This window comes from Flavobacterium sp. Root935 (assembly GCF_001429295.1).
Lineage (GTDB): Bacteria > Bacteroidota > Bacteroidia > Flavobacteriales > Flavobacteriaceae > Flavobacterium.
On the sequence record NZ_LMJL01000010.1, the window covers coordinates 419,276 to 534,618 of the forward strand.

Sequence of the window (115,343 nt, forward strand, 5' to 3'; positions counted from 1 at the left end):
AGTGCAAATTTAAGGCTTTATTTAGTTTGTGCAAACTTTTCGAGCAAAAAAAATGATTTTTTTTGCTTTTTTTAATTTAAAAATCCCCTATGACTACAGAAACACTTAATATACAATACATTACTTTTTGGAGATAGTTTTGTAGAATTTTTTGTTAATGCTCGTTTCTTTACACAAAAAAACATTTTCTTTGTAGGATAGAAAACATTCAAATTTTTAACACCTAAATATGGCACAATTCAATTTCAATAAATGGAATACAATTATTGGTTGGTTTGCATTTGCAATCGCTTTAATTACTTACACTTTAACAGTTGAACCTACAATGAGCTTTTGGGATTGCGGAGAATATATCGCTACCGCTGCCAAACTTGAAGTAGGCCACCCACCGGGAGCTCCTCTTTTTCAAATGATGGGTGCATTTTTTGCAATGTTTGCGATTGATGCCCAGCATGTAGCTCTAATGGTTAACATGATGTCTGTTTTTTCTAGCGCTTTCACTATATTATTTATGTTTTGGTCTTCATCTATGATCTTAAAAAAGATTGTAGCTCGTTTTGCCGAGATTGATCAAAATAATTCGATTGTTATTTTAGGAAGCTCTTTTGTTGGAGCTTTAGCTTATACTTTTTCTGACAGTTTTTGGTTTAATGCAGTAGAAGCCGAGGTTTATGCTATGGCATCTTTATTAATTGCATTGCTTTTTTGGCTTGGCTTACGCTGGGAACAAGACATGGACAAACCAAAAGGAAATAAATGGCTTTTAATTATTTCTTTAGTTGTCGGACTTTCGTTTGGAGTTCACTTTATGGCTCTTCTAACTATTCCTTCTATCGGATTTTTATACTATTTCAAACACTATGAAAAAGTTACTATTAAGAACTTTCTAATTGCTAATGTTGTTGTTATTGGAATCTTATTATTTATTTTCAAATTACTTCTTCCATTAACCATGGCTTTTTTCGGAAAAACCGAAATCTTTATGGTAAACAGCATGGGACTTCCTTTTAATTCAGGAACCATATTTGTAGCGTTGTTATTTATCGCTTTCTTTTATTTTGGATTAAAATTTACCAAACAAAAAGGCTTAATATTTTACAACACTATAATATTATGTATTTTATTCATCCTGATTGGTTTCTCTACTTGGATGATGCTTCCTGTTCGTGCGAATGCTAATACGGTTATCAATGAAAACAAACCTTCAGATGCTATTGAGGTTTTAGCGTATTATAATCGTGAACAATATGGTGTAAATCCTTTGTTTTATGGGCCTCAGTATACTGAAGTTTTTTCTGGACTTGATGCTAAAACACCTTATTTAGATAAAAAACCTAACTACGAAAGAGATTATAAAACTGGTAAATATATTATTACCAACAATTATAAAAACGCAGAGCAAAATTCTGATGACAATCAGAAAACAATTCTGCCTAGAATGTGGAGTACAGATACCCCTCACATTCAAAATTATATCAACTTTACAAATCCTCCGAAATTCAAAATCAACCCTAATTATGATTATGAAGAGGATTTAGCTAAATACGGAATTGACCCAAGCCAGTTGAGCGAAGATGAATACAATAAGGCTACTGCTCAATTACGCAATGAAGTTGAAAAAACTGTTTCTGAATTTAGACATGCTTACGCTCAAAAACAAATTGATAACGAAGGTTATGTTAAATTCCTGCAAAGCTACAAGGACTATTTAATTATTGAAAAACCAACTACAGCAGACAATTTTGGTTTTATGTTCGAATACCAATTTGGATATATGTACTGGAGATATTTGATGTGGAATTTTGTTGGACGTCAAAATGATGTTCAAGGTAAGTATGATAATTTAGACGGAAACTGGATCAGTGGTATTAAACCTTTAGATTCTATTCATTTAGGATCACAGGACAATTTACCTTCAGACGTATTAAACAATAAAGGACGTAATGTATATTATTTCCTTCCATTTATCTTAGGTTTAATTGGTTTAATGTACCACGCAAATAAAGATCTAAAAAGCTTTTATGTTCTTTTGGCTTTATTCTTATTTACAGGAATTGCATTAAAAATATATTTGAACGAAAGACCTTTTGAACCTCGCGAAAGAGATTATGCTCTTGTTGGCTCCTTCTATGTCTTTGCGATCTGGATTGGTTTTGGTGTTTATTCGCTCTATGAAAGTATTCAAAAATATCTGGCTCCCAAAATTGCAGGACCAGTTATTATTGCAGGAAGCTTACTGGCTGCTCCTATTTTAATGGCTGCTCAAAACTGGGACGATCATGACAGATCTAACAGATATACAGCTTTAGCAATGGCAAAGGCTTATTTAAGTTCTTGCGATAAAGATGCTATTTTATTTACTATTGGAGACAACGACACATTCCCGCTTTGGTACGCGCAGGAGATTGAGCATTTCAGGACAGACGTCAAAATCGTAAATACAAGTTTATTTATGACTGATTGGTACATCGATCAAATGAAAGCCAAATCGTATGAATCTAATGCGCTTCCTATTTCTTTCACACATGACCAATATGTAGGAGATAAACTGGATTATGTTGCTTATATTCAAAAAATTGACACTCGCTGGAATATTAATGATTTTATAGATTTTATCAAAAATCCTAAATCAACTGTTGGTTTACAAAATGGACAGACAATTCATTTCTACCCAACTAACAAAATTAGAGTGAACGTTGATAAAAATACCATCATCAAAAACAAAGTGGTTAATCCTAAATACAATGATTCTATTGTTCCTTATTTAGACATTAATATTAAAGGAGGTGCATTGTACAAAAACCGATTAATGATGCTTGATATCTTAGCTAATAACAATTGGAAAAGACCGATTTATTTTAGCGGAGGTGCTTTTGATGATGAAGATTATTTATGGTTAAAAGATTATCTGCAGTTAGACGGAATGGTTTACAAATTGGTTCCTGTAAAAAATACTCCTTCTAAAGACGGAGGTCCATTAGATATGGGACAAATAGATGCAGATAAAATGTATGATATTGTAATGAAATGGGATTGGGGTAACAGCGAAAGCGAAAAAATTTACCACGACCCTGAAACAAGAAGAAACAGCATTACTTATCGCACGAATCTTTCAAGATTGATGAACCAGCTTATTGAAGAAGGTAAAATTGACAAAGCTAAAAAAGTGATTAATTTAGCTATAACCAAAATGCCTTTAGACAAATTTGGCTATTATTCTTTAGTTGAACCTTTTGCCGATGGTTATTATAAAGTTGGTGAAACTGCAAAAGCACAAGACCTTTTAAACAAATTGGTTCAAAAATACAAAGAGGATTTAAACTATTACAGTACTTTAACTCCTTCTGACCAAACTGATTTAGCAGTAGATATTATTACAGATATTGAACGTTACAGAAGTTTACTGCATGTTATGCAGGACAATAAAGACACTGCTTTTTACAACAAACATAAAACGACATTTAATACTTATGTAAATGTTTTTGAACGTTTTGGACGCGAAAAAGAATAGATAATATACGAAAATCTTAACAATTAAAAAAATGCAGCGCTGTTTGATAAATAGCGCTGCATTTTTTAATTTTACGTACAATGTAAATTCAATTCAAGATGAGCTTTTATTGGGTAAAAACAAATTCATTTATAAAAAGGGTATTTTCTAAATATTGCTGGGACATTCCTAACAATGAAAAGAAAATATACCTAACTTTTGATGACGGCCCTACTCCAGAAATTACTGACTGGGTTTTATCTGAATTAAAAAAATTTGATGCAAAAGCAACTTTTTTCTGCATTGGAAAAAACATTAAAGCCAATCTAGCTTTATTTGAAAAGCTAATTACAGATGGTCATTCTATTGGAAACCACACCATGAATCATGTAAATGGATGGAAAATTCATACCAATGAATATATTGAAAATGTAAAAAACTGCGCAGAGGTTTTAGACGAACAAGAAAAAACTCCTAATCGTTTGCTGTTTCGTCCTCCTTACGGAAAAATCAAAAAAGCGCAATCGAAAGTGCTAAGAAAATTAGGCTATAAAATAGTAATGTGGGATGTTTTGAGCGCTGACTTTGATCAAAGCATCACTCCTGAAAAATGCCTTGAAAACGTAACAAAAAACGTAAAATCAGGCAGTGTAATTGTTTTCCATGACAGTATTAAAGCTTCTCCAAATTTAAGATTTGCTTTACCGCGAACACTTCATTTTTTAAAGGAAAACGGGTATAAATTTGACATTATTCACTAAGACAACATCAAAAAGAGAGTTTTAGACGTTAAATTGTTCTTGAACAATTCCTATTATAGTATTCGCATCAAGCTCTCCAGACTGCCTCCAAATCATTTGCCCCTCCTTATAAATCATTAAGGTTGGAAGTCCTTTAATACGAAGTGCTTCTGCTAATTCCTGATTTTTATCTACATCAATTTTAATCACTTTAGCTTTATCACCAAGCGCTGCAGCAACATCCTTAATCACAGGATGCATAGAAACAGAAGATTCATTCCAATCGGTGTAAAAATCAATTAACACTGGAACTTGAGCATTTATTAGTTCTCCAAATTTTGACATAAAACCAAAAATTTTAAGTTTTTTAAATCTATAAAAAGAAATAAATATAATACAAATTTAGCATTTTTAACGAATTAAGCGACATTACGGCCTTTTTTTAGTTCAATAACCGTTATTTCGGGCATAATACCAACTCGTCCTGGATAGGCATGAAAACCAAATCCACGGTTAACATAAACGTATCTTCCAACATTTTCGTACAAGCCTGCCCATTGTTTATAAATATATTGTGCCAGACTCCATTTAAAATATCCTGGAATTTCAATTCCGAACTGCATACCGTGCGTATGTCCAGCAAGAGTCAGGTGAAAGTTCTTTGGATGATTTTTAATTTCAGCTTCCCAATGACTTGGATCATGGCTCATTAAAACTTTAAAATCATCTTGATTCACACCATCCGAAGCTTTATTAAGATCTCCTGCTTTTTTAAAATTTACGCCCCAGTTTTCTACACCAATAAGAGCAATTTTATCCTCTCCTTTTTGAATATAAGTATGTTCGTTTAGTAAAAGTTTAAAGCCGATTTGATCGTATAACTTTTTAATCTGCTGAAAATTTTCGTCTTTTTCTTTTTCAGAAGGCCATGTCACATATTCACCGTAATCATGATTTCCTAAGACCGAAAACTTTCCATATTTATAATCTTTAATACGGTTAAAAGTCTCCAGCCAAGGATGCATTTCTTTTGCATGTGTATTTACAATATCTCCCGTAAATAAAATCATATCTGATTCCTGCGCATTGATCAAATCAATAGCATAATTTATTTTTTCTGGATTATCGAAGCTTCCGCTGTGAACATCTGAAATCTGAGTGATTTTAAAACCATCAAAAGCATCTGGAAGATCTGGAAAAAATATTGTTTGTTTAAAAACTTTGAAATTATATTTACCTTCAAAAATTCCATAAATCAAAGACAAAAAAGGAACTGCCGCAAGACCTAAAGCAATTTGACTCACAAATTTTCTACGATCCGGCATCATCTCTTTTCTTGGCGTATTGTACATGAAGTAATTCAATATACTTGCTCCTATTCTAAAAATATCCTCTCCAAACATTACCAATGTCAGCACAATCTTTGGCACATAAACCAAGAGCATTAAACCCATAGTAAACATGGTCTGCTTAGTTTGCCCAACAGATCGATCAAACTGTGTGAAAGAATAAATGATAAAAATTAAAAGCAGTAAGCTTATAACTTGGTAACTTACTAAAGCCCATCTAACTTTAATTAAAGTTCGAAAAGCCTGATACGAATAAAACTCAATAAATAAGAAAAGAGCGCATAGAATTACAAAACGAAAAATCATTTGTTATAGTTTTAAGCAAAGTAACAAAGAATGGAAATTTTATAGCTTTTTATTATAAAAAATTTAACGCTATTAAAAAATAAAAAAGCTGAAAGATGGCTCTTTCAGCTTTAATCTACCAACCTTTTAAAACTATTTTAGTCTACGACAATTAGTGCCGTTTTATTTTGCTTTTGGTGCTTCTGCTTTTGTAGTTTCAGCTTTTTTCTCACCTTTTGCTTTTTTGTGTGCTTTTTTATCTTGTTTAGGAGCTTTTGCTTCTTTTGTTTGAGTTGCTGGCGCTGGAGTTGTTTGAGCGTTTACCATTGAAAATGTTCCTAATACTGCTACTGCTAAAATTGCTAATTTTTTCATGATCTGATTTTTTTTGATTATTATTTCATTATTTATAAGTCAAAGATATAATCGTAAAATGAAGACAAAATGAAGATAAAGTCTTACAACAAATTTTAACTTTTAATTAGCTTTTTCAAATAATAACGTAAAAACAGTTCCTTGGTTTAAAACAGATTCAACCTTGATTTGAACACGGTGAAAAGAAGCAATACTTTGAGCAATTGGAAGTCCTAACCCTTGTCCTTCTTGATCTGAGCTGATTCGTGCAAATCTGCTGAATATTTTTTCCAGCTGTGATTCTTCCATTCCAATTCCAGAATCTTTGACCGAAATAAAATAATATTCGTCAACAAATCCGTCTTCTATAAAAATACTGCCTTTGGGCTTATTGTATTTTATGGCATTTATAACCAAATTATAAATAAGAATATGTATTAAGGTTTTGTTGCCTGTAAAAACAAAATCGTTTTGCATTCGATTTACAAACTGAATTTCTTTGTCATCAATACGGTCTTCTAAATCTTCTTGCAAATCCAGAACTACCTCACGCAGATTAATTTCTTCATTTGCTTCATATTGATTGTTATCTATTCTAGAAATAAGCAATAAATTATTGATGATTTTTTTTAGCATATCTAATGTCTTTAATGAGCCTGCAATTTTATCGACTGCGTTGTCATTTAAAGATTCATTCTGCAATAAGTTTTCAAGTTTGTTTTTAAGCAGTGCAATTGGCGTTAGAAGTTCGTGCGAAACATTAGAAATGAATTGTTTTTCTTTTTTAAAAACTTCTGAAATACGATCCATCATTTGATTTAAAACAAAATCAAGTTCGCGGAAATCTCTTGAACCAGCTTTTATAGGAGTATGATCAAATGCATCTGGTTCGTTTACCCGTCTGATTTTTGTATCAATGATTTTATAAAAAGGTTTGAGAAGATATTCAATATAAAACGTATCAGCCAAAAAAGTAATAAAGAGTATTACAACAAAAACCACAATAATAAAGAATCGAATAACAAAAGTTAAATCATTTACTTCACTAAGGCTGCTCCCAATTTCCAGTTGATAATCTTGGCCCTCATAAGTAAAATGATGCTGCAAAATTCGGTATTCATTTTCTTCACCTTCAATTTCACGATAATCATTGCTAAAAGTTGTTTTTTTCTGATGTGGTTTTATGGGCACGCGGGACAGTACTAAAAACTCACTGTGAAGAGTCGAAAACTCTGAAAAAGTCTCCGTGGAATCATTTGGATTTTCTATAAAATCATTGATTTCTTTTTGGTTCAAATGTTCAATAAATTTCTTCTTTTTCTCCAGCAGACTATTATTAATATGATGATAAACTACATTTTCTACCAAAATAGGCAGCATCAGCCATAAAATCAAAATCACCAACAATCTTGTCAGTGCATTAAAAATAGCTAATTGATGTTTTATCTTCACAAAAATTGATTTATTCGTTTATACGATATCCAACGTTTCGAACGGTTTCGAACCAATCTATAGGTGCGTGTTTGTCAAGTTTTTTTCTGAGATTTCGAACATGGACATCAATAAAATTAGAATCTGAATTTACTTCTAAAATATCTCCCCAAATATGTTCGGTAAGCTGCAAACGAGTAATTACCCGATTTTTATTTAAAACCAAATATTGAAAAATATCAAATTCCTTTTTCGTAAGATTGATCGGATTATCATTGAAACTTACTTTGTAATCTTGCAGCTGTAATACAAAGCCATTAATAGAAAGTGTATTTAAAGTAAAGCCGTGTATTCTTCGAATAACGGCAAACAATCTTGCGCCAAGCTCTGTTAACGCAAAAGGTTTTGTTAAGTAATCATCGGCACCTAAATGCAGACCATTAATTCTATCATCAAGCTCCCCTCTTGCCGTTAACACAATAACCGCCATTTTTGATTTTGTTTTTCTAACAGTCTGCAATACCTCAAAACCATCTCCGTCAGGAAGTCCTAAATCTAACAGCATCGCATCATAATCATTACTGCTAAACTCTTCTAAAGCATCGCTGCAGGTATGCGTGATTTTACATATATATCCTGCATTACACAAAAAATCATAAACCTCTACCGCAAGTTCACGATTATCTTCAACAATCAAAATATTCATAAAAAATGTGCTTAAGCGAAATTAAAATTAATCATTTAAAAGAAGAAAAATCTGCATTATTAAAACATTAACGAAAAAAGCTGACAAATTTCTTCATCAGCTTTTACCACCTTCATTCTTCATAATTATCCTTCCTGTTTTGCTTCCTTACAATCTTCGAAAACAAAACAAAAAGCAACATTATTTTTTCACTTTTGCAGTTTCTGTTTTTGGGGCTTCAGTTTTTGGAGCTTCTGTTTTTTCTGATTTTGCTTTTTTATCAGATTTGTGTTTAGGATGTTTTGTTGCTTTCACCTCTTTAGCTGGAGCTTCTTTTCCATTTTTTGCTGGAAAAGCTTGAACCATTGCACTTGTTCCTAAAACTGCTACTAATAACATTAATAAATTTCTCATGATTTCTAAGTATTTAAATTAATAACTTTTTATTTTACAGATCAAAATTACCTTCGAAAAATGAAGAGATCATGAAGAAATCACCGAATAAAAAAATTTAACTTGATATTAACTCTTTGCATTTTTTCCTACCATATAATATAGAACTTCATTTTAGCGTGGTGTATTTAAAGTTTATGAATATCTACAAAGTTAAATGTCCTTATATAACTTATGTGATGAAAAAAAATCTTATTAGTCTAATTTTTAAAAACCCAATTGTTTATTTTTACAGACTAATATTTTTTATATGTCAACTCAAAAACGTCTTTTTCTTCTAGATGCTTACGCATTAATTTTTCGTGGTTATTATGCCTTTATAAAAAACCCGAGAATCAACTCAAAAGGAATGGATACATCTGCAATTATGGGATTTATGAATTCCCTTTTAGATGTTATTAAAAGAGAAAAACCAGATCATTTAGCTGTTGCTTTTGACAAAGAAGGAAGTCAGGTAAGAACCGAAATGTTTGCTGAATATAAAGCCAATCGTGATGCAACGCCAGAGGCTATTAAAATTGCCATTCCTTATATTCAAGAATTATTAAAAGCCATGCACATTCCGATTATTGAAATCGCAGGATGTGAAGCCGATGACTTAATTGGAACAATTGCCAAACAAGCCGAAAAACAAAATTATAAGGTTTACATGGTAACACCTGATAAGGATTTTGCACAATTGGTTTCTGAAAATATATTTATGTACAAACCTGCCCGAATGGGTAACGGAATCGAAATTTGGGGAATTCCTGAGGTTTTAGCCAAATTTGAAGTGGAAAGACCTGAACAAGTAATTGATTTTCTTGGAATGATGGGCGACGCTGTGGATAACATTCCTGGATTGCCTGGTGTTGGCGAAGTAACCGCTAAAAAGTTCTTGAAAGAATTTGGCACAATGGAAAACCTTTTAGAAAACACACATTTACTAAAAGGAAAAATGAAAGAAAATATCGAAGCTAATAAAGACAAAGGTATTCTCTCTAAAAAACTCGCAACTATTATATGTGACTGTGATGTTGTTTTTAATGAAGACGACTATGAACTTTCACGTCCTGATATCGAAAAAACAGATGCTATTTTTCAGGAATTGGAATTTAGAAGAATGGCTGAGCAGTTTGATAATTTATTTAAAGTTGGAGGCGGAAATGAATTAGCAAGTTCTACTCCAGCATCTGATGCCAAATTATACAAAAAGCCACAGCCTAAAAACGAAGATCAATTTGACCTTTTTGGCGGAGGCGGAACTACTTTAGACGAAAGCGCTGAAGCTGCTAGAAATTCATTTTACAATACTTTAGAAAATACTGAACATTCTTATCAAACTATTCAAGGTGATTTAGGTATTAAATTGCTTCTACAGAATTTACAAAAACAGACTTCTGTTTGTTTTGATACAGAAACCACAGGAATCGATGCTTTGCATGCAGAACTTGTTGGAATGTCTTTCTCATACGAAAAAGGAAAAGCCTTTTATGTACCGTTTCCGGAAAGCCAAGAAGAGGCACAGGCTTTAGTTGACAAATTCGTTCCGTTTTTTGAAAATGAAAATATTGAGAAAATCGGGCAAAACTTAAAATACGATTTAAAAATTCTGGCTAATTACGGCGTTACCGTAAAAGGTAAACTTTTTGACACCATGATTGCGCATTATCTGATTAATCCAGATATGCGTCATAATATGGATATTTTAGCAGAAACGTATTTAAAATATTCTCCTAAATCTATTGAAACTTTAATTGGAAAAAAAGGAAAAAATCAGCTTAACATGCGTGATGTTCCTTTAGAAGATATTAAAGAATATGCTGCTGAAGATGCTGATATTACTTTACAATTAAAAGAAATTTTTACCGCTGAACTAGACAAAACAGAAACTAAAAAGTTATTTGATGAAATCGAAATTCCATTAGTAAGCGTTTTAGCTGCGATGGAAACAGAAGGAATTCGTCTTGATGTTGATTTCTTAAAACAAATGTCTACAGAGATGGATGTTGAAATCAAATCTTTAGAAGAAAAAATATACGAAACTGCCGGCGAGAAATTCAATTTGGCTTCTCCAAAACAATTAGGAGACATTTTATTTGATAAACTTAAAATTGGCGGCGCAAAGCAAAAGAAAACCAAAACGGGTCAATATGCAACTGGAGAAGAAGTTTTGACTTATTTAGCTAATGACAATCCAATTGTAAAACAAATTTTGGACTGGCGTCAAATGGTGAAACTGCAAAGTACTTACATCATGGCTTTGCCGGAACAAGTTGACAAAAAGACTTTACGCGTTCATACGGATTATATGCAGACTGTTGCTGCAACAGGACGTTTAAGTTCTAATAATCCGAATCTGCAAAACATTCCGATTCGTACCGAAAGAGGCCGTCAGATTCGTAAAGCATTTATTGCTCGCGATGAAAATCACACTTTAATTTCTGCCGATTACTCGCAAATCGAATTAAGAATTATTGCCGCTTTAAGCGGAGAAGAAAATATGATTGCTGCTTTTCAAAATGGAGAAGATATTCACAGAGCTACAGCCGCTAAAGTTTTTGATGTGGCCTTAGAAGAAGTTTCGCGCGAACAAAGAAGCAACGCTAAAACCGTAAACTTCGGAATTATATATGGTGTTTCTGCTTTCGGTTTAAGCAATCAAACTTCATTATCCCGCGGTGAAAGTGCCTCTTTGATCGATGCATATTACAAAACATATCCGAGATTAAAATCATACATTCAGGATCAGGTTGAATTTGCTCGTGAAAATGGTTACGTACAGACAATTTTAGGACGTCGTCGTTATCTTAAAGATATCAACTCTGCAAATGCTGTTGTTAGAAGTGCCGCCGAGCGAAATGCTGTAAATGCACCAATTCAAGGAAGTGCGGCAGATGTTATCAAAATTGCAATGATCAATATTCATAAAAAATTACAAGACGAAAACTGGAAATCGAGAATGCTGCTTCAAGTGCATGATGAGCTTGTGTTCGATGTTCACAATGATGAACTCGAAAAAATCCAGCCAATGATTAAACACGAAATGGAAAATGCATTTAAAATGATAGTTCCGTTGGAGGTTGAAATTGGAATCGGTAAAGACTGGTTAGAAGCGCATTAATCTAATTTTAGATTTATAAATCTACGCAATCTTGTCCTTGCAAGGAACGAACACAAAAAAAAGGACTATTCTTTCGAGTGGTCCTTTTTTATCTATAATATTTTATTGACTAAACTTTTCTCGTAGACTCTCGTTCTTTCAATTTCGTCTTAATTACGATGGTTTCATATTCTGAAATTGTTCCTTCTGGTTCTTCTAATCTTTCGATTAATCTTTTTGCAGCAGTTTCTCCAATTTCAACACCATGCTGACTTATAGTAGTCAAACTTGGTGACAAACGTCTCGAAGCTAAAATTCCGTCTGCGAAACCTATTATTGATATATCTTCAGGAACTCTGTATCCTTTTTTCAAACTCACTCTTAAAGCAGCAACTGAATCATTTTCATCCAAAGCAAAAATTCCGTCGATTTTATGATCAAAAAGCGAATCTATTTTAGCTTTCATATCATCTTCAGAATCGGTTCGAAGAATAATTTTTTCGTTTACTGGAATATTATTGTCTTTTAACGCTTTCAAATATCCGTCTGCTCTCAGTTTCCCAACACTCAAATTATCTACAGAAGAAATAAGTGCAATATTTTTACATCCTAAATTAATTAAATGTTGCGTAGAGTTTAAAGCTGAATCAAAATCATCTACAACCACTTTATCACAATCTACTTCGTCAGCAATACGGTCGAACATTACTATTGGAGTTCCATCATTAATTATTTCAGAGAAATGATTGTAGTCCTGCAATTTTTGAGCTTCTTGAGAAACAGACAAAATAAACCCGTCGATAGTCCCGTTGCTCAACATCTCTAAAGTATGAACTTCTTTTTCAAGAGATTCATTAGAAATACAAGTAATTACATTATATCCTTTTTTATCGGCAACTTTCTCAATACCGCTAAAAACTTTCGCAAAGAAAGAATTTAGAATATTCGGAATAATAACTCCAATGGTTTTAGTTTTACGATTCTTTAAATTCAGACCAATAACATTCGGCTTATAATTTTTGAGTTTGGCATACTCCTTAATCTTCACCTTCGTCTGCTCACTTATTTCCGGACTGTCGTTAAGCGCTTTTGACACTGTAGACACAGAAACTCCTAGTTCCTTCGCAATTTGTTTTAGAGTTGCTTTAGCTTTCATCTAATAAAAGTTTATGTAATTAATACAAATATAGTAGAATTACCGAAAATAAAACAAAAAACAACTACCAGTATTTGAAATTATATGCTCAATTCGAAATAAAATAAAAAAAGAGGATTTTTCTGAAACCGTACCTACAAAAATTTCGTTAATAAGCTTAATACAATGTTATTAACCTTAATAAAAACCTAGATTATGAAAAACGAAGTTAAAATTCATGAAGTTGATCCTTCACTGAATAGCAGAAGGAGCTTTCTTAAGCTCAGTGGATTAACATTAGTGACCACAGGTTTAGTTTTAGCTGGCTGCAGCGACAATGATAACGATAACCCAATAGAAGACACTTCTTTACCTGGAGTAAGAAATGGTGTTTTTGATTTAGGCTCTGGTGATTTTGGAGTCCTAACCTACGCTTACGCTTTAGAGCAGTTAGAAGCAGATTTTTATACTAAAGTTGTAAACGCGAGCAGTTTCAATACTGTATTTAATGATATAGAACGTCAAGTTCTAACAGATTTATATCATCATGAAGTAGTTCATAGAGATTTTTTCAAAGCTGCTTTGACTGGAGCACTTCCTGATCCAAATTCTCAATTACTTCCTTCTTTGGCTTTTACTTATGGCTCTCTAAATTTCAATAACCGTACTGAAGTTTTAGCAACTGCAAAGGCACTTGAAGATACTGGAGTTGCTGCTTATAATGGAGCAGGAAAATTGATCAAAACGGCTGACTACTTATTATTAGCTGGAAAAATTGTTTCTGTTGAGGCCAGACATGCTTCAGCAATTAGAAGTTTAATTAATCCGAATTCAAAAGATTTTGCCGGAGATGATATTGTAAATATGTCAACAGGTTTAGATGATGCTAAAGATCCATCTAAAATCCTGCCGATTGCAGCCAATTTTATTACTACAAAATTTACAGCTAAATACCTTCCTTAATCTTAACCAGTAAAACTTAGAAATTATGAACATTTTAAAATTTATAGAAACCTTTACTGACGACAATTTAATGAAAAGCACAGGCTCAAGAAGAGACAGTTTTTCGCAGTTTGGGAATATCGGAAAAAATTTAGCCTTAGCATCAATCCCATTCGGATTATCGGCTCTTACTAATAAAGCATTTGCAAAAGATATTACAGCAACACCTGCCACTCCTATTGGGGCTTTGCAATTTGCATTAACATTAGAATATCTTGAAAATGAATTTTATGCTATGGCATTAGATTCTGGAGTAATTCCGGCATCTGAAAATGGCGGACGTGATTTAAAAGTATTTCAGCAGATCGCAGCTCACGAATCTGATCATGTGAAATTTTTGATCGCAGGACTTGGCGGTACAGCAAGTGCTAATTTTGTACCAAAACCTACATTTGACTTTACAGTTGGCGGCGCTTTTGATCCTTTTAATGATTATCCAACCTTTTTAGCTTTGGCACAAGCTTTTGAAGATACAGGCGTACGAGCCTATAAAGGACAAGCCGCAAATCTTATTACTACACCAGATTTATTAACAGCAGCACTTCAGATTCATTCTGTTGAAGCTCGTCATGCTTCTGAAGTCAGAAGATTGCGAGGTTTAAAAGGATGGATATCCAATTCTGACCGAGGCGCTGGCATGCCGGCAGCCACACAAGCTGTTTATGATGGTGAGGGTGTAACGATGCAGGCTGGCTTCAATACTGCAACAGCATTTGGTGCGGCAGCTGGATCAGAAGCTTATGACGAACCATTAACTACACAACAAGTAGTCGATATTGCCAATATTTTTATTGTCTAATATTTTTTTTCTAAAAATGCTGAACCGTCTTACTTTAATGTGAGACGGTTTTTTTTATGACTTGATTTATTAAAAAACTGAAGCCCTGATTTTCAGTACATAAAATATTCTTTTCAGGTATTTGGTTTTAAAATAATTAATTGTACTTTTGCATCCCCTTTATTGGGGATGGAATGTTTAATTAAAATAATATTATGGACGCATTAAGCTACAAAACAGTTTCAGCTAGCAAAGCCACTGTAACTAAAGAGTGGATTGTTGTTGACGCTGAAGGTCATAACTTAGGACGTCTTGCTTCTAAAGTTGCAATGATCTTAAGAGGTAAGTACAAGCCAAGTTACACACCGCACGTTGACTGTGGAGATAACGTAATTGTTATCAACTCAGAAAAAATTAACCTTACAGGTACAAAATTGAATGACAAAATTTACATGCGTCATACAGGTTACCCAGGAGGACAAAGAACTTTAACTGCTAAAGTATTGCAAGCTAAAAACCCTGCATTATTAGTAGAAAAAGCTGTAAAAGGTATGTTACCTAAAAACAAATTAGGAGCAGAACTTTTTAGAAATCTAAATGTTGTTGTAGGATCTGAGCACAAACACGGAGCTCAAAAACCTAGAACTGTTAACCTAAATGATCTTAAGTAATGGGAGTTATTCACAAAATCGGTAGAAGAAAAACCGCTGTTGCACGTGTATACGTTTCTGAAGGAACAGGAAATATCACTGTAAACAAAAAAGAATTCGCAACTTACTTTCCAACTGCAACTTTACAATACAAAGTTTTACAACCATTGTCTATGACAGAAAATGTAAACAACTTTGATGTTAAAGTAAACGTTTACGGAGGTGGTACAACTGGTCAGGCAGAAGCTGTAAGAATGGCATTAGCACGCGTAATGTGTGAAGTTAACGCTGAAAACAGAGGAATCCTTAAACCAGAAGGTTTATTAACAAGAGACCCAAGAATGGTTGAACGTAAGAAATTCGGTCAGAAGAAAGCTCGTAAGAGATTCCAATTCTCTAAACGTTAATATTACCTGTCTTGTTCAAATGGGACAAGACATTATCAATTATTTATTGAAATTAAAAAACACAGTTATTGTTGCTCTCCTATCGAGGTAGGATATAGTTTAGCATCTAAATGGGTTGAGTCTTAAAGTCGAAAGTCTTAAAGTCAATGCTCGAAGCCTAAAGCTTACAGCTTAGCGCCTAAAGCCAAAACACATTGCTAATCAACAGAACGTAAACTAGTACAAAAATGGCAAACAAAATAGAAGTAAAAGAATTACTAGAAGCAGGTGTTCACTTCGGACACATGACTAGAAAATGGGATCCAAACATGGCTCCTTACATTTATATGGAGCGTAATGGTATTCACATTATCAATCTATATAAAACTGCAGCTAAAATTGAAGAAGCTAATGAAGCTTTGAAAAAAATCGCTGCATCAGGTAGAAAAATTTTATTCGTAGCTACCAAAAAACAAGCAAAAGACATCGTTGCTGATAAAGCAAAAGCTGCAAACATGCCTTACATCACTGAAAGATGGCCAGGTGGAATGCTAACTAACTTCGTAACTATCAGAAAGGCAGTTAAAAAAATGTCTTCTATTGATAAAATGAAGAAAGATGGTACTTTCAACACTCTATCTAAAAAAGAGCGTTTGCAAGTTGATCGTCTACGTGCTAAATTAGAGAAAAACTTAGGTTCAATTGCTGATATGTCTAGACTACCTGCAGCATTGTTCGTAGTAGATATCAAAGCTGAACACATCGCAATAAAAGAAGCTCAAAAATTAAACATTCCAGTTTTCGCAATGGTTGATACGAATTCTGACCCAAGAGAGGTTGATTACGTGATTCCAGCAAATGATGACGCTTCTAAATCAATTGACAAAATTTTATCTTTAGTAACTACTGCAGTAATCGAAGGTCTTTCTGACAGAGGTTCTGAAAAAGAAGTTGAAACTGCTGAAGAAGCTGCTCCTGCTGTTGAAGCTGAAGCTGCTGCTCCTGCAACTGAAGAATAAATCAAATTTTAAATTCCAAATTTTAAATTCCAAAATCCAAGAAAAAAAATTAAAAACGTTATGTTGATAATTTATTAAAATTGGAGTTTGGGATTTAAAAGCTGGAATTTTTACTTTTAACATTAAAATTCAAAATATTATGGCAACAATTACTGCTGCAGACGTAAATAAATTAAGACAATCTACAGGTGCCGGAATGATGGACTGTAAAAAAGCTTTAGTTGAAGCTGATGGAGATTTCGATAAAGCTATACAAGTCCTTAGAGAAAAAGGACAAAAAGTTGCTGCTAACCGTTCTGACCGTGAGTCTTCTGAAGGAGCTGCTGTTTCTTTTGTTAATGCTGACCACACTAAAGGAGCTATTTTAACTTTGAACTGTGAAACAGATTTCGTAGGTAAAAATGAGGCTTTCGTAACTTTAGCTAAAGATTTAGTTGAAAGAGCTATTAACTTCTCTTCTAAAGAAGAATTCTTAGCTTCAGATTTCAATGGAATTACTGTTGCTGAAAAATTAATCGAGCAAACTGGTGTTATCGGTGAAAAAATCGAAATCGGTGGCTTTGAAATTTTAGAAGGTGCTTACGTTGGATCTTATGTTCACGTAAACAAAATTGCTGCTTTAACAGCTATTTCTTCTCCAATCGCTAATGCTGAGACTTTAACAAAAGATGTTTCTATGCAAGTTGCTTCTATGGGAGCTGATACATTATCTTACAAAGATTTTGATCCTGCTTTCGTTGCTTCTGAACTTGCTGCTCGTATTGCTGTAATCGAAAAAGAAAATGAAGAAGCTGCACGTTTAGGAAAAACTTTAAAAAATGTTCCTAAATACATTTCTTACTCTCAATTAACTGAAGAAGTTTTAAAACAAGCTGAGGAAGATGCTAAAGCTGAATTAAAAGCTGAAGGTAAACCAGAACAAATTTGGGATAAAATTGTTCCAGGAAAAGTACAACGTTTCATCTCTGACAACACTACTTTAGATCAAGAAAAAGCTTTATTAGATCAAAACTTCATCAAAGATGATAGTAAAAAAGTTGGTGATTATGTTAAAGGATTCAATGTTGAAATTACAGGTTTCAAAAGAGTTACTTTAGGTTAATATATTATTTTTTCAATAAAGAAAAGCCCGAATACTAGTTATTCGGGCTTTTTTTATTTCAGCTTTTAATTCTCGATTGGAAAATTTCTCGCTCGCATTAAAGCATCTGACTTTGGAGCATGTCCCCTAAAATTTTCATACATTTTTTCATTGTCTATCGTATTTCCAACACTTAAAACAGTATCATAAAGACGTTTAGAAACCTTTTTATCAAAAGGTCCGTTTCCTTCTAAAAATGCCTCATACGCATCTGCATTTATCACATCGGCCCATAAATAACTATAATATCCTGCAGCATATCCATCACTTGAGAAAATATGGGCAAACTGCGGAATTCTGTGACGCATAACAATTTCAAACGGCATATTGATTTCGTCTAAAACTTGTTTCTCAAATTTATGCGGATCAATAGTTTCTGTTGTTAAATGCAGTTTCATATCCACAAAAGAACTCGAGATCGTTTCAACAGTTGCAAAACCTTCATTAAAATTGGCCGCTTGTTCAATTCTTTCTACTAAAGACTGCGATAGAGGTTCATTCGTTTTATAATGGAGAGCAAACTTATTTAATACCTCTGGAGTTGAAAGCCAATGTTCTAATAGCTGCGATGGAAATTCCACATAATCTCTAGCGACAGAAGTTCCAGACAAACTTGGATAGGTAACATTGGAACACAAACCATGCAAAGCATGACCAAATTCATGAAATAAAGTTGTTGCATCATCCCAGGAAATTAAAACTGGTTCATCTGCATTTCCTTTTATAAAATTGCAATTGTTAGATACGATTGGAAGTACTTTTCCATTTATTTTCTGCTGATCGCGATGTGAATTCATCCAAGCCCCAGAACGCTTTCCTACGCGCGCGTATGGATCGAAATACCACAACCCGATTGGTTCTCCTGTATTTTTATTATTTACTTCCCAAACGCGAACATCTGGGTGATAAACTGGAACATCAAATAATTGTTTAAAACCTAAATCAAATAATTCACCTGCTGTCCAAAACATTCCTTCACGGAGATTTTCCAATTGAAGATATTGTTTTATTTCATTTTGATCTAAATCATATTTTGCTTTTCGAACTTTCTCCGCATAATAGCGGTAATCCCAAGGCTGAATTTTAAAGTTTCCTCCTTCTTGGTTCACCATTTCCTGCATGGCAGCAACATCATTTTTTACTTTTTCAACCGCTGGTTTCCAAACAGAATCCATTAAATCTAAAGTCTTTTGCGGATCTTTTGCCATTTTATTAGACAAACTCCACTCTGCAAAATTCTTAAAACCTAATATTTTTGCCTTTTCTGCTCTTAACTTTAAAATAGAAACCAAAGTACTATTAGTATCATTTTCATTACCGTTATCACCTCGTTTAACGAAAATATCAAATGCCTTTTCTCTTAAATTTCTTTGGCTTGAAAAGGTTAAAAACGGTTCAATAGAAGATCTTGTATTCCCAATACATCCTAAAACATTCAGATTTCTTTCTCTAGCTTCTGCTATCGCTGCATTTTTAAATTCTTTAGGAAGTCCATCAAAATCAGATTCTGTTTTTAATTCGATATACTGATCGTTTTCTTCTGCTAATAATTTCTGACTGAATAAAGTAAAAAGACTTGCCAGTTCTTGATTAATCTTGGCCACTTTATCTTTATCTTCTTTATGCAACTCTGCTCCTTCTCGAACAAAATCAGTATAATAAAGCCAAAGCAGTCGCTGCTGCTCATCTGTCAATTTCTTACTATCTTCAGATTTGTATAAAGATTCAATTCTTAAAAAAAGTTTTTCATTTTGATAGAGTTTATCATTTATTGCCGCCAATTTTGGAGACATTTCGGTATCAACAATATTGAATTCGGGAGTACTTAAATTCGATCTGTAAATTCCATAAACAGCATGAATTCGTTCTAATTTTTCACCCGAAAGCTCTAAAGCTGTAATTGTATTTTGAAATGTTGGCTTTTCGGTATTATTGGCAATTGCATCTATTTCATTCAACTTTTCCTGAATAGCAAATTCTATTGCGGGCTTAAAATCTGAGACTTTATATTTGGTAAAATCTGGAACTCCTCCGTAAGGACCAGACCAATCTTGTAATAAAGGATTATCTAACTCAATTTGTGCTTTCATAATAAATAACATTAATTAATTTCTGTATAAATTTTCTAACGAATAGAAAACAACAGATTCTCAAAATTAACCAATCGAAAGCAAACTTTAGTGTTATAATGAATTATAAAAATTGATGGATTCTAAGATTTAAAAGAAATAGTTTAATTTTGAAACATCAACACCTAAAACAACATGTTTAAAACCAGAAAAGAAATCGTTTTTGTAATTCTAGCAGGAATATTTATCACGAATGCAGTTGTTGCAGAACTTATTGGAGGTAAATTAATTCAAGTTGGTCCGTTTGTAATGAGTATAGGAATTCTACCTTGGCCAATTGTATTTTTAACCACAGATTTAATTAATGAATATTTTGGTGAAAAAGGAGTAAAAAAACTTTCCTTTATAACCGCATGCCTAATCGCTTATGCTTTTCTGATTTTGTTTATGGCGATTGTAATTCCTGCCGCAAAAGGAATCAGCCCAGTTAATGACGATCAATTTCAAGCAGTATTTGGGCAGAGTATGTGGATTATTGTGGGAAGCCTTATTGCTTTTATGGCATCGCAGCTCATAGATGTTTGGATATTTTGGTTTTTCAAGAATAGAACTGGAGAAAAGAAAATATGGCTGAGAGCAACGGGATCTACCGTAATTTCGCAATTATTTGATTCTTTTATCGTACTAGGAATTGCTTTTTGGCTTCCTGGTAAAATTAATTTCGACACTTTTATATCTTCTGCATTAATAGGATATACTTTTAAATTAGCAATTGCCATAATTTTGACTCCTGCCATTTATCTCGGACATCACTTAATTAAAAACTACTTAAAAGAAGAAAAGACACTTTAATTTTAACAAGTTTAAATTTACAATAAAATCGGTTTGAAATTGATATTTCTTACATTATTTTTGGAAGAAAAATAGCGCATAAATAATATAATTGATTTTCAATATTTTACAAAAAAATGTTAAAAACAAACGAAAAAACTTATAAAAAAGACTTTATTTGTTAAAAAAGATTCTATTTTTGCCAAAACATTTAACAAATAAAATCTACCAAAAATGAAAAAATTAAGTATTCTTTTCGTGTCAGTTATGACATTAGGATTAGCATTAACATCTTGCAGCAGTGACAATGATGATAGTTCAGCATCAATTGAAGGAAAATGGCAAATCACTCACATGGGTGCAGTTCTTGGAACTGAAGAAGTTTTACCACCTTACACAAACGATGGTGGTTGTGCTAACGATATCGTAGAATTTAAAGCAGATAGCAAATTCGTAGATACTTACGCAGAATATACTGATAGCAAATGTAATACTTATACTCAAGAAGGAACATTTACAAAAGAAGGAAACACTTTGACTAAAAAATACATCGGAGAGTCTGAAAAATATGAAATCGCTGAATTATCTGGAAGTAAATTAAAATTAAAAATGACATATTCTGAAGGAGGAATATCTGTTTCAGCAGTAGTAGTTTATAAAAAAATCTAGTCTTACAAACTAAATAAATTCTGAAGAGCCTCAAATCTTAATTGATTTGAGGTTTTTTTATACTTTTGAAACAAAAAAAATATTTATATGAGACACTTCTGTCAAAAATTAAGAGTAATTTAATGTCATGAAAAAAACTGGTCTCATTATATTACTTTCATTAACTTATTTCTTTATAAGCTGTGGCAACGATGCCAAAAAACAGCCAAAAAAGGAAGTGATTACTTCTGTAAATAAATTAACACCAGTTTCAGAAAAAAAATTCAAAAAAAGCTCCTTAGAAAAATCGGCGATAAAAGATTTGACAAAGAGACAGAGCAGGAATGTTCAAAATGATTTTACATTTAAGAAAGACACACTGGACAAACCAGAAATACAAAATCTGCAAAGCGTACCAGGGAACGCAAACAGTGATAATTTAATGACTTTTGCTAATTTAAAAAAAATACTTTCTAATAGCGAAATAGGAGAAACCTTTACTCAAAAAGAGCTGACACAAAATTTCCAAATCCCAAAAGAAGCTGTCAAAATAGTTAAAAGCATTACAAAAATTGCGGAAAACGAAATAGCCGTAAAATGGAAATCTACATGGCTCTTAGAAAAAGTTTCTGATGCAAAATTCAAAGATGGCAGTATGAAAATTGCTTTCAAATCCAATAAATTGTATACTTCAGGTACGGCAATTGGAATAAAGTATGAAAAAAAAATCTATAACAACTTAGTCATAATAGGCAGATCAGCTTATATTCCGACAGTAAAAGGATACAGCTGGCAAATTGGGAAGTAATGGAAAATGAAAATTTAATAAGATGCGGCTGGTGTACATCTAGTAATTTATATAAAAAATATCATGATGACGAATGGGGCGTTCCTGTTTATGATGACCCTACTCTATTTGAATTTTTAATTTTAGAAACCTTCCAGGCTGGATTAAGCTGGATTACAATTTTAAATAAAAGAGAAAATTTCAGAAATGCATTTGATCATTTTGATTATCAAAAAATTGCCAATTACTCTCAAGATAAAATCGAAGAATTATTACAGAATACTGGAATCATCCGCAATAAACTTAAAATAAAATCAGCAGTTTCAAATGCTAAGGCATTTATGAAAGTTCAGGAAGAATTTGGAAGCTTTTCGGATTATATTTGGAAATTCACAAATGGAAAACCTATAATAAACCATCCCAAAACTTCAAAAGATGTTCCGGCTACTACACCGCTTTCTGATGAAATTAGTAAAGACTTAAAAAAAAGAGGTTTTAAATTTGTGGGTTCAACCGTAATTTACGCACACATGCAAGCAACCGGAATGGTCAATGATCACGCCGAAGATTGCTGGAAAAGAACTCAGTAATCAGTCGCAGTTTTCAGTTTTTTTTTAAACCTGAAACTTGAAACCTGAAACTTTTAAACAAAAATCATTATATTTGCTTCACACTTTAGGGGTGTCTACAACTTGTAGGCTGAGATTTTACCCTCTGAACCTGATCTAGTTCATACTAGCGTAGGGAAAAGTAAGATGACTTCTGCACGCATTTTTTATGCGTTCTTGTAGCCATTCCTAAAGTATAACTATATACTAAATTCAAAGGGAATGGAACTAAAAATCAACCAACAAATTAAACATTTCAATGCTGAATCGCTAAGCATTCAATCATTGCTCGATCTCGAAATTCCGCACAAACAAAACGGAATCGCCGTTGCGATTAACAATACCGTTGTTCCAAAAATTAAATGGAACGAATTCCTCGTACAAGAAACTGACGAAATCTTAATTATTTCTGCCACGCAGGGAGGTTAGAAATAAATTCCAAATTTTAAAAACCCAAATTCCAATTAATACTGGACATAGACGCACTGCGACTCTACAATAACTCATAACTTATAACTCATAACTTCTTTTCCTATGACTACAGAAGAACAAATATCCAGAACCCCGTTTCCAAATTCTACAAAAGTTTATATAAACGGAGAAATTCATCCTATAAAAGTAGCGATGCGCGAAATTGCTTTGAGTGACACCAAACTTTCAAATGGCGGAATTGAAAAAAATCCTCCCGTGACAGTTTATGATACTTCTGGTCCTTACACCGATCCTAATATTGAAATTGATATCAGAAAAGGATTGCCACGCTTACGCGAAAACTGGATTCTAGATCGTAATGATGTTGAAATTTTAAGCGAAATAACATCTGATTACGGTCAGAGCCGATTAAAAGATGAAAGCCTGAATCATCTTCGATTTGAATATTTACATCAGCCAAAAAGAGCTAAAAAAGGTGCAAATGTCACGCAATTGTATTACGCTAAACAAGGAATTATTACTCCAGAAATGGAATACATCGCGATTCGTGAAAATCAACGCATTGAACTTTTAAATGAACAAACTAAAGCCATGCAATGCCAGCACAGCGGTCACAGTTTTGGAGCCAATACTCCTAAAAGTAAAATTACTCCTGAATTTGTGCGATCTGAAGTTGCCTGTGGAAGAGCCATAATTCCAAACAACATCAACCATCCCGAAAGCGAACCAATGATCGTGGGACGAAATTTTTTGGTCAAAATAAATGCCAATATCGGTAACAGCGCCGTGACTTCAAGCATTGAAGAAGAAGTTGAAAAAGCCGTTTGGGCATGTCGATGGGGCGCTGACACGATTATGGATTTATCGACTGGAAAAAATATTCATGAAACGAGAGAATGGATTATTCGAAATTCTCCAGTTCCAATTGGTACTGTTCCTATTTATCAGGCATTGGAAAAAGTAAAAGGAGTTGCCGAAGATTTAACTTGGGAAATTTTCCGCGATACTTTAATTGAACAGGCAGAACAAGGCGTTTCCTATTTTACCATTCACGCCGGAGTCTTACTTCGTTACATTCATTTAACCGCCAATCGAGTTACCGGAATCGTTTCACGCGGTGGTTCGATTATGGCAAAATGGTGTTTATTTCATCATAAAGAAAACTTCTTGTACACACATTTTGAGGAAATCTGCGAAATCATGAAACAATATGATGTTGCTTTTTCTTTAGGCGATGGTTTACGTCCAGGTTCCATTGCTGATGCGAACGACGCTGCGCAGTTTGCCGAATTGGAAACTTTAGGCGAATTGACCAAAATTGCTTGGAAACATGATGTTCAAGTTTTTATTGAAGGTCCAGGTCACGTACCAATGCATATGATTAAGGAAAACATGGACAAACAATTAGAACATTGCCATGAAGCACCATTTTATACTTTAGGCCCTTTAACAACCGATATTGCACCTGGTTACGATCATATCACATCGGCAATTGGAGCCGCTATGATTGGCTGGTACGGTTGTGCTATGCTGTGTTATGTGACACCAAAAGAACATCTTGGTTTACCAAATAAAAAAGACGTTAAAGATGGTGTGATCACGTATAAAATTTCAGCACACGCTGCAGATTTAGCAAAAGGCCATCCGGGTGCACAATATCGTGATAATGCATTAAGTAAAGCTCGTTTCGAATTCCGCTGGGAAGACCAGTTTAATTTGGCTTTAGATCCTGATACCGCTAGAGAATTTCACGACGAAACCCTTCCTGCAGACGGTGCAAAAGTGGCTCATTTTTGTTCGATGTGCGGACCGAAATTCTGCTCTATGAAAATATCTCAGGAAATTAGAGATGTCGCTGCCGCAGAAAAAGGAATGCAGGAGAAATCAGAAGAATTTATTGAACAGGGGAAAGAGATTTATATCTAGAAAATAGAATCAAGAATAAAGAGGAAAGATATGATTGTAGTTACAAATCCTTTTTCTGTTGAAAATGAAACAAATATGATTCAATCTTTATTTGCCGAAGGATTGTCTTTGCTTCATATTAGAAAACCTGATTTTTCTGAATTGGAAATGGCGGAATTCATTCATCACATAAAATTGGAAAATAGAGATAAGCTTGTATTGCACAATCATCATACACTGGCAGAAGATTTTGGAATTAACAGATTTCATTTTTCTGAAAAAGAAAGAAAGCAAACTCATGACTCTCCTGAAAGGTTTTCAAAACCTTGTAGGTATTCAACATCAACACATTCTATTAAAGATTTCAATTTATTAGAGAGTGATTTTGATTACGCTTTTTTAAGTCCAGTTTTTAAAAGTATTTCCAAAGAAAATTATCATCCAGAAACAGATCTTTTTGAAGAGATAAAATCACGAACAAACTATAAAACAAAAGTCATCGCTTTAGGCGGAATTGATTCGCAAAATATTCAAAAAGTGCTTCAAAATGGTTTTGATGATGCTGCACTTTTGGGAAGTATTTGGAACAATGAGAATCCTGTAAAACAATTTAAATTATGTCAGCAAATCGCCCTTTCGTACTTACAATTGCAGGTTTAGATCCGTCTGGTGGCGCTGGGATTTTGGCTGATATCAAAACCTTTGAACAGCACAAAGTAACTGGTTTTGCCATTTCGACAGCGAATACAATTCAGACGGAAAATCAGTTTTATGAAATTGAATGGACGAATTTGAATTTTGTTATTCGGTCTATCGAAACGCTGTTTTCTAATTATAAAATTGCTGTTGTCAAAATTGGAATTGTAGCCTCTCTATACGACTTAAATCAAATTATTTCGACTATAAAACTACTTTCTCCTTCAACAAAAATCGTTTGGGATCCAGTTTTAAAATCGACCACAAAATTTGTATTTATGAATATTGAAGATCATGAAAGATTAAATAAAATACTTCCCAAAATCGATTTGATTACACCGAATTATCATGAAGCCAAAATTCTGTTTCCTGATTTTAGTTCTAAAGAAAATAGCTTCTTAACAGACATTTTATTGAAAGGCGGACATAACAAAAAGGCTTTAGGAACAGATACTTTATTTCTAGAAGATGAAATTTTAGAATTGCTTCCTTCAAACCAGAAATGCTTTGAAAAACATGGCTCTGGCTGTGTACTTTCTTCTGCAATTGCATCCAACTTAGCATTAAACCAAACTATGATAGAAGCCTGTAAAAATGCCAAAATATATATCGAAAATTATTTGAGCTCAACTTCAACTTTAATCGGATATCATTATGTATAATAAACTGCAATACATTTCGCAAGGCGAAACAATCGAAGAACAATTACGCAATATACATCAAGCTCTTGATGCTGGATGTGAGTGGATACAAATGCGATTTAAAAATCAAACAACTCAAAATAGGCTCACTTTGGGAGAAGCTGTAAAACTTCTATGCGACGAATATCAGGTCAAATTTATTGTAAATGATGATTTACATCTCGCCCAGCAAATTGAAGCAGATGGCGTTCATCTAGGATTAACCGATACGAAAATAGATGAAGCAAGAGCAATTTTAGGTGCTAAAAAAATAATTGGCGGAACGGCTAATACTTTTGAAGATATTCAGAATCATGTCAAAAACGGCTGTGATTATATTGGTTTAGGACCTTTTCGTTTTACTGCAACAAAAGAAAAACTAAGTCCCATTTTAGGGTTATCAGGTTACTTTGATATTCTTCAAAGACTGAAGAAAGATAAAATTGATGTTCCTGTTTATGCAATTGGAGGCATCACATTACGAGATGTAAATCCGTTAATGGAAACTGGAATTCACGGAATTGCCGTGTCTGGAATTATTACAGAAAGTGATGAAAAGGAAAAATTAATTCAACAACTAAACGAAAAATTATATGCAAACGTCATTATTTAATATTGGAGACAAAACTTTCAAATCACGTTTGTTTTTAGGAACAGGAAAATTTGGTTCGAATGAAGAGATGGAGCAAGCCATTTTAGCTTCAGAAAGTGAATTGGTTACTGTCGCTCTCAAACGCATTGATTTAGAAACGGATACTGACGCTATCTTATCTCATTTAAAACATCCAAATATTAATTTGTTACCCAATACATCTGGAGCACGAAATGCAAAAGAAGCCGTTTTTGCTGCGCAATTGGCGCGCGAAGCTTTGGAAACCAATTGGGTAAAACTCGAAATTCATCCTGATCCCAAATACTTAATGCCTGATCCTATAGAAACTTTGAAAGCAACAGAAGAATTAGCAAAACTCGGTTTTTTTGTTCTGCCTTACATTCATGCTGATCCTGTTTTATGCAAGCATTTAGAAAGTGCCGGAACAGCTGCCGTAATGCCGTTAGGTTCTCCAATTGGAAGTAACAAAGGTTTAAAAACAATTGATTTTTTAGAGATTATAATTGAACAAAGTAATGTTCCAGTTATTATAGATGCTGGAATCGGCGCTCCGTCTGACGCTGCAAAAGCAATGGAAATTGGTGCTGATGCTGTTTTGGTTAACACTGCAATAGCTGTGGCTGGAAATCCAAAACTAATGGCTGAGGCTTTTGCAGCAGCTGTTATAGCTGGAAGGAAAGCTTTTGAAGCTAAGATTGCTAATCAGCAAAATTATGCGACGGCTTCTAGTCCTTTGACTTCTTTTCTTTATGAGTAATTTTTTTCTAACGCAAAGTCCGCAAGGTTTTTTCGCAAAGTTCGCAAAGCTTTGCGGACTTTTTGTCAAAGACAAGAACTCAAAGCTTAGCGATCTTTGCGTATTCTTAGCGCGCTTTGCGTTAAAAAACTTTTGCAGTAAAACTAAACTCACATGAATACTTTTAAATCTATTTTTGAGCAATATAATTGGGATGAAATCCAATCCAAGATATATAAAACCAGGTCAAAAGATGTTGAACGCACTTTGGCTAAAACCAAATACAATCTCGAGGATTTTTTGATTTTGATTTCTCCAATTGCTCAAAATTATTTAGAGCAAATGGCACAAAAATGCCATGAAATCACCAAAAAACGCTTCGGAAAAACGATTCAAATGTATGCACCGTTGTATTTGAGCAACGAATGCCAGAACATTTGTACCTATTGTGGATTTAGTCTAGACAATAAAATCAAAAGAAAAACACTGACTGATGCTGAGATAAAAGTAGAAGTTGAAGCCTTAAAAAACACTGGCTTCGATCATGTTTTACTGGTCACAGGCGAAGCTAATTATACCGTAAATATTAACTATTTTCTAAATGCAATTGACCTAATTCGAAAAGATTTTTCGATTATTTCTGTTGAAGTCCAGCCGCTTTCAACAGAAGATTATGAACGTCTGCATAAAGCTGGAGTTTATTCGGTTTTGGTTTATCAGGAAACTTATCATCAGGAAGTTTACAAAAAATATCATACGAAAGGAAAAAAATCAAATTTCGACTATAGATTAGAAACTCCAGACAGAATAGGTTCTGCAGGAATTCATAAAATTGGCTTGGGAGTTTTATTAGGTTTAGAAGATTGGCGAACGGACAGCTTCTTCAATGCTTTGCATTTAGATTATCTTCAAAAAAAATATTGGCAGACTAAATATTCGGTTTCGTTTCCACGTCTCCGCCCTGCAGAAGGAATTATTGAACCTAATTTTATCATGGATGATAAAGATCTGACGCAGTTAATCTGCGCCTATCGTTTATGGAATGAGGATTTAGAAATTTCTATTTCAACTCGTGAGAACGAGAAATTCAGAAACAATATAATTCCAATTGGCGTTACGAGCATGAGTGCTGGTTCTAAAACAAATCCAGGCGGTTATGTGGTTGATCCGCAGTCTTTGGAACAATTCGAAATCAGTGATGAACGTTCTGCAGAAGAAATTTCAAAAATCATAAAAATGAAAGGTTACGAACCCGTTTGGAAAGATTGGGATAGAAGTTATATTTCAGATTTTAGAGTTTAGATTTCAGATTTTTTTATCTGCTTTGATCAATCTAAAATCAACAATCTATAATCTAAAATTAAAAAATGAGCATCATCAAAGAATTCCTTCGTTACAATAGACAAACCATTCTCCCTGAAATTGGCGACGAAGGTCAGGAAAAACTAAAAAAAGCAAAAGTTTTAGTTATTGGAGCGGGCGGCTTAGGCTGTCCCATTTTGCAATACATTGCAACTGCTGGAGTTGGTTATATCGGAATTATGGATTTTGACACTATTGAAATTCATAATCTGCACAGACAGATTTTATATACCGAAAATGAAATTGGCCAGCACAAAGCAGCCGTGGCAAAAGATGTAGTTTCTAAATTAAATCCGTTGATTGAGGCTGTTGCTATTAATGAAAAATTAACTGCTGAAAATGCCTCAAAAATTATAGAACAATTTGATATTGTTGTTGACGGTTCTGATAATTTTTCGACTCGTTATTTAGTCAATGATACTTGTGTTCAGCTTAACAAACCTTTAATTTATGGAAGCATATTAAAGTTTGAAGGACAAATTGCCGTCTTCAATCAGAACGGAAGTAAAAATCTTCGTGATTTATTTCCAGAAATGCCTGATCCAAAAGATGTTCCTAATTGCAATTTGAATGGCGTTTTAGGAACATTGCCTGGAATTATTGGTAACATGATGGCTCATGAAACCTTAAAATTGATTCTAGAATTACCAACTTTAAAAAATGAATTGATAATTTTTAATACTTTAAACTGGAATTTTACAAAGCTGAATTTCTAAAATACAACCTCATCGCCAACACTAATAATTCCGTTATTTAAACTCACAATATTAGTTCCAAATAAAACTGAATTGTCTACATTTCTGTATTTGCTTAAAGTCTTGAGAGGCTCTTTTTTCAAACGTCCATTTTCGGGATCATTGTTAACCATAATACATCTGCCGCAAGGTTTTATGTTTTTAAACTGAACTTCTCCAATGGTAAAAGTCTTAAAATCATCTTCTTCATGAGGATTTTCACTACTTATTACAATATTGGGACGAAATCTCAAAACAGTAATTTTATCTTCTAGTTTTTCATTTAAAAAATCTAAACTCTTTGTCCCAATTAACAGATACGGATACCCATCGGCAAGACTGACATTAAAAGTTTCTTTTAATCTGGAACTTTCATGTTTACGATCTCCATTTTTTATAATTTTCACCAATTTACATTCAAAACCCAAATGCTGGCTGAACCATTTTGAAGTTTCGTAATTTACCTCAACAACTTCGCTTTTATCATCCCAAACATTTACTTCGACCGAATTGTCCAAATGCTCATCAATAGAAAATTCATGTTTTTGATCTTGAAAAGTTATACTAATTTTGCCGTCTAAAATTTGCGGGTAAAACTGGCTCATAATGCGATGCTCTCTTTGCGTTAGCATTTGATTTTCGGCATCGATTAGCATCCATCGGCGGTCATTTTCAAATCCCATTTCTTCTGCAAAAGCAGACTTACAGCTTATTCCAGCCAGACTTTTTATCGGATAGATATAAATTTCTTTTACACTATAAACGACACTCATTTTTACTTACTTTTTAAAATGGACATAAATTCTTCACGATCAATTTCGCGACAGCCTAAACTCTCTAAATGTGGACTATAAACTTGACAATCGAGTAATTTATAATTTTCTTTTTGCAAATATAAAGCTAAAGCAATAAAAGCTGTTTTTGAGGCATTTGAAACTTTAGAAAACATGCTTTCTCCACAAAAAACATGTCCCAGGTCAATTCCGTACAAACCTCCAACTAAAATATCATCCTGCCAAACCTCAACAGATTTCGCAATTCCGTCTTCATTTAATTTGCAGTAAGCATCGATCATATCGTTTGATATCCAAGTTCCGTTTTGACCGTCGCGTTTTATCTGCTGGCAATTTGAAATTACTTCTTTGAAATTTTTATTAAAAGTAACTTTAAACATTTTCCGATTTAAGATATTCCGCATACTTTTAGATATTACCAGTTCATCAAAAAATAATACCATTCTCGGATCTGGTGCCCACCAAAGAATGGGTTCTCCTTCATTAAACCACGGAAAAATGCCACTTTTATAAGCTAGTTGTAAACGTTCTGGACTGAGATCGCCTCCAATAGCCAAAACACCTTCTTCATCTGCTTCTGTAACTGGCGGAAAAAATAAATCTTTGAATAAATAATACATTTTTTTAAATAATCAATTTTGAAAAAATTCCCAATTCCAAACTTCTACAGCATCGTCATTTTCACTTAAGGATAAATAACAAAAGAGCTCAAAAATTAAAATTCCAAATCCCAAAACATAGTAATGAATTGGAATTTGGAATTTCAAATATTTAAATTTAAACGTTCTTAGAACGGTAAATCGTCTGGTTCGTCTTCGTTTAAGTTTGCTGCTGGAGCAAAAGTTTCTGCTGTCGGCACTGGCGGTGCTTGTGTAGGTGCAGCATCTGCTAATCTTTCGATTCTCCAACCTTGAATACTATTGAAATATCTAGTTTCTCCTTGTGGATTAACCCATTCTCTTCCTCTTAAATTGATAGAAACTTTTACTGCCTCTCCTTGTTTATAGCTACTCAACAAATCGCATTTATCTTGTGTAAATTCGATTAAAATATGTTGTGGATACTGTTCCTCAGTAGTAACAACTAATTCTCTTTTTTTGAATGAGGCACTAACTTGCTGCTCTGGGTTAACCACTTTTACTTTTCCTGTAACTTCCATCTTCGTCTATATTAATTATTGTTTCTTTCTTTCTTTTATTTTTTTGCTAAAAGTACTTTCCAAGCCGACTCAACGTCACCATTGTCGAGATATTTTTTGGCTTCTAAGTGTATTTTTTTCTGGTCATCTGAACTTAAAACTCCTTTGACAGAAAAATTTTCTTTCACAAATATACTAACTTCTTCTTTTGTAGGCAAGGCTTCAATGTTGCCTAATTTACCTAAATCATTTCCATCAAAAACAGGACTTGCTTTTACAAAATCTGGTATATTATCTACTCCTACTCCCAGTGTTGTCAATGGTTTTGCGACTTCAAAAAGTCCTTGATTTGATCTTGAATACCAGTTATTTCCTAACCTCGATACCAAATCAATTTTATGCTGATCTATTGCGCCGTTCTCGTCTAAAATTGATTCGTGAATGTGAATTTTTACAACTTCACATAAAATTAAATTTCCTGCCCCGCCTTCTTCTCCTAACGGAATAATCTGCGTTACCTTGCATTCAAATTGAACTGGAGATTCTTTTACACGATATGGTTTTACTAAATCTGAAGGAATCTGGGTTAAGCCGGCTTTTATAAATTCATTTACTCCATCTCCATATTCTGTACTTGCTAAAGACGTCTGTTGTACTAAATCGTAATTTACAACATTTATAACAACTTCTCGAGTTGCTTCGGCATTAATTAAAGTATGTTTGATGGTATTATCACGAACGCGGCGCGAAGGTGAGAAAACCAATATTGGCGGATTAGCACTAAAAACGTTAAAGAAACTAAACGGTGAGAGGTTCGGAATTCCTTTTTCGCTGATTGTACTTGCAAAAGCAATTGGTCTAGGACCAATCGCGCTCTGCAGATAGCCCTGCAGCTTTGCCGTTGGAATCTCTTTTGGATTAATACTGATCATACTTTTTGATTTAAAACCAAATCTCATTTTGGTACCTGCAAAAGTATTGAAATGGTTTAATTATGAGAAATTGTTTTGCAGATAAAACAAAAAAACTTTCGCCAGTCGCAAAATATAAAATGTGTATATTTCGTTATATTTATACCACAAAATAATTGATATGTCTTTTTCTGAAAGAACAAATACAACTCGCTGGATTATCATTTCCTTCTGCTTTATCATCATTTCTCTAATCCTTTGGAATACTTATACTTTCTTCCAAATATTTAAAAATGAGGAGCGTTTAAAAATGAAACTTTTTGTAAATGCGCAAATTACAATTGTGAATGCAAACGAAAATACTGATGTAGAACTTCCGCTTCAAATCATCAACAACAATACTTCTATTCCGGCTATAGTTATTTTGTACGACAAAGTGGTAAGTGCGACAAATGTTCCTGATGAAATTCTTAGTAACAAGAAAAAAAGAGCAGCCTATTTGAATAAATTAAGAAATGAAAATGAGCCTATAACTTTTGAATATGCTCCCGGGAAATACCAGACGTTGTACTATGGAAATTCAGGATTACTTAATAAACTCAAATATTATCCAATTGCTTTATTTCTTATTATTGTTTTATGTGTTGCTTTAATTTATAATTTTTACAAAAGCACTAAAATGGCAACCCAAAACAAACTTTGGGCTGGAATGGCTAAAGAAACTGCACACCAGATTGGCACACCATTGTCTTCATTAATTGGCTGGGTCGAAATATTAAAAACCGAAGAGATTGATCCTTCTATAAGTATTGAAATAGAAAAAGACATAGAACGTCTGCAGACTATCACCGATCGTTTTTCTAAAATTGGATCTGTGCCAGTTCTAGAAAATCACAATATTGTAGAAGAGACAAAAAATGCATATGAGTATCTTCAATCTCGATTTTCGAAACAGGTTGCTTTTTCTTTTGAAGCTCCAAAAGAACCAATTTTTGCTATGATAAATCCAACATTACACAGCTGGACAATTGAAAATTTGGTCAAAAATGCTATTGATGCCATGAAAGGAAAAGGAACTTTAGATCTTAAAATTGAACAAGATGCTTTTAATGTAAAAATTAATGTGAAAGATTCTGGAACAGGAATTTCTAAAAAACAATTTAAAACCATTTTTGAACCAGGTTTCACAACCAAAAAGCGCGGCTGGGGACTTGGTCTTTCTTTAACGAAAAGAATTGTTGAAGAATACCATAATGGGAACATAAAGGTATTACAGTCTGAAATAGGAAAAGGAACTACTTTTCAAATCTTATTAAATAAAAAAGTGCAGTAAAAATAATTTACTGCACTTTTTATTATCTGTTTTGTCAGACTAAGCGAAGTCGAAGTCTGCGGCTCGCTCTTAAAACGAACTTATACTTCTTTGCCAGACATTCGTGAAAACATTATAAATTCGATTGAATATCTTTTGCTAATGCTTCAAATTCTTCTTTAGAAAGAGAAACTTTATTTTGAAAACGCATTTCATCCATTTCGTTTAACGGAATTAAATGTACGTGTGCATGAGGCACTTCAAGTCCAACAACTGCTATTCCGATTCTCTTGCATGGAACTGTTTTTTCTAAGGCTGCTGCTATTTTTTTAGAAAATTTCATTAAGCCTAAATAATCTTCTTCTTCCATATCAAAAATCTTATCGATTTCTTGTTTCGGAATGCAAAGCGTATGTCCCTTAGCATTTGGATTTACATCTAAAAAAGCCAAATATTTATCATCTTCAGCAATTTTGTATGCAGGAATTTCTCCGTTTACTATTTTAGTGAATATTGAACTCATGGTTTTTTGGGTTAATCGTTTAACTGTTTATTCGTTTAACCGATTTAACGATTACACTTTTAAAAAAATTAGTCTCTTGAGATTTCAAGAATTTCAAATTTCAAAATTCCGTTTGGAACTGTAATTTCTGCTACTTCTCCAACAGACTTTCCTAATAACCCTTTTCCGATAGGAGATGTTACAGAGATTTTTCCTGTTTTAAGATCTGCTTCACTTTCGGCAACTAGAGTATATTTCATCTCCATTCCGTTACTTTGATTTTTGATTTTTACATTAGACAAAACCAAAACCTTAGAAACATCTAATTGAGATTCATCTATTAATCTTGCATTTGCATATACTTCTTCCAATTTAGAAATTCTCATTTCTAATAAACCTTGTGCTTCTTTTGCTGCATCATATTCCGCGTTTTCAGACAAATCACCTTTATCTCTTGCGTCTGCAATATCTTGAGATGCCTTAGGACGCATTACACTTTTTAAATGCTCCAATTCATCTTTTAACTTTTTTAGTCCTTCTGCTGTATAATAAGATACTTTACTCATAACTTCATCGTTTATATAAATACAAAAAATCCCATCGCGACGGGATTTTCTTACCACAAATATACTATAATTTTTAATAGTACATAATTATATGTTAATCATATAGATTTCAAATCTAAATAAATTATTTTTGTTTCACTAATTCTTATTAAAATAATGAAAAAAATCTGGTTCTTTATCGCACTATCTGCTGTATTATTCTCATGCAGCGACAACAACAGGAGCAATAACAATCCTTACATTCCTAATTATTCTATAAATGCGTATTTGGATACCAATCTTCCAACTTACAATAAATTGATCTATCCGAGCAATCCTGTTTATGTTGCTAACTACGGCGCAAAAGGAATTATTGTAATGAAAACTGGTGAAGGAACTTACACCGCTTTTGATGCTGCATGCCCAAACCAGGCGCTTACATCATGTACCGCCATGACTATTGATGGAATTTATGCCGTTTGTTCGTGCGATAAGACTCAATATAATTTATTTACAGGACTGGGAGGAAAAGAATATCCGATGAAGCAATATCGTGTAGAGTCTTCTGGAAGTGTAGTTCACGTATACAATTAAAAAAAAGCCTGAAATTATTTTCAGGCTTTTTTTTGCATTTAACTCAATTAGAATTTCAGATTTAACCCAATTAAGAAATTGGTTCCTGCCTGCGGATAATAGTATGGATAAATATCCCACATAGCTCCGTTTGAAACATATTTTTTGTCGAAAATATTATTAACCAATGCTGTAATCGTAATTGATTTAAAAATAGAATTTGGTTTTATTTCGTAGGAAGCATTAAAGTCATTTACAAAATAATCTGCCAACTTAGCTTCAGGAAGTTCAATATTGTTCATGTACTGCTCTCCAACGTATTTTTGCAATAGTGAAAGATATAATCCTTCAATAGGTTTATACACAATTACATTTCCTGCAATAACTTCTGGAGAATATGCAATTTTAGTTGTTCCGTAGTATTCCCCTTCAACAGCTAAATCAACATTTTTATTGCTGCTCAAAGTAAAGTTTGGTCTTAAAGTAAATCTATCAGTAATCGCAATTGTTGCATCAAATTCGAAACCTAAACGATAACTTTTTTCTGTATTGGCACGAATTGGCGCACCAACATCATCAAGTCTTCCCGTTAAAATCAATTGATCTCTATATCCCATATAGTATAGATTAGAATTCAATTGAAATTTCTCTGAATTAAATCTCCATCCCAACTCAAAATCATTAAGTTTCTCTGGTTTTACATTTCCGCCTTCATAATCGGTTCTGTTTGGCTCACGGTTAGCTCTCGCATAAGAAAAGTACAAAGTGTTTTTTTCATTGAAAGCATAATTCAAACCCGCTTTTGGATTAAAAAAGTTGAAGTTATCATCTACCAAACCTGTTTCAGCACTATTTGCTTTATACTTCACATTTCTGTATTGTAAATCTCCGTAGAAACTCAATTCTTCTGTAAATTGATAATTTGCTTTAGCGAAAATATTTCCATCAGTCTTTGTAGAAAAATCATCATAATAATGATCTCCTAATTCAGATTGCGAAGCGTATCTCGCCCAGATTACTTTTCCGTAGTGGTCTCCTTCATATTTATTCCAGCCTCCGCCAATAATTACATCTAATTTTTCTTCTTTATATTTTGCCGAAAAAGTTGTCCCGTAAAAATCATTATCCAACCATTTCTGACGCACTAAATCTGTTGTTGTTACAGCTCCAACTGGATTCAGATTATAATCAGACATATCTGCATCTTCCTTATAATTTTCGTAATAACCTTTCCCTTTTGTATAATGTAATGCAAGATTCGTACTCCATTTATCAGAAATTGATTCGCCCCAATGCAGTTGATAATGGTCTTGTTTGTAATTATCGGTTTCATTATCATAAAAACGAACATTTCCAGCTTCGTCTGTATATTTACCAGCTGAATTATAAGTACGATCTGTATTTAAAGTTTCGGCATCAATTCCGTTCCAAGATTGATACGTTTTTTCAGTTCCTCCAAAAACCAAAGCTTTAATTAAAGTCGTTTTGCCAACATAAGTTCCCTGAAGGAAATACGATTTTAAATCAGAACTTGCACGATCAATATATCCTTGTGATTTTATGGCAGATAAACGTCCTGCGATTTCGAAGTGGTCATTTAATAACCCAGTACTAAATTTTACCGTATTTTTTATGGTATTGAATGAACCAGCAGAGCTTGAAATTTCACCTGTTGCTTTTCTTGCATAACTATCTGTCAGCATGTTCAAACTGGCACCAAAAGCACCTGCTCCATTTGTAGATGTTCCAACTCCACGCTGTAATTGAAGACTTTCTACAGAAGAAGCAAAATCGGGCATGTTTACCCAAAAAGTTCCTTGACTTTCAGCATCATTGTATGGAATTCCGTTTATAGTTACGTTTACACGTGTAGCATCGCTTCCACGCACTCGTATTCCTGTGTAACCTACTCCGTTTCCAGCATCAGAAGTTGTTACAACTGATGGAAGATAATTCATTAAAACAGGAATATCTTGTCCTAAGTTTCTATATTTAATTTCTTTTTTATCCATATTACTAAAACTTACTGGAGTTTTTGTAGTAACGCGAACTGCAGAAACCAGAACCTCATCAAGAGAATTTACTTTTGTAGAATCTTGCTGTTGCGCAAAAGAAAAAAGAGAATAGAAGAAAGAGAATAGAAGAAATAAAATAGATTTGGTTCTGCTCATTTTTTGAACCTTGGAACCTTTGCAACTTAGTACCTCAGTACCTTTAAAGATAGTTTTCATCTGTAAAAAAATTACAAATAAAAGGGGGAATTATTCTTTTGTTAAATTAATAAATGTGTTTCACGACAATATAAAGTGTGCACGCTTAGAATTGTCGTTTTTTCCCTTAGCAACATTACTCGCTCAGGTTCTTTGGGTATGATCTCAGCTCGTTATTTGGAGCACCCCTTTGAGACAGTGCAAATATAGAAAAGTATTAAGACAAATGTATAAAGTATCAAGATTTAGTTTGAGATCTATTTCTTAGTACTTAATTCTCCAATCTTAATACTAAAAATCAGGTTTTCTTCTCGATTGTTTAAGATCCGAAACGTTCTTTTTATCTTTAATTCTCTTTTTAATTACTGATTTCGGAACTTTTGTAGCTTTTCTGATCTTAGGAACGTAGAGTCCTTTTTTTATTAACTCTAGAAATCTCTTTATAACAATTTCTTTGTTTTTTAACTGACTTCTATCTTCATCACAATTTAAAATCAAGATATTTTCAGAAGTTAAACGAGTTGATAAATTGTCTTTTAAAAGTATTTTTTCTTCATCAGACAAAGCTTGAGAATTATCTAAATCAAAACTCAAAACTACTTTTGATGAAACTTTATTTACGTTTTGTCCGCCGGCGCCACTGCTCCGAACGGCTTTAAAGCCCAACTCTGATATGATTTTTTCTGTATCCATTTTATTGTGGCTGATGTGCTGCTTTCAATAAATCATTTACTGTTTTTACTGGATTAAAAGTAATTAAAGGAACTGCAACAAAAATAGTTAACCAATTTGCCATTGATCCGTTCCATAATCCTGGAAGTTCATAACTTTTTACTGGTTTTCCTTCAACACTTTTTTCAACAATAAAACCAGATTTTTGATCAATAAATTGTTTTAGATCAAATTTTTCTCCTTTATAATTTTTAATTCCGCAAACCAAATCTACAGGATTAAAATGTGTTGCTTCTTCTAAAATTTGAAGCTGCCTTTTGTTTGCTAAATCGACCTGTGATGTTTCTACAATTTGCAATGAAACTTCACCTTTTTCATTCATCACCCAAAATGGTCCGCCGCCAGGTTCACCTTCGTTTCTAACCATTCCGCAAACTCTGATCGGACGGTCTAATAGTTCTTTGATTTTAGCAAGTTTATTTTCAAAAGTAAATTTATTAAAATCGCTAGTCATTTGAATATTTAACTTTTGGATTAAAACATCCACAATTTCAACCAGATCATTTTCTGTCACTTCTCCTTTTTCAATTTTTCTTAAATAATCAAACACTTTCTGTTGGACCTCGATCAAAATAGCACCTAAAGCCTTTTTATACAATGTAATTTTATCGATATGATTTTGAATTACGTTGTCTATATTTTTAATAAAAATGATATCAGAATCCAAATTATTCAGATTTTCAATTAAGGCACCATGCCCTCCAGGTCTAAAAACCAAACTTCCATTACTATTATGAACAATTTTGTTTTGTATGTCTACATTAATAGAGTCTGTACTTTTATTTTGATAAGAATATGCAATATTAATAGTAGTGCCAGATTCCTTTTCAATTTTTTCTTTAACCTGATCAATTGCTGTTTCAAACAGATCTTGATGCATTTCTGAAACCGTAAAATGTAAATTGGAGACATTGTTTGCAGTTGCATAATGCACACACTCGTTCAAATGTTCTTCTATTGGATTCGCAATATGTGTTTTATATAAATGAAAAGGCAAAACAGCTTTAGGCTTATTTGCTGCATTAAGATAATCTGAAGATAATAATACTTGTATAAAGTAATAGTTTTTATAATCTCTTTCTAAAGTCTCGAAATCTGGATAAAGCTCTCGTAATTTTTTATCAATAGTTTTGAAGAAAGGAAATTTCTCCATGCCAACAATAAAAATAGCAAGTTCTTTATCTTTTTTTCTGTTGATATAAGCATTTATTGTTTCTTTCTGAATGTCGAAATCATTTAAAAAAGCTGTTAAAAATTTAAACATCCTAGTAGCTGCACCAGAAGCAGGAACAAACTTTTTAATTTTTAGATTTTCTTTATGATTGTCAAAAAAAGCTGCTTTTTCTTCAAACTCAGTTTGAGATAAACTTAAAATACCGTTGTTGATTGTTGCAGGACTTATTAAACTACTTTTTGCTATTCCATTTTTGAATATATCTAATTGTTTTAGAATATTTTCAAAAGGAATACCATGATTATATATCTCAACAAAATCCTCAGATGATAATCCTTTATCTTTAGCTAATGCTAAATTATCAATAATTGAAATCGCTTTTTTTAAACGGCTCTCTTTATCTCCAGATAATGTAATAAACGGCTTTTTGGTATCAATTAGGGTTTGTTTGAAAACAGAAAAAACTGTTTCTCTTCCTTCTGGGGTATCTCGAATATCATCTTTCTCCCAAGGAACATCAATATCTGTTAAAAAGAATAAATCGTATTCGTGTTTCAAAGCGGCTTCATTTAGAAGCGGATCACAAAAACCATAATACATTTCAGAAAAAACTTTTGTTACCATCAAATTGGTATCACAAAACAGGTATTTATTTGCTGAAGCCAGTTTTTGATTTTCTAATGCAGTCTGACCATAAGCAATTGGCATCATATCATCTGCAACACAGATATGCTTATTTTCTTCCCACTTTTCTTGTAGATAATCACGTGCAAATTCTGGAACCCATTCGGTTTCGTAATATTCTGCAAGCTGTTTTGCCAATGTGGTTTTACCTGTACTTTCAGGTCCAAATAAAGCAATTTTTATTATAGTTGTTTTTTGCTGTCTAAGATCTTTCTCCATTCTAAATAAGCTGAAATAGCCAAAATTGTAAAAATTATATATTGAAGTGACAACATTCCTAAGCCGCGATAAGCATAGAGAGGTACAACAATAATATCACCAATAATCCAAAGTGTCCAGTTTTCTATTTTTTTTCTGGCCATGTACCACATTCCCGCAAAAAATATTCCAGACGAAATCATGTCGACATAATTGTCTGGTTTAATTTCGTAATCAAAATATTTATAAATTCCGAAAACTACAAAAACGGTAACAATAAACAGGAAGATTCCAATTATTTTTTCATTAAAAGTTGTACGAGTAATCGGCAGATTGTCTTCAACAGTTCCTCCTTTTGCCCAAACATACCACCCGTAAATACTCATTATTGAAAAATATGCATTAATAATCATATCTCCAATGTAACCTGCGACATACAAAAGGTAAACTGAAATTACCGTTGCAATTAATCCTGTTGGGTAAACCCAAATATTTTCTTTTTTTGCCAACCAAACACTTAAAATACCAAAAACAAATACTAAAAACTCAAGAGCAATATGCCACAACGGCGCATTTTTATAACTATCAAGAAAAAAGTCAATCATTTTTGTGGTATTTAAAGGCGGTTAATTTTTTTTATGAATCAAAAAAATGACTGTCATTTTCAAAAGCAGTTCCTATAACTACTAAATCTGCTCCAGCATTATAAGCTTGTTTAATTCCCTGCAAATCTACAATTCCTCCACCAACAATAACAGGAATTTCTATGTTTTGAGCAATCAGCGAAATCATTTCCAAAGGAACAGGCTTTTTTGCCCCGCTTCCTGCTTCTAAATAAATTAATTTGTTCCCGAGCATTTCACCGGCTTGTGCCGTGGCAAGAGCCAAATCAAAATTTTCACGGTTCATAGGTTCTGTTTTACTAACGCGCGCAACAGCTGTTTCATTGCCGCTTTCTATTAAAATATAACCTGTCGAAATAACCTCAAGATTTGTCTTTTTTAGGATCGGTGCTGCCTGAACTTGATATTCTATTAAATAATCAGGATTTCTACCAGATAATAAAGATAGAAACAAAATAGCATCTGCCTGTGGCGAAATCTGCGAAGGGTCTCCAGGAAATATTACAACCGGTAAATTTGTTTTTTGTTTTAACTGCGCAATTAAATCTTCTAAAATAGTACTTTGAACTATGCTCCCTCCAACAAAAATATGGGTTGCAGGAGATTGATTTATTTTAAGCAATAAATGATCTAAGTTCTCCCACACAATTTTATCGGGATCCAGAAGTATAGCCAATAATTTTTGACCATTTTTCTTGGCTTCTAAAATTTGTTGATGGATCGTGATAAGTAATTTTTGTTCCATAATGGCTGTAAAAGTAAAAAGTTTTTAACGTAGAAGAACTATTATGAATGAATTATATTTGTAATGTCTTTGTTAAGAAACAATTTATGATCGCAGCTGAATTATTAAAGAAATATGGTGCAGTAAAAAAGTCTTTTGCAAAAGGTGAAATTATCTTTGAAGAAGGAAATCTGCCAACGTATTATTATCAGATAGTTTCTGGCGAAATTAAAATGTGTAATTATAATGATGACGGACGAGAATTTATTCAGGGAATATTTTATAAAGAACAGTCTTTTGGCGAACCTCCATTATTTTTAAACCAAAAATATCCTGCCAATTCCATTGCTGTAGAAGACAGCCAGATTTTGCTTCTTCCCAAATCTAATTTTATGAAACTGCTGGAAGAGAATCCTGCTGTCAGCATTAAAATAATCGAAAACCTTGCGCAGCGATTGTACTATAAATCGGTTATGGCTGCTGAAATCTCCACGCACGAACCCGAACATCGCGTTTTAAAACTAATCGATCACGGAATTGCTTACTTTAATTTTCAAAAAGATAAAAATGGTTATCTGATTAATTTTACGAGACAGCAGATCGGAGATTTAACGGGTTTGCGTGTAGAAACCGTTATCAGAGCCATAAAAGCGCTTGAAAAAAAAGGCGAATTGAAGATTATAAACAGAAAAGTATACAGATAAAAAAGTTCTCGTTTTATGATTTAAATCATAAAATGCAGCGGTATTGAGGGCGTATCTTTGTGGTATAAAAATCTCAATATCATGACACTATATCAAACAACCTTCGAAAATTTCAATAAAAGTTATATGGGTTCTGCTGCAATGGCAGTAATTGGTCAAAGCTGTTTAGGTGGCGCTGCGGCTATGTACGTTTTAGCTAATGGAACTTCTGTTTTTCAAATGATCCAGCTAGCTATTATAGTTTTAGCCTGTATCTTTGTAAACACTTCAATTTTGGCACAAATGAAACACAAAGTGGTTTTTAACCTTTTAATTCTGAGTGCATTTTTAAGTGTAGCATTTATTCTTTTAAACACTTTTATTCTGTGAAAAAACAAATAGAAAATAGAGCTGACATTGAATTTCTAGTACATCAGTTCTACGATAAAATAAGAGCCGATCAAGAAATCGGCTTTTATTTTAATAAAATGATTACCGATTGGGATGCACATCTTGAAAAGCTAACCGATTTCTGGGAAACGAACTTATTTGCTGTACGCAAATACAAAGGAAATCCGCATGCGGTACACAATGAGGTTGACGCTCATTTTGATGAAAACATTACAGCAAATGAATTCGGAATCTGGCTGAATCACTGGGCGCAGACATTAGATGAACACTTTGAAGGTGAAAATGTCGAAACCTTAAAAAGACGCGCCCGAAAAATGAGTACTTTTCTGTATATGAGTATGTTTCAGCACAGAAAAAAAGAAAGTGAGGTTTAATCATCGTTCAACCTTACTATGATGGATTTAACAAATGAGATTGCTTTGTTCCTGGCAATGACTAAGCTGAAAACTGTTACTGAAAACTGCGACTAAAAATACTTCTCAAAAGCATAAACCAAAGTAAAAGTTCCTTCAAAATTATCTGATTTGATTTCTTCGTAATGCACATCAAAATCTTTTACTAAATCATCAAAATGGAGACTGGACTCTGTTTGTTTTTTTTCTAAAGAAAAATCTTCAACTCTAATATGATCTTTAAAGCTGATTCCTTTTTCATTTCTGATTTTAAAGATTGCCTCTTTAGCGCCCCAAATAACGGTAAGCTTTTTAATATATTCTTCTGTAATTTTTGGTTCTAAATAATTGCATTCATAATCCGTAAATTTATCTGCAATTTTCTGAATTTTTTCACGCTGCAATTCCATATCAATTCCTACGGTCTCATGACTTATAATTATTGCCGCAAAATGATATGAATGTGTAATTGAGATATAATTATGACAATCAAAATACGGTTTTCCGAATTCGTCATAATGCAAATCTTTATCTGTAAAACCCATTTCCTGAATCAGCATTCGAACACTCAAAAAAGCACGTTGATGCATTTGAGACTTCATTCCGTTCAATCTTTTTTGTGTCTTTTCTTTCAACACAACTTTGCTTAATAACTCTTCTAAAGATTCGGTTATTTCCCAAATTAAAATTTTAGTAGTTTCATTGAATTGTATGGTCTGAAATAGAGGCATTTCTTTTTTAATTGTAAATTATGAATGGTTAATTTTAAACCATATAAGTAATATCAGAAAATATAACCGCTGGCTCAAAAAATGTATTAGTAAATATAAGCAATTCACTGCAAAGGTAATAGTTTAAGAATATTTTTTAAATGAACTCCTATCACTTATATGGCAAAAAATGATTTTTAGAGTAACATTCTAGAGATTAAGAAATTAAAGATTTCACAAATCTGACAGAAAGTAGTAAAAATAAAAACCTATTATGTAAATTTGCAAAAATTTTACAATATACAAATATACACTATAAATGAGTACTACAACTACGCCTTATGTGGCTTTCAAAGTAAAAGACATTTCTCTAGCGGCTTGGGGAAGAAAAGAAATTGAATTAGCTGAAGCTGAAATGCCAGGTTTAATGGCGCTTCGTGCTGAATATAAAGACGAACAACCTCTTAAAGGTGCTCGTATCGCTGGATGTTTACACATGACGATTCAAACTGCTGTTTTGATCGAAACTTTAATCGCTCTTGGTGCTGAAGTTACTTGGTCTTCTTGTAACATTTTCTCTACTCAAGATCAAGCTGCTGCTGCTATTGCTGCTGCTGGAATTCAAGTTTATGCTTGGAAAGGTCTTGACGAAGAATCATTTGACTGGTGTATTGAGCAGACTTTATTCTTTGGTGAAGACAGAAAACCATTGAACATGATTCTTGATGATGGTGGAGATTTAACTAACATGGTTATTGATCGTTACCCAGAATTGGTTCCTGGAATTAAAGGTCTTTCTGAAGAAACTACAACTGGTGTTCACAGACTTTACGAAAGAGTAAAAGCTGGAACTCTTCCAATGCCTGCAATCAACATCAACGACTCTGTTACTAAATCTAAATTTGATAACAAATACGGTTGTAAAGAATCTGCTGTAGATGCTGTACGTCGTGCAACTGACTTAATGTTGGCTGGAAAAAGAGTAATCGTTTGTGGATACGGTGATGTTGGAAAAGGAACTGCTGCTTCTTTTAGAGGTGCAGGTTCTATTGTAACAGTTACTGAAATTGACCCAATTTGTGCTTTACAAGCTGCAATGGACGGTTATGAAGTTAAAAAATTAAACACTGTAATTGCTAATGCTGATATTATCATTACAACTACAGGAAACAAAGATATCGTTCTTGGAGAGCACTTCGAGCAAATGAAAGACAAAACTGTTGTTTGTAACATCGGTCACTTCGATAACGAAATTGACATGGCTTGGTTAAACAAAAACCACGGTGCTTCTAAAATCGAAATCAAACCTCAGGTTGACAAATACAACATCAACGGAAAAGATATCATTATCTTGGCTGAAGGTCGTTTAGTAAACCTTGGTTGTGCAACAGGTCACCCAAGTTTTGTAATGAGTAACTCATTTACAAACCAGACTTTGGCTCAAATCGAATTATGGAATAACAGCGCAGCTTACAAAAATGAAGTTTACATGTTACCAAAACATTTAGATGAAAAAGTTGCTGCTTTACACTTAGCTAAATTAGGCGTTGAGTTAGAAACTNGGCTGCTTATATTGGTGTTCCAGTTGAAGGCCCATTCAAACCAGAATACTACAGATACTAATCTATTTTAGATTTCTGAGTTTAGATTTTAGATTATCTAAATACATATTCAAACCCGACAGTTTTTATGATCTGTCGGGTTTTATTTTTCTTAAAATTTTATTTAAGAAATTTTTCCTACTTATTTTTTACATAAATATATTCAATATATTCGCATAATTAATTTTAACAGCAAAAAGATGGCAGATACAGATTTAAATCAAGAAGAACTTTTTAATTTAGAAAATGAATTAGAAGCAAATGATGATTTTAATGAAAGCCCGCCTTCAGATATTGTTGCTTATAATGAATTAAGATCCTGTGCAGATTTATTAAGAATGTACGAAGAAAAGCAATTAGAAATTCAACCGGAATTTCAAAGAGAAATTGTCTGGAATAATTCAATGAAAACTAGACTTATTGATTCATTAACAAAGCAACTACCTATACCTAGCTTATGCATAAGTTTTGATTACAAAACACAAGAGAGATTTGTTATTGATGGTCTTCAAAGAATTGCAACTATAATTCAATTCTTAGATGACGATACCAAAAAAGAATGGAAATTGGCTAAACTTGAAGATATCGACGATAAAATTTCAGGAAAAACTAATTTAACAATCAAAAAAAAATATTCTGATATATTTAGCAAAGTTCAAAATACTGTTTTACCTATTACGGTTATAAGGTGTGATTATTCTAAGAAAAGTCATATGAATTATTTATTTACAATTTTCCATAGATTAAATTCTGGAGGCAGTAAATTAACTAATCAAGAAATTAGAAATTGTATTTATAATGGTAAACTAAATAGTCTTTTACGCGAATTAAAAGATGATATTAACTACAAGTTGCTTTTCAATATTGAAGAAGAAAAAGTTTATCGTTTTAGCAATGAGGAACTAATATTAAGGTTTTTAGCTTTTTATAGTAATTTAAGCAAATATAACGGAAGCTTATCTAAATTTCTAAATGACTATATGGAGGATAATAAAAATCCTAATGATCATAAAATAGATGAATTAAGAGAAATATTCCTAAGGTCTATATCTTTAATCTTAAACAACATAACCAACAATCTACCTCTTAAAAGACTAAGTAAAGCAACAACGGAGGCATTACTAATTGGAATTGCACATAATATTCATGCTTTAGAAGCAGAAAAACCAAGTGATACAAAACAACGTTTTGAAAATTTAAAAAATGATCCTTTATTTTCTATCGAAGAACTAAAAGAAGGATTAGCTCAAAAGGATAAAGTTATTAATCGAATAAACAAGGCAATAGAAATTTTTCAGTAAAATGGTTGCTAAATCTTATATAGAATCTACGCTAAAAGAATTAGATAAACTTTACAATAACTCAACAAGTCAAAAAAAAGCAATTTATTATTCTAAATTAGCTGTACTTGAACTTTGTGGTTGGATAGAAGAATCTGTTGATGAAATAATATTAAGGCATGCTAACAGAAATCTAAAATCTTCTACATGTAAAACTTTCTGTCAGGAAAAAATAATTAAACCAAATTATGGTTTTCAATATAATGATAATATAAGACCAATGTTAACAAAACTTATTGGTTTAATTAATTTAGAAAATATTGAACATGAATTAGAAAAAACTGCCCAAATTACACTTTTGAAATCAAACTTAGGCACCTTAAAACTGGTTAGAAACGAAGCTGCCCATACTTATTTAAAAGGATACACAAGACGTTACAATGCACCTTCGAGAACTATAGCTGATTTCAATAGAATTTATAATTTATTAAAAAGTTTAGATAATGAACTTAGAAAATAATCTAGTAAAACTAAAACAATTATAAGTTGAACATTTGCTTAAATATCAAACCTAAACATTTAGATGAAAAAGTTGCTGCTTTACACTTAGCTAAATTAGGCGTTGAGTTAGAAACTNAGCTGCTTATATTTGTGTTCCAGTTGAAGGTCCATTCAAACCAGAATACTACAGATACTAAATTGATTTTAGATTTAAGATTGTAGATCTTAGATTTTGAAATTCTATACATTCAAACCCGACAGGTTTTAAAAACCTGTCGGGTTTTCTGTTTTAAATTCGAAATTTTAAGTTTAAATTTGAAATTAAAGAACCCGACAAATAAAATTATGATTGAAAATGTTTTATGTGAAGTACATGGCTCAAAAGAAATGACTTTTGGATGTATTCATATTGCAATGGCAATAGACACGAAAGATAAAGTCGGATTTTTCTATTCTGAAGCTGAAGAAGATCTTCCGCAAATTGCTTGGTGCGGTGAATGCGAACAGTGGCTGCTCGATAATGGTGAGGAATGGACTGAAGTTTTTCAAGCCAAAGCCGATTTTAAAATGCTATGTGCCGATTGCTTTGATGAAGCAAAAAATAACGAAACAGAAATTCATCTGCGATAAATAAATTTCCATGAAAAAGGTTGTAATTCTTTATACGTTTCTCGTTAGCTGCACTGCACTTGCACAAACCAGCGATACATGGACTGCTTTTTGGAACAAAGACACTACAAAAATTGGTTTTCAAGATAAAAAAGGTGTAATTAAAATTGAACCTAAATTTACTGGGTTTACGATTGCACGTAAATTTGAAAATATTATTGCTGTTACAGAAGAGGAAAATAATAAGTGGAAAAGCTATTACTTAACTAAGGAAGGAAAAATAGTGGGGCGTGACAGTTTATATACTTTTGATAACAGTACAGATTGCGAAAGTGAAGGTTTTATAAGATTTCGAGATCCGAAAACTGATAAAATGGGAATCTTCAACAGCAAAGGAAAAATCGTCATTCCAGCTGATTATAGTGCTTTATCAAATGTTAAAAACGGAGTGCTTACCGTTCTTAAAGATGCGAAAAAAGAAAGAGAACCAGGCGACGAACATTTTTTCTGGTCTGGCGGAAAAGAATTTCTTATCGACATCAACAACAAAGTTTTAATTGAAAATTTTGCTTATAATGACAATTTAAATTTTTATTCTTTAGAAAAATCAAAAGAACCTAATAAAGACCCAATAAGAGAAAATTTTAAGGGAGTTGATGGACAATATTATTCTTTCATAAATTTTGAAAAAGAATTTAAATTCTGGTTAGAGAACAATTTACTTAAAGATTTATCCAAAGGCAATTTAGAAAAACATTCTTTTGACAAAATAACCTATTGGAAAGAACCAGACGGCTGGATAAATTCGTCTAAAACTAAATTCATCAATCAAAATTATACCTATTTAAAATTAAAATTACAGGAACTCAAAAATCCAAAAACCGATTATTTTGTTAGTTCTGACGGACTTAATCAGTTTATTTTTGAGTCAAGTGAGTACGAAATCTATTTCAACAATTGCAATGAAGCAAAAGATTGGCTGTATCCTACTATGGACATTATCATCAATCCAAAAAACAAAACAGATCGAGGACAAGATCATTTCGAGTTTTTAAGAACTGAAAATGGCTATAAATTAATAAGTGTTTCCACAAGACAACATAATCTTAAATAAAATATGAAGAATTTTTTATTCCTATTTATTGCCATTGTTTTCGAAATCATTGCTACTTCAGCATTAAAGAAATCCGAAGAATTCACTAAATTAATTCCAAGCATTATTACAATAATTGGATATTGCGGCGCATTTTACTGTTTAAGTTTTGCAATTAGAACAATTCCTGTTGGTTTCGCTTATGCCATTTGGTCTGGAGTCGGAATTGTATTAATTACCATCATTGGGGCAATTTTCTTCAAAGAAATCCCAGATTTACCCGCAATAATTGGGTTGAGTTTAATTGTAATTGGAGTTGTTGTAATTAATGTTTTTTCTAAAACTACAGCGCATTAAAGGCATTCTATTTAAAGTTTGTTTCAAGTTTCAGGTTTCACGTTCCTGCATAACTTGAAACCTGAAACTTGAAACAAAAAACTCAGCAAGTTTCGGATTTTATACCTTTTAAAACCAATCGATATTTGTATTATAAAATTGAATGAAGATGAACACACAGGAAACCATCAATTATAATCGTATCGCCGAAGCTATAGATTATATCAAAGCTAATTTTAAAGAGCAGCCCAATCTTGATGAGGTTGCCGAGAAAGTGCATTTGAGTCCGTTTCACTTTCAAAGGCTTTTTAGCGATTGGGCAGGAACAAGTCCGAAGAAATTTTTGCAGTATACAAGTCTCGAACACGCCAAAAAACTACTCAAAGAAAATCAGGCAACGATTTCTGAAACAGCTTATGAAACTGGTTTATCCGGCACAAGCAGACTCCATGATTTGTTTGTAAATATCGAAGGAATGACACCTGCTGAATATAAAAACGGAGGAAAAAATCTCGCCATAAATTACAGTTTTGCCGAAAGTCCGTTTGGAAATATAATTGTTGCGTCAACTCAAAAAGGTGTTTGTTTTATGGCTTTCGCCGAAGATGAAACAGTCGGATTTGTGGATTTAAAAAACAAATTCCCAAATGCGTCTTTCACAAGAAAATTAGATTTAGCACAACAAAATGCGCTATTTATTTTTCAAAACGACTGGGGCAAATTATCTGAAATCAAACTGCATTTAAAAGGCACCGATTTTCAATTGAAAGTTTGGGAAACTTTATTAAAAATACCAATGGGACAGCTTTCTACTTATGGTTCCATTGCACAGCAAATTGAAAAACCAAATGCTTCTCGCGCGGTAGGAACTGCAATTGGCAGTAATCCTGTTGCGTTTTTAATTCCGTGTCACCGCGTGATTCAGTCTTCTGGAATTTTTGGCGGTTATATGTGGGGAAATACCCGAAAAACGGCAATAATTGGCTGGGAAGGCGCGCAAGTAAATCCATAAAAATAAAACTCCAAATTTCGAATCCCAAATTCCAAATTTCAATGATTAACCTTCATTGAAAATTTCATAAAATCCAATTGCTATGCAAACTATACAATCTCGAATTGCTTCTCAAAACTGGGAAAGCATCACCGAATCTATGCACCAAAGCGGTTTCTCTATCATCCCAAATCTTCTCACAAACGAAGAATGTGAAGATTTAAAATTCGACTATGACAATCCAAATTCATATCGAAAAACTGTCGTAATGGAGCGTTATCGATTTGGTTTAGGTGAATATAAATATTTCAATTATCCTCTTCCCGATTTGATTCAGAATATTCGAAATTCCATTTATCCGAAATTGGCCCCAATTGCAAATGCCTGGATGAAAGCTCTAAACATCAATACTTTTTTTCCTGAAAAACATGAAGAATTATTGAAACAATGCCATGACAATAATCAATTGAAGGCGACGGTTTTGATTTTAAAATATGGAAAAAGCGGATTTAATACTTTGCATCAGGATTTGTATGGTGATATTTATTTCCCCATTCAAATTGTACTTTTTCTTTCAGAACCTAATGAAGATTTTACAGGCGGAGAATTTATATTAACGCAGCAAACGCCAAGAGCGCAATCGAAAGCAATTGTTTTAAAACCAAAAAAAGGAGATGTTTTGGTTTTTACTACTAACTTCAGACCTGTAAGAGGAACAAAAGGATATTATCGAGTTAACATGAAACATGGTGTCAGTGAAGTTCATTCTGGTGAACGTTATACGTTGGGAATTATTTTTCATGATGCGTTGTCATAGACACCCAATATCTCCGCAAAGATTGTCGACAAAGAATCTTTGTGGAGATACGTGACGTTAGACGCACTGCTGTGCGTCTCTACAATACAAAACTTACCACTTCATGATTAATCATCAAAAAATAACCGATTCTGAATTGCTCCGTAAAATTAAAAATGCGGAAATTTGCTTTGGCGGCAACCGAAAACTAAAAATCTACGGAACGCTGAAATGTGCTTCGGGAAAAAGAATGAAACGCGAAAATCGGGTTTTCTTTTCTTCTGAAAATCAAGCTCGAAATAATGGATTCAGACCTTGCGGGCATTGCATGAAATCCGAATATTTAAAATGGAAAAATGGACTTATTTAATCCCCAAATAGACGAAACTACGAATTTGCTTCCTAAAGATGGAACTGTAAATTATTACGGAAAATTGTTTTCAAGGGAAGATGCTGATTTCTATCGCGATATCTTATTAAATACAATTGAATGGAAAAATGACGAAGCCATTATCTTTGGAAAACTAATTTTAACCAAACGAAAAGTAGCGTGGTACGGCGATCAGGAATTTGAATATACCTATTCCAACACTACGAAAAAAGCACTTCCGTGGACACCAGAATTATTAAAACTCAAAGCTTTTATAGAAGAAAAAACAGGAGAAACTTTTAATTCCTGTTTGCTGAATTTATATCATTCTGGCGAAGAAGGAATGGCTTGGCACAGTGATGCCGAAAAAGATTTGAAAAAGAATGGTGCTATTGGTTCTGTAAGTTTTGGCGCTGAACGTAAATTTGCTTTCAAACATAAAGAAACCAAAGAAACGGTTTCGCTGATTTTAGAACATGGAAGTTTATTGATTATGAAAGATGAAACGCAAACCCATTGGCTGCATCGATTACCGCCAACTAAAACTACTCAAAAACCAAGGGTAAATTTGACTTTTAGAACTATTGTGAAATAGAATAATTTCGAAACCTAACAGGTTTTAATAACCTGTTAGTATGCCGAGTATTATTTTTTAGCTATAATATTTTGGTAAGAACGTATTAATGCATCTTCAAACATTTCTGGTCTTACTTTTGAAAGTTCTACAATTGTCCAGCCTTGTTTACCCCATTTATTTGGAACGGGATAAAAAATCATTTCGCTCGATGCACAAAAAACCGATTGATCGATTTCGTTTAATTTTAAAACAGCGTGATTATTCTTTTCATCAAAAGTGGCAAAAATTTTCTTTTTGACACGAAAAGATGTTTTCTCAAAATGAGGCTCTTCGGATGCATCTGGAAACGATAATGCTAATTTTCTAAATGTTTCAATTGAGATCATAATCGTAAATTATTTATCAGACATAACAAGTTTTAAAAACCATTTATGTCTCGGTTAAATTAATTTTACCATCCCTGATTCAGTCCATTTTTTAAAACCTCATCATATTTTTCTTTATCAAAAGAATACAAGTTTGGTGCTTTGTGTGCAACGTTGCTTTTCTTTTCGTCTAGCTTCGTTAGAATTCCGATATTCGTGATTTTGCGTAAAAAATTCCTGCGGTCCAGCTTTTTGTCTAAAATAGTTTCGTACAATTTCTGCAGCTCTGGAATGGTAAATTTCTCTGGCAGTAAATTATATCCAATTGGCATTAAATTCAACTCAACCCTTAAGGTATCCAGCGCCTTATCGAGAATCTCACGATGGTCTAAAATAAGTTCTGGAACTTCTTTATGGTCAATCCATTCTACAACTTCATATCTGTTCATCGGATTTGGAAGAATTTTTGAAAAATCAACCAATGCATAATATCCAATTGTAACAAAACGGCGCGTAAGCCATTTTCCTTTTTCTTCCTCTATTTGTAAATACTCTAAAATCTTTTTGTCAAAATGCTGCTCATTACGTTTTACTTTTCCAAAAGTCGCAAATTGTCTCAAGAAAACACCTTCTACTCCAGTTCGACTGCTTAAGACCGTATTGGCTGCAGTATCTATATCCTGATCCACTGGAATGAATCCGCCGGGAAGAGACCATTTATCTGCTCGTTCTACTTTTAACAATAAAACTTTAAGCTGATTGTCGTGAAAACCAAAAATTACACAATCGATAGAAAGTCCAGGCTGGTAATTTTCATTATTGTCTATAATGTCTTTTAACATTCGAATATTTAAGGGTAAATCTTTCTTTCAATAATAGTGCAATTTACTTCATTTTTATAAAACCGAATTACTTTTGCGAAACAGAGTTGCATTTCTTAATAAAATAGAAAAGTGTATGAATCACAATTTTAACTAAAATTTAAAGTTCAAATTTAAAAAAAATAATTACATTGCGTCATAATAACACATTAAAGATCTGAATTGTTAAATTCTAATCTTAATTTATAGAAATCTACTAAAAATCAGTTTGTTTCTTCTCAAAGATAAAAATTGAAAGTTTAAAAATACAGGAGTTATGATTGCCAATCCGTTAAAAAATATTAATCAAAAAATTAGAACAAAAATCTGGAGTTCATTCGGCTTTGTTTCAAAAACATATCTTCTGGAAGCTTCTTTAAAATATAGTGAAGAACAAGAAAGAATTTTCAATGAAATGATTACCGAAACTGATGTCAAAAATAAAAAAGCAAAACAAGAAGCTTATGAAAAAGCTTTATATGCTTCTTATAAAGGAATTGGCGCTATGGATTTTATAAATACTGTCTTGAGATAATTTTCCTTCAACCTAATCATTTATAGAACCTCGCTCTCACGTGAGGTTTTTTATTTCCATAAATTTCATATTATTATAAGGCAAAATAGCGCATTATTACTTATTTTCGCTTTAAGTAAGAATACACATATAAAAAATAACATGGAAAATACCATTGAAACAGAAAGTTACAAAATTCAAAAACCAGAAAACTGGGCTTCAATAATAAATGATGATCAACTAATTGGATACATAAAAGAATCTGACTTTTCAAATAAACAGGTTGACGAAGGAAGAGACTTCTGTTATTTCTTAGATAAAATTTACTATACAAGTGATACAGAAAACAGCGAATATGCCTGCGTAGCTTATACACTTAATGAACCTTCAAATCTAGAAAGTGCTTCTGTAAAAGATGTTGTTGTCGAAGAAAATGAAACCTTCATTATACACAGAATTAGTGTTCTTAGAGACGGCGTTTTGATTGATAAAATCCCAGATACAAAGATTAAAGTTCTGGACAATGAAAATCAAAGTGAAGGCGGTGTCTTGAGCAGTACTAAAAAAATAAATATTACGATTAAAGATTTACGTCTTTATGATATTCTAATTGCTGAAGATTCAAGAGTAAAAGTTTTTACTGATCGTGATTTTCTTAGAAAAGAATATTTAAAATATGTTTACGTAACTCCAAGTACTTACTGGGCTTACGGAAATTATAAATTTACTTTTATTAATGACCGAAAAGCTCCAATCGCATACAAGAAAACATTCTATAGAGATGACGCTGGAAATGTTTTGGAACCGGAAATTAATTATTTAAAAAAGGGAGAAAGATTTGTAATTGAAAAAGAAAATTACATCAACTCTTTTGATATCAACAGAGAAATTGCTCCTTATATTGATTTTGCGACAGATAGTAATTGGACTGATTTATCTAATTATATTTCACCTTTATACGACGAAATTTACTCTAACGCTTCTTTAAAAGAATTTGCTCCTAAGCTGGTAGAAAAGCTAGATGCAATTTCAGATAAGGATGAGCAGCTTCGATTTGCTATAGAATATGTACAAAACCATGTAAATTATATTTTTAATGCTGATGAAATGAATGGGCATAAGCCGCAAGAACCTGCTATTACGTATGAAAACAAACAGGGAGATTGCAAGGCTAAATCTGTTTTACTAAAAGTGGTTTTAGATTATATCAATATAGATTCGTCTGTTGTATTGGTTAACTTCAATTCAGATCATTATATCAAACATTATCTGCCTTCTCTTCTTACTTTTAATCATGTGATTGTAAAAATCAATTATAAGGATGAAACTTATTTTATTGATGCTACAGCCAGAGATGAATTTGGACTGATTGAAAATCGCTGTTTTATTTACTTTATGCATTATTTGGAAGTAAAACCAAACCAGCAGTTACAAATTAGAAAACCACATAGATTCTCTTATTATGGTATAAATGAAAAAGTAGATTTTAGTGCGCAAAACGATCAAGGGCAGTTAAAATTGACTACTACGTACAAAGGAAACCGTGCCAATTACATGCGTAAATATTTTAAGAATACGAACAAAAGGGAAATAATCGACAGCTGGAACAATTTCTTATTTTATACTTTAAATTATTCTAGTGACCGAAACGGAACTGATATTAGAACGATATTTAAAGACGCTGCAATTGAAATTGTCAGTGATGATAAAATGCTGAATGAGTTTACAATTCAGTACAATTCATCTATTGAAAATCCTTATTTTACAGATGATCAAAAGAATCGTTTTTTAATGTATTTTGATCGAAATGTGGTGAAGAATAATGCGCGCGATTTTATGCATACCGATGTTCCGTTCTGGCATAATTTTGATAACGAAAAATATGAAATCAATCTCCATACAGATCAGAAAATAGATACCGAAGAGAAATTTACGCGCCAGGAAAGCTCAATAAGTAATCCTTATTTTGATTATACAAGCCGTAAAAAAGTAACTAAAAACAGTGCTTCTATTTTTGTAGATTTTAAACCTCTTGTTAATCTAGAAATCCCTGCAGCTGATTTTGAAAAATTCAGAACAGACCATCATACTATTGCCGACAGCAATTTTGGGGTAGGAATTGATATTATAGAGCAAGGTTTACTTAATCTTATAAAATTCAACTTTAAAAAACGTCTTAAATAATTCGTATAAAAAATGGGGCTTAACGGCCCCATTTTATTTTATAAAAGTAAATTACTACTTAGCCAGCAATTCAAAATCAGATTTTAATTTAATGTCTGCAGAGGAAGCTCCAATCATCACTTCAAAATCACCTGGCTCAGCTGTCCACTCTAATTTATCATTGTAGAAAGAGAGTTTTTCTTTATCAATTGTAAATTCAATTGTTTTAGATTCTCCTGCATTTAATTTCACTTTTTTAAAGTCTTTCAACTCTAAAACTGGTCTCACAACAGATCCAAATTTATCTTTCAAATACAACTGAACTACTTCTTCTCCAGCTGCTTTTCCAACATTTGATAATTGGAAAGAAACTTTAATCGTTTCGTTACTTTTTATTTTTGATACCGATAATTTCAAACCAGAATAATCAAATTTTGTATAACTTAATCCGTAACCAAAAGGGTATTTAGGAGAGTTTTTTAAGTCTATATAAGCCGAAACATAATTGGTTTCACTTTCTGTTTTGGCTGGTCTTCCCGTACTAAAATGATTGTAATAAATTGGCACCTGCCCTACTTCTCTCGGGAAAGTCATTGGCAATTTTCCAGACGGATTATAATCTCCAAATAAAACATTTGCAATTGCATTTCCAGCTTCTGTACCCAGCCACCAAGTATAAACAATTGCAGGAACATTGTCTGCTGTCCAATTGAAAACAAGAGGTCTTCCTGCATTAATTAAAACAACAACTGGTTTTCCTGTTGCTTGAATTGCTTTTACCAAATCTTCCTGAACGCCTGGCAAATGAAGGTCACTTCTACTTTTTGCTTCACCGCTCATATCGCGTCTTTCACCAATACTTAAAATAACAACATCGGCTTGTTTTGCAGTTGCAACAGCTTCTGCAAAACCATCTTTGTTAGTTCCATCAACATCACATCCTTTAGCGTAAAGTAACTTTGTATTTTTACCTACTTTATTTTGAAGACCGTCCCATTGTGAAACAATCCATTTATTGTAATCAATTTCTGGAAGTTCTACAGACCAGAATCCCATATTTTCTTTGTATTCTTTTACCATTGGTCCAATGAAAGCAATAGTTTTTACATTTTTCGAAATTGGTAAAGTCTGGTTTTCATTTTTTAATAAAACAATACTTTTCTGCGCCACTTCAAGTGCTGCTTTTCTGTTTGCTGGATCTGACAAGGCTTTTTCAGCACGCTTTTCATCCGAATATCTGTAAGGATCATCAAATAATCCTAATTCAAATTTCTTGCGGAGAATACGTTTTACGGCATCATCCACTAAATCAATAGAAACTCTGCCTTCTTTTATTAATTGAGCTAGATTCTGACGATACGCATTACTTTCCATATCCATATCGCTTCCTGCAGTAATGGCAGCATAAGCAGCTTCTTTCAGATCTTTAGAATAGCCATGCGCTACCATTTCACCAATTGATCCCCAGTCTGAAACCACGAAACCTTGGAAATTCCATTTTCCTTTTAAAATATCTCTTTGTAAATGAGCATTTCCTGTTGCCGGGATTCCATTAATATCATTGAATGAATTCATGAATGTTGCTGCACCTGCATCTAACGCAGCTTTAAAAGGCGGTAAATAAGTTTCAAACAACATTCTTTCGCTCATGTCTACAGAGTTATAATCTCTTCCGCCAACACCTGCACCGTAAGCTGCAAAGTGTTTTACGCAAGCCATAACCGAATTTAAATCGCCCAGTTTATTTCCTTGAAAACCTTTAACTCTTGCATAAGCAATTTTAGAACCTAGATAAGTATCTTCTCCAGCTCCTTCCATTACACGTCCCCAACGCGGATCGCGGCCAATATCTACCATTGGTGCAAATGTCCAGTGAATACCGCTCGCCGCTGCTTCTGTAGCTGCAACTCTTGCCGCTAACTCGATTGCTTCTAAATCCCAGCTTGCTGCTTCTGCAAGCGGAATTGGGAATGTAGTTTTGTAACCGTGAATAACGTCCTGACCAAATAACAACGGAATTTTAAGTCTTGACTGCATAGCCAATTCTTGATATTGTCTGGTATATTTTGTTCCAACAACATTTAACATAGAGCCTATTAACCCTTGTTTGATTTCGGATTGTTTGTTTGGATTTATTGTTATTGGTCCAGTTGCCTGATTATCTCCTGTGTACTGATTTAACTGTCCAATTTTTTCTTCAATTGTCATTTTCTTCAATAGATCGTTGACTTTCTGATCTATTGTCTGCTGTTGTGCCGACGCAAAAAGCGAAAACAGCAACAACGTAATTGTGGTTACTTTCTTCATAAGTTTAAGTTGTTTACCAAACGTAAGTAGCTACAGCACCAGCGTTTAGTGTTGTTGAGGTTTGTTTTTGGTTGTATTTAATATTAAAAGTTTCTGCTGAAGCTCCGTCATTTTCTACAATCAGAACGATTTGTCCTAACGGAGTTTTGAAAGAAACATTGTGTAAATTTCCTACTATATTACTTCCAATTCTTACTGAACCTTCTGGTACAAATTTCGAAGCATGTCCTATTATATAATATCCCACTTCTCTTTTGATATTTTGATTTTGATCAATCATCAATGCGCCTTTACAAGTAGAACATCCTCCTGGGGTGAAAGGTTTGTAAAACTCATCATTTGCTAATCCCCACGAAAGTGCATTTTTACTCCAGTTACGCATAGAACCAATTACTACATTTTTGACACTCCATTTCAAGTCAGTTTCAAAATTTGTTCCTGTTCCCGTATATTGTTCGGTAAAATACAAATCTTTATCTGGAAAAGCATTATGAACTGTTGTTAGAGCACTAATATCTCCTTCATATAAGTGAAAAGCAGAGCCTGTAACAAACGGATTTGCTTTTGGATCTTTTAAAATCGTCAAAGGATATTCGGGTTTGTTGCAATTGTGATCGTAAACAATAATTTTGGTTTTGATTTTAGCTTTCGCGAAAGCGGGACCTAAATGATTGCCTATAAAATCTGCCTGCTGTTCTGCCAGCATCAATAAACTTGGATTGTTTCCAGGATGCAGAGGCTCATTTTGAGGTGTAATAGCATCAATAATAATTCCGTGTGATTTCATTGCCTGAATGTATTTTACAAAATATTCAGCATACACTTGATAATATTTTGGCTGTAAACTTCCTCCTTTTGAGCTTCCGTTATCTTTCATCCAAACTGGAGGCGACCACGGAGAACCCATTATTTTAATTTTAGGATTTATAGCTAAAATTTCTTTTAAAACCGGAATTACATCTTCTAAATCTGGTCCTAAATTAAATTTTTCCAATTTTAAATCTGTCTCGCCTTCCGGCACATCATCATACGAAAAAACTTTCTCATTCAAATCTGATGCTCCAATACTAATTCGCAGATAACTTAAACCGATGGCATCACTTTTTCTAGAAAATAATTCCTGAAGCAAAGCTTCTCTCTTTGGCTTATCTAGTTTTATAATTGCCTGGGCACTTCCGCCGGTTAGTGAAAACCCGAAACCTTCTACGGTTTGAAATTTCTCCGAAGGATTTACCTCAATTGTCTGATTTGAATTTGTCTCTGCACTAAAAACTAAATCAGGCTGTTTTTTGAGTTTTGAAGTTTCATCTGAAGTAGTAATCCAAGATGCTACTTTTACAGAATTAGTAGTTGTACCATTTTTTGAAGATCCGCAATTGAACTGCATGGCAATTAATGGCAGTAAAGCTAGGATTTGAAGTTTTTTGATGCTGTTTTTCATTAATCTATTTCTATTAAAACAGGTAAATGATCCGACGGATATTTTAAATCTTTAGAATCACTTAACACTGCATGTTTCTGAATTGTAAGTCCACTATTTTTTGATATAAAGATGTAATCTAATAATAATGTTACGGGTTCATTATGTTTAAAATCATTAAAAGTTCCAGATGGTCCAAAAGGTTTTTCTTTTGAAACATCTTTAGTGTCATCCATTACTTTTTTGATTTCGGCAATTTGCGGCGTATTAGGCTCTGAGTTAAAATCACCCATTAAAAAAACGGGATAGCTTTTAGTATTTATTTCTTTTATTTTAGAAAGAACGAGCTGTACACCTTTTACTCTGGCAACTTCTCCCATGTGATCTAAGTGAAGATTAAAAACCCAAAATGTTTTTTTCGTTTTTAAATCTTTAAAGAGTCCATAAGTGCAAACTCTATTACAAGCTGCATCCCATCCTCTTGAAACCACGTTTGGCGTTTCTGATAACCAAAAAGTATTAGATTGTTCTACTTTAAAACGATCTTTTTTATAGTAAATTGAAGATGCTTCTCCTAAACCTCCTTCTTCTCTGCCGATTCCAAATTTGTTGTATTTTGGCAAAGCCAATGCTATATCAATAACTTGATTGGGTGTTGCTTCCTGCACTCCAAAAATATCCGGGCTGTAAAAACCAATTTGAGAAGTAAAATAATCTTTTCGGTTTGGCCATGCGTTTTCTCCATCTGAAGCAACATCTAAGCGGATATTATAGGTCATGATTTTTAGGTTTTGACCATAAAATGAGTTTACTGCCAAAAACAGCGCTACTAAAACAAGTTTGTTTATCTTTTTCATGTTAAAAAAATTTTAATCTGTAAAGCTAGTTTTTCCCAAGCTTTACAGAAAAAAATCTATTTAAAAATTATGTTAATTATACACTCTTACATAATCAACTTCGAAGGTCGCACTTGTAAAATTGGGATCTACAGCTCCTCCAAAATTTCCTCCCATTGCTAAATTAAGAATGATGAAGAACTTTTGGTTAAAAGGAGTTGTGCTTGAGTTTTTGTAAGTGTAAAATAAATTGTCATCTACATAAAATTTGATACTTTCTGCACTCCATTCGGCAGCATAAATATGAAATTCTGTAGTTGAGTTTACGGCAGTTGTTGTTTTTGTGTCCGGGGTATTTCCTGAACGCCCTGGAGAATGTAATGATGAGTGAATTACATTTGGGTTGTTTCCAACTGATTCTAAAATATCAATTTCTCCGCAGGCAGGCCATCCAACAGTATCAATATTATCTCCAAGTAACCAGAATGCAGGCCAAGTTCCGCCACCAACTGGAAGTTTCGCACGAACTTCGGCTCTTCCATATTTGAATGAAAATTTACCTTTTGTAAGCATTCTCGTTGACGTATATTGGCTTCCTAAATAATTTTCTTTAATTGCTGTAATCTTTAAGGTTCCATTTTCAATTTTTACATTCTCAGATCGATTGGTGTAATATTCTAATTCGTTGTTTCCCCAACCGTCACCTGTTCCTGTATTATATCCCCATTTTGAAGAATCTGGAGATCCGTCTACATTAAATTCATCAGACCAGATTACTTTACGGGCTACAAAAACATTTACTGAAGTTGAACTGCTCACAAACTTTGATCCGTTGTAAGCCGAAACAATTATAGGATAACTTTTAGTTCCCGATGCTGTAAATTCATAAGTCAAACTGCCTGTAGTAATCTCTTTAAGTTCATTATTTATCAATACTTTATAAAGTTGTGCATTAGTGGCACTCATAGTCAATTGTACTTTCCCGCTACCATCTCCATTTGGGTTTTCTGCAGTTTTACCAACAGGTTCTACTTGTACAGAAAGATTAGAAGGAGCAGCGTTTACCGAAGAATCATCGCCTGCATCATTGTTACTGCTGCAAGATTGAAATATAAACAATAAGATTAGTGTAAACACACCTGCCTTATTTACAAGATTAATTGTTTTCATGGTTTATTTAAGATTGGTTTGTAGTTAATAAATTGAATATCAAGATAGATATAATTTGTTTATTTTTTGCTTTTGTTACTATTAAAGTCAAAATATTTCAAACTAAAGCCTTTATTTCCAAATGTAAGTTCCTACAGATCCTCCGTCTAATGAAGTTGTAACCCATTTTCCATTATATTTTATATTGAAAGTCTGGTTTGCAGATCCATCATTTTCAACAATCAAAACTTTAGAACCAGACGGTGTAATGAATGCAACATTTTGTAAATCTCCACTTGAATTACTTTGAATTCTAACAGACCCCATCGGAACAAATTTTGAAGCATGAGCAATAATATAATACGCGACATTTCTCTGAAAATTTTCACTAGATGTAATCGTTAAAGCTCCTTTACACATTGAACATCCTCCATCTGTATGAGGTTTAAATGCTCCATCATTGGCTAAATTCCACTCTAAGGCATTTTTACTATAATTTCTCATAGAACCAATGATTACGTTTCGAACATGCCATTTTAAATCTCCTCCAAAATCTCCGGTCGACGAAGTCCATTGCTCTGTAAAATAAATATTTTTAGTCGGATAAGCATTGTAAACATTTAAAAGCGCGCTGATATCGCCCGCATATAAATGAAATGCAGAACCATCGACAAACGGAAATGCATCGGCATCTGCCAAAATTGCTTTTGGATAATTTGGATTATCACAATTATGATCGTAAGCTATAATTTTTGTCGTAAGATTTGCTGCTTTTAGCGCTGGTCCTAAATTAGCTTTTATAAAAACGGTCTGTTCTGCCGCAGACATATACATACTTGGATTATTTCCGTCGTGCAATGGCTCGTTTTGTGGAGTTACAGCATCAATTGTAATTCCTTCTGCCTTCATTGCCTGGATGTATTTTACAAAATACTTTGCGTAAACATCATAATATTTAGGCTGTAATTTACCGCCTATAAAACTGTCTTTATCTTTCATCCAAAGCGGGGCTGTCCACGGAGTGGCCAAAATTGGTATTTTAGGGTTGATAGCCAAAATTTCTTTCAGAAGTGCAATTACTCCGTTTTTATCTTTTTCTAAACTGAATTTTGCCAAATCTAAATCTGTTTCTCCTGTTGCAAGATCATCATATGTAAAAGGTGAAGCATTTAAATCTGAAGCTCCAATACTGATTCTTAGGTAACTTATCCCAATAGAATTTTCACCAGTTCCGAATAATTCCTTCAGAAGATCACTTTTTTTAACTGGGGTTAAATTGTTAATCACATCAGCACTTCCGCCTGTTAAAGTATAACCGAAACCGTCTATTGTTTGATATTTTTGAGAATCGATTACTTCAATATTTGTAAATGAATTAGATGTTGTGCCAAAACCTAATGTTCCAGACTGTTTTGCCAGCAAAGCAGTTTGATCTGATTTTGTCAGCCAAAAATCGACGTCGTTTGTAACCACTACTGGAGGATTTACCACAGGTGGATCTACTGGAGGATTTTCGACCGTATCATTTGAAGTAGAGCATTTTACTTGTGCCAATACGGCTACCATAAAGAAAAATGCTTTTATAGTATTTTTGATATTCAATTTCATATTATTGGTTATTTAGTTAGCGTGCACAATTAAAACACTACAGTTTGTATAGCATGTGCTGGAATTGTAATAGTATTTTTTGTAGTTTGATTTTCGATAGCATAAACAATCTCTTTTTCAGATTGGTTCATAACGATAGTAATCAATTGTCCGTCAGAATTTTTAAAAGAAGTGCTCAATAAAGATTTATCGCTTATTGTTTCTATTACTCTTTTGGCATTTGGTCTAATAAATTTTGAGAAATGCCCGATATAATAATACATTGGCGTATAAATTAATTCGTCTTTTGTGGTATCGGCATGGATTGGTGCAAAGCAAAAATTACCAACATGATTTGGCCCTCCATTTTGGTCTAAAAGAATATTCCAATCTGTCCATGCTACTGTTCCGTTATTAAAATCATTAATCATATTGATTCCGTAACGCTCGGCATTTCCCCAAAACTGATATTTTTTGGCGTCAAATTTTTCAATACAGCCTTCTGTAAATATTAAATTTTTGTTTGGAAATTCTTCATGAACCTTTGCTACAGATTCGAATTGAGGCGGACCTCCGTTCCAAGTTTCATACCAGTGAAATCCAATTCCCCAAGCATATTTAGAAACTTCAGGATCTGAAAAAACAAGATTTGCACGTTTTTCCAGCATGTCTCCCCTATTATGATCCCAAATAATAACCTTTTTGGAGCCTAGACCTTCTTTTTCTAAGGTTGGGCCAAGATGGTTTTTAAGAAAATCTCTTTCTGCTTCTGGAGTATAAATACAAGATTCCCAGCTTTGTTTGGCCATTGGTTCATTTTGAACTGTTAAACCCCAAATCGGAATTCCTTCTTTTTCGTATGCTTTTATAAATTTGGCATAATACAATGCCCAAGATGGAGCAAACTCAGGCAATAAAACGCCGCCGTGCAAAATATCATTATTGTCTTTCATGAAAGCTGGGGGACTCCATGGACTTGCAAATAATGTTAGTTTTCCGCCGGCTGTTTCAATTGCTTTTTTGATTAATGGAATTCTATATTTTCGATCGTGATCGATATTGAAGGTTTTCAGATCTTTGTCTCCTTCAGCAACATAGGTATAACTATCGCTGCTAAAATCACAGCTGTGAATATTGGTTCTGGCTAAAGAATAACCAATACCATTGGTTTTGTCGTAATAGGCATTTAAAAATTCCCTTTGTTTTTTAGGAGATAATTTAACAAAAACTTCTGCACTTGCATCTGTAATTGCTCCTCCAATTCCGAGGAAAGTCTGATCTGTTTTTTCAGTATTTACAATTATAGATACTGTTGAAGTTTTTTGTTGTGTGTTGTTGTTATTCGAAATTAAATCATTTGATAATGATAATCTCCAATTGGTATTTTCGGCAGTAGTAAAAACCTTTATTTTATTTTTTTTTNGTACTAAGATAAAGGCAGATAAACATATTTTTGTTGTTGTTTTCATGTTGTTTAAAAAAATAGTTTTTCAAATTAAAAGTAAGAGAAGACCAATAAGGATGATTCAGATTAGCCTTCTTCTTACTTTACTACAAAATATTAATAAACAAGCGTTTGTATAGCTCGTGGCGGAATTTTAACTACCGCTTTTTCAGCTCCAATAATCAAATTATATGTAAGTTCATTTGCCGACTGGTTCATAACAATAGTTGCCATCGTTCCATCTGTATTTAAAAATGATGTACTTAATAATGCGCTTCTGCTTACTGCAGTACTTACACGAACCGCATTTAGACGAATAAATTTAGAAAAGTGTCCGATGTAATAATACGATGGTGTGTAAATTAGCTCACCTGTCGTGGTGTCTGCATGAATTGGTGCAAAACAGAAATTTCCAACGTGATTAGGTCCTCCATTTTGGTCTAATAAAATATTCCAATCTGTCCAAGCAACTGTTCCGTTATTAAAATCATTAATCATATTGATTCCGTAACGTTCTCCATTACCCCAAAATTGATATTTTAATGCATCAAATTTTTCTATACATCCTTCTGTAAACATTAGTTTTTTGTCTGGATATGCTTCGTTTACTTTAGCAACATTATCAAACAGCGGCGCACCGCCAGACCATGTTTCGTACCAGTGAAACCCCATTCCCCAAACGTATTTTGCTGCTTCTGGATCAGAGTAAATTACATTAGCACGGTAATTCATCAAATCGCGGTTATGATCCCAAATGATAATTTTTTTATCCCCTAGATTTTCTTTTTTCAAAGTTGGCCCAAGATAGTTTTTGATAAAATCTCTTTCAGCTTCTGCGGTATAAATACAAGATTCCCAAGTCTGAACAGCCATTGGTTCGTTTTGTGTAGAAGTTCCCCAAATCGGAATTCCTTCTTTTTCATATGCCTTAATAAACTTCGCATAGAAATTTGCCCAAGTCTGATAATATTCTGGCAGAAGTGTTCCTCCTTTTAGTACATTTTTATTACTTTTCATAAAAGCATTTGGTGACCAAGGCGCAGCATAAGTTGTTAATTTTCCACCTGCTTTTTGAATAGCTTGTTTTATTAGAGGAATACGATATTGCTTATCATGATCAATAGAAAAAGTTTTCAGGTCTTTATCTCCTTCTTCGATATAAGAATAGCTTCCACTGCTAAAATCAGAACTTTGAATTGTTGTTCTTAGCAAAGAATAGCCAATACCTTTTTGTTTATCGTAATAAGCATCTAAGAATTCTGCTTGTTTTTCTTTTGAAAGTTTAGCAAAAATTTCGGCACTTGCATCTGTAATAGCGCCGCCGATTCCCATAAAAGTCTGAAACTTTTTTGCAGGTTCTACAAAAACCGAAAATTCTGTTTCTAAGGGCTGTTTTGCAGCCGAAAAAGTTAAGTTATCTGTAGATGTTAATCGTAACTTCGAATTTTCTGCAGTTGTGTAAACGGTTATTTTTTTACCATTGGTTGTAAATTCTTTTTTTGTTTTTGGTTGTTGTGCAAAACATGCAGCTGTAAACAAAAGGCATAAAATTTTTAGACTATTTTTTTTCATTCGCTCCCAATTATTATTGTTTTTTAATTGAAGTTTTGGAGAAATCTAAAACTGATTTTTTTAATCTCTTTTAAAGAATTTAAAAAATAGCCCATACTCATAATGATTATGGGCTACTTACAACCAAACTTAAACTTAAACTTAAACTTAACTTAACTCTTTATTTTCCTCGGAATTCAACTTTTGATACTGTGATTCCATCTTTTGTAAAAGTATTACCACCAGAACGGATTAGTAAATAGATTTTTCCTGTTTCGGTGAATTTAACTACGTTTGAAACTGTTCCTGTTTTGTCGTTTTTCACACACCCAATTCCAGACAATCTACCTGAAAATTTATCTTTTGCACAACCATCCCATGTACTTAATCCCATTACTTTATTGTCTTTATATTCTACTCCTGGCTGAGGCACCGATTTGCCAGCATAAACTTCAAACCAAGTTTCATCTGAACCGCTTGGACAAGAAACTGTCATATCGATACTATATTCTCTATCTTTCACAACCTCAATAGCTTGATAAATACCTTCTTGAGCCCATCCTCCTGGTGAATGAATCGTAGCGCTATTATTAGCAAATGACCAAAAGGCAGCACCAGATGGACTTAATTGTGCACTAGTCCATTTAGCTTGATCTGCCGCCGTAGCAAAAGTTCCTCCTTGTACTAGGTTACCTTTTGCCGGATCAGTCTGCGCTACTACAATCTGCTGAGAAGAAGTTGCCATTGCAGCTCCAGCTCCAACAGCTGTATGTGTAACTGTATATGTTCCTGCATCAGGCAAAGAAATCACTTGATTCATTTTTCCATTTGTTGCACCGTCACCAAGATCCCATTTTGAAAGAATAACTCCTTTAGGCTGTGCAGTTAAAAGATAAGTATTCATAGAACCCTCAACTGGTGTTATAGTAAATGAAGCATCAAGATTTGTAGCCTCAAGAGGATTTTCATTAACTTCTTCTGTGCAACTATTTAGTGTACCTAATGCTAAAGCCAGCATTAGGTATACACTTTTTCTAAAATATATATTTAGGTTCATTTCTCTTTGTTTTGGTTAATTAGTAAATACTATTGATAATTAGGATTTTGTTTCAATTTAGTACCGTTAAGTTCTGTGTACGGAATTGGCAGAATCTCATCTGTTCCAGCATCAAAACCTCTATCAGATAATGCTGCTGCTGCATCTCCCCATCTTACCAAATCAAAGAATCTGTGTCCCTCTCCTGCTAATTCCATTCTTCTTTCATGCTTGATAGCTGCTAATGTTACAGGAACTGAAGGCAGTCCAACTCTAGCTCTAACCGCATCTAGTAATGCTTGTGCTCTTGCTCCAGATCCTAAAGCTTCTGCTTCCATTAAGTAAGTATCTGCAAGTCTTATTACATAAGAATTTTGTTTGTAATTCAATTCTGAGTTACCTCCTCCTGTACTAACATCTGACTGTCTTGGAAGATATTTATTTAAGAAATAACCTGTATCTTGATAAGCTGGGATGTAATCTGCTTTACCTGCTGCTTTTAATGCTTTTAGGTCAAGAATTGTAGATTCAAAACGTGGATCGCCCTGCATTGCATCATATAATTTTTGAGTTGCAACGTTGAAAGCCCATCCTGAAGGAAGATTTGGTGCATCAGAGTCTTTTGGTCTAGAATATCCTCTAGGCCCAACCATAATGTTTAATGAGTTTCCTTCATCTCTACCAGATCCCCAGAATGTCCAGTCAGAGTTACCTGCACTACTATGAGATACTTCAATTAAAGACTCTTCGTTAAATTTGTTTGATGTTACCCATAAATCACTAAAATTATCTAACAATTTATTACCATATTGGTTTACCGCTCCTGGAGTACCATTTACTTCTGCCAAAACAGCTGCAGCTTCAGTCTTTTTACCTTCAAACAAATACACTTTTCCTAAAAGTGCTTGAGCAGCTCCTTTATTAAATCTTCCAGCTTCAGTTTCTTTAACCACAGTATTTGGCAAGCTTGCAATAGCCTCGGTTAAATCTTTTTCTATTTGAGCATAAATTACCTCAGGCGCCACTTGCTCAGGAGTATAAATTGTTTCTGTAGTTAACGGCTCTAAAACTAAAGCAATGTTTTTGAACATTCTTACCAAATTGAAATAGTAAAATGCACGCAATGTTTTAGCTTCTGCAGCAAATCTATTTCTAACAGCATCATTCATAGAAGCTGCCGGCAGCTTAGACAACAAAATATTAGCTCTAGAAATACCTTGATAATGGTCGTTCCAGTAGCTTCCTGGAATAGTAATTGAAGAAAGCGAGTGTGTTGAGAAATTCTGAATTCCTGTTCCATCCGTAGAACTACCTCCACCTGCATAAAAATCATCAGAACCAGCATTCAGCATAGCTACCAAATTTTCAAAACCTCCTGTATTTTTTCTAAGTGGATCATAAACTCCAATTAAAGCGGCATAACATTGCTGTTCATTAGAAAAGTAGGTACTTGTATCAAATTTTCCTTCTGGGTCAATAGTCACAAAATCTTCAGAACAAGATCCTAGAACAGCCATTGCCACAGCTATATATATATATTTAATTTTTATTGTTTTCATGATTCTTTAATTTTTTTAAAATTGAACGTTAGCTCCAAACAGAATAGATCTTGCTTGTGGATAAACTCCTTTATCTACACCATAAACTTGACCTCCAATTTCTGGATCAAATCCAGTATATTTTGTAAAAGTGATTAAGTTTTCTCCTGTTAGGTAAAAACGAACTTTATCTGCTCCAATTTTAGATGATAAGTTAACTGGCATTGTGTATCCAAGAGTTACCACTTTTAAACGAAGGTAATTCCCATTTTCAAGATAAAAATCAGACATGTTTGTGTAGTTTTTATTTGGATCGTTATTTGTTAATCTTGGATAATCGTTTGAAGTTCCTTCTCCAACCCAACGCTCTAATGCTTTTGTCTGGTAGTTTGCATTAAGTACATCTAGTCTTCTTAAACCTTGGAAAATTTTGCTTCCCGCAGATCCTTGAGTAAATGCCATAAAGTCAAAGTTTTTGTAATCTAAGTTTACTGTAAAACCAAACGTATATTTAGGTATGTTAGTTCCTAAGAATTGTTTATCGTCATCAGTAATAACACCATCACCATTAGAATCTACCCAGCGGAAATCTCCTGGTCTAGCATTTGGCTGAATTAAACCTCCTGATGTATTTTTATATGCTGTAACTTCAGCTTCATTTTGAAAAATACCAGCTGTTTTAAATCCATAAAATTCGTTAAATGAATGTCCAACTTGTGTTCTTGTTACAGGTCCCATAGATTGGAAACTAGCATCTCCAACGATGAAGTTTGTAGATGATCCCACATAAGTAATTTCGTTTTTCAAGTAAGCAAGGTTTGCATTAAGACCTAAATTAAAGTCACCAAGTCTTTTCTTGTATCCTAATTCAACCTCAAAACCACTATTGTCCATGTCTGCAATGTTTGCAGAAGGTGCATCAACTACTCCAACGTATCCAGGAATTACAATATTTCTTAAGATTCCTTTTGTTGTTTTTTTATAGTAATCAAGTGTAAGAGAAAAATCATTAAATAATTTTGCATCAAGACCAACAGTAGTTTGAGATGTTTCCTCCCATCCTAAGTTTGCATTTGGAAGAGTTGAGTTTCCATAACCTGTAGTAATACCTCCTGAATTTCCAACAGAATAGTTATATCCTCCAACAACTAAAGCCCTATATTTAAAATCATCAATATTATCATTACCTACAACCCCATAACCTCCACGTAGTTTTAAAGTATTAACTATATTATTTTCTTTCCAGAAACCTTCTTTAGAAAGTACCCATCCAAGAGAGAAAGAAGGGAAAACTCCCCATTTTTTGTTTTCACCGAAACGAGTAGAACCATCGCGACGAACAATACCTGTGAAAAGATATTTCTCCATGTAATCGTAATTTGCACGTAAAAACAATGAAGATAATTTATGCTCTGTGAAATCACTTGCTCTGTTAACTCTATCAGATTGTGGAATATCGAAGTTAAAAGAAGCATCTTTGTAGCTTGAAATTGGCAATCCAAACATTGTTACTCCAATAGAACCACCTATATTTTCAACATAAGCACCTTGTCCTGCTAAAACACTTACGTTGTGATCTCCAAATTTATTAACATAGCTTAAAGTATTCTCAAGTGTCCATGCTAAAGATTTATTATTATTCTGGCTATAGTTATTTCTATCAGCTTTCATGTTTGGGTTTAAGAAGAAAACTGGAGTAAACATTTCATCTCCCCAATAAGCTAATTTACCACCAAGTGTAGTTCTTAATTTTAAATGACTTGTAATATTGGCCTCTAAATAAGCATTCCCCACAAAATCGTCTGACCAGTTGTATCCTCCTAATCTTGTTTGAATATAGCCAAGAGGGTTTGTCATTTCTTGTTGTACTAAAGAAGAAATTCCGTAAGGATTACCATTTGCATCTCTAACAACATTTGGATTAGTGTAAAAACCTGTATTTGCTAAAACTGGATCAGTCACCACAAGTGGAGTAAGCGGATCTAAGTTAATTGCAGAACTTAAAGGTCCGCCAAACTCACTGTTTGTATTACCAATACCTTTTGATTTTTGGTGCGTATATCCAAAAGTTTGTCCGAAAGTAAAGTAATCAGAAATCTTATGTGTTGAGTTTAATCGGAAGTTTTTCTTTGTATAGTTAGAAATCTCTGTAGTGACAATACCTTCCTGATCTTGAATTCCGAAAGAAGCGTAAAAAGTAGATTTTTCACCACCTCCACTAATACTTAATTCGTGTGTGTACCTGAAAGCAGAATCATTAAAAATTGCATCCTGCCAATTTGTACCTTTACCAAATGATGTTGGGTTTGCATATTTAATAGCACCACCATCATTTAATGATTTTTCATTCATAATAGTTGCATACTGAGTAGCATTCAACATATTTAATTTTTTCGCCGGAGCTGAGATACCCGCAAAACCATTATAATTTACAGAAATTTTTCCTGATTTTCCTTTTTTAGTAGTTACTAAAATAACCCCAGTCGCCGCACGAGTTCCATAGATTGCAGCAGAAGCAGCATCTTTAAGTACCTCGATAGATTCAATATCACTTTGGTTGATAAAACCAATTGCGTTTGCATCTACAGCAATACCATCAACAACCCATAAAGGATCATTTCCACCTTCTCTAAAAGTAGTAATACCCCTAACGCGAACTTTTGAGCTCGAACCAGGCTGTCCAGAAGTTGATGCAACAGAAACCCCTGCTACTCTACCTTGTAAAGATTGTTCAACCCTACCATTAGGTACTTTTTCAAGATCAGCTGCTTTTACACTAGAAATTGCACCAGTTACAACAGATTTCTTTTGAGTACCATATCCTACAACAACAACTTCATTTAAAGATTGTGATTCTGGTTTTAATTGAATTGAAATTTTAGTTCTTCCATTTACAGCTTCAGTTACTGTAGTATAACCTATAAATGTAATTGTTAAAGTTCCGTTTGAAGGTACTTGCATTTGAAACTTTCCATCAAAGTCAGATGCAGTAGATTTGGTTGTACCTTTTAATAAAATTGTTGCACCTGGAACAGGCATACCACTTTCATCATTTATTATTCCACTTACTGTGACATCTTGAGCCACAGCTATAACCGAGAATAATAAAGATGAAATACAAAAAACAAGTAATTTTGTTAATTTCATTTTTCTAAAAATTTTGGTTAATTAATTAGTAATTTGATGCAATACTAAAACTAAATTTTCACTTTTCACATTTAAAAATCATTACAAAAACACATCAAATTAAATATTTTAATATTATAAAAACACATCAAAAAAAACATAAACATTTGATTTATAAATATTTAAAAAAACAAAAAGTAGTACTAAAGAAAAGTTAATATTATCAATAAACACTACATATAGTTAAAATGACCAAAACTTATTAAAAAGCATCATAAACTACAACGAGATAGTACTGTTAATATCACCATAACTTATTATTTTCTAAATATTTACAATAACTTAACAAACAAATTTTGAAAAAATTAGCAAACCGAGAATATGATATTTTTACAATACTTTTTTTACATTATTAGCAATCATTTTTTAAATAGGTAAATTCTTATTTTCATGTGTTTTACAGGAAATAAGCTTCAAAAATGATAGGGATTATGGAAGTAAGTAGAAAAATTTTGACTGTAAAATTCACTTTAAGGAGTTATACTATTTTGAGCTTTTTTAAAGTGAATTAAATTCTAGTTGCTTTAGATCTAACTCAAATTGATCTATAAATGCCATAAAAACATTGATTTTATGAAGAAATATAATTACTTGGCATTGGTTTGCTTTGACCATTTAACGTACGTTATAGCTAACAAAACAGGCATAGAATGGATGTTGTTTTAATATTAGAAGTTTAACTGTCTAGCTATCGATATTCGACAGATATTACATTCTTATTGAGAAAAAAAAGTCTTAAACGTTTGTTTTAAGACTTTACATGAAGATAGAATCGTTTTAGTTAATTAGTAAAAATTACAAAGTATTCAATCGATAAATGATCCTAAAATCGGCCTATTATTGAAATAGTTCTGAATACTTTAAAATTTAATTAGCACCCAAAATTTGAAGTAAAAAAAATAGCCCATAATCGAAATTATGGGCTACCCAGGCAATAAACTTAACTTAAACTAACCATAGTTTAAATCTTCTAAATATTTCATTTTAAAGAATGAAATATAAATGTTTGAAAAATCGAAAAAGGAATTTTTTAATCTTCCTTTTTCGAAAATAACTAACATGAAATATTATTATTGAGGTTTGAAAACAAATGTCCAACCTGTTCCATATGTTTCACTATTATTTAAGTAAAGAATCATTTTATCTTGTTCAAGACTTACGATAGTGTAAACACCATCAGCATTTCCTGCAGCCGAACCTAACATTTTCGAATTTATGATAGTTAACTGCTTATTTTTGATATCCAATTTAAAGCTTCCTTTTGTTGGTGCAGCACTTGTTGTTTCATAATGGTTGTAATTTGCTGCTCCATTTAAATCAAAATGCATTTTCCCAAGCGCATCGCTTGGAGCACAACAATCTCCAGCATTCCACCACGCGGTCATAGCGCTTTCTGCACTTCCGTTTGGAGACATAAACCACCATAATCTTCCAGAACCTTGCGTACCATCAAAAACCCAAGTTTTACCAGCAGCCGTATTAGTCCCAACTAGATCATACCAGTCTTGGTCTAAAGGAGTATCTAACTGATTAATTTGAACATCAATTGTCTTAGTAAAAAATTCAGCGCCTAGAGTTCCAACAAAGGTAAATGTTGCTTTTCCCGGGATAGGATAAACAAACGTCACTTCATTTGTTAGTGCTTTATCTAAACCGTAATCCCAATATCCAGTCACGCCTGGAGTTTTCATATTAAGTGTGATCTTATTCCCTCCTGGAGTGCTTTGAGTAGCTACTAATTCAACTCCAGCAACGTCAGTAGAATTCGTTAAATGCTGTTCATCTACTATTGGATCACATGCTGAAAAAGTCAACGTAAAAAGAGCCAAAAGAAGATATAATATTTTATTGATTTTCATATTTATCTATATTAATATTGTTAAATTTTACCACCCTGGATTTTGTGAATAAACTCCATTTGATAGTCTAAGTTCTGTTTCAGGCATAGAAACCAAACCCTTAGTCTCTGGTCTATATTTTACGCTGTAAACTGCTGAAGTACCTGAATTTCTAACTGGAATTGTGCTATTATATGCGTTATCAACATCTCCCCAACGAATTAAATCAAACCAGTGTAATCCTTCAAACGCAAATTCATGCAAACGCTCTGCTTTAATATTTTCAAGCGAATACCCAACTGGATCAAGCTTTGCTCTTGCTCTAACTGCATTTAAACCTGCAGCAGTTTTAGTAATTTCTGAATGCATCAATAATACATCTGCGTAACGCATGAAGATAAAATCTTGTGCATGCATTAATTGCATATCAGTATTTGACCAGTTGTACAATTGAACAAACATTCCGACAGTAGTTCCACCTGCATTAGGATATTGTAACGAAATATATTTTTTATTGAAATATCCTGTCTCATGGTCTCCTTTATCTTGCGCATAAGCAGCCGTTCCTTGATCGGCCTTACCTACTTCAAGTATAGAACCTCTTTTTCTTGTATCACGTTCCTCCCAGTTACTATATAAACTTGGATTTACTGTACACCAGCCCCATCCTTCTCCAAATGGCACCAATGAATTACCGCGTAATGCAGAGAACAGACATAATCTATTAGTATAAATATTACCATTTGTCCAGCTCCAATCTCCAAAAGAGAATCTTTGAACGAACATTGTCTCATAATTTCCGGTTCCAAACGTCGGGCTGATACCATCTTGTCCTACCCAAGATAAACCTTCAGTTGCAGCCCATGGCAAAACATTATTTCCAGAAGCTTTATTAACATAAGAGTAAGGCCAAAGGTTTCTAAAATCTGGAACAAGAGCATGACCACTATTAGTCATACAGTCAGTTAAATAACTTGCTACTTGTGTTGCATTTAAAGAACCTCCTTCTGCTAAAGGTAATTCTTCAGTGGCTTGTTTCTCCATATTTGTCATATAGCCTGTGTAAAATAAAAACACACGTCCTAAATAAGCTTCTGCAACCCATTTATTAGCATGACCATATCTTGATGTTGGAATACTTGTAAAAGGAGTTGCCGGCATTGTTTCGATTGCCTTTTTTAGATCTGAAGCAATCTGTGCAAATGTTTCAGTGTAAGTATTTCTTGGGCCGTCTTTTTTTCCATCAATAGTTATGATTAATGGAACTCCTCCAAAAAACTTAGCCAATCTAAAGTAGAAAAACGCTCTCATAAAATAAGCCTCGCCAATTGCTTGTTGCTTAAATTGATCAGCTTCAGCAGCAGTATTGAAATAAGTACTAAAATCCGCAAGAGGAGTTTTCTCTATAATTGCATTTGTTCTAGCAATACCTCTGTAAGATTGAACCCACATATCTAAATATGTATCATCTACAGGATCTTCAAAATTATCAACCCATTTGGCTGTTTTATCATCAGGACCTCCTCCTCCTAACATCATATTATCCATAAGATTGGCTGCAATCTGCTCTTCGCTATGCACGTTATTTGTATAAATAGCGTTGTAAACTCCAGCAGTTGCTTCTTCAATATCTTGAGGTGTCTTGTAAAAATTCTCTAAACTCTTTTCTGTTAAATTATCAGTATCAAGATAATCATCACAGCTTGCTACAATAAATACAGCCGAAATCGCTACTAAATATTTTATTTTTTTCATTGTAATTGTATTTATATTAAAAATCAGCACTTAAACCAAACATCACCGTTCTAGCTTGTGGATACAAACCTAAATCAATTCCTGAAGCCCATGGAGCATTTGTATTATCTCCTGACCAACGAACTTCTGGATCCATACCATCATATTTAGTAAATGTATATAGGTTATTTACTGCAACATAAAATTTAAGATTTGAGATAAACTTGAAATCTTTAAATACTTCGTTGAAATTATAACCTAACGTTAAGTTATTTATTCTCAAATAATCTGCATTTTGCATATAAATATCTGACACATAATTGCTATTTCTATTTGAAGTAGCACTTAATCTAGGCATTTTAGTAGATGTACCTTCTCCATGCCAGCGATCAAAAACATCAGAAGTATAATTTTGAGCAGGACTATCTGCAAAAGATCTATATGACTGCATAACTTGCATACCAAATTTACCAGCCATAGTAGTGTTCAAGTAAACATTTTTGTATTCAAAATTTAACTGAATCCCTAATTCAAAATCTGGATTTGGATTTCCTAAATAAACTTTATCACTTTCGTCAATAATACCATCATTGTTTTGGTCCACAAAACGAACATCTCCAGGACGTTGATCGCTAAAATATGGCTGCCCGTCTGGACCAACATACTCATTAACTTCTTGTTGATTCTGTAAAATTCCTGCTGTTTTAAAACCGTAGAAATAACCTAATGGGAAACCTACCTGACCTCTTGAGATTTCTCCTGTTCCTTGTGATAATACGTTAGAAGGTCCGTGCAATATTCCGTCAGCATTTGCAATTCTTGTAACTTTATTTTTATTGAATGCTCCACTTACAGTAGCTCCATATTTAAAGCCCCCAATTTTATCACTCCAATTTACAGAAAACTCAAAACCTTTATTTTCGATATCTCCACCATTAAAATAAGGTGGTGCAGCTCCATCCGTTCCTCTTCCTGCTGCTAGAACTAACCAGTCTTTAGTAGTTTTGTTATACCAATCTAAAGTCACGTTTAATCTAGAATCAAATAAACTTGCATCAAGACCGAAATCTAATTGCTCCGATGTTTCCCAAGTTAAATCTGGATTGGTAACTCTAGCTGGATAAGCTGTTGTTCCAGAAACTGGTTTTGTATCTCCAAAAAAGTATCCAGGAAAAACGTAAGCAATATTTGAAGAATAATAAAAGTTAGGAATATCTTGGTTACCATTTTGTCCCCAGCTTCCTCTTACTTTTAATGAATTAAGCCATTTAGAAGAACTTTCTATAAAATCTTCTTTTGTAATTACCCAACCTGCAGAAACAGAAGGGAAATATCCCCATCTTTTTCCTTCTGCGAAGTTAGAAGAACCATCGGCACGTATTGTAGCTGAAAGAAGGTATTTTTCTTTATAATCATATTGTGCTCTAGCAAAATAAGACATAATACCACCTCCACCAGCTGAAGTATCCATTCCGTTAGTTCCAATATCATTAATTGTTTTTGGAGCTGTATTGTTTAAATATGCGTATCGCGGATCTTCACCAAATGTCAAATTATTCCTTGAACCACTAACATTATTGTTCACCAAATATTGAATCAACTCAGTTCCTGCAACGGCAGAAACATTATGGTTTCCAAATTGTTTTTTATAAGAAACAGTATTTGTCCAAGTTGAGTTAGCCCCAATGTAAGAATACTGAGATGCACCATTGATATAATCTTGATAGAGTACACCCAAATTATATGTTGGATTCATAGATCTTCCATATCCAAACCAAGAATCAATACCATAAACCGTTCTAAATTTCAAATCTTTAATTGGTTCAATTTCTAAGAAAGCATTTCCTGTAATTCTATTATCTTTTGGATAATTATAATTACTTCTGTAAAACATTACTGCTAAAGGATTTGTTTGTCCTGTAGAAATGCCATCTAAAGTTGGTGTAAATCCAAATTTATCGATATTTCTATCAATAGAAGTCTGCCAATAAGCCGGCTGTAATGGGTTTGCAGTTAATGCATTATGCAAATCATTTCCATAAATATTACCATTAGAAACTCCTCTATTTTGAGAATTAGTGTAAGTAACATTCTCTCCTACAGTAATGATGCTATGACTATCATTCTTTTTCAATACCATTTGAGTATTTAATCTAGTTGTAAGTCTTTTAAAACCTGCATCAACTAAATCTCCACCAATAATACCATCTTGTTGAAAATAAGAAACTCCGAAAGCATAAGTTATATCTTCACTGCCTCCAGTAATGTTAAGAGAATGATTCATGATCGGAGCATCTTTTTTACTCATTTCATTAATCCAGTTTGTCCCCGTCCATCCATTTTGTAATTTCTCCCAAATCTCATTTCCTAATTGAGTACCAGCGCCAGGAAATTGAGTATTTAACCATGAATTATTAGTCAAAAGTTTTTGCCAATCTTGACGAGGCAATCCATCGTTTACTCTTCCTTCATCAATAATGTACATATACTCTTGCGCATTCAAAGGATCTAAATTTTTATAGATATTTTGAATACCGAAGTAACTGTCATAACTAATTCTTGCAGCTCTTCCTTTTTTACCTTTTACTGTAGTAACTAATACAACTCCATTAGCTGCTCTAGATCCATAAATAGCAGCAGAAGCCGCATCTTTTAATATGTCAATAGATTCAATATCTGAAGGGCTCAAATAATCAATATTACCAACAGAAATACCATCAACGATATACAATGGATTAGAGTTTCCATTCGTACCCAATCCACGGATAGTTACCTTAGTACCAGCCCCAGGCGAACCATTTGTTCTTGTAATACTAATACCAGGAGCAATACCTTGAAGCGCCTCCATAGCAGATCCTGTATTTAGCTCCTTAATCGTTTCTCCTTTAAGATTTGTAGAAGCACCGGTAATGAGGCCTTTTTTCTGAGTACCATAACCTACTACGACAACTTCATTTAAATTTTGAGATGTTGCAGTAAGAATCGCATTAATCTTTGTCCTTCCATTAATAGTCTCATTTAGTGTCTGAAATCCAACGAAACTAATAACTAAGACCCCATTTGAAGGAGCACTAATCTGAAATTTTCCATCAAAGTCAGATGCAGTAGCTTTATTCGTTCCTTTTACTAAAACCGTCGCTCCTGGGACGGGTAATCCACTTTCATCATTTATGGTTCCATTTACCGTCACATCCTGAGCAAATGCGACAGCCGAAAACAGCAAAGACGAAACACAAAAAATAAGTAATTTTGTCAATTTCATTTTTCTAAAAATTTTGGTTAATTAATTAGTAATTTAATGCAATTATAATGTTAAATTTTAATAAACTTGAATTAAAATTCTTTACAAAAACACTTCAAACTAAATAATGTTACACTACAAAAACACAACATTTTTTTTTTAATATATTAATTTACTGTATTTTAGATTTAACAAAAAATTGTTATAAAAATGTTAATTAAAAAAAACGTATATTACATTAGTTTAACAACAACTATAACGTTATAAATTAAAAATAATTTAAAAAAGTAGAGTCATTGAGATTGAAAAATAAACAATCAAATGACATTATAAAGCATTTCTAATAAAAATACATTTAAAATTTTATGAAATTCATAGTTAGACCTTTTGCACTTACATTACTATTTTTCATACAAAACATAAGTTTTTCTCAAGTAAAAAATATTGGAATTCCAGATATTAAAAATTACAAAAGATCAGAATACAAAGGAGGAACTCAAAACTGGAGTATAGACCAGGATAAAAACGGAAATATCTACTTTGCAAACAACAGTGGTTTGATCCAATTTGATGGATCTAACTGGCATAAATATTCATTACCTAATAAATCTGAAATACGAAGCTTAAAAATTGATCCTTCAGGAAGAATTTTTGTTGGAGGAAACAATGAATTTGGTTATTTTAAAATTGATGAAAAAGGAATATTAAAATACCATTCCCTCTACAATCTATTAAGTCCTATTGATAAAGAAAACATTAATCTGATTTGGAGAATTCATCTTTTTAGAGGAGAGGTTATATTTCAATCTTTTTCAAAAGTATTTTTCCTGAAAAACGAAAAAATAACCACTTTAAGCGCACCTCACAAATTCCAGTTTTCATTTTTAGTAAACAATCGTCTTTATTTCCAAGACAAAACATTGGGAATGCTCGAATACAAAAACAGGAGACTGACAGCAGTAGAAGGCACAACTCTTTTTAATGATAAAGAGATTTGGTCTCTTTTTCCTTTACCAAATAATCGATTATTATATGCAACTTTAGAAAAAGGGCTTTTTGTTTCAGAAAATGGTACAATAAAACCTTGGGCAACAGAAGCAAATGATTTCATCAAGAAAAATACTTCTCTTGGCGGATCTATAATTAAAAACAAATTTATAGTGCTAAATTCTGTATTAGACGGCGCCATTATTTGTGATTTAAACGGAAAGATACTTCAGCATTTAAATAGACAAAAAGGCATTCAAAACAATACCATCTTAGCATCATTTATAGATAATAAAAACAACATCTGGCTTGGTCTTGACAATGGTATTACATTTATTAATGAGAATTCTCCTTTTTCTTATTTTGATTACAGTTATAATATAGGAACAGTTTATGCCTCAACAACATTTGAAGATAATTTATATGTTGCCACCAATCAAGGTTTATTTTATCATCCGTGGGGGAAATCGTTTAAGGACAGCCCATTTACAAGAGTCGAAGGAACAATTTCTCAAGTTTGGAATATTCAAGTTTTAAACAATGTCCTTATCTGCGCCAGTAACAGCGGCGCATTGATAATTGAAAAGAACAGAGTATCAAAAATATTAGATAATAAAGGATATTTTGGATTCAAAAAAATTCCAAATCATGAAAACTATATTATTGGAGAAAGCTATAGCGGATTTTCTGTTTTCAAAAAATCTGCAACAGGTTATGATTATTTACATCAAGTAAAAGGATTTGATGAAACTACAAATAACTTTTCTGTAGAAATAGATGAAAACTATTTATGGCTTAAGAAAAACCCTTTCCTCTACCAAGTAAAATTATCAGACGACTTGAAGAGGTTTGATTTTATGAAAAAACATACTAATATTTCTGAAAATCATAAAGGAATCAACAGCCTGCAAAATATTAATGGTAAAGTTTATTTTCAAGTCCGCAATCATTTTTATAGATATTCAGTTGAGCAGGAGGCTTTTTTTGAAGATAAAAAGATTAGTAATTTATTTAAAGGAATTCCAACTATTAATACATTGATTGAAGATCCTTCAGGAAATTTATGGTATGCATTTAATGAATCTCTAGGAGTATTGGTTAAAAACCACAATGGAACTTACGCTAAAAAACAAGCTATATTTTCAAACTTGACAGGAAATTTAGTGAACAATTATGTATCTGTAAATGCTATTGATCCTCAAAATATTTTTATAGGTTTAACGGATCGTTTAGCCCATTACAATTCTACCATTTCAAATGCATTCATGACAAAACCGAAAGCATTCATTGAAAGTTTTTCTTTTCCTGGCGATACTATTTTGACAGGTAATCTAACAAACCAGGCAGAATCGTACAGTATACCATATAAATCCAATCGAGTAAAATTTACTTTTGCATCGCCAATATACGAAAATCAAGAAAATGTAATGTATTCTTATAGGTTGGAGCCTTTTGAAGAAAACTGGAGAGGATGGTCGTCTACCGCCATAAAAGAATATACCAATTTGAGAGAAGGAAATTATGTAATGAAATTAAAAGCCAGAAACAGCTACGGCATAGAGTCTAATATTGCTGAAGTTGAATTTACTGTTTCTCCGCCATGGTACAGACATTTCCTTGCTTATCTATTTTATCTAATTCTCATTTTACTCGGTGCTTACTTAATATCTATCAGAATTAAACTAAAAATCAGAAAAAATAGATACTACGAAACAATTGAACAACGAAGATTATACCTTGAAAGAGAATCTAAAATAAGACATGAGCAACATGATTTGGAGAAAGAAATTGAAAAATTAAAAAATGATAAACTTCAAATTAAAATCTTAGCAAAAGATAAAGAACTAGTAAACAACTCATTACAAGTCGTAAAAAAGAACAAAGTATTAAACGGAATTATTCATAAACTTAAAGATATTGATACCAGCATATTAGACGACAATACTAAATCTGAGTTTAGCAAATTACACAAAAGTATTGTAAAAGAAGTTAATACAGATAAAAGCTGGAAAGACTTAGAAAAACACATTAAAAACGTTCATTTTGAGTTCTTAAAGCGCCTTAAAGGCCAATACCCTACTATTTCGCCAAGAGAATTAGATTTGTCGACTTATTTACTAATGAATATGTCAACAAAAGAAATAGCCGAAATTATGAACATTTCAACTGGGGGAGTTGAATTAGCTCGTTATCGTCTGAGAAAAAAATTAGGATTAAATAAAAAAGAAAACCTAATTGGGTTTTTAATGAGTATTTAAAAAGAAAGCCATCCGAATTGGATGGCTTCTTTTTTATGAAATATACTCTAAAGTCCGTTCTAACGCCATTCCTCTGGAACCTTTAATTAAAATGGTATTTGAATCAAACTTAAATGATTTTATAAAAGCCGCAAAAGCATCAAATGTTTCAAAAAACTGTATGTTTTCTTTTGAAACTTGATTAGCATAAAACGATTTTCCTATTAAAAAACATAATGCTTGATCTTGATCCGCTAAAGAATCAACTATAACTTTATGCTCATACAAACTCTCATCCCCGAGTTCAAACATGTCTCCAAGAATCATCATTTTATTATTTTTATCTAATTGAAGAAAGTTAGCAATCGCAACTGCCATACTACTTGGATTTGCATTGTAAGCATCTAAAATAATTTCATTTTTGCCTATCTGCATCATTTGAGATCTGTTATTCGCTGGAATATAATTCTCAATTGCACTCTTTACATCGCTCTCATTTACTTCAAAATATTTTCCAATAGCTACAGCTGCATTGATGTTATTTGCGTTATAAAGCCCTATTAAATGCGATTCAACTGCAAAATTGTTATAGCTTATGGCTACAAATGGATTTGCTGTTATTTTTTGAATATTTAGATCTGCATTTCCTTTTTTGACACCAAATGTAAATGCTTTAATGCCTTTTGATTTATCTATCTGAATAGAATCTTCAAGATTGACAAAAACAGTCTTTTGATTTGCTGCGAGATATTGATACATTTCGCTTTTACCAGCAATTACTCCTTCAACCCCACCAAAACCTTCTAAATGGGCTTTCCCGAAATTTGTGATATAACCAAAATCTGGTTGCGCAATTTGGCACAAAAATTCAATTTCTTTTTGGTGGTTAGCCCCCATTTCGACAATTCCGATCTCTGTTTCTTTTGTAAATGAAAGCAAAGTTAATGGCACTCCAATATGATTGTTTAAGTTCCCTATTGTAGCTTTTGTTTTGAACTTTTTGGACAACACAACATTAATTAATTCTTTTGTTGTCGTTTTTCCATTACTGCCGGTTAATGCCACAATTGGAAGCCCTAGATAAGCACGATGAAACTTCGCTAATTCTTGAAGTGTTTCTAAACTATTCTTAACCAAAATAGTTCTATCATCAATAAAGTAAGATTCATTATCAATTACTACAAATAAAGCTCCTAAATCTAAAGCTTCTTTAGCAAATGTATTAGCATCAAAATTCTCTCCTTTAATGGCAAAAAATATTGAATTCTTTTCAATCTTTCTTGTATCTATAGAAAGAGAACTGCATTGTAAAAACAGGTTATGAATGTCTTGAATATTCATTTATAAATTTTTTAATAGGTCATAAAAGTAGAAAAAAAACAATAAAAAAATTCCAAATTCCAGACTGAATATTCAGCTTTTGGAATTTGGAATTTTTTATACTTGAATTTCTAAATCTTAGTTTCTAGGAGATTTTCTCTTTTCAGATTTTGAACCAACTCTAGACATTGCACATCTAAATCCAATATAATCAGTTGCCATATCTTGAGGGAAGTATCTTCTTTGAGCTGGATCTAACCAATAAGCTCTATCTCTCCAAGAACCTCCTTTGTAAACTCTTACTTTATCATCGATTAAAGTAGTACGTTTACTAGAGTTATCATATTTTCTAATCATCTTACCTAAACTGTCTGTTGTTACATTATGTTTAGGAGAATTGTACATTGCTTGATCAGCTTTAGCGCCAGACTCTGAATCTCCAAAGTCAAAATATCTAGAAGATTGTTTATCACCATCTCTGTAATTGATATTATTACTTGTACTGAAATTCGTTCTTAAATATGTTTCTTGTTCGTCAACTGGAACTTGAGCAATTTCTCCTGGAAGATTTCTTGCTATAACTTTACCGTTGCTTAAAGTATCATATTTAATGTTAGAAGTTGAAACGATTTCAACTTTACCGTCTTTACCAATTTTGTTTTTAGCATATTGATTTCCTCTATAGTAGTTAAAATCATTTGCTTCATTATCAATAATAGGTCTGTAAACATCGGCAACCCATTCTGCAACGTTTCCAGCCATATCATAAAGACCGAAATCGTTTGGAGCGTAGCTTTTCACAGCATTTGTAATATCTGCTCCGTCATCTGACCAACCTGCAATTCCACCGTAGTCACCGTTTCCTTGTTTAAAGTTAGCCAATTGATCACCTCTGTTTTTACGTTTGCTAGAACGTGTGTAATCTCCAGACCATGGATATTTCTTTTGACCTTTGTAGATATTGTATTCTCTTTGTCCAACATCAGCTGCAGCAGCATATTCCCATTCTGCTTCAGTAGGAAGTCTGTATTCTGGCAAAATGATTCCAGAAGAACGTTGAGCGTAAACATTTTTCTCTTCAGGAACTACACCGTCTTTACCAGCTTTAGGTCTTTTCCCTCCAGGATTTTTCTTTAACACAATCTCTTCGCTACCACCACGTGATGTACTTGGAGACATTAAGTAACCTTCAGTGTTAAATGCATTATCAGCACTAACTTCATTCGTTTTAGCACCTTTTTTAAGATACCCGTTTTTCTCTAAAACAGCTTCGTTTACACGGTCTGTTCTCCATTTACTAAATTCAACTGCTTGAATCCAGTTAACACCAACTACAGGATAGTTAGCATAAGATGGGTGTCTTAAATAGTTGTTTGTCATCGTTTCGTTATATCCTAAACGATTTCTCCAAACAAGAGTATCTGGCGATGCTCCTTCGTAAATATTTTTGTAATTTTCTTCAGTTGGCGGGAAAACTTTCTTTAACCATTCTAGGTATTCTAAGTACATACCATTCGTAACTTCGGTTTCGTCCATGTAGAATGACTGAACGTGTTGTTGAGTTGGTGTGTTATTCCAATCATGCATAACATCATCCTGTACTTTACCCATAGTAAACGTACCTCCTTCAACAAAAACCAAACCAGGACCAGCCTGTTGTTTTTTCCCTGCATTTCTAGCAGCAGTTCCATTCTGACTATCTACATCCCAGCCAGTTGCTCTAGAAGCGTGAGAGGAACTAGATTTTTTGCTACAACTAGCCATGCCCAACATCAATACCATTGACATCATTAATTGCAAGGCTACAATTTTGTTTACTTTCATACTCATTCTTAGGTGATAAATTTAGGTGCTGCAATATAATAATTAACATTTAATTAGCAACATCTGTTCTAATAATTTTATTTAGCTGTTTTTTTACCAGAAAATAACCTTTAGTTACGAACGCAAAAATATACTTTTTATTATTACTGTAACATGAAATACTATATTTTTACTTAATAATTATTTTTTAATTAAATTTCGCTTTTCAAACCAATGAAACAAGTAATATTCATCTTTATTTTTTTGATTCCAATTCTCTCATTTTCTCAGTTAAATGGGGACGTCACGATCAATTGGCAGAACAAAAAGGAGATCAATTACGGCGAAAATAAAATTATTATTCCAACCTTTACCGGAAGCAGTTTTCGCTTCGATATTACAAAAAAAAGCATAACGTTCCTCCAAAATCTCAACCAATCCAACGTCTCAAACGGCAGCTCGATACAAATTAACAATATTATTTTCGAGTCGGTTTCAAGAGCAGAATTAGGAGATTTAACAACTGCAAACATACCTGAAAAACCGAACGAATCTTTATTAATGACAAATTCGCGCGATCTAAAACAATCTTTTCTTTCATTGTATCCAATAATAAAGGATGGAAGTGGTTTTAAACGTATTAGGTCATTTTCTTACACTATAAACAATTCAACAGCAAGAACAAACAACAATTCATCCTTTCAAAAAACTGCTGCAATTTCAAATTCTGTTTTAGCATCTGGAGATTGGTATCGGTTTTATGTTCAAAAATCTGGTGTATATAAAATAAGCAAGTCCTTTTTACAAAGCTTAGGATTTGATCCTTCGAGAGTTGATCCGAGAAGAATAAAAATTTACGGAAACGGTGGCAAAATGCTTCCTCTGGCCAACAACATCTATTATCCAGATGATTTAACTGAAAATGCAATTCAGATTATCGGTGAAGATGACGGCACTTTCAACAATGAAGATTATATTCTTTTTTATGCCGAAGGAGTTGAAAACTGGAACTCTGAAAGTCAAACCAATCTAAATTTGTACGACACTAAGTCTTATTACTATGTAACTGCGTCTGGGACTGAGGGAAAGAGAATTCCTAATTTAAATCAGCCAACGGCGAACAGCACTTTAGAACTGAACACGTTTGATGACTATCAATTTCATGAAATCGACCAGACTAACATTGTCCATTTAGGTCGTCAATGGCTTGGAGAATCTTTTGATATTAATCAGGAACAAGAATTTTCATTCAGTTTTCCAAATCTCGACACTTCTACACCAATAAAAATTGAAGTAAATGCTGCTTCAGCTGCCTTTACCCCTACTTCATTTATTGTTTCTGCCAACGGACAAAATGTTGGAACTATAAATTTTTCGTCATTAATAACAAATTCAGATACTAAATACTACACTGGAAAATTGCCCGCAAACACAACTTTTACAGGAACCGACAACGTAAAAATAAAACTTACCTATAATAATAATGGAGTTCCAGGATCTAAAGGTTACTTAGATTACATCAATTTGACAGCAAAACGAAAACTTTTAGGAACTGGAAAGCAATTTTTGTTTCAATACAACAATGCGGGATCTATAAGTGGAGTTGTTAATTACACGATTGGAAATGCGGCGGGAATAAGTCAGATTTGGGATATTACAGACCTATATAATGTATCAAAAATTGAAAATGCAAATCAATCAACTTTTAGCTTTAAAGCCAATTTAGGAGAAGTTAGAAAATATGTAACAGTTGATGCTGCGGATTATTACACTCCTTTAAAAGACAACCAGTCAAAAATCGCAAATCAAAACTTAAAAGGCACAATTTTTAGAAATAGCCAAAATGCTTTTCAAGACATCGATTATGTAATTGTATCTCCAAAATCTTTGATATCTCAAGCAGAAAGACTGGCTAGTTTTCATCGCATCAATTCAAACTTAAATGTAAAAGTTATTTCACTAGACCATATTTATCAGGAGTTCTCTTCGGGAAAACAAGATATTGCAGCTATTCGAAATTGCGTTAAATATATTTACGAGAATGCTTCTTCTTCAGAAAAAAGAATAAAGTATTTAAATCTATTTGGTGATGCTTCGTATGATTACAAGGACCGAATTTCTAACAACACTAATATTGTACCTATATATCAATCGTTAGTAAGCAATACGGTTGGAGAAGCTGGATTTGCTTCTGATGATTTTTTTGGCTTTATGGATGCTGATGAAGGAATTATAGCTTACCCTTTTGGAGGAATTGACATTGCAGTTGGAAGAATGCTTGTTTCGGACAATTCGCAAGCACAGGAAATGGTCAACAAAGTTTTAGAATATCATGATGCAAAATCGTACGGAAACTGGAGAAACAATTTTGTTTTAATAAGTGATGATTCTGATAAATCTGGAGACGAAACATTACAGTCCCGCCAAAACGGATTGGCCGATGTGATAACCACAGAAAAACCTTTTTTTAATATCGAAAAAATACTTTTAGATTCTTACACACAAGAAGCTTCTGCCGGTGGAGCGCGATATCCTAAAGCAAGAACCGATTTTTTTAATGCTTTTGAAAAAGGTGCGTTAGTTTTTAATTATTTGGGACATGGCGGTGAAGACGGATTAGCAAGTGAACGAATTTGGGAAAAATCAGATGGGCAGAATTTAAACAATCAATACAAATATCCTTTATTTGTTACAATTACCTGTGAATTTTCAAGATTTGACGATCCAACAAGACCTACAGCTGGAGAATATGTATTTTGGAACCCAAAAGGAGGTGCAATTTCTATGCTGACAACAATTCGTGAAATCGGCCAGCCAAATGCAGAAGATTTCAATGACATATTAAGCAAAAATCTTCTTTCGTACGGCTCAAATCAATACAATAGCATTGCAGAATCTTTAAGAATTTCAAAAAACGAAAGACCAAGTTCTGCCAGCAATGTTGTTGTATATATAGGTGATCCTGCTTTGATGTTAGCAATTCCAAAACCTAGGATTAATTTAACAAAAGTAAATGATATTGTGATTTCTCAAGCTATACCTGATTTAAAATCACTGTCAAAAATCAAAATATCAGGAGAAATTACAGATGAAAACAATACTCTTTTAAGCAATTATAATGGAGAATTAGCTACCGCCATTTTCGATAAAATGATTACAAATTCGACTTTAAACAATGATGGCTTCAGCCCTCCAATACAATTTAAAACCTTAGGAGAAACGATTTTTAGAGGAAATGCATCTGTCACAAACGGACAATTTGAATTTAGTTTTGTTGTTCCGAGAGACATTAGAATTCCTGTTGATAATGGTCGAATTAGTTTTTATTCTAAAAAAAATGAGGCTCTAGAAAACCAAACGGGCTACAATAATAGCATTAAAATTGGAGGAATTAACGAAAATGCACCTCAGGACAATATAAGTCCAAAAGTTAAGTTATATATGAACGACGAAACTTTTGTGTCTGGAGGCATTACAAATGAGTCTCCTTTCCTTTTAGCCTTTTTAGAAGACGAAAACGGAATTAATACAGCAAGTGGAATCGGGCATGATATTGTTGCAATTTTAGATGGAGATGTAAGCAATCCTTATATTTTGAATGATTATTATCAAACAAAATTAGACGATTACACAAACGGGAACTTACGCTTCCCTTTTAGAAATTTAGCCCCAGGATTACACACCATAAGCTTCACTGCTTGGGATGTTTATAATAATCCTGTTACCAGCGAAATTCAATTTACAGTTGTTGGAGATGAATCATTGACATTATCACACGTTCTTAATTACCCAAACCCTTTTTCAACTTATACACAATTCTGGTTTTCGCATAACAGACCATACGAACCGCTGGAAGTACAGGTTCAAGTTATGACTATTACAGGAAAAGTGGTTTGGACTAAAAATCAAACAATAACAACAGAAGGATTTTTATCAAGAGAAATAACATGGGACGGAAAGGATGATTTTGGAGACAGAATCGGAAAAGGAGTATATATTTACAAACTCACGGTAAAATCAAATTTAACAAATAAAAAAGCAGAAAAATACGAAAAGCTTGTCATCCTATAATATTATATATATTTGCATCACCAAAACATTAGTCCCATAAATGAAAAAAATATCACTTTTATTAATTTGTTTTTTTATTTTCTGCAGTTCAAAGGCCCAGGAATCAAGACCTATAGTAACTGGAGTACCTTTTCTATTAGTAGCCGCAGATGCTAGAGCAGCCGGTTTAGCCGACCAAGGTGTCGCTACTTCGTCCGACGTTTTCTCACAACAATGGAATCCCGCTAAATACGCATTTGCAGAAGATGCTCAGGGTCTTTCTATTAGTTACACACCGTATTTGACGGATCTTGCCAACGACATTTCATTAGGTCAGTTGACTTACTACAACAAAATCAACGAAAAAAGTGCTTTTGCTGCAAGTTTTCGTTATTTTGGTTTTGGAGGAATTGAACTAAGATACACTGGAGATCCTAACGAAGCTGTACGAGAAGTAAATCCAAACGAATTTGCCTTAGACGGATCTTATTCACTAAAATTAAGTGAAAAATTCTCGATGGCAGTTGCAGGACGTTTCATAAACTCTAACCTAAAAGTCGCTTCAGAAGAAGTTGATGCAACATCTGCCAGTTCTTTTGCTGTCGATGTAGCTGCTTTTTATCAATCAGAAGAAATTGCTTACCAGGATTTCAACGGAAGATGGAGAGCCGGAATTAACTTTCAGAATTTAGGTCCAAAAATAAGTTATGACAATGATGATGTAAGTTCAAACTTTCTGCCAGCTAATTTAAGATTAGGTGGAGGATTTGATTTTATTTTTGATGACTACAACAAACTTACTTTAAGCGCCGAACTTACCAAACTTTTAGTTCCGACTCCTCCAGGGATAGGAACTGCCGTAGACGCAAATGGAGATGGAGATTTTGATGATCCAGAAGACATCACACAACAAGAAGCTACAGATGCTGGATATAGAGACTATAATGATATTGGATGGTTTCAAGGAGTATTCAAATCATTTGGTGATGCTCCAGGCGGATTTAAAGAAGAAGTAAAAGAAGTTACCTATAGCGTAGCTGCAGAATATATGTACCAAGATTCATTTGCAATGCGTTTAGGATACTATCACGAAAGTCCAGAAAAAGGAGCTAAACAATTTTTCTCTTTAGGAGCAGGATTTAAATACAACATTATGAAAATTGATGTATCTTATCTATTCTCGGCTTCGAAAATAAAAAATCCATTAGAAAACACACTCCGTTTCTCTTTAACGTTTAACTTTGGTGACAAATACGAAACTTATTAAAGAGCTGTATCAAAATAAAAATAACTCAATCCAAATTCCGGCATTTTAGGAATTTGGATTTTTTTTCCCTTAAAAACAGATGAAAGAGATCAATATAACAACTTCATTTACAATATTTGATAGTTTAAAAGAACTTCCAGAAGAAATTCAGGATTTAATGAATCAAGCAGTCGAAATTAGAAAGAAGGCTTACGCGCCCTATTCAAACTTTAGAGTTGGAGCCGCTTTACTTTTAGATAACGGTAAAATTGTTTTAGGTTCCAACCAAGAAAACGCCGCTTATCCCTCTGGACTTTGCGCAGAAAGAGTTGCAATTTTTCATGCAGGAAGCATTTATCCTGAAGCCAAAATAACAAAAATGGCTATTACAGCAGCTTCAGACACAAACCAGACCACTGCCCCTATTCCGCCATGCGGTTCTTGCCGACAATCAATTGCTGAATACGAAATAAAACAGGACACCCCAATTGAAATCTATTTTATGGGCGAAATTGGCGAAGTTTATAAATCTTCATCACTAAAAAATTTACTCCCTTTAATGTTCGACAAAAAGTTCTTGTAAAAAAAAGCCAAAAAGTAGCTATTTAATTTTAGTTCTTAAATGTAATGTCTTATTTTTGCATCCCGACCTTTCGGGCGCAAATTTGTGGGAGGAAACTATTTTGCGTTACAGGCACAATAATCGATAACACAAACAACTTTAGCAAAAGAAAGAATTCAGATGAAAGAAGTTACAAAAGAGGTATATTTAAAGTGGTATGAGGACATGCTGCTTTGGAGAAAGTTTGAAGACAAACTTGCAGCATTATACATTCAACAAAAAGTTAGAGGTTTTCTACACCTATATAATGGTCAAGAAGCTGTATTAGCTGGTGCATTGCACGCTATGGATTTGACCAAAGATAAAATGATCACTGCTTACAGAAACCACGTTCAGCCAATTGGTATGGGAGTTGATCCTAGAAATGTAATGGCAGAACTTTTAGGAAAAGTAACAGGAACTTCTAAAGGTATGGGAGGTTCTATGCACATTTTCTCTAAAGAACACCGTTTTTATGGTGGTCACGGAATCGTTGGTGGACAAATTCCAGTAGGAGCAGGTTTAGCTTTTGCTGATAAATATTTCAACACTGGTGGTGTTACCATGACTTACTTTGGTGATGGAGCTGCAAGACAAGGTTCTTTACACGAAGCTTTCAACATGGCTATGTTATGGAAACTTCCAGTTGTATTTATTGTTGAAAACAACGGATATGCAATGGGAACTTCTGTAGAAAGAACTGCAAACCACACTGACATCTGGAAACTAGGTTTAGGTTATGAAATGCCTTGCGGACCGGTTGATGGAATGAATCCAGTAAAAGTTGCTGAAGCTATGCATGAAGCTATCGAAAGAGCGCGTCGCGGCGATGGACCAACTTTCCTTGAAATGAAAACATACCGTTACAGAGGACACTCTATGTCTGATGCACAATTGTACCGTTCGAAAGAAGAGGTTGAAGAATACAAAAAAATCGACCCAATTACTCAAGTTCTTGATGTAATTAAGGATCAAAAATATGCTACTGACGAAGAAATTGAAGTAATTGACCAAAGAGTTAAAGACTTAGTTGAAGAGTGTGCGAAATTCGCTGAAGAATCTCCATATCCAGACTTACAACAATTATACGATGTAGTATACGCACAAGAAGACTATCCATTTACACCTCATAAACTATAATTAATTATGGCTATTAAAGTAACAATGCCTCGTTTGAGCGATACTATGACGGAAGGAACGGTAGCGACTTGGTTAAAAAAAGTAGGCGACAAAATCAGCGAAGGAGATATCCTTGCTGAAATTGAAACAGACAAAGCAACAATGGAGTTCGAATCTTTTAACGAAGGAACTCTTTTACATATTGGAATTCAAGCTGGAGAAACTGCTCCAGTTGATTCATTACTTGCAATCATCGGTAAAGAAGGAGAAGATATTTCTGCTCTTTTAGCTGGTGGTGACGCTCCTGCTGAAGCGCCAAAAGCGGAAGCTAAAGAAGAAGCTCCTACTGCAGAAGCAAAAACTGAAACTGCTGCTCCTGCAAAAGCAGCTACTGAATTACCAAAAGGTGTTGTAGTTGTAACTATGCCACGTTTGAGTGATACAATGACAGAAGGTACAGTAGCAACTTGGTTGAAAAAAGTTGGCGATGCTGTGGCTGAAGGAGATATTTTAGCAGAAATTGAAACAGACAAAGCTACAATGGAGTTTGAGTCATTCAATGCTGGAACATTATTATACATCGGAATTCAAGAAGGAAACACTGCTCCTGTTGACAGCTTATTAGCTATCATCGGACCTGCAGGAACTGACATTTCTGGAATTGCTGAAAATTATACTGCTGGAGGCGCTTCAACTGCAAGTGCACCTGCTGCAGAAGAAACAAAAGCTGCTCCTGCTGCTGAAAAAGAAACAGAAGCAACTGCTGATACTTCATCAAATGGAGGAAGAATTTTAGCTTCACCTTTAGCTAAGAAAATCGCTTCTGACAAAGGAATTCAATTAAGCCAAGTTAAAGGTTCTGGAGAAAACGGACGTATCGTAAAAAGCGATATCGAAAACTTTACTCCATCTGCTCAAGGACAACCTGCCGCTAAAGCTGCTGATGCAAAACAAGAAGCTTCTGCTCCTGCTGCACCAAAGGTATTTGTTCCTGCTGGAGAAGTTTACACAGAAGAGATCAAAAACTCTCAAATGCGTAAAATTATCGCTAAACGTCTTGCAGAATCTTTATTTACTGCACCTCACTACAACTTAGTGATCGAAGTAAGTATGGACGAAGCTATGGGTGCAAGAGCAACTATCAACACTGTTCCTGATACAAAAGTATCTTTCAACGATATGGTAATTAAAGCTTGTGCTTTAGCATTGAAAAAACACCCAAAAATCAACTCTCAGTGGAAAGAAGATGCTATCATCATCAACCACCACGTAAATATTGGTGTTGCTGTAGCTGTTGAAGACGGATTAGTAGTTCCTGTATTGAAATTTACAGATGCTATGAGTTTATCTCAAATTGGTGCTTCTGTAAGAGACCTTGCAGGAAGAGCTAAAAACAAAAAATTAGGACCACAAGAAATGGAAGGAAGTACTTTTACAGTATCTAACCTTGGAATGTTTGGTATTACTGAATTTAATTCTATTATCAATCAGCCAAACTCTGCAATCCTTTCTGTAGGTGCAATTGTTGAGAAACCAGTAGTTAAAAACGGTCAAATCGTAGTTGGAAACACAATGATGTTATCATTAGCATGTGACCACAGAACAATTGACGGTGCAACTGGCGCTCAATTCTTACAAACATTAAAACAATACATCGAAAGCCCGGTTACAATGTTGGCATAATATACACATGTCAGCCCGAGCTAAGTCGAAGGTTATATTTAATAAAATCCCGTTTTGTTTATTCAAAACGGGATTTTTTGTTTAATTTTCATCCTCAAATTCAATACTTCATAAAATGAAAAAACTAATCCTCGCAGCTTTATTCCTGACAGTAATTGCCTGCCAGAAAAAAGACCAAACGGAAAAAGCAGCCGCTGTTACAGACGAACACAGCTACTCTAAACCAGAACTTGCTGTTGTAAAACATCTTGATCTAGATATTAAAGTCGACTTTGACACACAGACTATTTCAGGAAAAGCTTCTTGGCTAATTGATAATATCAGCAAAGGGAACGAAATTATTTTCGACGAAAACACTTTAAATATCACAAAAGTAACACTAGGCGACGAAGAAAAAGAAACCAAATTTGAACTTGGAAAGAATACTGAATTTCACGGAAAACCGCTTCATATTACAATTGAACCAAATACTACCAAAGTAAACATCTATTACAGCACAACAAAAGATGCTGTTGCTTTACAATGGCTGAAGCCTGAACAAACTGCAGACAAAAAGAAACCATTTTTATTTTCGCAAGGAGAAAGCGTTTGGTCAAGAACATGGATTCCATGTCAAGATTCTCCAGGAATTCGTTTTACTTACAATGCAAAAGTTACGGTTCCTAAAGATTTATTAGCCGTAATGAGCGCAGTAAATCCGCAGAAGAAAAATGATACAGGGGTATATACTTTCAAGCAAGACAAAGCAATTCCGTCTTATTTAATGGCGATTGCCGTGGGAGATATTGAATTTCAATCTATAGACAACAGAACTGGAGTTTATGCAGAGCCTTCAATGCTAAAAAAATCGGCTTGGGAATTTGCTGAACTAGGAAAAATGGTTGTCGCTGCCGAAAAGCTATATGGACCTTATCGCTGGGGACGTTATGATGTTTTGGTTTTACCTCCAAGTTTTCCTTATGGCGGAATGGAAAATCCAAACCTAACCTTTTTAACTCCAGGAGTTATTGCAGGAGATCGTTCGTTAACTAGTTTATTAGCACACGAATTAGGCCACAGCTGGAGCGGAAATTTAGTTACAAACGCAACTTGGGATGATATTTGGTTAAACGAAGGTTTTACAACTTATGTAGAACACCGAATAGGAGAAGCTATTTTTGGGAAGAAAGAATTTGAAATGCAAAATGTTATCACCCGTAAGGAACTAGTTGACAATGTAGCAGAATATGGAGAAACAAGTCCTGACACAAGATTAAAAGTATCTTTAACAGAAAGAAATCCAGATGACGGAATCAGTATGATTCCTTATGTAAAAGGTTATGCATTTTTAAGAGTTATAGAAAATGCTGTTGGACGTGAAAAATTTGATATTTTCATTAAAAACTATTTCGATGCACATGCATTTAAATCAATTACAACAGAGGATTTTGTAAAATATCTAAATGAAAACCTGATAAAAGGAGACAAAACTTTAGCAGACAAAATCAAACTGGAAGATTGGATTTACAAACCCGGAATTCCATCAAACATTACTCCTGTAAGTTCTGCCGATTTTGACGCAATTGATAAAATTCAAAAAAGCTGGAGAGAAACTGGCGTAAAGGGATTAAGCAAAAAAATAACAACAACTGCAGAAAAACAGCATTTTATAGATCATCTTCCAGCAGATATTACAGTAAAAGAAATGGAAGCAATTGACAATGAATTCAACTTTACAAAAGGAGGCAATTTCATTATCAAACGTCAATGGTTTGTTCAGGCATTAATCCACCAATACAAACCAGCATATCCTGCAATTGAACAATTTTTAATTGGCATAAGCAGAACTGGATCTGTCATGATGCTTTATAAAGAAATGGTTAAAACCCCAGAAGGAAAAATTTGGGCTAAGCAGATTTTTGAAAAAGCAAAAGCTGGATATCATGCTACTACAATTCAAGCTGTTGAAGGTGTTTTGAAATAAATTTTTTAAACTATCATTTTAAAAGAGGCTGTCACTTTACGGACAGCCTCTTTTTTATATGCACTATTTGTCATTTCGACGGAGGAGAAATGACAAGATTATGATTTTTTCGTTTAAAATAATTGTCAGGGAAAATTGTCCATCACATAGCGTAGATTCTCCATGTTCCAAAATCTGTAATCGTCGCACCTTTGTAATGTCAAAAGACAACAACAAATAATAACATTTAAAATTTAAATAAAATGACACGATTAACAGCATTAAACCCAGAAGAAGTAACAGGAAAAACTAAAGATTTATTCAACGCTGTACAAGCAAAATTAGGTGTAGTTCCGAACATGATGAGAACAATGGGAAATTCACCAGCAGTTTTAGAAGGATATTTGAATTTGAGTGGTGCATTGAGCCACGGAAAACTAAGCGCAAAAACCGGCGAATTAATTGCATTAGCAGTTTCAGAAAGCAATTCTTGTGATTATTGTTTAGCAGCTCACACCTTTATTGGAGAAAAATTAGTTAAGGCAGATCCAGCGGTTTTAAAAGCAGCAAGAACAGGAAATTCAACAGACGCTAAAACAGAAGCAATTTTACAATTAGCTAAAACTTTAATCAGTAAAAATGGTTTAGTAAACGATGAAGATGTCAATAAAGCTAAAAATGCAGAAGTTTCTGATGCAGAAATCGCTGAAACTATTGCTCATGTCGCTTTAAATGTTTTAACAAACTATTTCAATAACGTTGCTAATACTGAAATTGATTTTCCAGCAGTATAATTAAAACACCAGCACACTATAACAAAAAACAATTTATAAGGATAGTTGTGAATTTATTTCATAACTATCTTTATATTTTCAAAAATACTATTACATATGAGTTCTTCAAATGTTTCAACTTTGATAAATCCGCAAAATGGCAATTTAGCATTTAAAATTCTTTCTTTTGATGACAACAGCCATTTCGACCATTTGCAACGAAACAACTACTACTCTTTAATTTGGGTAACCAAAGGAAAAGGCAAAGTAAAAGCTGATTTTGCAGAACATCAATTTGAAGAAAACTCTCTTATAGCCTTTTCACCCTATCAGCCTTTTATGCTTTGCGTAAACGAACCAATTGAAGGAATTGCGATTCATTTTCACCCAGATTTTTACTGCATTCACATGCATCAAAAAGAAGTTTCATGTAACGGCGTTTTATTCAATAACATTTATCAGCCACCTTATGTTCGTGTTACAGAACAAGCGCTGCTAACTTTCAAAATGGTTATTGAGCAAATGAAAGCTGAAATTCAAAATGCTGAACTGGCACAATATGAACTGCTAATTTCGTATTTAAAGATATTTTTAATTACAGCTTCAAGACTAAAAACAGAGCAATTAGAAGAGCTGAAATCGGTTCCAGATTCAAAAGAACCTGCTATTCTTCAAAATCTGATAGATGCCATTGAACTTAATTTCAAAACCAAACATTCGGCTGGAAATTATGCAGATCTGCTAAATATTTCACCAAAAGCATTAGCAAAACTCTCTAAGAATTACTTCAATAAAACACTAACGGACTTAATTTCGGAAAGAATAATTATTGAAGCTAAACGAGAATTGTACTTAACCAATAAAACCGTAAAAGAAATAGCTTACGAACTAGGTTATGATGACGAACATTATTTCAGCCGTTTCTTTAAAACCAATGCCGATGTTTCGCCTCAGATTTATCGTGAAACTGTAGGGTTTGGAAAAATGGAGGTTTAATTTTTATTTTTGGCTTCAATCCATTTTGACATATACATGGTGCTCTTATACGCGTGATGCTGTAGTAAACTGCCCATAAAATTATGAAGCCGATGATTTGTGGAATCGATTAATAATTTATTGACCAGATTAGTTAATTCGTCTGAATAATTATTTTTTTGATAACATTCATTAATAATCGCAACAGCATTTTTCTGAGACTCTTTCCACAGATTTTCATCTTTATAAAGTGCAATTGCTTTTTTTGCAAATTCATGCGGATCATCTTCAACAAAACCATTCCATGGTAGATTACCATGCATAGCTTCAGAACCAATTGCTGTTGTTACACTTGGCGTTCCGCATTGCATTGCCTCTAACAACTTCCCTTTCAAACCTGCTCCAAAACGAATTGGAGCCAATACAACCCTCGCCTTTTTCACCACTTCATTAGCATCTGCTGCCCTTCCCATTATAAAAAAACCATTTTTAGGCTGATGTAATTGCAGCACTTTTTGTGAAGGATAAGCGCCATAAACTTCCAAAACAGCTTCTGGAAAATCTTTTTTTATAGAAGGCCAAATCGCTTCTTTTAAATATTGCACGGTATTCCAATTCGGCTCGTGAAGAAAATTCCCTATAAAAACATAATGCTGACGATCATCAAATACAGGCAATTGCAATAAATCATCTTCAGCTATTTTATTCACTAAAAAAGGAAGATAAAAAAGCAAGTCAGAACTAATTCTAAAATTTTCTTTGAGAATTTTCATTTCGAATTCAGAAATAATTAAAGATAAATCAGACCGTAAAATACTAGCAATTTCACGTTTAGCAACTTCTTCAGAAAACAAATCAGTCATTTCAAAAGTTCGTTTTTCCTTAAAAGCTTTTTGCCTTGCTGTTCTCAAACAATGCAGATCTTCAGTATCTAAAATTCTGATGGCTTTTGGGCAGTTTTCGATTACTCTCCATCCAAATTGTTCTTCAATCATAAATCTATCAAACAACACAACATCGGGATTTAGTTCCAACAAAAACGAATCAAAAGTAGCTGAATTAAGTTCTATGCTCTTTTTAATTACTCCAAACTCAGATAAATCAACCATAAAATCACTGTCCTGCGCTGCGCTGGCAAATGTTATTTCAAATCCGTTTGCTGCGAAAATTGAAATCAACTGCATCATTCTCCCGCCTGCCGCAGAAGAATTTGGCTCAGGCCACACAAACCCAAGAATTAAAAGTTTTTTTAACTGATTCATTGTAATTTATTTCAACTTACAAAATAATGCTTTTTTCAGCGCAATAGCACGATATTTAGTGATTATTAGTGATAAAAAACACTAATTTTGCACGGAACTAAATGCTGGGAAATTATGTTGGGATTAAAATTAGCTACAGACCCTCGCTGGGTAAATATCGTCGAGTCAAACATCGAAGAAATTTTAACGGATCATGCTTGGTGCGAACAAAAAGCAGCTTCAAACGCAATCAGCATTGTTACCTATAACTCTGAATTAGAGGAATTAGTAACCGAAATGCTCGTGATTGCCAGAGAAGAATTAGAACATTTACAAATGGTTCATGATGTGATAAAGAAACGCGGACTTACTTTGGGACGTGAAAGGAAAGACCATTATGTAAATGAACTTTTTAAATTCATGAAAAAAGACGGCAGCCGAAGAGATGCTCTTTGTGATCGATTGTTGTTTTCTGCAATGATTGAAGCTAGAAGCTGTGAGCGTTTTAAAGTACTTTCTGAAAATATTAAAGATGAAGAATTAGCTAAATTCTATCGCGACTTAATGATTTCTGAAGCCGGACATTACACTACTTTTCTAGGTTTTGCCAGAAAATATCAAGACAATATAGACATCGATAAACGATGGAAAGAATGGATTGAATATGAAGGTTCTATTATTACCAATTATGGTAAAAAAGAAACTGTACACGGATAAATCACGCTCTTTTTTTGACCCCATTTTTTTATATCTAAATACCATAAATTCGCTATGCAAAAAAGTAAATCCAGATCAATCGTATTTAAAATTGCGAAGTATTTCGGAATAACTTTCGTCGTTATTTTAGGATTATTATTTTTAACGCCTATCGTTTTTGAGGATCAAATTAAAGAACAGATCAAAAAAACAGCTAACGAAAGATTGAGCGCAGAACTTAATTATTCTGATGTTTCGGTTTCATTTTTTCGTCATTTCCCATCACTAACACTAACTTTAGACGATTTAAGTCTTAATGGATCAGCACCATACAAAAACGAAAAATTCATTACTGCAAAAGAGGTTTCTTTTGGAATAAATGTTGCCAGTTTGATTTTTAGTAAGTCTGTAAAAATCGATCAGATTTATTTATCAGATTCTTTCATCAATGTTAAAGTGAACCCAAACGGAGAAGCGAATTACAACGTTTATAAGTCACAAAAACAATCTACTCAACCAAAAGACAGCTCTGAAGCCGCTTTAAAACTCGAAAGAATTGAGATCTTAAACAGTAAAATTATTTACGACGATAAATCTACAAAAGTACATTTTGATGCTCTTGGATTTAATTATTTAGGAAAAGGAGACTTAAACAAAGCTGTTTTCGATTTATACTCAAAAGCTAAAATTGAAAAATTAAATATCGTTTATGAAGACGAACCTTATTTAATGAATAAAAAAATTGATGCCGATTTAATTACCAAAATAAACATCAACTCTCTTTCTTTCTTTTTCCAGCAAAACAACCTTAAAATCAATCAGCTTTTGGTCGATCTTAAAGGAAAATTTGACATTTTGAAAGATGGTTATAATATGGATTTTGTCATTAAATCCGACAACAGTAATTTATATGACGTATTCACAGCCTTTCCTCCAAAATACATAACATGGCTTTCGCAGACTGAAATAAAAGGAAAAGCAAATCTTCTTTTTACTTTGAAAGGTAAATACATAACCTCACAAAACATTGCACCAGATCTTAATTTAGACATAAAAATAAATGATGGATTTGTGAATTACAACAAAAGTGCCTTTCCTGTTTCAAACTTAAATTTGGACATTAAAACAAAAGTTCCGTCTCTCAATCCCGATTTAGTAATTGTTGATGCTAAAAACCTTTCTTTAAACATCAATCAAGATTATTTAAAATCAAAGTTTTTGGTCAAAGGCGTGAACACACCAGATATTAACGGGCAATTTAATGCTAAAATCGATTTAGAAAAATTAACCAGAGCGCTTGGAATTCCTAACATTCAACTAAAAGGAGCTTTAGTAAGCGATGTAAAAGTTAACGGGGTCTTTGATCAAAAAAACAAACGCTTTCCGATTACAAACGGTAAAATAGATTTGAAAAATGGATATTTAAAAACGCCATATTATCCAAATCCAATTACCAATATTACGATTAACTCTAAAATTGAAAATCAAAAAGGTACTTTTCAAGATTTAAAAGTGAATTTAAAACCAGTTCAATTTACTTTTGAAGGCAAACCTGTTTTCGTTCAGGCTAACTTAAGTAATTTTGATGATTTGAGTTATGATGTAAAAGCAAAAGGTGAATTAGACGTAAATCGCATCTATAAAGTCTTCTCGCAGAAAGGACTTGACCTAGATGGTTTTGTAAAAGCCGATTTGGTTTTGAAAGGAAAACAAAGCGACGCTGAAAAAGGAAATTACAGCAAATTACACAATAAAGGAACTCTTGAATTAAGAAATATCGGAATTGCTTCAGAATATCTTCCAAAGAAATTTATTATCAAAGAAGGCATTTTCAAAATCAATCAAGATAAAATGTCATTTAATAATTTCTTAGCTGCTTACGGACAGTCTGATTTTAAAATGAATGGGTATCTTCAGAACGTTTTCAATTACGCTACAACAAATACAGGCATCTTAAGAGGTTCTTTTAAAGTTACAGCACGATACATCAATGTTGATGAATTTATGTCTGCTACAGATCCAAATACTTCTGTAGCGCAAAATCCTGCACCTAAAACAGAAACAAAACCAGCAGCAAATAAACAGACTGGCGTAATCATTATTCCAACAAATCTAAACTTACAATTATTCGCAAGTGCCGAAAAGGTAAATTTTGACAAGTTGAATCTTCAAAATGCAGCTGGAAATTTAAGCATGAAAAATGGTAAATTAACCATGCAGAATACTGGTTTCAACTTAATTGGATGCAATGTATCTATGAATGCCAATTATCAAGCGGTAACGCCTCAAAAAGCAAATTTTGACTATTCTATTAAAGCTGCTGATTTTGATATTAAAAGAGCTTATAATGAAGTAGAAGTTTTTAGAAAAATGGCCAGCGCAGCAGAAAAAGCACAAGGAATTGTTTCTTTAGATTATCAGCTAAAAGGCCGTTTAAACGGAAATATGGCGCCTGTTTATCCTTCACTTGTTGGTGGCGGAACACTTTCTGTAAAAGATGTAAAAGTACGAGGTCTTAAAATGTTTAATGCCGTAAGCAAACAAACCAACTCGGAATCTATGAAGAATCCGGATGTTTCAAAAGTTGACATTAAAACTACCGTTAAAAACAATATCATAACCGTAGAACGTTTTAAATTTAAGTTTGCCGGCTTTCGACCAAGAATTGAAGGAACAACAAGTTTAGACGGAAAAATGAATTTAAAAATGCGTTTAGGACTACCTCCTTTTGGCATATTTGGAATTCCCTTAACCGTTACTGGAACACAGGACAATCCTAAAGTAAAAGTGGGAAGAAAAACTGAAGACCTGGAAGAAACTAAGGATACTGAATAATAAATTCCAATTTAAAAATTCCAAATTCCAATTTAAAAAAATACCCTATAGCCTTTGTCAAAGTTTAAAACTTTGACAAAGGTTTTTTTTTCGCTGCATTGTCATTGCGAGGAACGAAGCAAACACACTCATACTAATTGATTTTGCACATGAGATTGCTTCGTTCCTCGCAATGACCAATCTTTGTCGAGTTCACGGCAACAAATATTAAAAACAAAAAACCCGTTCATTTCTGAACGGGTTTTGTAAAAAGTAATCTTTGATTATTATGCCTCGAAAGGAATAATAGATACATAAGATTTGTTATCTCTTTTCTTTTGGAACTTAACAACTCCAGCAACTCTTGCGTGAAGAGTGTGATCTTTACTAATGTAAACGTTTTCACCTGGATTGTGTTTTGAACCTCTTTGTCTAACGATGATGTTTCCAGCAATAGCAGCTTGACCACCATAAATCTTAACGCCTAGACGTTTTGATTCTGATTCTCTACCATTCTTCGAACTACCGACACCTTTCTTGTGAGCCATGACGTATGAGTTTAAATATTGTTATTATTCTTTAGTAGCTTCTTTTTTTGCTTTTGGAGCTGCTGCTTTTTTTGCTTTTGGAGCTGCTTCAACTTCAGTTGCTGGTGCATCTTCTGCTACAACCGCTTTTTTAGCTGCTGCTTTTTTAGTTCCACCTGCTGCAGTAATACCTTCAATTACAATTTGTGTAAGATATTGTCTGTGACCATTTCTCTTTTTGTATCCTTTTCTTCTTTTCTTTTTGAAAACGATAACTTTATCACCTTTTAAGTGTTGTAACACTTTAGCTTCTACTGAAGCACCTTCTATAGCTGGGGCGCCTAAAGTTACGTTTCCGTTATCGTCTAATAAAAGAACTTTGTCAAATGAAACACTTGAACCTTCTTCGTTAGACAAACGGTGAACATAAACCTTTAAGTCTTTGCTTACTTTAAATTGTTGCCCTGCTATCTCTACGATTGCATACATACCAAATTGATTTATTGATTTTTAAGGTTGCAAATATACAATTAATAATTTATTGTGCAATCTCTAAAAGCAAAAATATTTTCAACCCAAAAAGCACTGTATTTCAAGCACTTTAAATCAAAAAATAGATTTTATTTAAAGTAAAAGATTGTTAAAATAGCCGTAAATTAAAAACAAATCTTTAATTGATAATTAAAAAAAACTATTTTTGATGTAACTAAAATCAACTCTGGTCTACCTACTCTTGTTTGATATATAAAATTATTAATCTTTATGAAAAAATCAATAATGATGTTAAGTGCTGCATTAATGCTCGGCGGAGTGGCTCATGCTCAAAAAGTAGCTTTTGAAGAATACAATCTAGATAATGGGCTGCATGTTATTTTACACAACGATCCTTCTGCTCCAGTTGTTATCACATCGGTAATGTATCATGTGGGGTCAAAAGATGAACGTCCGGACAGAACGGGATTTGCACACTTTTTTGAGCATTTATTATTTGAAGGAACTCAAAATATTAAACGCGGTGAATGGATGAAAATTGTTACCGCAAATGGCGGCGTTAATAATGCCAACACATCTGATGACAGAACGTATTATTATGAAGTTTTTCCTTCTAACAGTTTAGAACTTGGTTTATGGATGGAATCTGAAAGATTAATGCATCCTATTATTAACAAGATTGGGGTTGAAACTCAAAACGAAGTTGTAAAAGAAGAAAAAAGAATGCGTTACGATAATCAGCCGTATGGGAACATTCTGCCTGAGGTTAAAAAGAACATGTTCAAAAAACATCCTTACAGATGGACAACTATTGGATCTATGCAAGATCTAGACGCCGCAACTCTAGAGGAATTTCAGGCTTTTAATAAAAAATTCTACACTCCAAATAATGCCGTTTTGGTTGTTGCTGGAGATTTTGATAAAACAAAAACAAAAGAATGGATTCAGAAATATTTTGGACCAATTCCAAGAGGAGAAGAAGTTAAAAAGCAAACTTATATCGAAGACCCAATTACACAGCCAATTAAAGCTACTTATGAAGACCCGAACATTCAGATTCCGATGATTGTTGCTTCTTACAGAACGCCTTCGATGAAAACTAGAGATGCTCGAGTTTTAGACTTAATTTCTTCTTATCTAAGTGACGGAAAAAGCTCTAAATTGTATAAGAAGATTGTTGATGACAAAAAGATGGCTTTACAGATTGGCGCTGTAGGATTTAGTCAGGAAGATTATGGAATGTATATTTTGTACGGTTTACCAATGGCTCCAAATACAACTGCAGATATCTTAAAAGAAATGGACGAGGAAATTGTAAAAATTCAAACTGATCTTATTTCTGAAAAAGATTATGAAAAATTACAAAACAAATTCGATAATAACTATGTAAATGCAAATTCTAGCGTAGAAGGAATTGCAGAAAATCTTGCTTCCTATTATTTGCTTTATGGCGATGTGAATTTAATTAATACTGAAATCGACATTTACCATTCTATTACGAGAGAAGAAATTAGAGAGGTTGCCAAGAAATATTTAAATCCAAATCAACGCTTAATTCTAGATTATATTCCTACCCCTAAATCTCAAAACTAAGAATATCGAATCATGAAAAAAATATATACTTTTTTAATCCTTTTATTCCTAACTGGAATTATGCAAGCACAAGATCGTCCACAACCCAAACCAGGCAATGCGCCAGTAGTCAATATCAAAAAACCGCAAACCTTTGTTTTAGCAAATGGCATGAAAGTTTTGATAGTTGAAAACCATAAATTACCTCGGGTAAGTTTTACGCTTACTCTAGATAATGCGCCATTTACTGAAGGCAATAAAAAAGGAGTTGATGAATTAACAAGCAGTTTAATCGGAAACGGGACTAAAAAAACAACAAAGGAAGCTTTTAACGAAGAAATTGACTTCTACGGCGCAAGCATAAACTTTACTTCGCAAGGTGCTTATGCAAGTTCATTGTCAAAATATTCTGGGCGTGTCTTAGAACTTTTGGCTGAAGGCGCATTACAACCCAATTTTACTCAGGCAGAATTTGATAAAGAAAAAGCAAAGCTACTTGAAAGCCTTAAAGCAGACGAAAAAAGTGTGCCTGCAATTTCTAATCGAGTTGTTGATGTTTTAGCATTTGGCAAAAATCATCCTACAGGAGAATATCTTTCTGAAGAAACTGTAAAAAATGTAACTCTGGCAGATGTTCAAAATAACTATAGTACATATTTTGTTCCAGAAAATGCTTATTTAGTTGTTATTGGAGATGTTAAATTCAAAGAAACAAAAGCAGCGGTAGAAAAATTATTCAGTGGATGGAAAAAACAAAACGCTCCAAAAAACAATTACCCTGATCCTGTAAATCCTTCAAAACTACAAATTGATTTTGTAGATGTTCCAAATGCTGTTCAATCTGAAATCTCATTAGTTAACACTCTTAATTTAAGAATGAGCGATCCAGATTTTTTCCCTGCTGTTATTGCAAATCAAATTTTAGGAGGTGATTTCAACAGTTATTTGAACATGAATTTACGCGAGCAACACGCTTGGACATACGGAGCAAACTCAAGTATTGGAAGCGGAAAATATGTAACTAAATTCAAAGCATCGTCTGCAGTTAGAAACACCGTCACAGACAGCGCTGTTGTTCAATTTATTAAAGAAATAAAAAGAATACGTTCTGAAAGAGTTGATCCAGAAGTATTAAGAAATGTAAAAGCGGGATATATAGGAAGATTTGTAATGCAGGTTGAAAAACCGCAGGCTGTTGCCCGTTATGCTTTAAACATTGAAACAGAAAAACTTCCAGCTGATTTCTATGAAAAATATATCCAAACAATTAACAATGTTACGGCCGACGATATTTATCGCGTTGCAAACAAATATTTCCTACTAGACAATATGCGTATTGTAATTGTTGGAAAAGGTTCTGATGTAATTTCTAGTTTAGAAAAATTACAAATTCCGATCTTCTATTATGATAGATTTGGAACTCCAATCGAAAAACCTTCTGTAAAAAAAGAAGCTCCAAAAGACATAACAGCAAAAACAGTTTTTGAAAATTACATTAAAGCAATTGGAGGAGAAAAAGCTGTTACTTCTGTAAAAACACTTTTTATGAATGGTTCTACAACTATTCCGCAAGCTCCTACTCCATTGACTTTTATTTCAAAATTAGATTCAAAAGGAAAAATGATGGTTTCGCTTTCAATGGGAACCATGAATTTAATGAAACAAGTTGTAAACGAAAAAGGCGCTTATGTTGAACAACAAGGACAAAGAAAAAATCTGGAAGGCAAAGATTTAGCCGACATGAAAGCTAATGCAGCTCCTTTTGAAGAATTACAGCTCGTAAAAAGAACTGATTTAAAAGTTGAGGGAATTGAACCAATCAACGGAAGTGATGCTTATGTAATTAAAGACGGGCAAACAACTTATTACTATGATGTTAAATCAGGTTTAAAAACGGCAGAATCTAAAATTCGTGAACAAGGCGGTAAATCAGCAGCGCAAATCACTAATTTTAACGATTACAGAGAAGTAAAAGGAGTTAAAGTTCCTTATAATTTAGTCCAAAATGTTGGCTTTGAATTAGACATTAAAATGTCTGATATCAAAATTAACGAAGGAGTTTCTGAAGCAGATTTTTTGTAGTAGAGGTTGAAAGCTACAAAGGCTCAAAGGAACAAAGGTTTTGAGCTACTAAGTCACTTAGGTTATAAGATTTTTTAAGGGCTTTGTCAAAGTTAGAAACTTTGACAAAGCTTTTTTTTATTCATCACGTTTGTCAAGCTGAGCGGAGTTGAAGCCATTTACGCTCTTCGACTTCGCTGAGAGCGACAGACTAAACTTCAATACATTTTACATTTTACAAATAACTTTTCACTCATAACTCAAAAATCACTTTTTAGCCGACAAATAAACGCCAATCAAAATAATAAATGCACCAAAAAACTGAATCGGAGTCAGCATTTCGTTATCTAATAATCCCCAGAAAAAAGCGACTATCGGAATTAAATAAGTTACCGATGTTGCAAATACAGGCGATGACATTTGAATCAATTTAAAGAAAAGGATATTCGCAATTCCAGTTCCTAAAACACCCAGAATCATTATAAAAAATATCGAATGCTGGGTCTCTGCCAAATGTATTTTTTGACTGATATCGGTTGTGCTTAAGATAATTAATGCCGGTAGAAAGAGAACGGCAAAATTCCCAGTTGTAATACTTATGGAATTCAAATCGTGTAAATATTTTTTAATCAAATTCACATTGATTGCATAACTCAAAGTTGCAATAACCACCAATAAAACATATACATAATTCTGGCCTGACTGCGCAGAATCTCCAGTTAAAACCAAAAGCAGACAGCCTACAAGCCCCACAAAAACCACTAAAACCTGTCTTTTTTGAAACTGAATTCCGAAAGCAATTATTCCTAAAACTAAAGTATTTAAAGGAGTAAGTGAATTTAAAATAGCAACTATTGAACTATCGACTTGAGTTTCTGCAATAGCAAAAAGATAAGCCGGCATAAAAGTTCCGAAAAGCGAAGTTACTGCAACAAACTTCCATTGACGGCGAGAGATTTTTTTTAAACTGTTAAAACCTATAATCAGTAAAAATAAAGCAGCAAAAATAATTCGGAATGATCCGACTTGAATCGCAGTCAAACCAACTAGTCCTCTTTTGATTAAAATAAAGGAGCTTCCCCAAATAAGAGAAAGAATCAATAAATATATCCACTTTAACTGCTTTGTATCCATAAATCGCATTTTACTGCAAATTTGTAATAATTTTGCGAACTAACCTTTGTCTTTTTATTAATTTTGCAAGAAAGAAATCGCAATTTAAATTTATATATAATGAAAATTTCAAGAATTTTAATCGCCGCAACAATTGCTGGTTTAGCATTAGTCAGCTGTAAAAAAGAAGAAGATAAAAGCCTTCAAGTTGTAAACGCAGAAAAAAGCGCTCCAAAAGAACATAAAGCAATTGCTCCTGAAAATTTACAAACAGCAAGTTTTACTATAAAAGGAATGACTTGCGCTGTAGGATGTGCCAAAACTATTGAAGAAGAATTAGCGAATCTTGACGGAGTTGATAAAGCTTCTGTAGATTTCGATAAAAAAACAGCAACAGTAAGTTATGATAAAACCATTCAAAATCCTGAATCTTTAACTAAAGTTGTTCAAGATACTGGAGACGGAAAAACATATAAAGTTTCGAATTTTAGGTCTTAAATTCTAAGAAATATTCATTTCATTGGAATGTTTGGTTGGTAGAATAAAGTTGGAATTACAATTAAACGTTCCGTAGGAACCGTTTGAGCGTTCATTTATAAATGTTATTTCCGCAAAAACAATTGTCCTTACAGGACACAATGTAAAACGAAATTATTTTTTTTCTACCGATGAGATATTCCTACGGAATATTAAATTAGTTATAGAGAGGAATAAAAAAGGAATCCAAATTGGATTCCTTTTTTGTTATTTCCACTTCAATGTTTCCATCAAACGCTGCATGTCGTTTTTAACATAACTTGCAGCAGGCATAATCGAATCAAAATTTGGTTTTGCGTAAAAATAAACCGAACCTATTAAAAAGTGTTTTGTACTGTCGGTAACGTAGAATTGCGAATTAGTCGCTGCATTTCCATCTACTTGATAAAACATTCCGTACACCTTCTTTTGCGGATTTATATAAGGTTGTTCTAAAATATCATCGGCTTTAATTACGTGTTCGTATGTCAGTTTTTGGGCGTCACGTAACAGCTTATCAATATTGCCATTTACAGGCTTATATGTCAAATAGATAGTCGCTTTCATTTTTGGATAAGTAATCGCAAAACCGCAGTCTTTTTCACCTTTAATAGTCGCGTCTTCATTCATTTGAAAAGCAAATGGGCAGTTGTTCTCAAAATTCACATATTTTGCTTCTGGATAATCTAATCGCAAAAAACTAGCTGGTTTTGGCAAAACATCTTTTTTACAGCTTAAAACCGTTAGTGCAAGCAAAATTGCAGTTATTGAAAGTATTCTATTAGGCATTTTAATTAATTGTTACTTTTATTTGTTTTACACGCTTTTTATCAACTGTTTCTATTGTGAAAATACAGTTTTCAAAAGGCACTTTTTGATCTTTTTTCGGAAAATTACCTAAGATCTCTAAGATAAATCCAGCCAATGTCTCTGCTTCTCCTTTATGAGATTCAAAAATATCTTCGTCAACATTTACAATTCTATAGAAATCTTTCAGATTTATTTTTCCTTCAAAAAGAAAGTTATTTTCATCAATCTGTGAGAAGTTCAGATTTTCATCATCAAACTCGTCGCTGATATCTCCAACTATTTCCTCGATTACATCTTCTAGAGAAACTAATCCTGAAGTTCCTCCATATTCGTCGACCACAATTGCTAAATGACTTTTCAAACTCTGAAAATCTTTTAAAAGATTATCAAGCTTTTTATTCTCTGGAACAAAAAATGCTTCTCGGATTAACGAATTCCAGTCAAATTCTTCTTTATCAATATGAGGAAGCAAATCTTTTACGAAAAGTACTCCTTCAATTTGATCAATATTATCACGATAAATTGGAATTCGCGAAAATCCTTTTTCAATTATTTTAGGATAAATAGACGCAAAAGATTCTGATATTTCTAATGCAAAAATATCAATTCTCGGACTCATTACCTGTTTTGTATCAGTATTTCCGAAAGAAACAATTCCTTCTAAAATTTTTTGTTCTTCGGTTGAAGTTCCTTCTGAATCTGTCAGTTCCAAAGCCTGCGAAAGCTGATTAATTGAAAAACTATTCTTTTGTTTTCCCAATTTATTTTGCAAATATATAGTAAGAGCACGCATTGGCAAACTTATAGGAGATAGTATCTTATCTAAAAAAGCTAGCGGATATGCCACTCGTTTAGCAAAACGCACACTGTTTCTGCTCGCATAAACTTTAGGAAGTACTTCGCCAAATAATAAGATAAAAAAGGTCACTAAAATTACTTCAAGCGTAAATTTAAAAGCAGGTGAACTTATTGTAGAAAAGATATTCTGTCCAATATATGCAAATAAGATAACAACACCTATATTGAAAAAGTTATTGGCAACCAGTAATGTAGCCAGGAGTTTTTTCGGCTTATCTAATAGGTTTGAGATAATTTTACCTTTTGCCTGATTATCATTTAGGGTATCATCGATTTCTTGCTGTGATAGAGAAAAGAGAGCTACTTCAGCACCTGAAACTATTGCTGAAAGAAACAACAAAATAAATATTCCGACGAAACCAATAATTAAATTAGCGTCTAGATTTGTTGTAAAAAATAAACTGGGCTCCGGGTCCAAATTGCAAAAAATTAGTTAAACATCTTTTAGAAAGGCAGATCATTAATCGGAAGCCCTTCATTAGCAGCATCAAAGTTAGTATTTTTTGTTGATTCTGCATCTTGATTTTGTTTCGTATGTGCAGTTTCTTTTTTGGTAGTCAGAAAAGTAAATTCCGTCACTTGAATCTCTGTGGTATATTTGGTAGTTCCGTCTTCTGCCTGCCATTGGCGAGATTTTATCCTTCCTTCAACATATATTTTATCTCCTTTAGAAAGATATTTTTCGCAAATTTCTGCGGCTTTATTGCGTACAACCAAGTTATGCCACTCCGTAGAAGTGATCTTTTCGTTAGTTGTTTTATTGATATAAACTTCATTGGTAGCCAGCTGAAAACGTCCGATGCAATTTCCGCCATCAAAATAATGCATCTTCACATCATCGCCTAAATGGCCAATGAGCATCACTTTATTTAATGTTCCGTTCATAGTTTTTGGTGGTATTTCTACCAAAGATACATTTTTTTAGCAAATTATTTCCTGCTTTTCTATAAATTTATAAATCACAATTGGAAAAGGAAAAGTTTTTAATTTTTCAGGATCAACTCCATTTTCTATTTTCTCTTTTACCTTAATTTTCCAAAACTGTATATGAAGATGCTGATGCGAAAGTTTATGTATTAATGTTGATTCTGCACAATCTTCTATACCTATAATTGTATAAGTAGGAAACATTTCTTCTTTTGCGATTTTTGAAACTACATCAAAACCTACTATAGATTCAGCCTCTACGAGTGGAAACTCGTATAAATTATGCCAAATACCCTTATCAGTTCTTTTTTGAATAAGTGTATTTCCTATAGCATCTTCTAAAATCAAATAATTAAAATAACGATTTGACACTTTTACTTTTTTAGATTTTACAGGAAGCTGATTTACTTTTCCCTTTTGCAAAGCAAGACAGCTATCACTAAAAACACAAATAGAGCAATTTGGACTTTTCGGCACACATTGAAGCGCACCAAATTCCATAATCGCTTGATTGAATATGGCTGGATTATCTTTAGGCATTAATTCTTGCGCCAAAGCAGCAAACTCTTTTTTGGCACCGGGATTGGCAATATCGGTTTCAATATCAAAATAGCGCGACAAAACACGGAACACATTTCCGTCTACAACAGGAACCGATTCATTATAAGAGAAAGATGCAATTGCAGCCGCTGTATATTCGCCAACACCTTTAAGCTTTAAAAGATCTTTATACGAATCTGGAAAAATGCCGTTTAAATCATTACTTATATATTGAGCCGTTTTATGAAGATTACGAGCCCTAGAATAATACCCTAAACCCTGCCAAAGCTTTAAAACTTTTTCTTCTGTGGCATCTGCCAAATCTTTTACAGTAGGAAATTCCTTGGTAAATACAAAAAAATAAGGCATTCCTTGAGCAACTCGCGTCTGCTGAAGCATAATTTCTGAGAGCCAAATTTGGTACGGATCGACCGTTTTTCGCCATGGTAAATCCCGCTTGTTTTGTAAATACCATTTTATCAATATGTTAGAAAAATCCATTGCAAAATACTTAGATTACAAAAGTAAATGTTTATGTAATTAAAATTTAACGAATTAGCTTGATTAATTATTTTTTTAATTCCTATATTTGCAAACTCAAAAAAATAGTACACCATTTATAAAATAAAATAGGAAAGAAAATGACGAAAGCAGATATCGTAGCGAAGATTTCAGAGAAACTAGGTCTTGAAAAAGGAGATGTTCAAGCAACAGTAGAAACTTTTATGGAAGAAGTTAAAACTTCTTTAGAAACTGGAGACAATGTTTACCTAAGAGGTTTTGGTAGTTTTATTGTAAAAACTAGAGCTGAAAAGACTGGAAGAAACATTTCTAAAAACACAACAATTAAAATTCCAGCACACAACATTCCTGCGTTTAAACCTGCGAAAGTATTTGTAGAAGGAGTTAAAACAAACAACGAAGCAAAATAATATTAATTAACATAAATCAGACACGATATGCCAAGTGGTAAAAAAAGAAAGAGACATAAGGTAGCTACTCACAAACGTAAGAAAAGAGCGAGAGCTAACCGCCACAAAAAGAAAAAGTAGTTTTAAACTACTTTTTTCTTTTTAAACGTTCATTGAAATTTGGGAAATTTCAAAAATTCCAAAAAATAAAATCCAAAATCCAAAAATTAAAAAATCAATATTGATTCAATTGGAATTTGGAATTTAAAAATTGAAATTTAAACTTTCCCTCCCGGGTTCAATACCTGTTAAAATATTGTTTAATCCATCTGTAGATAAGATTTTAGATCTTAGATTTTAGATTTTAGACGCAAGTCTATACTCTTCTCTCTATATTCTATTTTCTGAAAAAACAGATAAAAATTTACAGTGTGAATAAAGAATTAATCATTAGATCTAGTTCTGAAGCCGTAGATTTTGCCTTATTAAAAGATGGAAAACTAATTGAATTACACAAAGAAGAAGAAAAAAGCAACTTTCAGGTTGGTGATATTTTTATTGCCAAAATCAGAAAACCAGTTGCTGGACTTAATGCTGCTTTTGTAAATGTCGGTTTCGAAAAAGATGCCTTTTTACATTATCACGATTTAGGTCCAAACTTAGCTTCTCAACTGAAATTCATAAAACTTGTAAGCGCAGGTAAAATAAAAGATTTCTCCCTAAAAACCTTTCAGTTTGAAAAAGAGATTGACAAAGATGGCATCATTACTGATATTTTAAGTGCCAATCAATCTGTTTTAGTTCAAGTAGTTAAAGAACCTATATCTACCAAAGGCCCAAGAATAAGTGCTGAGCTTTCATTGGCTGGAAGATTTATCGTTCTAGTTCCTTTTTCTGATAGAGTTTCTATTTCTCAAAAAATAGAAGACAAAAAAGAAAAGGATCGTCTAAAAAAACTTGTTCTATCGATCAAACCTAAAGGATTTGGTGTTATTGTTCGTACAGTAGCCGAAGGCAAAAACGTAGCCGAATTAGAAAAAGATTTGCAGAACCTGCTTGGCAGATGGTCTGCAATGTGTAAAAAATTACCAACTGCTCATCATCCATCAAAAGTATTAGGAGAGCTTAACAGAGCTTCTTCAATATTAAGAGATGTATTTAATGATACCTTCAGCGGTATTCAAATAGATGACGAAGAGTTGTACCATCAAACGAAGGAATATCTGCAAGAAATTGCACCTTCAAAACAATCGATTGTAAAGTTTTATCAATCAAATGATACTCCAATTTTCGAGAAATACAATATAGAGAGACAAATCAAAACTTCTTTTGGCAGAACTGTTTCCATGAGTAAAGGTGCTTACCTTATTATTGAACACACTGAAGCTCTTCACGTTATAGACGTAAACAGCGGAAACCGTTCAAACAAAGCAACCAACCAAGAAGACACGGCCATGGAGGTAAATATGATTGCTGCAGCAGAAATCGCAAGACAACTTCGTCTGCGTGATATGGGCGGAATAATCGTAGTTGATTTTATCGATATGTCTAATCCTGAAAACAGGAAAGTTTTGTTCGACTTCTTGCGAGAAGAAATGAGCGACGATAAAGCAAAGCATAAAATATTACCGCCGAGTAAATTTGGTTTAGTCCAGATTACAAGACAGCGAGTAAGACCAGAAGTTAATATAAAAACTAGAGAAGAGGATCCAAATAAAGTAAATGGTGAAATTGAAGCACCAATATTAATAATTGACAAGATCACTTCTGATTTAGAAAGACTTCTAAAAACCCACAATAAAGTTGTACTAAACACACATCCGTTTGTGGCTGCATACCTCAGCAAAGGTTTTCCATCATTACGTTCAAAATGGTTTTTTGAACATAAGAAATGGGTGAAAATCATACCTCGTGACGCTTACACGTACTTAGAATACCATTTCTATGATAAAAAAGGAAATGTTATTTCAGAATAAATTAAAAACCGCCCCGATGCATCGGGGCGGTTTTTTTATGCATCATTGCGAGGAACGAAGCAATCTCACTTAGTCATTATACCTAGAATGTCACCCTGAGCGATCTCGAGGCTTCGGGAGAAAGGTGCTCCAATTGGCATGTGGGCTTCGACTTCGCTCAGCCTGACATACAATAAACTTTCATCTTTTATAAAGAAGCAAAATTTGGAATTTGGGAGTTCAAAAAATTGGAA

At 33.3% G+C, this 115,343-nt stretch carries 99 protein-coding genes and 1 riboswitch; of the genes, 54 read left to right on the plus strand and 45 right to left on the minus strand.

The window, feature by feature from the left end; genetic code table 11:
* The first annotated feature begins 229 nt into the window (after positions 1-229).
* Both ASE40_RS12785 and ASE40_RS12790 read left to right on the plus strand, forming a co-directional pair.
* Positions 230-3,511, plus strand: coding sequence for a DUF2723 domain-containing protein (locus tag ASE40_RS12785; protein WP_057117463.1), 3,282 nt, complete (start codon positions 230-232; stop codon positions 3,509-3,511).
* Positions 3,512-3,609: 98 nt separating this feature from the next.
* Positions 3,610-4,251, plus strand: a complete 642-nt coding sequence (locus ASE40_RS12790) for a polysaccharide deacetylase family protein (RefSeq protein WP_057117464.1) — start codon at positions 3,610-3,612, stop codon at positions 4,249-4,251.
* 21 nt (positions 4,252-4,272) lie between these two features.
* Here the strand turns inward: ASE40_RS12790 and ASE40_RS12795 are convergent, their stop codons facing one another.
* From ASE40_RS12795 to ASE40_RS12820, 6 genes are all read right to left on the minus strand, one after another.
* On the minus strand, positions 4,273-4,617 hold the full coding sequence (locus ASE40_RS12795) for a thioredoxin family protein (protein ID WP_262487377.1): 345 nt from the start codon (positions 4,615-4,617) through the stop codon (positions 4,273-4,275).
* Between the two features lie 32 nt (positions 4,618-4,649).
* Entirely contained in the window at positions 4,650-5,885 is a 1,236-nt protein-coding gene (locus tag ASE40_RS12800) for a metallophosphoesterase (RefSeq protein ID WP_057117465.1), read from the minus strand.
* Between the two features lie 162 nt (positions 5,886-6,047).
* Positions 6,048-6,239 carry a hypothetical protein gene (locus ASE40_RS12805; RefSeq protein ID WP_057117466.1) on the minus strand — a complete coding sequence of 64 codons (192 nt, stop codon included), beginning with the start codon at positions 6,237-6,239 and terminating at the stop codon, positions 6,048-6,050.
* Positions 6,240-6,341: 102 nt separating this feature from the next.
* Entirely contained in the window at positions 6,342-7,670 is a 1,329-nt protein-coding gene (locus tag ASE40_RS12810; protein WP_241774366.1) for a sensor histidine kinase, read from the minus strand.
* Positions 7,671-7,680: 10 nt separating this feature from the next.
* A complete protein-coding gene (locus ASE40_RS12815; protein WP_057117468.1) occupies positions 7,681-8,355 on the minus strand; it encodes a response regulator transcription factor in 675 nt (224 codons plus the stop codon).
* Positions 8,356-8,535: 180 nt separating this feature from the next.
* Positions 8,536-8,748 (minus strand): hypothetical protein, encoded by a 213-nt coding sequence (locus tag ASE40_RS12820; RefSeq protein WP_057117469.1) that lies wholly within the window; start codon positions 8,746-8,748, stop codon positions 8,536-8,538.
* A 289-nt stretch (positions 8,749-9,037) separates the two neighbouring features.
* Here ASE40_RS12820 and polA point away from each other — a divergent pair, with 289 nt between their 5' ends.
* Positions 9,038-11,890, plus strand: coding sequence for a DNA polymerase I (polA, locus tag ASE40_RS12825; RefSeq protein WP_057117470.1), 2,853 nt, complete (start codon positions 9,038-9,040; stop codon positions 11,888-11,890).
* Between the two features lie 109 nt (positions 11,891-11,999).
* On the opposite strand, the gene ASE40_RS12830 is transcribed toward polA, so the two are convergent.
* Positions 12,000-13,025: a LacI family DNA-binding transcriptional regulator gene (locus tag ASE40_RS12830; RefSeq protein WP_057117471.1), complete on the minus strand. Its 1,026-nt coding sequence runs from the start codon at positions 13,023-13,025 to the stop codon at positions 12,000-12,002.
* A 195-nt stretch (positions 13,026-13,220) separates the two neighbouring features.
* Between ASE40_RS12830 and ASE40_RS12835 the strand changes: the two genes are divergently transcribed.
* The 6 genes from ASE40_RS12835 to tsf all read left to right on the plus strand — a co-directional run bounded on the left by ASE40_RS12835 (position 13,221) and on the right by tsf (position 17,941).
* A complete protein-coding gene (locus tag ASE40_RS12835) occupies positions 13,221-13,967 on the plus strand; it encodes a ferritin-like domain-containing protein (protein ID WP_057117472.1) in 747 nt (248 codons plus the stop codon).
* 25 nt (positions 13,968-13,992) lie between these two features.
* Positions 13,993-14,805 (plus strand): ferritin-like domain-containing protein, encoded by an 813-nt coding sequence (locus ASE40_RS12840; RefSeq protein WP_057117473.1) that lies wholly within the window; start codon positions 13,993-13,995, stop codon positions 14,803-14,805.
* Between the two features lie 194 nt (positions 14,806-14,999).
* On the plus strand, positions 15,000-15,455 hold the full coding sequence (rplM, locus tag ASE40_RS12845) for a 50S ribosomal protein L13 (RefSeq protein WP_057117474.1): 456 nt from the start codon (positions 15,000-15,002) through the stop codon (positions 15,453-15,455).
* On the plus strand, positions 15,455-15,841 hold the full coding sequence (gene rpsI, locus ASE40_RS12850) for a 30S ribosomal protein S9 (RefSeq protein WP_012023687.1): 387 nt from the start codon (positions 15,455-15,457) through the stop codon (positions 15,839-15,841). Before rplM ends, rpsI begins: the two co-directional genes overlap by 1 nt.
* A gap of 227 nt (positions 15,842-16,068) precedes the next feature.
* Positions 16,069-16,839 carry a 30S ribosomal protein S2 gene (gene rpsB / locus ASE40_RS12855; protein WP_057117475.1) on the plus strand — a complete coding sequence of 257 codons (771 nt, stop codon included), beginning with the start codon at positions 16,069-16,071 and terminating at the stop codon, positions 16,837-16,839.
* Between the two features lie 139 nt (positions 16,840-16,978).
* Positions 16,979-17,941 (plus strand): translation elongation factor Ts, encoded by a 963-nt coding sequence (gene tsf / locus ASE40_RS12860; protein ID WP_057117476.1) that lies wholly within the window; start codon positions 16,979-16,981, stop codon positions 17,939-17,941.
* A 65-nt stretch (positions 17,942-18,006) separates the two neighbouring features.
* Here the strand turns inward: tsf and ASE40_RS12865 are convergent, their stop codons facing one another.
* Positions 18,007-20,070, minus strand: coding sequence for a M3 family metallopeptidase (locus ASE40_RS12865; RefSeq protein WP_057117678.1), 2,064 nt, complete (start codon positions 20,068-20,070; stop codon positions 18,007-18,009).
* Positions 20,071-20,244: 174 nt separating this feature from the next.
* Here ASE40_RS12865 and ASE40_RS12870 point away from each other — a divergent pair, with 174 nt between their 5' ends.
* From ASE40_RS12870 to ASE40_RS12925, 12 genes are all read left to right on the plus strand, one after another.
* On the plus strand, positions 20,245-20,901 hold the full coding sequence (locus ASE40_RS12870) for a queuosine precursor transporter (protein ID WP_057117477.1): 657 nt from the start codon (positions 20,245-20,247) through the stop codon (positions 20,899-20,901).
* A gap of 213 nt (positions 20,902-21,114) precedes the next feature.
* Entirely contained in the window at positions 21,115-21,549 is a 435-nt protein-coding gene (locus tag ASE40_RS12875; protein WP_057117478.1) for a lipocalin family protein, read from the plus strand.
* Between the two features lie 127 nt (positions 21,550-21,676).
* Entirely contained in the window at positions 21,677-22,336 is a 660-nt protein-coding gene (locus ASE40_RS12880; RefSeq protein ID WP_057117479.1) for a hypothetical protein, read from the plus strand.
* The gene (locus ASE40_RS12885) at positions 22,336-22,905 is read left to right on the plus strand and encodes a DNA-3-methyladenine glycosylase I (protein WP_057117480.1); all 570 of its coding nucleotides are present in this window, start codon (positions 22,336-22,338) and stop codon (positions 22,903-22,905) included. Before ASE40_RS12880 ends, ASE40_RS12885 begins: the two co-directional genes overlap by 1 nt.
* A 77-nt stretch (positions 22,906-22,982) precedes the next feature.
* A riboswitch (TPP riboswitch) is annotated at positions 22,983-23,079 on the plus strand.
* Positions 23,080-23,145: 66 nt separating this feature from the next.
* Positions 23,146-23,352: a sulfur carrier protein ThiS gene (gene thiS, locus ASE40_RS12890; RefSeq protein ID WP_057117481.1), complete on the plus strand. Its 207-nt coding sequence runs from the start codon at positions 23,146-23,148 to the stop codon at positions 23,350-23,352.
* A 105-nt stretch (positions 23,353-23,457) separates the two neighbouring features.
* Positions 23,458-25,281 (plus strand): phosphomethylpyrimidine synthase ThiC, encoded by a 1,824-nt coding sequence (thiC, locus tag ASE40_RS12895; protein ID WP_057117482.1) that lies wholly within the window; start codon positions 23,458-23,460, stop codon positions 25,279-25,281.
* A 30-nt stretch (positions 25,282-25,311) separates the two neighbouring features.
* Positions 25,312-25,920, plus strand: a complete 609-nt coding sequence (locus ASE40_RS12900) for a thiamine phosphate synthase (RefSeq protein WP_057117483.1) — start codon at positions 25,312-25,314, stop codon at positions 25,918-25,920.
* On the plus strand, positions 25,878-26,618 hold the full coding sequence (locus ASE40_RS12905) for a hydroxymethylpyrimidine/phosphomethylpyrimidine kinase (protein WP_057117484.1): 741 nt from the start codon (positions 25,878-25,880) through the stop codon (positions 26,616-26,618). Before ASE40_RS12900 ends, ASE40_RS12905 begins: the two co-directional genes overlap by 43 nt.
* Positions 26,611-27,249, plus strand: a complete 639-nt coding sequence (locus ASE40_RS12910; protein WP_057117485.1) for a thiamine phosphate synthase — start codon at positions 26,611-26,613, stop codon at positions 27,247-27,249. The genes ASE40_RS12905 and ASE40_RS12910 overlap by 8 nt, the downstream gene beginning before the upstream one ends.
* A complete protein-coding gene (locus ASE40_RS12915; protein ID WP_057117486.1) occupies positions 27,230-28,006 on the plus strand; it encodes a thiazole synthase in 777 nt (258 codons plus the stop codon). Before ASE40_RS12910 ends, ASE40_RS12915 begins: the two co-directional genes overlap by 20 nt.
* Positions 28,007-28,159: 153 nt before the next feature.
* Positions 28,160-29,287, plus strand: a complete 1,128-nt coding sequence (gene thiH, locus ASE40_RS12920; protein ID WP_057117487.1) for a 2-iminoacetate synthase ThiH — start codon at positions 28,160-28,162, stop codon at positions 29,285-29,287.
* A gap of 65 nt (positions 29,288-29,352) precedes the next feature.
* Entirely contained in the window at positions 29,353-30,063 is a 711-nt protein-coding gene (locus ASE40_RS12925; protein WP_057117488.1) for a HesA/MoeB/ThiF family protein, read from the plus strand.
* Here ASE40_RS12925 and ASE40_RS12930 read toward each other — a convergent pair.
* From ASE40_RS12930 to ASE40_RS12945, 4 genes are all read right to left on the minus strand, one after another.
* Complete coding sequence (locus ASE40_RS12930; protein ID WP_057117489.1) at positions 30,060-30,854, minus strand: MOSC domain-containing protein; 795 nt, start codon at positions 30,852-30,854, stop codon at positions 30,060-30,062. The two genes, ASE40_RS12925 and ASE40_RS12930, sit on opposite strands and share 4 nt — an antisense overlap.
* Before the next feature lie 2 nt (positions 30,855-30,856).
* A complete protein-coding gene (gene aat, locus ASE40_RS12935) occupies positions 30,857-31,495 on the minus strand; it encodes a leucyl/phenylalanyl-tRNA--protein transferase (protein ID WP_057117490.1) in 639 nt (212 codons plus the stop codon).
* Between the two features lie 167 nt (positions 31,496-31,662).
* Positions 31,663-32,034: a DUF3127 domain-containing protein gene (locus ASE40_RS12940; protein WP_057117491.1), complete on the minus strand. Its 372-nt coding sequence runs from the start codon at positions 32,032-32,034 to the stop codon at positions 31,663-31,665.
* Between the two features lie 35 nt (positions 32,035-32,069).
* Entirely contained in the window at positions 32,070-32,945 is an 876-nt protein-coding gene (locus ASE40_RS12945; protein ID WP_057117679.1) for a flavin reductase family protein, read from the minus strand.
* Between the two features lie 160 nt (positions 32,946-33,105).
* Between ASE40_RS12945 and ASE40_RS12950 the strand changes: the two genes are divergently transcribed.
* Positions 33,106-34,257, plus strand: a complete 1,152-nt coding sequence (locus ASE40_RS12950; protein WP_057117492.1) for a sensor histidine kinase — start codon at positions 33,106-33,108, stop codon at positions 34,255-34,257.
* A gap of 112 nt (positions 34,258-34,369) precedes the next feature.
* Here the strand turns inward: ASE40_RS12950 and ASE40_RS12955 are convergent, their stop codons facing one another.
* A complete protein-coding gene (locus ASE40_RS12955; protein ID WP_057117493.1) occupies positions 34,370-34,759 on the minus strand; it encodes an HIT family protein in 390 nt (129 codons plus the stop codon).
* 68 nt (positions 34,760-34,827) lie between these two features.
* Entirely contained in the window at positions 34,828-35,304 is a 477-nt protein-coding gene (greA, locus tag ASE40_RS12960; protein ID WP_057117494.1) for a transcription elongation factor GreA, read from the minus strand.
* 156 nt (positions 35,305-35,460) lie between these two features.
* Between greA and ASE40_RS12965 the strand changes: the two genes are divergently transcribed.
* A complete protein-coding gene (locus tag ASE40_RS12965) occupies positions 35,461-35,877 on the plus strand; it encodes a hypothetical protein (RefSeq protein ID WP_057117495.1) in 417 nt (138 codons plus the stop codon).
* A gap of 47 nt (positions 35,878-35,924) precedes the next feature.
* Here the strand turns inward: ASE40_RS12965 and ASE40_RS12970 are convergent, their stop codons facing one another.
* The 5 genes from ASE40_RS12970 to ASE40_RS12990 all read right to left on the minus strand — a co-directional run bounded on the left by ASE40_RS12970 (position 35,925) and on the right by ASE40_RS12990 (position 42,222).
* Positions 35,925-38,087 (minus strand): TonB-dependent receptor, encoded by a 2,163-nt coding sequence (locus tag ASE40_RS12970; protein WP_057117496.1) that lies wholly within the window; start codon positions 38,085-38,087, stop codon positions 35,925-35,927.
* A gap of 270 nt (positions 38,088-38,357) precedes the next feature.
* Positions 38,358-38,759: an alternative ribosome rescue aminoacyl-tRNA hydrolase ArfB gene (gene arfB, locus ASE40_RS12975; RefSeq protein ID WP_057117497.1), complete on the minus strand. Its 402-nt coding sequence runs from the start codon at positions 38,757-38,759 to the stop codon at positions 38,358-38,360.
* A gap of 1 nt (position 38,760) precedes the next feature.
* Entirely contained in the window at positions 38,761-40,875 is a 2,115-nt protein-coding gene (locus tag ASE40_RS12980; RefSeq protein WP_057117498.1) for a DUF4301 family protein, read from the minus strand.
* Positions 40,839-41,459 (minus strand): nicotinamide riboside transporter PnuC, encoded by a 621-nt coding sequence (pnuC, locus tag ASE40_RS12985; protein WP_057117499.1) that lies wholly within the window; start codon positions 41,457-41,459, stop codon positions 40,839-40,841. Before pnuC ends, ASE40_RS12980 begins: the two co-directional genes overlap by 37 nt.
* 31 nt (positions 41,460-41,490) lie before the next feature.
* Positions 41,491-42,222 carry a geranylgeranylglyceryl/heptaprenylglyceryl phosphate synthase gene (locus tag ASE40_RS12990; protein ID WP_057117500.1) on the minus strand — a complete coding sequence of 244 codons (732 nt, stop codon included), beginning with the start codon at positions 42,220-42,222 and terminating at the stop codon, positions 41,491-41,493.
* Between the two features lie 86 nt (positions 42,223-42,308).
* Here ASE40_RS12990 and ASE40_RS12995 point away from each other — a divergent pair, with 86 nt between their 5' ends.
* From ASE40_RS12995 to ASE40_RS13005, 3 genes are all read left to right on the plus strand, one after another.
* Positions 42,309-42,905, plus strand: a complete 597-nt coding sequence (locus ASE40_RS12995; RefSeq protein ID WP_057117501.1) for a Crp/Fnr family transcriptional regulator — start codon at positions 42,309-42,311, stop codon at positions 42,903-42,905.
* Positions 42,906-42,986: 81 nt separating this feature from the next.
* Positions 42,987-43,274, plus strand: a complete 288-nt coding sequence (locus ASE40_RS13000) for a hypothetical protein (RefSeq protein WP_057117502.1) — start codon at positions 42,987-42,989, stop codon at positions 43,272-43,274.
* Complete coding sequence (locus ASE40_RS13005) at positions 43,271-43,669, plus strand: group III truncated hemoglobin (RefSeq protein WP_057117503.1); 399 nt, start codon at positions 43,271-43,273, stop codon at positions 43,667-43,669. The genes ASE40_RS13000 and ASE40_RS13005 overlap by 4 nt, the downstream gene beginning before the upstream one ends.
* Before the next feature lie 92 nt (positions 43,670-43,761).
* On the opposite strand, the gene ASE40_RS13010 is transcribed toward ASE40_RS13005, so the two are convergent.
* Positions 43,762-44,418 carry a 4'-phosphopantetheinyl transferase family protein gene (locus ASE40_RS13010; protein ID WP_057117504.1) on the minus strand — a complete coding sequence of 219 codons (657 nt, stop codon included), beginning with the start codon at positions 44,416-44,418 and terminating at the stop codon, positions 43,762-43,764.
* A 298-nt stretch (positions 44,419-44,716) separates the two neighbouring features.
* Between ASE40_RS13010 and ahcY the strand changes: the two genes are divergently transcribed.
* The 10 genes from ahcY to ASE40_RS13060 all read left to right on the plus strand — a co-directional run.
* Positions 44,717-45,958: adenosylhomocysteinase (gene ahcY, locus ASE40_RS13015; protein WP_241774367.1), on the plus strand; the 1,242-nt coding region annotated here is incomplete at its 3' end.
* Positions 45,959-46,198: 240 nt separating this feature from the next.
* Complete coding sequence (locus tag ASE40_RS13020; RefSeq protein ID WP_082586806.1) at positions 46,199-47,299, plus strand: DUF262 domain-containing protein; 1,101 nt, start codon at positions 46,199-46,201, stop codon at positions 47,297-47,299.
* Position 47,300: 1 nt separating this feature from the next.
* Positions 47,301-47,798, plus strand: coding sequence for a HEPN domain-containing protein (locus ASE40_RS13025; RefSeq protein WP_057117505.1), 498 nt, complete (start codon positions 47,301-47,303; stop codon positions 47,796-47,798).
* Positions 47,799-48,124: 326 nt separating this feature from the next.
* The gene (locus ASE40_RS13030) at positions 48,125-48,409 is read left to right on the plus strand and encodes a hypothetical protein (RefSeq protein WP_057117506.1); all 285 of its coding nucleotides are present in this window, start codon (positions 48,125-48,127) and stop codon (positions 48,407-48,409) included.
* A 10-nt stretch (positions 48,410-48,419) separates the two neighbouring features.
* Positions 48,420-49,502 carry a WG repeat-containing protein gene (locus ASE40_RS13035; protein WP_057117507.1) on the plus strand — a complete coding sequence of 361 codons (1,083 nt, stop codon included), beginning with the start codon at positions 48,420-48,422 and terminating at the stop codon, positions 49,500-49,502.
* A gap of 3 nt (positions 49,503-49,505) precedes the next feature.
* Positions 49,506-49,838 carry a DMT family transporter gene (locus tag ASE40_RS13040; protein WP_057117508.1) on the plus strand — a complete coding sequence of 111 codons (333 nt, stop codon included), beginning with the start codon at positions 49,506-49,508 and terminating at the stop codon, positions 49,836-49,838.
* 148 nt (positions 49,839-49,986) lie between these two features.
* Positions 49,987-50,829, plus strand: coding sequence for a bifunctional helix-turn-helix domain-containing protein/methylated-DNA--[protein]-cysteine S-methyltransferase (locus tag ASE40_RS13045; protein ID WP_057117509.1), 843 nt, complete (start codon positions 49,987-49,989; stop codon positions 50,827-50,829).
* An 82-nt stretch (positions 50,830-50,911) separates the two neighbouring features.
* Complete coding sequence (locus ASE40_RS13050) at positions 50,912-51,625, plus strand: 2OG-Fe(II) oxygenase (RefSeq protein ID WP_057117510.1); 714 nt, start codon at positions 50,912-50,914, stop codon at positions 51,623-51,625.
* 103 nt (positions 51,626-51,728) lie between these two features.
* Positions 51,729-51,974 (plus strand): Ada metal-binding domain-containing protein, encoded by a 246-nt coding sequence (locus ASE40_RS13055; RefSeq protein ID WP_057117511.1) that lies wholly within the window; start codon positions 51,729-51,731, stop codon positions 51,972-51,974.
* Complete coding sequence (locus ASE40_RS13060; RefSeq protein ID WP_057117512.1) at positions 51,961-52,569, plus strand: alpha-ketoglutarate-dependent dioxygenase AlkB family protein; 609 nt, start codon at positions 51,961-51,963, stop codon at positions 52,567-52,569. Before ASE40_RS13055 ends, ASE40_RS13060 begins: the two co-directional genes overlap by 14 nt.
* Before the next feature lie 50 nt (positions 52,570-52,619).
* On the opposite strand, the gene ASE40_RS13065 is transcribed toward ASE40_RS13060, so the two are convergent.
* Positions 52,620-52,937: an MmcQ/YjbR family DNA-binding protein gene (locus tag ASE40_RS13065; protein ID WP_057117513.1), complete on the minus strand. Its 318-nt coding sequence runs from the start codon at positions 52,935-52,937 to the stop codon at positions 52,620-52,622.
* Positions 52,938-53,002: 65 nt separating this feature from the next.
* Entirely contained in the window at positions 53,003-53,758 is a 756-nt protein-coding gene (locus ASE40_RS13070; protein ID WP_057117514.1) for an NUDIX hydrolase, read from the minus strand.
* A 295-nt stretch (positions 53,759-54,053) separates the two neighbouring features.
* Here ASE40_RS13070 and ASE40_RS13075 point away from each other — a divergent pair, with 295 nt between their 5' ends.
* Positions 54,054-54,311: a hypothetical protein gene (locus ASE40_RS13075; RefSeq protein ID WP_057117515.1), complete on the plus strand. Its 258-nt coding sequence runs from the start codon at positions 54,054-54,056 to the stop codon at positions 54,309-54,311.
* 141 nt (positions 54,312-54,452) lie between these two features.
* Positions 54,453-56,474: a hypothetical protein gene (locus ASE40_RS13080; RefSeq protein ID WP_057117516.1), complete on the plus strand. Its 2,022-nt coding sequence runs from the start codon at positions 54,453-54,455 to the stop codon at positions 56,472-56,474.
* A 54-nt stretch (positions 56,475-56,528) separates the two neighbouring features.
* Here ASE40_RS13080 and ASE40_RS13085 read toward each other — a convergent pair whose 3' ends face one another.
* From ASE40_RS13085 to ASE40_RS13145, 13 genes are all read right to left on the minus strand, one after another.
* Entirely contained in the window at positions 56,529-58,760 is a 2,232-nt protein-coding gene (locus tag ASE40_RS13085) for a glycoside hydrolase family 3 N-terminal domain-containing protein (protein WP_057117517.1), read from the minus strand.
* A gap of 13 nt (positions 58,761-58,773) precedes the next feature.
* Positions 58,774-60,201 carry a glycoside hydrolase family 30 protein gene (locus ASE40_RS13090; protein WP_057117518.1) on the minus strand — a complete coding sequence of 476 codons (1,428 nt, stop codon included), beginning with the start codon at positions 60,199-60,201 and terminating at the stop codon, positions 58,774-58,776.
* Complete coding sequence (locus ASE40_RS13095; RefSeq protein WP_057117519.1) at positions 60,201-61,037, minus strand: endonuclease/exonuclease/phosphatase family protein; 837 nt, start codon at positions 61,035-61,037, stop codon at positions 60,201-60,203. Before ASE40_RS13095 ends, ASE40_RS13090 begins: the two co-directional genes overlap by 1 nt.
* A gap of 72 nt (positions 61,038-61,109) precedes the next feature.
* On the minus strand, positions 61,110-62,186 hold the full coding sequence (locus ASE40_RS13100; protein ID WP_057117520.1) for a glycoside hydrolase family 16 protein: 1,077 nt from the start codon (positions 62,184-62,186) through the stop codon (positions 61,110-61,112).
* Between the two features lie 111 nt (positions 62,187-62,297).
* The gene (locus ASE40_RS13105; RefSeq protein ID WP_057117521.1) at positions 62,298-63,773 is read right to left on the minus strand and encodes a glycoside hydrolase family 30 protein; all 1,476 of its coding nucleotides are present in this window, start codon (positions 63,771-63,773) and stop codon (positions 62,298-62,300) included.
* Between the two features lie 29 nt (positions 63,774-63,802).
* Positions 63,803-65,174 (minus strand): glycoside hydrolase family 30 protein (locus ASE40_RS13110; protein ID WP_241774368.1); only part of this gene is annotated, 1,372 nt, incomplete at its 5' end.
* A 139-nt stretch (positions 65,175-65,313) separates the two neighbouring features.
* On the minus strand, positions 65,314-66,768 hold the full coding sequence (locus tag ASE40_RS13115; RefSeq protein ID WP_057117523.1) for a glycoside hydrolase family 30 protein: 1,455 nt from the start codon (positions 66,766-66,768) through the stop codon (positions 65,314-65,316).
* 160 nt (positions 66,769-66,928) lie between these two features.
* Positions 66,929-67,804, minus strand: coding sequence for a hypothetical protein (locus ASE40_RS13120; protein ID WP_128414973.1), 876 nt, complete (start codon positions 67,802-67,804; stop codon positions 66,929-66,931).
* A 29-nt stretch (positions 67,805-67,833) separates the two neighbouring features.
* A complete protein-coding gene (locus tag ASE40_RS13125; protein WP_057117525.1) occupies positions 67,834-69,342 on the minus strand; it encodes a RagB/SusD family nutrient uptake outer membrane protein in 1,509 nt (502 codons plus the stop codon).
* 15 nt (positions 69,343-69,357) lie between these two features.
* A complete protein-coding gene (locus ASE40_RS13130; protein ID WP_057117526.1) occupies positions 69,358-72,468 on the minus strand; it encodes a SusC/RagA family TonB-linked outer membrane protein in 3,111 nt (1,036 codons plus the stop codon).
* Positions 72,469-73,577: 1,109 nt separating this feature from the next.
* Positions 73,578-74,366 carry a hypothetical protein gene (locus ASE40_RS13135; RefSeq protein WP_057117527.1) on the minus strand — a complete coding sequence of 263 codons (789 nt, stop codon included), beginning with the start codon at positions 74,364-74,366 and terminating at the stop codon, positions 73,578-73,580.
* Positions 74,367-74,393: 27 nt separating this feature from the next.
* Positions 74,394-76,100, minus strand: a complete 1,707-nt coding sequence (locus tag ASE40_RS13140) for a RagB/SusD family nutrient uptake outer membrane protein (protein WP_057117680.1) — start codon at positions 76,098-76,100, stop codon at positions 74,394-74,396.
* Positions 76,101-76,116: 16 nt separating this feature from the next.
* Complete coding sequence (locus tag ASE40_RS13145; RefSeq protein ID WP_057117528.1) at positions 76,117-79,341, minus strand: SusC/RagA family TonB-linked outer membrane protein; 3,225 nt, start codon at positions 79,339-79,341, stop codon at positions 76,117-76,119.
* Between the two features lie 344 nt (positions 79,342-79,685).
* On the opposite strand from ASE40_RS13145, the gene ASE40_RS13150 reads away from it, so the two are divergent.
* Entirely contained in the window at positions 79,686-82,565 is a 2,880-nt protein-coding gene (locus ASE40_RS13150) for a triple tyrosine motif-containing protein (protein ID WP_057117529.1), read from the plus strand.
* Between the two features lie 33 nt (positions 82,566-82,598).
* Here the strand turns inward: ASE40_RS13150 and ASE40_RS13155 are convergent, their stop codons facing one another.
* Together ASE40_RS13155 and gldJ are read right to left on the minus strand one after the other, a co-directional pair.
* A complete protein-coding gene (locus ASE40_RS13155) occupies positions 82,599-83,885 on the minus strand; it encodes a UDP-N-acetylmuramoyl-tripeptide--D-alanyl-D-alanine ligase (RefSeq protein ID WP_057117530.1) in 1,287 nt (428 codons plus the stop codon).
* 117 nt (positions 83,886-84,002) lie between these two features.
* Entirely contained in the window at positions 84,003-85,688 is a 1,686-nt protein-coding gene (gldJ, locus tag ASE40_RS13160) for a gliding motility lipoprotein GldJ (protein WP_057117531.1), read from the minus strand.
* A 213-nt stretch (positions 85,689-85,901) separates the two neighbouring features.
* Between gldJ and porU the strand changes: the two genes are divergently transcribed.
* The 8 genes from porU (at position 85,902) to ASE40_RS13200 (ending at position 98,077) form a co-directional block, all read left to right on the plus strand.
* On the plus strand, positions 85,902-89,738 hold the full coding sequence (gene porU / locus ASE40_RS13165; RefSeq protein WP_057117532.1) for a type IX secretion system sortase PorU: 3,837 nt from the start codon (positions 85,902-85,904) through the stop codon (positions 89,736-89,738).
* Positions 89,739-89,778: 40 nt separating this feature from the next.
* Complete coding sequence (porV, locus tag ASE40_RS13170) at positions 89,779-90,984, plus strand: type IX secretion system outer membrane channel protein PorV (protein WP_057117533.1); 1,206 nt, start codon at positions 89,779-89,781, stop codon at positions 90,982-90,984.
* Positions 90,985-91,063: 79 nt separating this feature from the next.
* A complete protein-coding gene (cdd, locus tag ASE40_RS13175; RefSeq protein ID WP_057117534.1) occupies positions 91,064-91,546 on the plus strand; it encodes a cytidine deaminase in 483 nt (160 codons plus the stop codon).
* 159 nt (positions 91,547-91,705) lie between these two features.
* Positions 91,706-92,704, plus strand: coding sequence for a pyruvate dehydrogenase (acetyl-transferring) E1 component subunit alpha (gene pdhA / locus ASE40_RS13180; protein ID WP_057117535.1), 999 nt, complete (start codon positions 91,706-91,708; stop codon positions 92,702-92,704).
* Positions 92,705-92,710: 6 nt separating this feature from the next.
* Positions 92,711-94,366: a pyruvate dehydrogenase complex dihydrolipoamide acetyltransferase gene (locus ASE40_RS13185; protein WP_057117536.1), complete on the plus strand. Its 1,656-nt coding sequence runs from the start codon at positions 92,711-92,713 to the stop codon at positions 94,364-94,366.
* Positions 94,367-94,481: 115 nt separating this feature from the next.
* On the plus strand, positions 94,482-96,329 hold the full coding sequence (locus tag ASE40_RS13190) for a hydrolase/aminopeptidase (protein WP_057117537.1): 1,848 nt from the start codon (positions 94,482-94,484) through the stop codon (positions 96,327-96,329).
* A 242-nt stretch (positions 96,330-96,571) separates the two neighbouring features.
* The gene (locus ASE40_RS13195) at positions 96,572-97,102 is read left to right on the plus strand and encodes a carboxymuconolactone decarboxylase family protein (protein ID WP_057117538.1); all 531 of its coding nucleotides are present in this window, start codon (positions 96,572-96,574) and stop codon (positions 97,100-97,102) included.
* Positions 97,103-97,198: 96 nt separating this feature from the next.
* On the plus strand, positions 97,199-98,077 hold the full coding sequence (locus ASE40_RS13200) for a helix-turn-helix domain-containing protein (RefSeq protein ID WP_057117539.1): 879 nt from the start codon (positions 97,199-97,201) through the stop codon (positions 98,075-98,077).
* Here ASE40_RS13200 and ASE40_RS13205 read toward each other — a convergent pair.
* Positions 98,074-99,318: a glycosyltransferase gene (locus ASE40_RS13205; protein WP_057117540.1), complete on the minus strand. Its 1,245-nt coding sequence runs from the start codon at positions 99,316-99,318 to the stop codon at positions 98,074-98,076. The two genes, ASE40_RS13200 and ASE40_RS13205, sit on opposite strands and share 4 nt — an antisense overlap.
* A gap of 114 nt (positions 99,319-99,432) precedes the next feature.
* Between ASE40_RS13205 and ASE40_RS13210 the strand changes: the two genes are divergently transcribed.
* Entirely contained in the window at positions 99,433-100,014 is a 582-nt protein-coding gene (locus ASE40_RS13210) for a tRNA-(ms[2]io[6]A)-hydroxylase (protein ID WP_057117541.1), read from the plus strand.
* Positions 100,015-100,068: 54 nt separating this feature from the next.
* Positions 100,069-102,828 carry an AsmA-like C-terminal region-containing protein gene (locus ASE40_RS13215; RefSeq protein WP_057117542.1) on the plus strand — a complete coding sequence of 920 codons (2,760 nt, stop codon included), beginning with the start codon at positions 100,069-100,071 and terminating at the stop codon, positions 102,826-102,828.
* Between the two features lie 266 nt (positions 102,829-103,094).
* Here the strand turns inward: ASE40_RS13215 and rpmA are convergent, their stop codons facing one another.
* Entirely contained in the window at positions 103,095-103,355 is a 261-nt protein-coding gene (rpmA, locus tag ASE40_RS13220) for a 50S ribosomal protein L27 (RefSeq protein ID WP_012023622.1), read from the minus strand.
* Between the two features lie 24 nt (positions 103,356-103,379).
* Positions 103,380-103,823 (minus strand): 50S ribosomal protein L21, encoded by a 444-nt coding sequence (gene rplU, locus ASE40_RS13225; protein ID WP_057117543.1) that lies wholly within the window; start codon positions 103,821-103,823, stop codon positions 103,380-103,382.
* Between the two features lie 273 nt (positions 103,824-104,096).
* Here rplU and ASE40_RS13230 point away from each other — a divergent pair, with 273 nt between their 5' ends.
* Both ASE40_RS13230 and ASE40_RS13235 read left to right on the plus strand, forming a co-directional pair.
* Entirely contained in the window at positions 104,097-105,419 is a 1,323-nt protein-coding gene (locus ASE40_RS13230; RefSeq protein ID WP_057117544.1) for a M16 family metallopeptidase, read from the plus strand.
* 12 nt (positions 105,420-105,431) lie between these two features.
* Positions 105,432-107,480 carry a M16 family metallopeptidase gene (locus tag ASE40_RS13235; RefSeq protein ID WP_057117545.1) on the plus strand — a complete coding sequence of 683 codons (2,049 nt, stop codon included), beginning with the start codon at positions 105,432-105,434 and terminating at the stop codon, positions 107,478-107,480.
* Positions 107,481-107,726: 246 nt separating this feature from the next.
* Here ASE40_RS13235 and ASE40_RS13240 read toward each other — a convergent pair whose 3' ends face one another.
* Positions 107,727-108,593 (minus strand): DMT family transporter, encoded by an 867-nt coding sequence (locus ASE40_RS13240; protein WP_057117546.1) that lies wholly within the window; start codon positions 108,591-108,593, stop codon positions 107,727-107,729.
* Positions 108,594-108,692: 99 nt separating this feature from the next.
* Here ASE40_RS13240 and ASE40_RS13245 point away from each other — a divergent pair, with 99 nt between their 5' ends.
* Positions 108,693-109,070 carry a heavy-metal-associated domain-containing protein gene (locus tag ASE40_RS13245; protein WP_057117547.1) on the plus strand — a complete coding sequence of 126 codons (378 nt, stop codon included), beginning with the start codon at positions 108,693-108,695 and terminating at the stop codon, positions 109,068-109,070.
* A gap of 246 nt (positions 109,071-109,316) precedes the next feature.
* On the opposite strand, the gene gldD is transcribed toward ASE40_RS13245, so the two are convergent.
* The 4 genes from gldD to mutY are packed head-to-tail and all read right to left on the minus strand — an operon-like array spanning position 109,317 to position 112,724.
* Positions 109,317-109,877 (minus strand): gliding motility lipoprotein GldD, encoded by a 561-nt coding sequence (gene gldD, locus ASE40_RS13250; protein ID WP_057117548.1) that lies wholly within the window; start codon positions 109,875-109,877, stop codon positions 109,317-109,319.
* 1 nt (position 109,878) lies between these two features.
* The gene (locus ASE40_RS13255; RefSeq protein WP_057117549.1) at positions 109,879-111,174 is read right to left on the minus strand and encodes a gliding motility-associated protein GldE; all 1,296 of its coding nucleotides are present in this window, start codon (positions 111,172-111,174) and stop codon (positions 109,879-109,881) included.
* A 26-nt stretch (positions 111,175-111,200) separates the two neighbouring features.
* Positions 111,201-111,641, minus strand: coding sequence for a single-stranded DNA-binding protein (locus ASE40_RS13260; protein WP_057117681.1), 441 nt, complete (start codon positions 111,639-111,641; stop codon positions 111,201-111,203).
* Between the two features lie 36 nt (positions 111,642-111,677).
* On the minus strand, positions 111,678-112,724 hold the full coding sequence (mutY, locus tag ASE40_RS13265) for an A/G-specific adenine glycosylase (protein ID WP_057117550.1): 1,047 nt from the start codon (positions 112,722-112,724) through the stop codon (positions 111,678-111,680).
* 140 nt (positions 112,725-112,864) lie between these two features.
* Here mutY and ASE40_RS13270 point away from each other — a divergent pair, with 140 nt between their 5' ends.
* Together ASE40_RS13270 and ASE40_RS13275 are read left to right on the plus strand one after the other, a co-directional pair.
* Positions 112,865-113,155: an HU family DNA-binding protein gene (locus ASE40_RS13270; RefSeq protein ID WP_007805026.1), complete on the plus strand. Its 291-nt coding sequence runs from the start codon at positions 112,865-112,867 to the stop codon at positions 113,153-113,155.
* A gap of 410 nt (positions 113,156-113,565) precedes the next feature.
* On the plus strand, positions 113,566-115,110 hold the full coding sequence (locus tag ASE40_RS13275; RefSeq protein ID WP_035645529.1) for a ribonuclease E/G: 1,545 nt from the start codon (positions 113,566-113,568) through the stop codon (positions 115,108-115,110).
* Positions 115,111-115,343 lie beyond the last annotated feature (233 nt).

Coding starts and splice junctions, on each gene's coding strand:
- ASE40_RS12785 (WP_057117463.1), top strand. CDS start 230: ATGGCACAATTCAATTTCAATAAATGGAATACAATTATTGGTTGGTTT.
- ASE40_RS12790 (WP_057117464.1), top strand. CDS start 3,610: ATGAGCTTTTATTGGGTAAAAACAAATTCATTTATAAAAAGGGTATTT.
- ASE40_RS12800 (WP_057117465.1), bottom strand. CDS start 5,885: ATGATTTTTCGTTTTGTAATTCTATGCGCTCTTTTCTTATTTATTGAG.
- ASE40_RS12805 (WP_057117466.1), bottom strand. CDS start 6,239: ATGAAAAAATTAGCAATTTTAGCAGTAGCAGTATTAGGAACATTTTCA.
- ASE40_RS12815 (WP_057117468.1), bottom strand. CDS start 8,355: ATGAATATTTTGATTGTTGAAGATAATCGTGAACTTGCGGTAGAGGTT.
- ASE40_RS12820 (WP_057117469.1), bottom strand. CDS start 8,748: ATGAGAAATTTATTAATGTTATTAGTAGCAGTTTTAGGAACAAGTGCA.
- polA (WP_057117470.1), top strand. CDS start 9,038: ATGTCAACTCAAAAACGTCTTTTTCTTCTAGATGCTTACGCATTAATT.
- ASE40_RS12830 (WP_057117471.1), bottom strand. CDS start 13,025: ATGAAAGCTAAAGCAACTCTAAAACAAATTGCGAAGGAACTAGGAGTT.
- ASE40_RS12835 (WP_057117472.1), top strand. CDS start 13,221: ATGAAAAACGAAGTTAAAATTCATGAAGTTGATCCTTCACTGAATAGC.
- ASE40_RS12840 (WP_057117473.1), top strand. CDS start 13,993: ATGAACATTTTAAAATTTATAGAAACCTTTACTGACGACAATTTAATG.
- rplM (WP_057117474.1), top strand. CDS start 15,000: ATGGACGCATTAAGCTACAAAACAGTTTCAGCTAGCAAAGCCACTGTA.
- rpsI (WP_012023687.1), top strand. CDS start 15,455: ATGGGAGTTATTCACAAAATCGGTAGAAGAAAAACCGCTGTTGCACGT.
- rpsB (WP_057117475.1), top strand. CDS start 16,069: ATGGCAAACAAAATAGAAGTAAAAGAATTACTAGAAGCAGGTGTTCAC.
- tsf (WP_057117476.1), top strand. CDS start 16,979: ATGGCAACAATTACTGCTGCAGACGTAAATAAATTAAGACAATCTACA.
- ASE40_RS12865 (WP_057117678.1), bottom strand. CDS start 20,070: ATGAAAGCACAAATTGAGTTAGATAATCCTTTATTACAAGATTGGTCT.
- ASE40_RS12870 (WP_057117477.1), top strand. CDS start 20,245: ATGTTTAAAACCAGAAAAGAAATCGTTTTTGTAATTCTAGCAGGAATA.
- ASE40_RS12875 (WP_057117478.1), top strand. CDS start 21,115: ATGAAAAAATTAAGTATTCTTTTCGTGTCAGTTATGACATTAGGATTA.
- ASE40_RS12880 (WP_057117479.1), top strand. CDS start 21,677: ATGAAAAAAACTGGTCTCATTATATTACTTTCATTAACTTATTTCTTT.
- ASE40_RS12885 (WP_057117480.1), top strand. CDS start 22,336: ATGGAAAATGAAAATTTAATAAGATGCGGCTGGTGTACATCTAGTAAT.
- thiS (WP_057117481.1), top strand. CDS start 23,146: ATGGAACTAAAAATCAACCAACAAATTAAACATTTCAATGCTGAATCG.
- thiC (WP_057117482.1), top strand. CDS start 23,458: ATGACTACAGAAGAACAAATATCCAGAACCCCGTTTCCAAATTCTACA.
- ASE40_RS12900 (WP_057117483.1), top strand. CDS start 25,312: ATGATTGTAGTTACAAATCCTTTTTCTGTTGAAAATGAAACAAATATG.
- ASE40_RS12905 (WP_057117484.1), top strand. CDS start 25,878: ATGTCAGCAAATCGCCCTTTCGTACTTACAATTGCAGGTTTAGATCCG.
- ASE40_RS12910 (WP_057117485.1), top strand. CDS start 26,611: ATGTATAATAAACTGCAATACATTTCGCAAGGCGAAACAATCGAAGAA.
- ASE40_RS12915 (WP_057117486.1), top strand. CDS start 27,230: ATGCAAACGTCATTATTTAATATTGGAGACAAAACTTTCAAATCACGT.
- thiH (WP_057117487.1), top strand. CDS start 28,160: ATGAATACTTTTAAATCTATTTTTGAGCAATATAATTGGGATGAAATC.
- ASE40_RS12925 (WP_057117488.1), top strand. CDS start 29,353: ATGAGCATCATCAAAGAATTCCTTCGTTACAATAGACAAACCATTCTC.
- ASE40_RS12930 (WP_057117489.1), bottom strand. CDS start 30,854: ATGAGTGTCGTTTATAGTGTAAAAGAAATTTATATCTATCCGATAAAA.
- aat (WP_057117490.1), bottom strand. CDS start 31,495: ATGTATTATTTATTCAAAGATTTATTTTTTCCGCCAGTTACAGAAGCA.
- ASE40_RS12940 (WP_057117491.1), bottom strand. CDS start 32,034: ATGGAAGTTACAGGAAAAGTAAAAGTGGTTAACCCAGAGCAGCAAGTT.
- ASE40_RS12945 (WP_057117679.1), bottom strand. CDS start 32,945: ATGATCAGTATTAATCCAAAAGAGATTCCAACGGCAAAGCTGCAGGGC.
- ASE40_RS12950 (WP_057117492.1), top strand. CDS start 33,106: ATGTCTTTTTCTGAAAGAACAAATACAACTCGCTGGATTATCATTTCC.
- ASE40_RS12955 (WP_057117493.1), bottom strand. CDS start 34,759: ATGAGTTCAATATTCACTAAAATAGTAAACGGAGAAATTCCTGCATAC.
- greA (WP_057117494.1), bottom strand. CDS start 35,304: ATGAGTAAAGTATCTTATTATACAGCAGAAGGACTAAAAAAGTTAAAA.
- ASE40_RS12965 (WP_057117495.1), top strand. CDS start 35,461: ATGAAAAAAATCTGGTTCTTTATCGCACTATCTGCTGTATTATTCTCA.
- ASE40_RS12970 (WP_057117496.1), bottom strand. CDS start 38,087: ATGAAAACTATCTTTAAAGGTACTGAGGTACTAAGTTGCAAAGGTTCC.
- arfB (WP_057117497.1), bottom strand. CDS start 38,759: ATGGATACAGAAAAAATCATATCAGAGTTGGGCTTTAAAGCCGTTCGG.
- ASE40_RS12980 (WP_057117498.1), bottom strand. CDS start 40,875: ATGGAGAAAGATCTTAGACAGCAAAAAACAACTATAATAAAAATTGCT.
- pnuC (WP_057117499.1), bottom strand. CDS start 41,459: ATGATTGACTTTTTTCTTGATAGTTATAAAAATGCGCCGTTGTGGCAT.
- ASE40_RS12990 (WP_057117500.1), bottom strand. CDS start 42,222: ATGGAACAAAAATTACTTATCACGATCCATCAACAAATTTTAGAAGCC.
- ASE40_RS12995 (WP_057117501.1), top strand. CDS start 42,309: ATGATCGCAGCTGAATTATTAAAGAAATATGGTGCAGTAAAAAAGTCT.
- ASE40_RS13000 (WP_057117502.1), top strand. CDS start 42,987: ATGACACTATATCAAACAACCTTCGAAAATTTCAATAAAAGTTATATG.
- ASE40_RS13010 (WP_057117504.1), bottom strand. CDS start 44,418: ATGCCTCTATTTCAGACCATACAATTCAATGAAACTACTAAAATTTTA.
- ASE40_RS13020 (WP_082586806.1), top strand. CDS start 46,199: ATGGCAGATACAGATTTAAATCAAGAAGAACTTTTTAATTTAGAAAAT.
- ASE40_RS13025 (WP_057117505.1), top strand. CDS start 47,301: ATGGTTGCTAAATCTTATATAGAATCTACGCTAAAAGAATTAGATAAA.
- ASE40_RS13030 (WP_057117506.1), top strand. CDS start 48,125: ATGATTGAAAATGTTTTATGTGAAGTACATGGCTCAAAAGAAATGACT.
- ASE40_RS13035 (WP_057117507.1), top strand. CDS start 48,420: ATGAAAAAGGTTGTAATTCTTTATACGTTTCTCGTTAGCTGCACTGCA.
- ASE40_RS13040 (WP_057117508.1), top strand. CDS start 49,506: ATGAAGAATTTTTTATTCCTATTTATTGCCATTGTTTTCGAAATCATT.
- ASE40_RS13045 (WP_057117509.1), top strand. CDS start 49,987: ATGAACACACAGGAAACCATCAATTATAATCGTATCGCCGAAGCTATA.
- ASE40_RS13050 (WP_057117510.1), top strand. CDS start 50,912: ATGCAAACTATACAATCTCGAATTGCTTCTCAAAACTGGGAAAGCATC.
- ASE40_RS13055 (WP_057117511.1), top strand. CDS start 51,729: ATGATTAATCATCAAAAAATAACCGATTCTGAATTGCTCCGTAAAATT.
- ASE40_RS13060 (WP_057117512.1), top strand. CDS start 51,961: ATGGACTTATTTAATCCCCAAATAGACGAAACTACGAATTTGCTTCCT.
- ASE40_RS13065 (WP_057117513.1), bottom strand. CDS start 52,937: ATGATCTCAATTGAAACATTTAGAAAATTAGCATTATCGTTTCCAGAT.
- ASE40_RS13070 (WP_057117514.1), bottom strand. CDS start 53,758: ATGTTAAAAGACATTATAGACAATAATGAAAATTACCAGCCTGGACTT.
- ASE40_RS13075 (WP_057117515.1), top strand. CDS start 54,054: ATGATTGCCAATCCGTTAAAAAATATTAATCAAAAAATTAGAACAAAA.
- ASE40_RS13080 (WP_057117516.1), top strand. CDS start 54,453: ATGGAAAATACCATTGAAACAGAAAGTTACAAAATTCAAAAACCAGAA.
- ASE40_RS13085 (WP_057117517.1), bottom strand. CDS start 58,760: ATGAAGAAAGTAACCACAATTACGTTGTTGCTGTTTTCGCTTTTTGCG.
- ASE40_RS13090 (WP_057117518.1), bottom strand. CDS start 60,201: ATGAAAAACAGCATCAAAAAACTTCAAATCCTAGCTTTACTGCCATTA.
- ASE40_RS13095 (WP_057117519.1), bottom strand. CDS start 61,037: ATGAAAAAGATAAACAAACTTGTTTTAGTAGCGCTGTTTTTGGCAGTA.
- ASE40_RS13100 (WP_057117520.1), bottom strand. CDS start 62,186: ATGAAAACAATTAATCTTGTAAATAAGGCAGGTGTGTTTACACTAATC.
- ASE40_RS13105 (WP_057117521.1), bottom strand. CDS start 63,773: ATGAAATTGAATATCAAAAATACTATAAAAGCATTTTTCTTTATGGTA.
- ASE40_RS13115 (WP_057117523.1), bottom strand. CDS start 66,768: ATGAAAAAAAATAGTCTAAAAATTTTATGCCTTTTGTTTACAGCTGCA.
- ASE40_RS13120 (WP_128414973.1), bottom strand. CDS start 67,804: ATGAACCTAAATATATATTTTAGAAAAAGTGTATACCTAATGCTGGCT.
- ASE40_RS13125 (WP_057117525.1), bottom strand. CDS start 69,342: ATGAAAACAATAAAAATTAAATATATATATATAGCTGTGGCAATGGCT.
- ASE40_RS13130 (WP_057117526.1), bottom strand. CDS start 72,468: ATGAAATTAACAAAATTACTTGTTTTTTGTATTTCATCTTTATTATTC.
- ASE40_RS13135 (WP_057117527.1), bottom strand. CDS start 74,366: ATGAAAATCAATAAAATATTATATCTTCTTTTGGCTCTTTTTACGTTG.
- ASE40_RS13140 (WP_057117680.1), bottom strand. CDS start 76,100: ATGAAAAAAATAAAATATTTAGTAGCGATTTCGGCTGTATTTATTGTA.
- ASE40_RS13145 (WP_057117528.1), bottom strand. CDS start 79,341: ATGAAATTGACAAAATTACTTATTTTTTGTGTTTCGTCTTTGCTGTTT.
- ASE40_RS13150 (WP_057117529.1), top strand. CDS start 79,686: ATGAAATTCATAGTTAGACCTTTTGCACTTACATTACTATTTTTCATA.
- ASE40_RS13155 (WP_057117530.1), bottom strand. CDS start 83,885: ATGAATATTCAAGACATTCATAACCTGTTTTTACAATGCAGTTCTCTT.
- gldJ (WP_057117531.1), bottom strand. CDS start 85,688: ATGAAAGTAAACAAAATTGTAGCCTTGCAATTAATGATGTCAATGGTA.
- porU (WP_057117532.1), top strand. CDS start 85,902: ATGAAACAAGTAATATTCATCTTTATTTTTTTGATTCCAATTCTCTCA.
- porV (WP_057117533.1), top strand. CDS start 89,779: ATGAAAAAAATATCACTTTTATTAATTTGTTTTTTTATTTTCTGCAGT.
- cdd (WP_057117534.1), top strand. CDS start 91,064: ATGAAAGAGATCAATATAACAACTTCATTTACAATATTTGATAGTTTA.
- pdhA (WP_057117535.1), top strand. CDS start 91,706: ATGAAAGAAGTTACAAAAGAGGTATATTTAAAGTGGTATGAGGACATG.
- ASE40_RS13185 (WP_057117536.1), top strand. CDS start 92,711: ATGGCTATTAAAGTAACAATGCCTCGTTTGAGCGATACTATGACGGAA.
- ASE40_RS13190 (WP_057117537.1), top strand. CDS start 94,482: ATGAAAAAACTAATCCTCGCAGCTTTATTCCTGACAGTAATTGCCTGC.
- ASE40_RS13195 (WP_057117538.1), top strand. CDS start 96,572: ATGACACGATTAACAGCATTAAACCCAGAAGAAGTAACAGGAAAAACT.
- ASE40_RS13200 (WP_057117539.1), top strand. CDS start 97,199: ATGAGTTCTTCAAATGTTTCAACTTTGATAAATCCGCAAAATGGCAAT.
- ASE40_RS13205 (WP_057117540.1), bottom strand. CDS start 99,318: ATGAATCAGTTAAAAAAACTTTTAATTCTTGGGTTTGTGTGGCCTGAG.
- ASE40_RS13210 (WP_057117541.1), top strand. CDS start 99,433: ATGTTGGGATTAAAATTAGCTACAGACCCTCGCTGGGTAAATATCGTC.
- ASE40_RS13215 (WP_057117542.1), top strand. CDS start 100,069: ATGCAAAAAAGTAAATCCAGATCAATCGTATTTAAAATTGCGAAGTAT.
- rpmA (WP_012023622.1), bottom strand. CDS start 103,355: ATGGCTCACAAGAAAGGTGTCGGTAGTTCGAAGAATGGTAGAGAATCA.
- rplU (WP_057117543.1), bottom strand. CDS start 103,823: ATGTATGCAATCGTAGAGATAGCAGGGCAACAATTTAAAGTAAGCAAA.
- ASE40_RS13230 (WP_057117544.1), top strand. CDS start 104,097: ATGAAAAAATCAATAATGATGTTAAGTGCTGCATTAATGCTCGGCGGA.
- ASE40_RS13235 (WP_057117545.1), top strand. CDS start 105,432: ATGAAAAAAATATATACTTTTTTAATCCTTTTATTCCTAACTGGAATT.
- ASE40_RS13240 (WP_057117546.1), bottom strand. CDS start 108,593: ATGGATACAAAGCAGTTAAAGTGGATATATTTATTGATTCTTTCTCTT.
- ASE40_RS13245 (WP_057117547.1), top strand. CDS start 108,693: ATGAAAATTTCAAGAATTTTAATCGCCGCAACAATTGCTGGTTTAGCA.
- gldD (WP_057117548.1), bottom strand. CDS start 109,877: ATGCCTAATAGAATACTTTCAATAACTGCAATTTTGCTTGCACTAACG.
- ASE40_RS13260 (WP_057117681.1), bottom strand. CDS start 111,641: ATGAACGGAACATTAAATAAAGTGATGCTCATTGGCCATTTAGGCGAT.
- mutY (WP_057117550.1), bottom strand. CDS start 112,724: ATGGATTTTTCTAACATATTGATAAAATGGTATTTACAAAACAAGCGG.
- ASE40_RS13270 (WP_007805026.1), top strand. CDS start 112,865: ATGACGAAAGCAGATATCGTAGCGAAGATTTCAGAGAAACTAGGTCTT.